The organism is Kitasatospora sp. NPDC001095 (assembly GCF_053598615.1).
On record NZ_JBSFKQ010000009.1, the window covers coordinates 1 to 115,343 of the forward strand.

Here is a 115,343-nt window from a genome sequence, read left to right on the forward strand (position 1 = left end):
TCCTGGGCCGAGGACACCTGCCGCCTCGGCCTGGGCCACGATCTCGCGGGCGGCCTTCAGCTTGATCGAGCCGGCGAAGTTGAACCCCTCCACCTCGTGGAGGCCGGCGTCCGCTGCGACCGGCGTCCGCTGCGTGTGAGGAGGCCGCCGCGCACGTCCGGGCCATGTGCGAGGCCGGGCTGGGCGCCGTGTCCTCCCGGCACGCCGTGCCGCTGGAGGCCTCGGCCGCCCTGTGCACCGACGACGACCCGGGAGGCCCTGCGGCTCTTCGCCCTCGCGCTGGACACCCCCGGCGCACCATGCTGCGCGGCGCGCTCGGCCCGGTGTCGGAGCCGCCGCGGTGCGCGGGCCGAGGCTACGCCCCCGGCGCGCCCAGGGCGGCGTCCGTGTCCCGCCCGCCCCAACCGCCGTCCGGGCGGCGCCAGATGACGTGGACGCCGAAGACGTCGCGTACGGTGTCGGCCGACCAGTCCTCGGTGGGCGCTTCGGCGAGCACCAGGTAGAGAGCGGTGGCGGCCGTGGGCAGGGTGTGGTTGATCTCCAGCAGCCGGGTCGCGCCCGAGCGCAGGTCAGGGTAGGAGGAACAGCCGGCGCCGAGCGCCTCGTAGAGGAAGAGGCCCTGCCCGGTGACGCAGCCGACATCGACGACCGGCGAGTCGGTCGGCTGGAAGTCGGCCCAGAGCAGGGCCGACTTCAGCGCGTGCCGGACCGCCTCGTGCTTCTTGCACCTGCGGTCGGCCTCGGCGGACGCCTCCAGCATGCGGAGGAATCCCTCCTTCGTGGCCGGGGCGGGTGCGGCGGGGGTGCTGACCGCGGGGACCATCGGGCTGTCGTCCTCCTGCTCGGGGTGGCGCGGGGCGGCGGGGGGCGTGTCCGCGTCGGTGGGGGCGGGTTGGGTGGGGCTGGTCTCGGCGGGGGCGGTCTCGGCGGGGGTGGTCTCGGTGGGGGTGGTTGAGGCCGAGGTGGCGGGGGCGAAGCGGGCCCGGAGCCTCTCGCGGGCTTCGGCCAGGCGCTCCGTCCAGCCCGACGCCGTGAGCTCCGCCCGGAGCCGGGCGAGGTCCAGGGCGCCCTCCTTCAGCGCGCGGTTGGTCGTCGCGGCGAGGTCGCGCAGAGCGCCCAGCGCGTCCCGGTCGGGGGAGCCGAGCAGGTGGAACACGTCGACCCAGTCGGCCTGGTCCCGCCGCAGCACGCGGTTGGCCATGCCCTGCAGCTCGGAGAGGTGGACGCGGGCGTCCGGGACGTTCCCGTCCCTCCCGACCAGCTCGCCGAGCACGTCCAGCGCCGCGACGTAGCGCCCCGCCATTCGTTCGGAGACCGGGGACCGGCCCCGCTGGTCGGCGGTGAGGACGGTCTGGGTGGTCTCGTTCGCGAACACCCAGCAGTCCAGCTTCTCGCCCAGCCGCGGCGGCACCGAGCCGTGCCGGACGGTGAGGACGACGGGCCGGTCGATCCCGGGGGAGACGGGCTTGACCCGGTAGCGGCCCCCGGGGGCGCGGCCGACGACCTCGACCCTGACGTCCGCGCCGATCCGGGGGAGGGTGCCGGTGGCCTTCTCCGGCGGAACGGCCTGCTGTGGATCGGCCTGAGGTGCGGCCTGTGGATCGACCTGGGGTGCGGCCGGGCCGGGGGCGGTGAGAGCCTCCGGCAGCGGAGCGGTGTGGAGCACGGTGAGGCTCTGGGTACTGCGGGTCAGGGCCACGTACAGCTGCCGCAGCCCGGCCGGACCGCGATCGGCGATGGTGGCCGGCTCGATGACCAGGACGTGGTCGTACTCCATGCCCTTGGCCTGGGCGGCGGCCAGGACGGACACCGACTCGCGGCCCCCGGTGCCGCCCGTACCGTCTGCCACGGCACCGCCCGTGCCGTCGCCCGTGCCGTCGCCCGTGCCGTCGGCCGGGGCGCCGCTCCGGTTGAGCCGGCGGTCGATCTCGTCGAGCCAGTTCGAGTCGTCGGGGACGATGACGGCCACGGAACGGGGGGTGTGCCCGTCGTCGGTGCCCACCAGGCGGGCCACCTGGGCAACGGTGTCGTCGAGCAGTCGCCACGGGTCGGTCGCCACCGTCCGCACCGCGTCCGGGCCCACCGAGCGAACGGCTTGGGGAGACTCCAGCGTCGGTGCGACCGCCTGCGCGAGGGGCGCGACGAACCGCATGATCTCGACGGGAACGCGGTAGCTGGTGTCGAGCCGGGCGATGCGCCAGTCGCCGTTGTCGGAGAGGATCGCGCCGAGCTGCTCCCAGGTCGCCGGGATGTGCGGTCCGGTCGCCTGTGCGAGGTCGCCCAGGACGGTCATGGAGCCGTTGACGGCGCAGCGCCGCCGCAGGGTGCGGGCCTGCATGGGCGTCAGGTCCTGGGCCTCGTCGATCACGATGTGCCCGTAACGCCTCGGGGTCTCCCCGCTGATGAGCATCCGGAGCTCTTCGAGGCAGACCTGGTCGTCGAGGGTCCAGGGTTCGGCACCGGCGGTGGCGGCGCGGGACCTGAGCAGCACCGCCTGCTCGTCCGCGTCGAGGACGCCGTCGGCGCAGGCGGCCAGGAGCTCGGGCGAGTCGTAGAGGGTGCGCAGCGCCTCCCGGGCGCCCGGTGACGGCCAGACGCGGTCCACGAGTCGCTCGACCCGGCGGTTGCGCTCCAGGTCGCGGCGGACCGAGTCGGCCTGCCTGCGCCGCGGCGCGACGTCCGAGAGCTCCTTCAGCAGACGGTCCACGAGCAGGCCCCGGAAGCGGTCGCGGCGCTCCCGGTAGGGGCCGTCGCCGGTGTTGGCCCGGGCGAGCAGGGCGAGGACCTCGGACCGCGGCACGCGCAGCGTCGTGCTGCCGGCGGTCACGACGACCGTGGGCTCGTCGCCCTCGAAGGAGGGGGCTTCGGTGAGGTCGTCGAGGGCCTCGGGACGGTACTCGCGCTCGACGCGCCGCCGCAGGACGGCCGCCATCCGTTCGTCCGACTTCACCGTCCTGGCCCGCGGGGAATCCGTGCCGAGCACCTCGCCGTCCCACAGGCGGTTCAGCTGGACGGCGTTGACGTCCCGGGTGCCGAGGGTGGGGAGGACCTGGCCGACGTAGTCGAGGAACCGCTGGTGGGGGCCGATGACCAGGATGTCCTGGGCCTTGAAGTGGGCGTTGTCGACGAGCCAGGTCACCCGGTGGAGGCCGACAGCGGACTTGCCGGTGCCGGGGCCGCCCTGGATGACCAGGATGTCCGAGGGGGAGCCGGTGACCAGGGCCATCTGGTCGCGCCGGATGGTCTCGACGATGTCCCGCATCCGGCCGTTGCGCGAGCGCTGGAGTTCGCGCAACAGGAAGTCGTCCGGCCGGAGTTCCGGGCGGCGTTCCGGACGGGGCGGGGCGGGGGCGTCGGCCGGGTCGTTCGCCGCGGGGTGGGCGCCGCGCCGGCCGCGGTGCTCGGTGGCCTGCCGGGGGACCGGCCGGGGAGTGGGGCGGGGCGTGGGTCCGGGGGTCGGCCGGGGTACGGGACGGGGCTCGGTGGCCGCCTCGGGGGACGCTTCGGCGACCGCCTCGGGGGCGGGTGCGGGGAGCGCGTCGGGCATCGGGGCGGAGGCCGGCGGGGCGATCTCGTCGAAGTAGTCCTTGACGATGTGCCGCACGCACCGCAGCCGGCGCCGCAGGGAGACCTCGCCCGGAGACTCGGGCAGGGCCTCCGTCCACCGCTTCGCCAGTGGACTCGTCCAGAGCACCACCACCGGATCGCGCGCGTCGTCCCGTACGCCCCGGCGCCCGATGTACCAGGGGCGGGGCTGCCCGCCGGGGTCCTCCGGGGCGTCGACCCGGGCGAAGACCAGGGCTTCGTCGTTGAGCCCGTCGTACTCCGCGGCCCTGGCCTCCGCCTCCGCCCGGTTGGCGATCCCGTCCTTGCCACTCGCCGATGCCTCGGCCGTCGACGATCCGCTCAACTCACCGAGCCGTGCGGCGTAGCAGCGGTAGGCGTGGTCCACCGCGCGCTGTTCGACAGCCAGGACCTGGTCCCGAGTGGTCGTGCCCATGTGCGTCCTCCCTGCGGTGCCTGGGGCACCGCTGCGGGCCTGCGTCACGGGCCTGCGTCCGTGCGTGGTGAAACAACTACCAGAGAGCGGGCGGTGACGAACAGACGGAACTGGCGTTCCCCGGGCGGGGGTTCGGCGCCGGGCGGACCGGGCGGACCGGGCGGACCGGGCGGACCGGGCGGCCCGGAGGGCGGGCGGGTGGTCGGTCGGGCGTCGGTCGGCGTCGGGCGGGGTGCCCGTGAGCTTCGCGGGGCGGTGGTGGTGACGATGACGGTGGCGGTTGGGATCCTCCCTCGATCGGGGGAGGAGCGGGGCCGGAAGGCCGGTGATACTGGCGCACATGATCAAGGGACTGCGGCTGCTGCTGCGCGGGTCGACGTACAAGGGTGTGCTGTTCGCGGTGGTCGGGGCGCTGGCCGGGCTGCCGGTCGCGATGCTCGCGCTCGCACTGACGCTGGGGGTGGACGGCCGGCCGGAGGCGGCCTGGGTGGGGCTGCCGGTGTGGGTGCTGCTGCTCGGGGTGGCCGGGCTGCCGCGGGTGGTGCGCCGGGTGCTGGTGGCGGGGGCGCGGCGGCTGCTGGGCGTCGCGGTGCCCGACCCGGTGAAGGGGGCCGCGGCGGAGCGGTGGCGGACGCCGGCGTTCGTGGTGGCGCACGTGCTGCTGGGGTGGACGGTGCTGGTCGGCGGCAGCACGCTGCTGGTGATGGGCGTGACGCTGCCCGGCCGCTGGGCGGCGGGCGAGGCGCGGGTGAGCCTCTTCGGCTGGGCCACGGAGCTGACGGGCGTCTGGGCCTGGATCGTCGCGGCACTCTGCCTGGCCCTGGCGGCCGCCCTGTTCGCGGGGGTGTCGGGCGCGCTGCGGTGGCTGGCGCCGCGACTGCTCGGGCCCTCGCCGGCCGAGCGGCTCGCGATGGCCGCCGAGCGGGAGCGGCTGCTGGCCGAACGCAACCGGCTGGCACACGAGTTGCACGACTCGATCGGGCACACCCTGACCGCCGCCACCATCCAGGCGGCCGTCGCGGGCGAGGTGCTGGCCGCCGACCCGGCCGCGGCCAGGGCCGCCATGCGCAGCATCGAGGAGTCCACCCGGGCCGCGCTGGAGGACCTCGACTACGTGCTGGGCGCGCTGCGCGAGGAGCAGTCGGGCACCGCGCCGACCCGCACGCTCGCCGACCTGCCCGAACTGGTCGACCGGCTGCGGCACGCGGGCGCGGTCGTGGTGCCGCGGACCTCCGGGAACCTGGCGCAGGTGCAGGGCACGCTCTCCCGGGCCGCCTACCGGATCGTCCAGGAGGGGCTGACCAACGCGCTGCGGCACGGCGCGGGCGGGCCGATCGAGCTGCGGGTGGCGGCGGGACCGGAGGAACTGGAGCTGTGCGTGGTCAACGGGACGGGCGGCGGTCCTGGCGGCGGGGCCGGTGCGGCGGGGGCCGAGGCGGGCGGCTTCCCGACCTCGGGGCACGGGCTTCCCGGCCTGGCCGAGCGGGTGCGGCTGCTGCACGGCGAGTTCGAGGCCGGGCCGTACGGGGAGGGGCAGTGGCGGTTGGCGGTCCGGCTGCCGATGCGGTGGTCGGCGTGAGCGGTGTGAGCGGCGCCGATCCGGGTACGCCCGACGTCACCCTCCTGATCGCCGACGACGACCCCGTCACCCGCAGCGGGCTGGGCACCCTGTTGGGTGCCCAGCCGGGCGTCACGGTGGTCGGAACGGCCGCCGACGGGGTCGAAGTGGTCGAGCGGGCACGGCTGTTGCGGCCCGACGTGGTGCTGATGGACGTGCGGATGCCGCGCCGCAACGGGATCGAGGCGACCCGCGAACTGCTGAGGGAGCACGGCCCGGTGAGCGAGCGCGGCCCGTCGGGGGAGCAGGGCGGCCCTCCCAAGGTCGTGGTGATCACCACCTTCGAGAACGACGGCTACGTCACCGCCGCGCTGAGCGCCGGAGCCTGCGGCTTCGTGCTCAAGCGGCTGCCCGTCCCGCAGATCGCCGAAGCGGTGCGGGTGGTGGCGGCCGGGGAGGCGGTGCTGTTCCCCGCCGCCCTGCGCCGGATGGTCGCGCCCCGGCCGCTGGACTCGGCCGAGGCGCTGCCCCGGGCGGGGCTGACCGGGCGGGAGGAGGAGGTGCTGCGGCTGATGGCGACCGGACTGTCCAACCCGGAGATCGCGCAGGCGCTCGCGGTGAGCCAGGAGACGGTCAAGACGCATGTGGGGAACGTGTTGAGCAAGCTCGGCGCGCAGAACCGGACCCACGCCGTGGTCATCGCGTACGAGAGCGGGCTGGTGGTGCCGGGCCTGCCGGGGGCCTGACCGGCACCCGGCGGGGTTCAGGGCCGCGGGTCGATCGGGGTGAGGGTGCCGAGGCGGTCCTCGACGGCCTGGGCGGCGGCCAGGCAGAGGTCCTCCCGGAAGGCCCGGCCGACGAGCTGGACGCCGGTCGGCAGGCCGTCCGCGTCGAGGCCGGTGGGGACGGCGACGGCCGGGACGCCGACGAGGCTGGTCACCGAGCAGAGCCGCATCGCCGAGGCGACCCGGTCACGGCCCGCCTGGTCCCGCGACTCCAGGCCGGGCTCGACCGGCGGCTCGGTGAACACCGGGCCCAGCAGCAGCGGGTACTCGTGCAGGAACTCCGCCCAGGAGCGGCGGATGCCCATCCGAGCGCTCAACAGCCGGACCAGGCCGGCGACGTCCGCGGGCGGGGCGCTGCGCATCGTCAGCTCGATGTAGCGGTCGCCGCCCTCGCCCAGCAGCTGCCGGACGGCGGGCCAGGTCGGTGCGAACTCGCTGACGGGGAGGCGGTGGTAGGTCTCGTACGCCTCGTCCAGCCTCGGGACGTCGGGGATCTCCCGGACGTCGTACCCGGCGTCGCGCAGTGCGTCGGCGGCGGTCTCGACGGCGCGGCGGACGGCGGGATGGACGCCGCGGCCGCCCGGGTCGGTGACGACGGCGACCCTGATCGGGCCGTCGAGCGGCTCCCCGTACAGCGGGACGGGCACGGCGCGCGGGTCGCGGACGTCGGTGCCCGCCAGCGTCTCGTAGGCGAGCCGCAGGTCGGCGACCGTACGGGCCAACGGGCCGTCGGTGACCAGGACCTGGGAGGCCGGGCCGGGGTCGTCCGGCCCGATCAGGCGCTGGTCGGTGGGGAAGCGGCCGAGGGTCGGCTGGAGGGCGGCGACGCCGCAGAACGAGGCCGGGACGCGGACCGAGCCGCCGGAGTCGTTGCCGAGCCCGAGCGGGGCCATCCCGGCGGCGACGGCCACGCCGTCCCCGCCGCTGGAGCCGCCGGGGGTGCGGCTCGCGTCCCACGGGTTGCGGGTGTCGCCGTACAGCTCGCTGCGGGTGTGCATCCCGGCGACGATCAGGGTCGGCATGTTGCTGTGGCCGATCGGGATCGCCCCCGCCGCGCGCAGCCGGGCGACCGGGACGGCGTCGGTGGTGGCGACGTGGTCGCGGAAGTGCGGGGCGCCGAAGGTGGTGGGCACGCCGGCGATCGGGGTGCACTCCTTCACGGTGAACGGCACACCCGCGAGCGGGCCCGGTTCCTCGCCCGCGGCCCGGCGGCGGTCGGTGTCCCGGGCGGCCTCGCGGGCCCGGTCGGCGAGGAGCTGGGTGACGGCGTTCAGGTCGGGGTTGACCTCGGCGATCCGGGCCAGGTGGCTGTCCACCACGTCCAGTGCCGACGCCTCGCCCGTGCGCACGGCGGCGGCGAGTTCGGTGGCGGGCCTGCTCCACAGGGGCATGGGGGTACTCCTCCGACTTGCGACGTTCCGATGCGGTTGCATCGGTTGCCGTACTCTAGTCCGAGAACCGATACGCTTGCATCGGAATAAGTCCGAGACCGGATGACGTGCGGAGGAGACCGGAGATGCCCAAGCAGGTGGATCACGAGGACCGGCGCCGGCGGATCGCCGAGGCCGTCTGCCTGCTGGTGGACGAGCACGGGCTGGAGGGCGTCAGCCTGCGGGACGTCGCCACCCGGGCGGAGGTCTCGATGGGGGCCGTCCAGCGTTGCTTCCGCACCAAGGAGGAGATGCTCCTGTTCGCGCTCACCCATGTCGGCGAGCGGGTCGCCGAGCGGGTGCGCGGCCGGCTCACGGCCGGCCCGGCGCAGTCGGCGGCCAGCGAACTCGGGCTGGTGGCCGGTGAGGTGGCGCTGCTGCGGGAGGAACACCGGGCGGAGGCCAGGATCTGGCTCGCCTTCGTCGCCGGAGCCGCCGTCAACCCGGCGCTGGCGGCGACCCTGCGGAGCAGCTACGCGGCGCTGGAGGAGCTGATGGTGCGGCTGGTCGCCGAGGCCGCCGGCGCGGCGGTGGTCGGCGGGTCGGCGCTGGGCGGGGAGGCGGCGGGCGCGGCGGTGGTCGCGCGGACCGAGGCCCGGACGCTGCTCGCCCTGGCCGACGGGCTCACCGCGCACGTCCTGGTCGGGCACCGGACGGTGGCGGAGGCGGAGGAGGTCCTGCACGCGCACCTGGCCGGGCTCTGGGCGCGCTGCTGAAACGGGGGCGGGGGCCGTCATCCATGGCGAATCCGCGCCGAATCCGCGCCGAATTCGCGCCGATGAGATGATCCACGGACGGGGCGGTCGGCGGCGGGGCGGTCTGACCCCGAGGCCCCGAGGCCCCGAGAGCCCGAAAGCCGGAACCCCCGAATCCCGGTTGCCAGCCGGCGGGCCGGGCGGCGAGGATTCGTTCGTGTCCGAGACGGTGTTCGAGACGGTGTCCGACGGGCCAGAGCTGCGGCCCTACCCCAAGATCCCGGCCCGCGGCCGCTCCGGCGGGCCCGGCAGTCGGGAGTGGACCGCGGCGGAGAAGGTGCACGGGGCGCACTTCGCCGTGGTCTGCGAAGGCGGCTCGGTGCGGGCCGCGAAGCGGCGCGAACTGCTGGACGACGAGGGGCTGGACGGCTTCTTCGGCGTGAGCCGGATCTGGCCCGAACTCTCCGTCGCGGCGGCCCGGTTCGCCGCCGCGGTGCGCGGAACCGGCGGCCCCGACGCCGTGGTGACGATCTACGGCGAACTGGCCGGCGGCCGCTACCCGCACCCCGAGGTGCCCGTCGCCCCCGGCGTCGACCCGGTCCAGACCGGCGTCTGGTACGCCCCCGGCCTGCGTTGGCTGCCGTTCGACGCCACCGTCGAGACACCCGAAGGCCGTTGGTGGATCGCCGACCGCACCCTGCGCACGGCCGCGCGGGCCGCCGGACTCACCTGCGTGCCCCTGCTCGGACACGGAGCCCTGAACACCCTGCACGACCTCCCGGTGCGCTACCCCACCCGGGTGCCCGCCCTGTTCGGCCTGCCCGAGCTGCCCGACAACCTCGCCGAGGGGTACGTCCTCAAGCCGGCCGGCGAGTGGCACGAGTCCGGTCCGGCCCGCCCCCTGGTGAAGGTGAAGCAGCAGGCCTTCGCCGAGGACGACCGCTACGACGGCGCCCGCCCGTACCTCCCCCCGCCCGAGGGCGCGGCCGGCGTCCCCGCCTGGCTCCTCGTCCAGGCCTCCGCCCTGCTCACCCCCACCCGCGCGGCGGCCGCCGTCAGCAAACTGGGCCCGCGCGCGGCCGTGGAGGCCGTGGCGGAGGAGATCGCGGCGGACGTGGCCGACGAACTCGCCGACGCCGTGGGTGGGTTGGATGCCGCCGCCCTGGCCGCGCTGCGCCTGGCCCTGGAACCCGGCGCGCGCTCGTTGGCGTCCTTCGACGCGCAGGACCGGCGCAACTCCTGACAGCGGGGGAGCGGAAGCGGCCCGGGCGAGAAGGCGGCTGTCGCGAGCCGAGGCGCGAGGGTCGTGTGCGGGAGGCTTCCAAGTCCGGTGGGCGGGGCTCGACCGGTACGCGCCCGCGGCCGGCGACCGCACCGACCTGCGGCTGTCGCCGCTGCTCGCCGAGGACCTGACCGGGCTGCCGCCCGCGTACATCGGCACCGCGGGCTTCGACCCGCTGCGCGACGAGGGCGAGGCGTACGGGCGGGCGCTGGCGGAGGCCGGAGTCGCGGTGCGGCTGAGCCGGCAGTCGGACCTGATCCACGGGTACGTCAACTACCTCGGCCTCGGCGGGCGCTTCCGGGGGGCGGCCGCCGAGGCGGCGGAGGCGCTGCGGCAGGCGATCGGCGGGTAGCGGACAGGCGTACGGCCGAGGGCGGGACATGGGGGAGGGTCCGCCCCGCGCCGTGCCGTGGGGGGTGGGGGTGGACCGGGCCGGGGCGGGCCGTGCATGCAGGGGGCGTGAGCCGACGCCCGCGCGCCGGGTCGTTGCCGCATGGGGGGTTCTCGGCGCCCGGCTCTTATTGTACTGTCCGTCTAATAAGCGGGTGAGCGGGAGCCCGCGGCGGAACAGGCACCTGGAGGCAGCCATGGCGCTCAGCTGGCACGCGGGGCACGGCCACACCACGGCCGACGACGACGTCTCGAAGCGGCTGCTGGAGTCGGCCGCCACCCTCTCCTTCGACCCCTCGACCGAGATCGACTGGGACGCTCCTCTCCCGGACGAGCACTACGGCCTCAATCCGGAGTGGAGCACCCTCTACGGCACCCGACTGTGGGACGAGATGACCGAGCGGCAGCGGGTCACACTCACCCGGCACGAGGTCTGCTCGATCATGAACACCGGCATCTGGTTCGAGATGATCCTCCAGCAGATGGTGCTGCGCGACCAGTACCTCAAGAACCCCGCCAGCGCCGAGTTCCAGTTCGCGCTCACCGAGATCGCCGACGAGTGCCGCCACTCGATCATGTTCGCCCGGGCCTGCGAGAAGATGGGCGTCCCCGCCTACCGCCCGCACAAGCTGATCGCCCAGGCCGGACGCGCCTTCAAGGCGCTCGCCAAGGGCGAACTCGCCTACGGCGGCATCCTGGTGGCCGAAGAGGTGCTCGACGTCATGCAGCGCGACTGGATGCGCGGCGAGAACGTCCTGGAGATCGTCCGCGGCACCTCCCGGATCCACGTGGTCGAGGAGTCCCGGCACATGAAGTTCGCCCGGCAGGAGATCCGCGAGCGGATGCGCCACGCGAGCCCCGCCCGCCGGCGCACCTCGGCCACCGGTATCGCCGTGGGCGCGTACGTCATCGTCACCAGCATGGTCCACCCGGGCGTGTACAAGGCCGCCGGGCTCGACGTCCCGCGGGCGCTCGCCGAGGTGCGGGCCAACGAGCACCGCAAGGCGATGATGCGCACCAGCTCCCGGCACCTGATGGCCTTCCTCGCCGAGACCGGGCTGCTCACCAGCCGCGCGGCGGCCGTCTACCGCCGGGTTCACATGCTCTGACGAAACGTCAGGAACTCTTCCACCGGATCGTTTCCCGCCCATCGGACACAGCGAGGACCCCACCCCGGCCATGGCCTACGCGATCACCCAGACCTGCTGCAACGACGCCTCGTGCGTGTCCGTCTGCCCGGTCAACTGCATCCACCCGACCCCGGACGAGCCGGAGTTCGGCACCACCGACATGCTCTACATCGACCCGCGGGCGTGCATCGACTGCGGCGCCTGCGCGGACGCCTGCCCGGTGGACGCGGTGTTCCCGGTCGACCGGCTGCGCGGCCCCGACACCGTGTTCGGCGACCTCAACCGCGACTGGTTCCGCGACCACCCCAGCGACCACGCCTGGGGCGCGCCCAGCTTCCCGCGCAGCCTGCCGGGCGGGCTCGGCACGCTGCGGATCGCCGTCGTCGGCACCGGCCCGTCCGCCGGGTACACCGCGCAGGAACTGCTGCGCAGCACCAGCGCCGAGATCACCATGATCGACCGGCTGCCCGTCACCGGCGGCCTGCTGCGGCACGGCGTCGCCCCCGACCACCAGTCCACCAAGCGGATCGTGGAGAGCTTCGCGAGCGTCTTCCACGACCCGCGGCTGCGGATGCACCTCAACGTGGAGATCGGCACGGACGTCAGCCACCAGGAGCTCGCCGCGCACCACCACGCGGTGGTGTACGCGGTCGGCGCGGCCGCCGACCGCCGGCTCGGCATCCCCGGCGAGGACCTGCCGGGCAGCCTGCCCGCAACCACCTTCGTCGGCTGGTACAACGCCGAACCGACCGTGCCCGCCGAGGCGGTGGAGCTGTCGGCCGCCGAGCGGGTGGTGGTGGTCGGCAACGGCAACGTCGCGGTGGACATCGCCCGCATCCTGCTCACCGACCCCGACCGGCTCGCGGCCACCGACATCGCCGACCACGCGCTGGCCGCGCTGCGCCGCGGCAGGGTCAGGGAGGTCGTGCTGCTCGCCCGGCGCGGTCCGGAGCAGGCGGCGTGGACCAGGGCGGAGTTCGTGGCGCTGCGGCAGCTGCCGGGCGTCGAGGTGGTGGTGGCGGACGACCCGCAGGTGCGGGCGGCGATCGAGACGGCGGGGGTGGAGTCGGGAACGGGTGCGGGCGCGGGTGTGCCGGGATCGGGCTCGGGCGCTGCGCTGCTCGCCGGGCTGCCGCTGGTGCCGTACGACGGGGCCGCGGCGCCAGCGCCGGGGCGGCGGATCGTGCTGCGGTTCCTGTCGGCGCCGGTCGAGCTGTCCGGGAACGGGCGGGTCGAGGGCCTGACCGTCGAGCGGACCACCCTGGCGGCGGACGGCCGGGTCGAGGGCACCGGGGAGCGGGACGTGCTGCGGGCCGGGCTGGTGGTGCGCTCCATCGGGCACCGGGCAGTCCCGCTGCCCGGGCTGCCGTTCGACGAGCGGGCCGGGACGGTCGCCCACCGGGCCGGGCGGGTGGTCGACCCGGCCACCGGGCGCCCGCTGCCGGGGACGTACGTCGTGGGCTGGGCCAAGCGCGGACCGTCCGGCGGGATCGGCGCCAACCGGGCCTGTGCGCGGGAGACGGTGGACGCGCTGCTGGACGACGCGACCGCCCGCGTGCTGCCCGTCCCGGAGGCCGACCGCAGGGACTTCGAACGGCTGGTGCGCCGCCGGCGGCCGGACGCGGTCGGGCTGCGGGAGCTGCGGGCGGTGGACCGCGCGGAACGCGAGCGGGGCGAGAGCGAGGGGCGGCCCCGGGTGAAGCTCGCCACCGTCCCCGAGCTGCTGGCGGCGGGGCGGCGGCGGTAGCGGGGGCTGCCGGGGCCCGGGGGACTGTCGGGGGCCTGCTGCGGGCGCCGGGGGACTGCCGACTCTGGCCGGGGTGCCGGGGCCGGGCGGTGCCGGGGTGGGGCGGTGCCGGGGCGGCGTGACGTGCGCAGGGAGTCGGGTGGGCCGACTTCCTGCGCACCCGGCCGCTCCCCGCAGGGGGTTGACCTGCGTCGCGCCGGGTTGACGGGACCGTGTCCCGGTGCGGCCGGGGGCGTTGGGTGGGCGTGAGTGGTTTTGGGCGGCTGCCGGGGCCGGAGTGGCAAACGGGTGAAGAAACGATCCTGCGCGGCGCCCCGGACCGGCCGCCGGAAGCGTCGCAGGTGTCGCAGGCGCCGGAGGTACCCGGCCCCCCCGACGCGCCGGAGGCACCGGACGCACCGGACGCACCGGAGGCACCCATCTACGCCGAGCTGGCCCGGCGCTGGCAGGCCGAGGGGCGAGCCGTACCCGGACTGCCCGATCCGGTCTGGGAGTCGCTGGCCGCCCCGGCCGGGGCTCAGTCGGCGGTGTCCGGCTCGGGCCGCAGACCGCTCGAAGGCCCGGCCTGGGGCTCGCCCTGGAGTTCGGAGCGGAACCCGGCGGCGGGTTCGGGGTGGAACCCCGGATAGAACTGCCGCGCCCAGCGGTGGAACAGCCCGGTCGAACGCTCCCCGGGTACGAGCCGGGGCTGCGCCAGGTGCCGCTGGTGGGCCAGCACCGGCCGGTCCTGTTTGGTGATCCGCACCGAGGCCCGCAGCGCCGCCCAGGAAGCCGCCCGGTCGACGGTCCGCGCCGCGCCGACCCCCGGCACCGGCACCGTGGCGGTCACCGCGAACCGCACCCTGGTCCGCCACGGCGCGAGAGGCGTCGGCAGCACCCACCCACAAGGTGCCGCTCACCTGCGGCAGTTCCACCTCCAGTCGGCTCATCCCGAGCCCGGCGAGCGTCACCGGCTGCTCCAGGAGCACCGCGCCCAGCCCCGGGAGCCGGGTGGTGGTGCGCTGGTGGACGGTGAACAGCGGGCCGGCCGCCTCCGGCGGGGCGGTCTCGCGAAAGATCGGCCGGATCGCCTCGACCGTCCAAGCGCGAAGCGCCAAGCCCCGGCCTATGGCTCGAACTTGTGGATGGCGTCCGTGTCCGGACGTGACCGCCAGGAGCGCTTCAGCTCCGCCCAGCGGGCCTCCTGTTCCTCGGTGAGGACGCCCCGGAGCTCGGCCAGCTTGAGGAGTTGGGCCTCGGCGTCGGCGCCCAGGGGCTGGGCCTCGGCGCGGTAGTGGTCGGTGAGGAGCGCGTCGAGTTCGGGGCGGGTGAGGGCGGGGTCGAGGCGTTGGGCGAGCTTGGCCATGTTGCGGTAGGAACCCTGGAGGAGGAAGGGCGGCTCGGTGCGGGTGCGGTCGTCCTGGGCGGCGGAGGCGAGGTAGGCGCGGTTGACGGCCAGGACGGTGGAGCGCAGGTGGAGCAGGCCGGCCAGGACGGCGGTCATCCGCTCGGCCTCGGCGGCGGGCCAGGCGCCGGCCAGGGTGCCGCCGGGCAGGCCGCAGGCGCGGGCGAGCAGGGTGTCCAGGTCGGCGCGCTCGGCGGTGGCGAGCGGGGCGAGGTGGGGGTTGGCGGGCAGGGCGTTCTCGACGAAGCTGAGCGCGAAGAGGTCCTCGCGTCCGGCGACGGCGTCGCCCAGGTTCCACACGTCGGCGCGGTTGGCGAGCATGCCGGGCAGCCGGAAGAGGCGGCCGGACTCGGTGTACGGGTTGGCGGCCATGACCACGGCGAAGCGCTTGCCGCGCAGGTCCCACTCGCGGGCCTCGCCGTCCCAGACACCGTCGATCCGGCGCTGGGCGTCGCACAGCGGGATGAAGCGCTGGAGGAACTCGGGCGAGGTGTGCTGGACGTCGTCCAGGTAGAGCAGCACGTTGTCGCCCGCGTGCAGGGCGAAGTTGAGCTTCTCGAGCTCGCGCCGGGAGGTGGCGTCGGGGGCCTCGGCCGGGTCCAGCGAGGTGACCCGGTGGCCGAGCGCGGGGCCGCTGACGGAGACCAGCAGCAGGCCGAGCCGCTCGGCGAGGTACTCGACCAGGGTGGTCTTGCCGTAGCCGGGCGGGGAGACCAGCAGCAGCAGGCCGCTGCGGTCGACCGGCCCGCCGGACTCGGCGGTGCCGAGCTGCTTGGCGAGGTTGTCGCCGACCAGCGGCAGGTACACCTGGTCGATGAGCCGGTTGCGGACGAAGCCGTTGAGCGGGGCGGGCCGGTACTGGTCGAGCCGCAGCCGGGCGTGCTCGGCGGCCAGCAGGTCGCCGCGCAGTCGCTGGTAGGCCCGGTAGCCGGGCATCTCGACCTGCTCGAACTCCTCCACCCGGGCGAGGAGTTCGTCCAGCCGCAGGTCGAGTGCCCCGCCGGTGACTCGCGGGTGGTCGCCGAGCAGCCCGGTGACCCGGGCGCCCACGGCCCCCTCGGCGGGCCGGCGCGGCAGGGACGGGCAGAGCAGCGCGGCGGCGGCCTCGGCGAGGTCGGCCGGATCTGCGTCGGCGGATCCGGACTCCAGCCAGGCGGTGGCGAGTTGGCGCCGTACGGGCAGCAGCGCGGGCTCCTCGGGCAGTGCGGCCAGTGCCTCGGTGAGGCCGGCCGACTCGGGGGCGGCGCGGAACTTGTCGAGCAGTGCGGCGGCGCCCGCCGAGTGGGCGAAGCTGGGGGCGGCGGAGGCCAGTTCGGCCACCAGATAGGGCCCGGCGGGCTCCGCCCCCGGGACGAAGTCGGCCACGGCGGCGGTGAGTTCGTCGGCGAGTGAAGCCAGCGCGTCCAGCGCGGCCGCTGCCGGGGCGCCGCCGAAGGCGTCCCGGGCGAGGCCCAGCGAGCGGGCCCGGGTGTGCCAGAGCAGCCGCTGCCGTTCGTCGGTGCCGTGTGCCCAGTACAGCTGCGCGGCCGCCCGGGCGGCCGCCGGGTGGCGCAGCAGTCCGGCCTCGGCGTCGAGCCGGAGCAGGGCGCGGAGCAGCAGTGCGGCGTCGTGGTCGTGCACGCCGCGCTGGTAGCCCTCGTCCGGGCGTTGCTCGGCGGCCCGCCGGACGTACTCCAGCAGGTCGCCGTCCGCGGGCGGCGACCCGGCCTCGGCGGCCGACAGCAGGCTCGCCGCGAGGTACTCGGCGCGGTACAGCCGCGGGGTCTCCGAGGGCAGCGGGCGGTCCCAGTACCGCTCGGTGGCGGCGAAGGCCGGGTCGGTGACGGGGGAGCGGTAGTTCGTGCCGGTGAGGGTGAAGGCGGGGCGTCCGCGCCAGGGCACCAGGGCGAGTTCGGGCCGCTGGGTGGTGACGGCGAACAGGTGCCGGCCCAGTCGCAGGGTGCCGGGGCCGTCTCCGGCGAGTTCGGCGCGGTCGCGCAGGGCCCGGTGGGCGCGGCCGCGGGCGGCGCGCAGCCGGCCGGTCAGCTCCTCGGCCCGGACCCGGTCGCCGAGTGCGGTCAACTGCCCTGCGAGGTCGCTGAGTTTGACGGCCGTCGGGTCGGCGGCGAAGGCCGCCTCGATCTCCTCGGCGGAGTCCAGTGCGGCCAGTCGGCGGTGCAGGGTGTCGAGGATGCGTTCGGCGGAGGCGGCCAGCCGGTCGGCGCGCCGGGCCCGCTCCTCCAGCAGGTGCTGGCGGCGGGCGGTGAGCGCGTCGTGGATCTCGGTGCGCCGGGCGGTGAGCTGCTCGCCGAGGGCCGGGTCGGCGTCGGCGAAGCGGGTCTCCAACTGCTCGATCCGCAGCAGCAGTCGACCGAGCTGATCGTCGCAGGCCTCGGGGGTGTCGGCGGCGGCGAGCGCGGCGGTGGTGGCCTGGCCGAGCAGGGCGGTCTCGGCGGCGAACTCGGCGGCGGCCTCGCGGGTTCGCAGCTCGCGGCGGCGCACGGTCAGCACGGACCGGGCCCGGTTGAGCAGGCCGAGGACGTCGGCGAGCCGGTCGAGGATCGCGGTGCGGGTGGTGGCGTCGGCCAGGTCGAGGGTGCCGACCAGCTCCGAGACGGTCTGCAACGCCTCGCTCTGGGAGCCGAGTTCGAGCCCCAGTGGCTCGGCCTCGGCGGCGGTGGCGATGGCGGAGCAGCGCTCGGCGAGTTCGCCGGCCCGACGCCGGTGCGGCTCGAAGGCGGTCGGTTCGGCGAGTTGGACGACGGCGCGGTCGGCGGCCTCGGCCAGACCCTCGGCGAGGTGCGCGGCGAGCGCGTCGATCCGCTGGACGTCGGCGCGCGGCAGCTCGCGCAGCGCCTCGACGCGCCCCTGGGCGCGGCGCAGAGCGGCCAGCCGGTCGACCCACTCGGCGGCGTCGGCCAGTGTCTCGCCGCGGGCGGTGCGCAGCAGGCCCTCGACGTGCTCGGCGGCCTCGTCCGTCCGCCGGGCGGCGTGCGCGGTGAGCTGGGCGACGGCCTCGTACTCGGCGACGACCTGCCGGGCGGTGTCGCGGATCTCGGCGAGCGGCGCGGCGAGGTCGCCGAGGCCGCTCTGGCCGAGCCAGTGGTGCCGGTCGGCGGTGCGGGTGCAGGCGGCGAGGACGGCCTGGTGGCCGGCCGGGGTGTCGGCGCCGGCCGCGGCCAGCCGGGCCAGGGCCAGGCAGTCGGCCAGGCCGCGGACCAGGTCGGCGTTGCCGATCCGGGCCAACGGACCGCTGCCGGAAGGCTGTTCGGCGGCGAAGCGCTCGCTGGTGAACGGGGTCTGCCAGAGCTGGACGGTGTGCAGTCGGCTCGGCCCGTCCTCGGCCGGGCGCAGGGCGATCAGGGTGCCGTCGGCGAGCAGCGCGTAGCCCTGGCAGGGCAGCGGGGCGGCGGCCTCCTGGCGGACGCTGTTGTACGGCTGGAGCAGGGCGCGGCCGTCGACCGGGGAACGGAACTCGTACAGCACGTCCTCGCCGTTGGGCGACACGACGGTGCGCTCGTACACCAGGCCGTCGACCGGCTGGTCGAAGGTGCGCACGGTGCCGTCCACCAGGTGGCAGCCGCCGGGGAAGGCGACGCCCTGGTCGGCGGGCAGTCGAAGGCAGGCCTGGCCGAGCGCGTCGATCCGGGTGACGGTGCCGGTGGGCAGGTGGACCACCAGGTGCCGCTCGGTCTCCTCCTGGTACGGGCGCACGCGCACCAGCAGCAGGGTGCCGATCCGGGCGTGGGCGATCCGGGCGTCGGCGAGGGTCTGGAGGGCCTCGGCGAGCGGCTCGCGGTGCAGCTCCCGGCCGTCCGGGGTGGTGATGCTCAGTCGGCCGCCGTCGACGCCGACCAGCAGCTCGCCGGCCAGGTCGGCGCGGGGCGGGCGGCCCGGGCCGGCGGGCAGCTGGTCGTCCCGGGTGAGCGCGGTCCAGGGCAGCTGCCGGCCGTCGGCGGGGGTGTGGTCGCGTTCGCCGCGCCCGTCCAGGTAGGACGGCCGGGCGCCGTCGGCGAGGCCGCCGTCCAGGCGCCAGCGCAGCACCCGGACGTCGGTGGCGGCCGGGCCGGTGCGGAAGACGGCGAGCAGCCGGCCGTCCACCGGGCGCAGCCGCTCCAGCCGGGCGTCGCGGAAGTAGCGGCGCAGGTCGGCGAGGTCCTGGCGCAGCCGGGGGTCGTCCAGCAGGGAGCCCTCGGCGGGCGCGGGGGAGAGGTCGGGGTGGTGCAGGCCGAGTACGTCGGTGAAGTCCTCGTCGCCGTCGGCGGGTTGGGCGGGGCGGGTGCCGAGCAGCAGCTGCCCGCCGGCGGCGGTGAGGTCCTGCGGCAGGCAGGCCCGGGCGGTGGTGAGCCGCCCGGTGCCGACCAGCCGCAGCTCCCCGCCGCCGAACTCGGCGACCCGGCGGGCGTTCAACGCCTGGGCCCGGTCGGCGAGTTCGGCGGCGGCTCGGGCGAGCCGGTCGCGCAGGACCTCGTAGGTGCCGGCGTCGAGCCGGGCGTCGAGGGCGTCCACGGTCACGGTCACGTTCCTCGGTCGAAGCGGGTTGAGTCGGGTGAGTCGGTCGGCCCGGGTGAGCCGCCCGGCTCGGGCGAAACGGTCGGCCCGGGTGAGCCGCCGGGCTCGGCTGGGTCGGCTGACGTGGCCGCTCGGCCGGTCACTTGGAGCCGTTGGCCGCGGCGAGGCCGCCGGCCAGTGCCCCGATCGGGGTCTCCGCGACGCCCAGCTTCCGTGCCGAGTCGAGCAGTTGGCGCAGCTGACCGGCCTGGTCGCCGGCCCCGGAGCCGATCAGCTTCATCAGCAGGGCGGACACCGTCAGGTTCTGCACGTCCGCCGTGGAGACCGAGGAGAGCACCCGGGTGAGGTCCTCGGTGAAGCTCGCCCGCCCGTCCAGCCAGGGGCCGGCCAGGGTCTGCGCGGTCTGCGAGTGGCCGACGAAGGCGTCCACGCTCTTGCCGGCCGTCACCGACTGCACCAGCCGGTCGAAGAACACCGAGTCCCCGCCGACGATGTCGATCTTCGCCTTCTCCAGCCCGGCCGCGACCAGCGCCGCCTGGGCCTCGGCGATCTGCCGCTGGGCGTCCAGCCCGGCCAGCCGGACGTCCTTCTCGGCGGCCAGCCGCAGGCGGTACTCCTCGTGCCCGCGCGAGGCCTCGTCCAGCTTGGCCATCGCCGCGGCCTTCTCGGTCAGGCCCTCGGCCTCGGCCTTCAGCTTCCCGCCGATCTCCAGCGCGGCGGCCTTCGCCTTCTCGGCCTGGACGGCGGCCTCGGCGCGGCCGACCTTCTCCACCGCCGCGGCCTCCTGCTCGCGGACCTGGACCCGGGCCAGCCCCTCGGCGGCGGCCTCCGCCCGGACGCCCTCGGCCATCCGGATCTTGGCGGCCGCGTCCAGCTCGGCGGCCTGCTGCCGGGCCTCGGCCATCACCAGCGCCTCGCGGGCCTTGTGCGCGGCGGCCTGCTCGGCGGCCTCGGCGGCCTTGATGTCCTTGACGAGCTTCTCCTGCGCCTCGGCCTCGGCCTGGATCACCACGGCCTTGCGGACGCGCTCGGCCTCCTCGGTGGCGCGCAGGGTCTTGACGGCCTCCTCCTGCTCGGCGACGGTGCGGTCCACCGCGACCCGCTCGCGGACCACGTCGGCGACCTCGCGCTTGGCGGACTCGACCTCCTTCGCCTTGGCGATCGTGGCCAGTTCGGTCTCCCGCTCGCGGCCGACGACCTCCAGCAGACGGTCCTTCTCGATCCGCTCGTTCTCCACCGCGATCACCCGCTCGCGGTTCTTCTGCGCCACCGCGACCTCGCGGGCCTGGTTCTCCCGCTGCACTCCGAGCAGCTCCTCGGTGCGCAGGAAGGCGGTCTGGGCGTTGAGCCGCTCCTCCTCCTGCACCCGGGCGATCACCGCGTCCTCCTTGGCCCGCAGGGTCTCGATCTCGCGGCGCTGGCGGATCTCGGCGTCGGCCTGCCGGCGCTCCAGCTCCAGGACGGCCTCCCGGGCGTCCACGTTCTGCCGGGTGATCTCCTTCTGCTCGTTGCGCTGGTACTCGTTGGTGCGCACGTGCTCGATCGCGGTCAGTTCGGTGATCTTGCGGATGCCCTGGGCGTCCAGGATGTTGTCGGCGTCCAGCTGGCTCATCGGGGTCTGTTCCAGGTGGTCGATGGCCGCGTCCTCCAGGGTGTAGCCGTTGAGGTCGGTGCCGATGACCGCGATGATCTGGTCCCGGAACTCGTGCCGGTGGGTGTACAGGTCGGTGAAGTCCAGCTGCTTGCCGACGGTCTTGAGCGCCTCGGCGAACTTGACCGCGAAGAACTCCTGGATCGCCTGCGGGTCGCTGGCCCGGGCGGTGCCGATCGACTGCGCGACCTTGATGACGTCCTCGACGGTCTTGTTGACCCGGACGAAGAACGAGATCCGGATGTCCGCGCGGATGTTGTCGCGGCAGATCAGGCCGTCCCGGCCGGCCCGGTGGATCTCCACCGTCTTGGCGGTGATGTCCATCAACTCGGCCTTGTGGAGCACCGGGAGGACGATCGCGCCGGTGAAGGTCACGTCCACCTTCTTCGTCCGGGAGACGATCAGTGCCTTGCCCTGCTCGACCTTCTGGAACAGGCGGCCCACGAACAGCAGCATGGCGAGCAGGATGAGCAGCACGACGGCGACGAGCACGCCGAAACCCACGGCGATGGTGTCCATCACGGAGTCCTTTGACGAGATGGCGAGTTGGTGCGAAGAGAAGAAGCGAAGAGAGAAGAGAGGTGCGATGAAGGCGGGGGTGAACGGTGAGGGCGAGCGTCGGTGAACCGGTGAACCGGTGAGGCGTCAGGTGACGGACGGCGGATCGAAGGGCGCCACCAGGAAGTGCTCGCCCTCGGCGTCGTAGTCGAAGATCAGCGCGGTCCGCCCGGCCGTCAGAGCCGGTTCGGGCTCCGCCGTACGGACCTGGACGGTCGCGGTGGAGCCGTCCTCCGCGGTCACCTCGGCCTGTCCGAAGTCGGCCGTCACCCGGCCGGTCCGGATCACGCAGACCCGGCCGACGAAGTCCCCCCGGGTGAGCGGCCGGTCCTGCGGGAACAACCGCGACAGCGGCCGGACGAGCGCCCGGGTGCCCGCCCAGGAGGCGACCAGCGCGACGGCGAACACGCCGCCGCGCGCCGGTGCCCCCGAGGTGAGGACGGTGCCGGCCAGGCTGACGAACCAGGCGAGCGCGACCAGCAGCGACACCGCCACCGTCACGGGCACCCCGCCCAGCCCCAGCGCGGCCAGCACGCCCGCGTGGTGGCCGGAGCCGCTCCGGTCGGATCCCCCGTCGGCACCGTGCCCCCCGGCACCGTGCCCACCGTGACCGGCGTCCGTGACGTGTACGGCGTGTCCCCCGTGCCCGGCACCCAGGTGGTGCCCCGCGTGCCCGACGTCCACGTGGTGCCCGCCGCCGTGCCCCCCGTGCACGGCGCCGGGCACCAGGCCGCCGAACAGCATCAGCAGCCAGTACCCGACCACCACCACCAGCGCGAAGCTGAACAGCGCCGTCGGAAAGGCCAGCGCGGCCGCGAAGAATCCCCCCATCCCGGCCACCCTCCCCCGCCCTTCCGACGGCGCCGCGCTTCGGCGCCGGGGAGATCATGGCAGTGCCGGGCGCGGCCGCACATTGCCAGGATCCGGCAATCTTTACGCCCTCTTGACACCCTGGTACGCACGGCCCGCGTGACACTGCAACAACCGGGCAACAGGACGACCGTCGGACGGCCGCAACGGGGCCCCGCGGGTTTGGCGCGGCGGGGCGCGGTGGCGGCCCCGCAGGGCGGCGGGACTGCAAGCGTAGTGAGTGACACCGCATCCGTAGTGAGCGGTACTACAGCCGCAGTGGCCGGAACCACACCGGAACTACAGCGATCGTTCCGGCCAGTTCAGCAGTCGCGCCCCCATGGCCGCCGTCTCCAGGGTGAAGCGCTGGAGCGCGTCCGCCGGGTCGTACCCGGTGAGCGCCTTGATCCGCTCCAGCCGGTAGCCCAGGGTGCGCACGCTCAGGCCCAGCCGGCGGGCCGCCTCCGCGTTCACGTACGCCGCCTCCGCATGCACCACGATGGTGTCCAGCAGCGGCCGGGCCCCGCCACGCGCCTCGGTCAGCGGGCCGAGCACGCTGCGCACCAGGTCGGCCATGGCGGCCCGGTCGCGCATCAGCACCGGGAAGACCAGCAGTTCCTCGGCCCGCAGCTGCCGGGCCGGCAGGTCCAGCCGGTGCGCGTAGTCCAGTGCGTCCAGCGCCTCCTCGTAGCTGCGCGGCACCCCGCTGGGCCCCGAGTGCCGGCGGCCCGTCGCCACCCGGCGCACCGGCTGGTAGCCCGGCCCGGGGCGCAGCGCCAGCTCGGCGAAGGCCTCCAGCAAGGCCCGCTCGGCGTCGGGGGCGATGCAGATCAGCCGGCCGTCCTTGCTGGCCAGCAGCACGTCCCGCTCGCCGAACCGCCCGCTCAGCTCCCGCTCGACCCGGTGCACCAGCGGATGCACGTCCGCGAACGGCTCGTCGCCCACCGCGACGGCCACCGTGTACGCGCCCGCCAGCCGCAGCCCGAAGCGCTCCGCGCGCTCCGCGAGCAGCCCGAGGTCGCTGCGGCCGAACAGCAGGTCGTCGATGAACTCCCGCCGCGCCGCCTCCTCCTGGCGGACGGCCAGGCGCTGCGCCCGCTCGTGGCCCTCCCCCAGCGCGGCCAGCGCGGCGTCGGTGGCGCCGAGCACCGCGTCGCCCATCCGGCGCAGCTCGGTGACGCTGCTCGCGCCGGTCGTCCCGGGCAGGGTCTGCCAGGCCCGCCGGGCCGCGGCCAGGCAGTGCGCGACCACCTCACGCAGTCCGTACCCGGCCTCCGCGCAGTGCTCGCCGAGCTTGCGCAGGCGCTCCAGCTCCTCGCGGCGCACCAGCCGGCCGGTTCTGGAGACGTCGGCGAGCAGGACGAGGTAGACCTCGGCCAGCTCGGTGGGTATGTCGTGGTCGTTACCCTCGATCACCGTGTCCTGCCATCCCCCGTACGGCCTGGTGTTTCGGCGCTGAATTTATCAGGGACGCCCAGGTCGGGACGGCGTCGGCGGCCCGAGCGAGCGGTCGTGGGCGGCCCGGGCGAACAGCCCCGGACGGCCCGGTCGAGCGGTCGCGGGCCCACCCGAGCAAGCGGTCGCGGACGGCCGGAGCGCGCGCCACCCCCGCCGATCCGCGCAGCCCGTACGGCGCCGGGTCGCCGTGGCCCGCCGACGGGGGTGGGGTGGAGGGATGCACCGGTCCGGGCTTGCCGGGCGGCCCCCGGAGGGGTTAGACATCCAGACGTCGCCGCCGTGCCCCGCCTCCGGGGCCCCCGTCTCCGGAGCCCCGTCCAGTCCCGGGTGCGGCCCCACCGAAAGGCCCCGCATGTCCCTGGTCAACTTCCGCGACGCCGCCACCCTCGGCGACCCCGAGGGCCGGCGGGTCCGTCCCGGTGTGCTGTACCGCTCCGCCCAGCCGTTCCCGGCCGCCGACGAGGCCACCGTCACCCAGCTGCGCGGCTGCGACATCCGCACCATCGTGGACCTGCGGGACCCGCGGGAGACCGACCCCGCCGACTGGGCCGCCGCCGAGGCCGCCGGCATAGCCGTCGTCGCCGCCCCGGTGAACCCCGCCACCGACGCCCTCACCGCGCGGATGAGCACCATGGCCACGGCCGCCGACCTGGGCGACTTCTACGTCCTGCTGGCCGAGTCCGCGCCCGAAGCGGTGGCCGCCGCCGTCGACGCCACCGTCCGCCCCGGCGCCGTCCTGCTGCACTGTGCCGCCGGCAAGGACCGCACCGGACTGCTGACCGCCCTGCTGCTGGATCTCCTCGACGTCCCCGCCGAGCACATCGTCGCGGACTACACCCGCACCGCCGACGCCCTCCCGCAGATCTTCGCCGGCCTCGCCGAGCGCCACCGCACCGCCCTCAACAACCACACCACCTCCCGCGTCACCGACTCCCAGGGCCGCAACCTCACCATCCCCGCGCCCCTCCTGGAGGCCCCGGCCGAGGCCATGTCGGTGTTCATCGACCGCGTCCGCACCCACCACGGCGGCGCCGCGTCCTTCCTCCCCGGCTGCGGCGTCCCGGCCGCCACCCTCGGCGCCTTCCGCGCCAAGGCGGCCGCCGCCTGAGCCGAAGGCCCGCCGCTGCGGTGCCGAGCCGTAGGCCGGCGGGCGCGCGATGTGGCTTCCGGTCCCCGCGTCCACCAGCGCCGTCGAGCGGCACGGCCGCGGCCGCGGTCACCGCTCGGCAGCCCTCGCACCGCCGGGCGGCCCCCGCACAGCCCGGCAGCCCCCCGGGCGCCCCGTAATCCCGTTGCGCCGCCCCGCCCCGCGCTGGCAGCGTGCCCGGGGAGGGGCCGGCGAGGGGAAGGGGGTGCCGGGGGATGACCGCGCTGCGGGAGATCCGCGCCGACCACGACGAGCGGACGATCGTGCTCTACCAGGCCTACCCGCCGGCCGTCGCCGACGCGGCACTGGCGGCGGGCCGGTTCGTGGCGCCGTTCGGCTTCCACCGGATGACGTGGATCAAGCCCTCGTTCCGCTGGCTGATGCACCGCAGCAACTGGGCGCAGAAGCCCGGCCAGACCAGGGTGCTGGCGGTCCGGATCACCCGGGAGGGCTGGGAGGAGGCCCTCGCCCGCGCCGTCCTGACCACCGCGCACCCGGACGAGGTGGCCCGCGCCGGGGTCCACGTGCAGTGGGACCCGGAGCGGTCGCTGCGCGGGGCGGCGCTGAACCACTACAGCATCCAGGTGGGCATCGGCCGCGGGCTGATCCGCGCCTACGCCGAGGAGTGGGTCGTCGGGCTCACCGACCTCACCCCGCAGGTGCGGCGGATCGCCGCGCTGGTCCACGGCGGGCAGGCGGCGAAGGCGCAGCGGCTGCTGCCGCCCGAGCGCCCGTACCGGCTGCCCGCCGCGACGGCGCGGCGGCTCGGCCTGGGGTAGCGCGGGGCCTCACACGTCCCGGCGCCGCACCACGACGACCGTCACCGCCACCGCGGCCACGCCCCACAGCCCCATGGTGATCCACGAGTCCAGCACGCTCGGCGCGTACTTTCCCATCGTGGTCGTGGAGTTGGGGTTGATGCTGAGCCGCTGCACGGTGGCCATCGGCAGGTGGGTGCCGATCTCCTTCAGCCAGCGGTAGCGGTCCCCGCCGAACATCATCGGCAGGATGAACATCAGCATCACCAGCGACACGATCGAGGCGGTGGCGTGCCGCAGCAGCGCGCCCAGCGCCATCCCGATCAGCGCGCAGACCGGCACGATCGCCGCGTAGCCGAGCACGGCCCGCAGGCAGCCCGCGTCGGTGATGGAGAGGCCGACGTGCCGGGAGGCCAGCATCGCGTTGATGGTGAAGAAGGAGACCGTCGACACCACGGTCCCGGCGAGCGCGGTGATCCCGCCGATCAGCAGCACCTTGGCCGCGATCACGCCGCGCCGGTCCGGCACGGCGGCGAAGGTGGTGCGGATCAGTCCGGTGGTGTACTCGCCGAACACCGTGATCGCCCCGAGGCTGCCGGCCGCGATCGCCATCAGGTCGCTCGCGGCGCTGCCGAGGCCGTGGAACAGCGGGTCATAGGTGTACGGAGGTTTGCCGGGCATCGGCGCGGGCGGACGGTCGATGTAGGTCAGGTCGGCGTGGACGGCGTTCACGTTGATCACGATCGCCACCAGTGAGGCCAGCACCAGCACCCAGTAGGTGGAGCGCAGCGAGCGCAGTTTGATCCACTCGGCGGCGAGCAGGTCGAGGAAGCGCGGTGCCGGTTCGGTTGTGAAGCCGGCGGTCACGGTGAAGCCGGGAGTCACGGTGGTCATCGGGCGTCTCCAGCCAGGTACTCGACACTGTCGGCGGTCAGGGACATGAACGCCGACTCCAGCGACGACGTCCGGGCGGCCAGTTCGTGCAGCACCACGCCGTGCCGCAGCGCGAGTTCGCCGATCCGCGCGGCCGGCATCCCCGTGACGATGCCGAACCGCGGCTCCGCCAGCCGTACTTCCGCGCCCTCGGCGCGCAACGCCTCGGCGAACGACGGGAGTTCGGGTGCCCGTACGGCCACCGAGGAGACCGCGTCGCGGGCTGAGAACTCCGCCAGGCCCTCGTCCGCGATCAGCCGGCCCCGTCCGATCACCACCAGCCGGTCCGCGGTGTGTTCCATCTCCGCCATCATGTGGCTGGAGACGAACACCGTGCGCCCCTCGTCCGCGAGCCGCCGGAACAGCCCGCGCACCCACAGCACGCCCTCCGGGTCCAGCCCGTTCAGCGGCTCGTCGAACAGCAGTACCGGCGGGTCGCCGAGTAGCGCGCCGGCGATGCCCAGGCGCTGCTTCATGCCCAGCGAGTAGCCGCCGATCCGCCGCCCGGCGGCGTTGCCGAGGCCGACCTCGGCCAGCACCTCGTCCACCCGCCGGAGCGGGATGCGGTTGCTCCTGGCCAGCGCCGACAGGTGCGCCCGGGCGCTGCGTCCGCCGTGCACGTCGCCCGCGTCCAGCAGGGCGCCGACGTGCCGCAGGCCGCGCGGCCGGCCGGCGAAGGGCACCCCGGCCACGGTGACGGTGCCCGCGGTGGGGGTGTTGAGGCCCAGGATCATCCGCAGGGTGGTGGACTTGCCGGCGCCGTTGGGGCCGAGGAAGCCGGTCACCGTGCCCGGTCGCACGGTGAAGGTCAGCCGGTCGACGGCCGTGGTGGCGCCGTACCGCTTGGTCAGTCGCTCGATCTCGATCACGGAGACAACGCTGCCGCCCGCGCCCCGCCCCGGACATCGGGCCGTGGGACACAACCGCGGGCCACCGCACCGGCCCCGGGGATTACGCCCCCGGGCCGATGTGCCGTCTCCCGGTCCGCCGCTACCATCGCGTCATGATCACCGAACACCGTCCGCCGCTGCTCAGACGCCTGCCCGCGGGCGTGTGGGTGGGCGCGCTGTGGACGTCCCTGGTGGTGTTCCGGTTCTTCACGCGTGAGGACGAGCTGCGCCACCTGTTCGACTACCACGGCAACCCCGAGGACATGCCGCTGGTGGTCACCGCGGTGGTCACCACCCTGGTCGCGGCGCTGCTGGTCCGGCTGCCGCTGCTGGCCATCGCGGTGGCGCTCGCGGGTGCCGTCTTCGCGCTCGGGATGTGGGGCGTCCCGGAGACCGGGCCGCTCCAGTTCCTGATCGCCGACTCGGTGGTCGGCTACTGCGCGGCCACCCGCTCCCGGCGGGTCTCGCTGAGCGCCCTGGCCCTGCCGCTCGCCACCCTCGCCGGACTGCTGGCCTGGGGCGCCGTCGAGGACTACCCCGTCAACCCGCTCGCCTACGCGGGCTTCGCCGCGACCGTGCTGATCGCCTGGCTGGTCGGCAACACCGTGCACCAGGGCCGCGCCCACACCGAGGCGCTGCGCGGCCGGGCCGCCGAGCAGGCCATCACCGCCGAACGGCTGCGGATCGCCCGCGAGTTGCACGACATGGTGGCCCACAACATCGGCATCATCGCGATCCAGGCCGGCATGGGAAGCCGGGTCATGGACACCCAGCCCGCCGAGACCCGCAACGCGCTCACCGCGATCGAGGCCACCAGCCGGGAGACCCTGGCCGGGCTGCGCCGGATGCTCGGCGCGCTGCGGGAGGGCGAGGGGGAGTCCGCCCCACTCGAAGTCGCGCCCGGGCTGGGCGAGTTGGACCGGCTGGTGGTGAGGGCGGCGGGCGCCGGGGTGCGGGTGGCGCTCACCCGGCGCGGCGCGGCCCGTACCCTGCCGCCCGAGGTGGACCTGGCCGCCTACCGGATCGTCCAGGAGGCGGTCACCAACGTGGTCAAGCACGCCGGCACCCGCGACTGCCACGTCACCGTCGAGTACGGATCCCGGGAACTCGCCGTCACCGTCGTCGACCAGGGCGCCGGGGTGCCCGCCACGGTGCCCGGCAGCGGCTACGGCCTGGCCGGCATGCGCGAGCGGGTCGCCCTGCTGCACGGCGAGTTCAGCGCCGGCCCGCGCTCCGGGGGCGGCTTCCTGGTCGCCGCCCGACTGCCGCTCCCCGAGCACGTCCCCGCCGACACCCCCGGCCGGACGCCCGACACCCCTGACGGGACGCCCGAGACCCGCGGCGGGACCCCCGCCGAGAGGCCGGGCGGGACGCCCGCCGAGACCGCCCTGGAGGTGGCGCCGTGATCCGCGTCGTCCTGGCCGACGACCAGCCGCTCATCCGCACCGGCCTGCGGGTGCTGATCGCCGACGCCCCCGACCTGGAGGTGGTCGGCGAGGCCGGCGACGGCGCCGAGGCCGTCGACCTGGTGGCCCGGCTGCGCCCCGACGTCGCCGTCATGGACATCCGGATGCCGGGTACGGACGGCATCGAGGCCACCCGCCGGATCACCGCCGACCCGGACCTGCCCACCCACGTCCTCGTCCTCACCACCTTCGACGACGACGACTACGTGTACGGCGCGCTGCGCGCCGGGGCGAGCGGCTTCCTGGTCAAGGACCTCTCCCTGGAGACCATCCTGGACGGCATCCGGGTGGTCGCCGCCGGGGACGCCCTGCTGGCCCCCGGCATCACCCGCCGGCTGATCGGCGAGTTCGCCGCCCGCCCGCAGGGCCCGGCCCGGCCCCGCAGGCCCGTCGCCGAGGCCGTCACCGAGCGCGAGCGCGAGGTGCTCACCCTGGTCGGCCGGGGCCTGTCCAACGCCGAGATCGCCGCGGAGCTCACCATCAGCGTGGCCACCGCCAAGGCCCACGTCGCCCGGCTGTTCACCAAGCTCGGCGCCCGCGACCGGGTCCATCTGGTCATCCAGGCCTACGAGTTCGGCCTGGTTGCCCCGTGACGGGAAGCCCCGTGAGGGGAAGCCCCCGTGAGGGGAAGCCCCCGTGAGGGGAAGCGCCGGGGCGGGCCCGTACGGCCCACCCCGGCGCTCCGGCTCTCAGGATCTCAGGCGCTCAGGATCTCAGCGCCGTCAGTGCACGATCGCGTGCGAGACCTGGCACCCGCTGACGCCGTTCGACCAGGTGCCCTGCATGGCGAAGGAGCCGGTCGCGAACGTCACGTTCTGCGCGCCGCCCGTCCCGCCGACGCCGTTCCAGGAGCACTTGTCGGCGTTCTCGTAGCCGGTCGAGTCGGTCCAGCCGCCCGCCGGGTTCTGGTCGGTGATGGTCTCCGAGTACTCGTGGCCGTACACGATGGTCACGCCGTCCAGGGTGCCCGCGCTGCCGCTGTTGACGTAGTTCTGGCCGCAGGAGGTGCCCATGTCGGTCACGTACGGGTCGTTGGTGAACGCCACGTCACCGTACGGGGAGGGGGCGGCGCCGCCGGACAGGGTGGTGTCGCCGTTGTAGTCGTGCCAGGCGCAGAAGCCGCCGTTCGGGGTGTTGAAGCCGTCCGGGTGGGTGCCGGTCGGCGACAGCACCACGTACTGCGCGTTGCGGTTGGAGGCGGGGGTGGTGTTGCCGAAGTGCCCGGCGGCCTTCACGGCCTCGGAGGCCAGCTGGAAGCCGATGGCCTGGCTCGGCGCGGCGGCGGACTCGTCGACCCAGACGCCGGCCAGCGCGCCGCCGGTCGGGTAGCCGACGTGGGTGGAGCCGGTCGGGCAGCTGGTCGCGCCCGCGGCGACGCCCTCGCAGTACTGGGTCATGACGCCGGACCAGGTCTCGCTGTTGGTGCCGAGGCCCTTGAACAGCTGCTGCGCCCGGACGGCCTCGCCCTTCGGGTCGCCCGACAGCGTGGTGTAGCCGGCGGAGTTGGTGCCCTGGGTGCCCCACTGGGAGCCCCAGAAGATCAGGTAGACCTTCGGCGCGCCGGTGGTGACGCCGATGCCGTCCACGCCGCCGCCGTAGCGGAGGTTGGCGGCCGCCGGCTTGGCCGCGTTGCCGGCCTCCTTGGTCGGGTGCGCGCCGTGCCGGTAGGGGTGCGGCTGCCCGGCGAACTCGCCGGCCGGGCGGTCGTCCTGGGCGGCCTGGGCGGCCGGGGCGGCGGCGAAGCCGGCGGCGGCCAGCGCGAGGGCGCTGAGCCCGGTCAGGGCCCGCAGCCGCATCCGGCGGGAGGTGGGGGAGATGCCCATCGTGAGGGTTCCTCTCTGGTGCCGGCCGCGCCCGGGTGCGGCGCGGCGGCACTGTGGGGGGACGACGTGGGAGGAGGAGCGACGGCGGCAGGGCCGGCGAGCCGACGGTCCGCCAAGGACCGTCAGTGGTGTGGGGATCGGAGGCCGGTCACTGCCGACGGCCGGAAGCAAAGCACCGCCGCCGAAACCGGGTCAACGACGGAGAAGGTAAGACCAGCCCCAAGGAAGGCCCTCGGGAACGTATCGAACGTCAAAAGCCCCCAGCTGCCGCCCGGTCGATGCGCGTAGCACAGCGGAATACCAACAGTTGAGAGGCGGCTCTACACCGTATGGGCCGGCGGAGCGCCGTCAGGGCGCGTCCGAGGGGCCCCCGACCTCGCCGATCCGCATGATCCGGCCGTGGGAGTCCAGCACCACGTCGTAGGCGTTGCCGTGGCAGCCGTACGGTTCGGCCGGCTCGCGCTCGGCGAGGCAGTCGTCGAGGTGGGCGATCAGCTCGTCGAGGGGGACGGCCGCGGCCGGGGCGTCGTGCCGGCCGTCGTGCGGGTCGTCGTGCGGGTCGTCGTGCGGGCCGTCGACGAGGGTCGCCGTCACGCCCGCCGCCGCGAAGCCGTAGTGGACGGGGCTGCCGGCGGGCTCGTAGCGGGCGGAGGCGCAGCTGAAGCGGGCCGGGCCGGCGGTGAGTTCGGCCGGGCCGGCGGCGACGACGAGCAGGACCTGGTGGCCGGGGCGTTCGGTGGGCACTGCGCACTCGGCCACGGCGGAGGAGGCTGAGGCCCCACCGGAGGCCCCGTCGGGAGAAGCGGAGGAGGCGGCGGAGGCGGAGGAGGCGCCCCCGACCGGGCCGGCCGCGGGCGAGTAGGCCTCCTCGTCGTCCTCCTCGAAGAGGAACCCGTCGTCCTCGTCCAGCAGGTCGTCCGCGCCCTCGTCGGCCTGCGCGGCGGCGGAGGCGGCGGCCACCGTGGAACCGGAGTCGGCGGGCGTGCAGCCGGTGAGGGCGGCGGCGGTGCCGCAGACCAGCAGGGCGGCGGCGAGGAGCATGCGGGGCGTGGCCATGGCACCAGTCTCCCCGGGCGGTGGCGGTGGTCGGTAATCACCTGACACGCCTGGGGCAGGGACCGCGGTTCCCTCCTCCGTCGGATGTGCGGATCCGGCGGAGGAGGGAGGCTGTTGAGCGGGTGTCAGGCCGCGACCGGCCGACCCGCCTCGTACGCCTCCCGCACCCGGGCCTGCGCCTCGGCGCCCGCCGCCAGGTGGTCGAGGCCGAGCAGCGCCGCGCCCAGCACCGGCGGGGCGACGACGACCCGCGGCTCGGCCAGCGGGGCGGCCTCGGCGAGCCGGGCGGTCAGGTTGTCCAGCAGCAGCGGCTGCCTGGAGGCGAGCACGCCGCCGCCCAGCACCACCGGGGCCGGGGTGTCCAGCAGCTGCAGGCGCCGGAGCGCCACCACCGCGAGCCGGACGATCTCGTCAGCCTGGCGGTCGATCAGCTTCAGCGCCACCTCGTCGCCCTCGCCCGCGACGGCGAACAGCACCCGGGCGATCTCGTGCAGCCGGGCGTTCGGCAGGTGCCCGAGGTGGACGGCCTCGGCGACGGCGCCGGCGCTGGGCAGGCCGAAGTGCTCGGCGATGGCCCGGGCGAGCCCGGTCGGGCCGCCGCGGCCGTCCTCCGCGCGGACGGCGTGCCACATGCTGGCGACGGCGAGCCCGGAGCCGCCGCCCCAGTCGCCGGTGAGCTCGCCGAGGGCGGGGAAGCGGGCGGTGCGGCCGTCCGGCAGCAGGCCGACGCAGTTGATCCCGGCGCCGCAGACCACCGCGACTCCGAGCGGGCCGTCGGTGCCGGCCCGCAGCAGGCCGAAGGTGTCGTTGGCGACGGTGTTGCTGGCCCCCCAGGGGTGGGACTCCAGCGCCGCGCGCAGGGCCTCCTCCTCGACCGGCAGGTCGGCGTTGGCCAGGCAGGCGCTGACGTGGCTGGTGAGCACGCCGCTCCAGGCCGGGTGGCCGGCCGCGGCGGCGGCCTGCTCGACCAGCGGGGCGAGGCCGGCGACCGCCGCGGCGCCGCCGATCTTCTGCGGCGCGAAGCCGCCGCCGCGGGCGGTGCCGAGGACGCTGCCGTCCGCGCCGATCAGGGCGACGTCGGTCTTGGAGTTCCCCGCGTCGATGGCGAGGACGCCGGGCAGGAGTGGTTCGGGCAGGTGGGTCATCAGGTCCCCGCGGCTCGTACGTGGCCCGGGCCGTGGTCGTCGGCCGGGTGCCCGACCGTGGTCGCGGCCGGGGAGCCCGGCCGAAGGGTCCCCGGCCGGGGGTGGACGGTCTCCTCGCGGCGCCCGCCCGCGGCCTTCTCGGGCCGGCGGGCGGGCAGCCGGCGGGCGCAGGTCAGGCCCAGGCGAGGTGCTCGCGGTTGTGGGCGAGCAGCCGGTCCGTGAGCTGGTCGGCGAGTTCGATCTGGCCGACCAGCGGGTGGGCGAGCAGGGCGTCGAAGACCCGGTCGCGGCCGCCTCGCAGGGCGGCGTCCAGGGCGAGGTGCTCGTACGAGGTGACGGCGGCGATCAGGCCGGCGTACAGCGGCTCGACGGGCCGCTGCGGCAGCGGGCGCACGCCCCGCGCGTCCACCTCCGCCGGGACCTCGATCACGGCGTCGTCCGGAAGGAAGGGCAGCACGCCGTCGTTGCGGGTGTTCACCACCTGCACGGAGGTCCCGCCGCCGGTGCCGAGCAGCGCGGCGATCAGCTGGACGGCGGCCTCCGAGTAGAAGGCGCCGCCGCGCTTGCCGAGCAGCTCGGGCTTGGTGTCGAGGGCCGGGTCGGCGTACAGCTCCAGCAGCTGCCGCTCGATCTCGGCCACCTGCGCGGCCCGCGAGCCCTGCTCCTTCAGCTCCGCCACCACCGCGTCGTGCTGGTAGAAGTACCGCAGGTAGTAGGACGGCACCACGCCGAGGCGCTCGATCACGGCCTGCGGCAGGTGGAGGTCCTCGGCGATCTCCTTGCCGTGCGAGGCCAGCAGCTCGGGGAGCACCTCGCGCCCGCCCGCGGCGCCCGGGGCGTCCAGCAGGGTCACTCCGCGCTCCCAGGTCAGGTGGTTGAGCCCGACGTGGTCGAGCCGGACCAGCTCAGGGTCCACACCAAGGTGCCCGGCGAACTTGCGCTGGAAGCCGATCGCGACGTTGCACAGCCCGACGGCCTTGTGGCCGGCGGTCTGCAGGGCGCGGGTGACGATGCCGACCGGGTTGGTGAAGTCCACGATCCAGGCGTCAGGGTTGGTCCGGCGCACCTGCTCGGCGATGTCCAGTACCACCGGGACGGTGCGCAGCGCCTTGGCGAGCCCGCCGGCGCCGGTGGTCTCCTGCCCGACGCAGCCGCACTCCAGCGGCCAGGTCTCGTCCTGGTTGCGCGCCGCCTGCCCGCCGACGCGCAGCTGGAGCAGTACGGCGTCGGCGCCGGTGACGCCCGCGGCCAGGTCCGTGGTGACGGTGACGGCGGCGGAGTGCCCCTGCTTCGCGAAGATCCGCCGGGCGAGGCCGCCGATCAGCTCCAGGCGCTCGGCGGCCGGGTCGATCAGCACCAGCTCCCCGATCGGCAGGGAGTCGCGCAGCCGGGCGAAGCCGTCGATCAGCTCCGGGGTGTACGTCGAACCCCCGCCGACGATTGCCAACTTCAGTGCGGACATCAGCCCTTGACCCCTGTCAGTGTCACGCCTTCGATGAAGGCCTTCTGAGCGAAGAAGAAGAGGACGATCACCGGCGCCATCACCAGCAGGGTGGCGGCCATGGTGAGGTTCCAGTTGGTGTGGTGCGCGGCCTTGAAGGACTCCAGTCCGTAACTGAGGGTCCAGGCCTGGTGGTTGTTGCTGGCGTAGATCTGCGGGCCGAAGTAGTCGTTCCAGCAGTAGAAGAACTGGAACAGCGCGACCGCCGCGATGGCCGGCTTGGCCATCGGCAGGACCACCCGCAGCAGGGTGCGCAGGTCACCGCAGCCGTCCACCCGGGCGGCCTCGAGGTACTCCTTGGGGATGGTCATCAGGAACTGGCGCAGCAGGAAGATGGAGAACGCGTCGCCGAAGGCCATCGGGATGATCAGCGGCCACAGCGAGCCGTCCATGCCCATCTGCTTGGACCAGAACAGGAACATCGGGATGACGGTGACCTGCGGGGGCAGCATCATCATCGCGATGACCGCCATCAGCGCCAGGTTGCGGCCGCGGAAGCGGAACTTGGCGAGGGCGTAGGCCACCGGGAGGCTGGAGACCACGGTCAGCAGGGTGCCGAGACCGGCGTACAGCAGGGTGTTGCGCCACCAGGTGAGGAAGCCGGGCGTGTCCCAGACCTTGCCGTAGTTGCCCCAGTTCCAGTCGGTCGGCCAGTAGTCGGTGGTGAGCGCCTGCCCGTCCGACATCACCGAGGTGAGGAAGACGAACACGAAGGGCAGCAGGAAGAACAGCGCGGCGGCGATCGCCACCGTGTGCACGGCCACCCAGTTGAGGAACGCGCGGCGACGGGCGGCCCGGGCGGCGGGGCCGCCGGACCGGTGGGGGACGGCCGTGGCCGGCCCCTTGGTGAGTGTGGTGCCAAGGGTCATGATCGGGTCCTCCCGGGCCGCTAGTCGTCGCTCGCCATGAAGCCGGAGCGGCGGCGGAGCAGGATCGAGGTGACGGCCATCGAGATGGCGAACAGCACCACGGCGACGACGCAGGCCGCGCCGTAGTTGTAGGTCTGGAAGCCGAGCTTGTAGACCATCTGCGGCAGGGTCCAGGTGGAGCCGCCGGGGTAGCCGGGCTCGAACTGCTGGCCGGAGCCCCCCGCGATGCCGCTGGCGACCTTCCCGGCGACGATCGCTTGGGTGTAGTACTGCATGGTCTGGATCACCCCGGTGACCACAGCGAACATGATGATCGGCGAGATGTTCGGCAGGGTGACGTACCGGAACCGCTGGAAGGGGCCGGCGCCGTCCAGCTCGGCCGCCTCGTACTGCTCCCGGGGCACGTCCAGCAACGAGGCCATGAAGATGACCATCAGGTCGCCGACGCCCCACATGGCGAGCAGGGTGAGCGCGGGCTTGGACCAGTCCTCGGAGGCGAACCAGCCGGGCTGCGGCAGGCCGAGCTCGCCCAGCAGGTGGTTGACCGGGCCGGTGCCGGGGTTGAACAGGAAGGCGAAGGCGACGGTCGCGGCCACCGGCGGGGCCAGGTACGGCAGGTAGAACGCGGTGCGGAAGAAGCCGGCGCCGGTCTTCACCTTGGTGATGAGCATCCCGATGCCCAGGCCGAAGGCGACCCGCAGGCTCACCATCACGACGACCAGCCACAGGGTGTTGCGCAGGCCCTGCCAGAAGGTCGGCAGGTGGTTGAAGACGTAGTCCCAGTTCTTCAGGCCGCTGAAGGTCGGGGTGCCGAAGCCGTTGTACGAGGTGAAGGAGAAGTAGACGGTGGAGACCAGCGGGTAGACGAAGAAGACGCTGAACCCGATCAGCCAGGGGGAGAGGAAGGCGAGGGTGCGGGCCGCCGCCCGGCGGCGCTTGCGACGCAGCAGGTGCTGCGTGGAGGGCGCCGCCGGGCCGGTCGGTCCCGCGTCGGCCTGGTCGCCGTTGCCCTTGCGGGTGCCGAACGCGAGTGACATGGGAGCTCCGTGGACCGTTCCCGGCCCTTACTTGGCCTGGGCGATGTCGGTGTCGATCTGCTTGGCCGTGGCGGCCAGGCCCGCGGCGAGGTCGCCCTGCTTGCCGGACTCGTAGTCGTAACCGAGGTTCTGCAGGGTGGTGATGTAGGAGCCGCCGTTGACGGCCGGCGGGGTGGTGCTGGAGTGGGTGTTCTTGGCGACGTCCAGGAAGGTCTTGAAGTTCGCGTCGCTGACCAGCTTCGGCGAGTCGAGCGCGGCGAAGGTGCTCGGCACGTTGTGGATCGCGTTGGCGAAGTTCACCACCGCGTCGGTGTCCGTGGTCAGGTACTTGACGAACTCCCAGGCGGCGGTCTGCTTCTTGCTGGTGCTGGCGATGCCGACGATGGTGCCGGTCTGGTAGCCGCGGCCGTAGGTGTCGGCCTGGTCGTCCGGGACGGGGAAGGGAGCGGTGGCCCACTCGAAGTCGGGCTTGTCCTTGGCGAGCGAGGCGGTGCGCCACTCGCCGTCCAGGATCATCGCGACCTGGCCGGTGTTGAAGGGGTTCTTGGCGCTGAACTCCTCGCCGAAGGTGGCGCGGTACTTCTCCAGCTTGGCGTAGCCGCCGAGCTGGTCGACCATGCCCTTCTGCCACGTGAGCATCGCGGCGACCTTCGGGTCGGTGGCGATGTTCGACTTGCCGTCGGGGCCGAAGTAGCTCGCGCCGTACTGGCCGAGGTAGTGCTCGGTGGTGGACTCGTAGCCGTGGTACAGCGGCATGAAGCCCAACTGCTTGTACGAGTCGCCGTCGGGGGCGGTCAGCAGGGCGGCGTCGGCGGCGAACTCGCTGAAGGTCTTCGGCGGGTGGGCGATGCCGGCGGCGGCGAAGGCCTTCTTGTTGTAGTACAGGCCGTAGGCGTCGCCGAGCAGCGGCAGCGAGCACTGGTTGCCCTGGAACTGGGTGTAGTCGAGCATCGTCGCCGGGAAGGTCTTGGCCGGGTCTATGCCGCTCTTCTGGAGCAGCGGCTTGAGGTCCGTGAAGGCCTTGGTCGAGCAGAACATGCCGACGTTGTTGGTGGTGAAGGAGGACACCACGTCCGGCGCGTCCGCGCCGCCCGCCCGCAGGGCCTGGTTGACCTTGTCGTCCGCGAGGCTGTCCACCGCCTTGACGTGGATGTTCGGGTGGGTCTTCTCGAACGCGGCGATGTTGTCGTTGATCGCCTTGACCTCGTTCTCCTGGCTCCAGCCGTGCCAGAAGGTGATGGTGACGTCCTTGCCGCTGGCCGAGTCGTCGTTGCCGCCCGCGTCGCTGGAACCGGTGCAGGCGGAGGCGAGCAGGGCCAGGACGGCGCTGCCGGCGACGGCGGCGATGGTGCGACGGCCTCTGCGGGACGTGGTGGCGTGCACTTCGGGATCCTCCTGGGGGTGCGCGGGCAGGCCTCGTTGCCTCGGGTCCCGCGTTCGGGGGTTGGGGAGAGGTGGGTGCAGGTGGCGAGGTGACAGGGGGAGCGTCAGTGGGGTGCGTCAGTGGGTGGTCAGTGGGTGGTCAGTGGGTGGAGAAGACCGCCTCGCGGGCGTCGGCCAGGGCACGTTGCAGGGCGCCGAGCAGCACCGGGGACCCGGGCAGGCTGCTGCTGCGGACCTCCGGCCGGGCGATGGAGATCCGGGCCAGCTCGTCCTCGACCAGCGCGCGCAGCCGCTCGCCGCCCGCGCTCGGCACCACGCCGGAGAGGACCACCAGCTGGGGGTCGACGACGGCGACGATCACCGCCAGCCCGACGGCGAGCCGCCCGGCCAGCTCGGCGAGGAAGGCGTCGCCGGCGCCGGGGGTGGCCAGCGCCCTGGCGACGGACTCCTGCGCGGTGGCCGCGCCGAGCCCGTGCTCACGGGCCAGGGCCCGCACGGCCGGTGCGCCGACCAGGGCCTGGAACCCGCCGAACTTGCGGCGGCGGGCGTCCCACTCGACCGGCGAGTCGGGCAGCGGCATGTAGCCGACCTCCCCGGCGCCGCCGGTGAAGCCGCGGTGCAGCCGCCCGGCGATCACGATCGCCGCGCCGACCCCCGCCCCGGCCCAGAGCAGGACGAAGTCCTCGAAGCCGGCCGCGGCGCCCGAGGACTGCTCGGCGACGGCGGCCAGGTTCACGTCGTTCTCGATCGACACCGGCGCGCCGATCGCCCCGGTCAGCTCCTCGACCAGCCGCGGCGAGTGCCAGCCCGGCAGGTGGGAGGCGTAGCGCAGCTTGCCGGTGACCGGATCGGGGGCGCCGCCGACCCCGATCGCCGCGGTGCGCAGCGAGCCCTCGGGAATCCCCGCGGCCCGCACGGCCTCGGCGACGGCGGCGGCGACCGCCGGGACGGTCCCGGCCGCCGGGATCCCCTTGGTCGGCACCGCGTGCTCGGCCAGCGTGGTGCCGGTGATGTCGGCGACCGCGACCCGGATCCCACTGTTGGTGACGTCCAGTCCGGCGACGTACCCGGCGGCCGGATTCACCTGGTACAGCCGGGCGTTGGGCCCGGGGCCGCCCGCCGTGGTGCCCACCGGAAGGACCAGCCCGGCCGCCTCCAGCCGGGCCAGCAGCTGCGAGGCGGTGGGCTTGGACAGCCCGGTGAGGGCGCCGATCTGGGTGCGCGACAGCGGCCCGTTCTCCAGCAGCAGTTCGAGGGCGGCGCGGTCGTTGATGGCGCGCAGCAGGCTGGGGGTGCCGGCGAGGGGGGCCTTGGCGGTGCTCTTGGTCATGCCTGAATCCTCCTCGTTCGGCTGGTCGGGAGAACGGTCGGGGAAGGGCGGGGAGGGGCGGGGAGGGGCCTGGAAGAGACGTGAAGAACTGTTAGGAAACTTTCCAGTCGCTTGGGAAGGACCGTAAGGGCCGTGTCAGCGGGGTGTCAATGGTCGGCGGAGCGGAGGATGCCGAAGCGTTACCGGACCGCACGAGGCCCCGCCCCCACCGTGCTCGGGTGGGAGCGGGGCCTCGCGTCCGGGTCCGTTGGCGTGGGACCGCTACGGCTTCGAGGGGTCGTCAGCCCCCTTCGCCGCCGGGATCGGCTCGGTCGCCCGGTAGCGCGGCGAGCCCGGGTCGGCCAGCGCGGACGGCGCGGTCTGCTCGGCGGCCGGCACCGGCGAGGGGGCGATCACCACGCCGGTCGCCCCGGCCGCCGCTGCCGGGACCTCCTCCTTGACCTTGATCCCGGCCTGGTCGAACGCCACCTTCAGCCGCTGGCGCAGCGCCCGGGAGACGGCCGCCGCCTTGCCCGGGGCGGTCCGGGCCTCGATCCGCACCACCACCGAGTCGGAGGCAACCGACTCCACGCCCAGGATCGACACCGGCGCCCAGATCAGCTCGTCGTACGGGGCCTCCTTGGCCATCCCCTCGGCCGTCGCCAGGATCAGGTCCTCGACCCGGACCAGGTCCTCCTTGTACCCGACCTGCACGTCCACCGAGGCGGTCGCCCAGCCCTGGCTCATGTTGGCGATCCGCTTCACCTCGCCGTTGCGGATGTACCAGATCTCGCCGTTGGCGCCGCGCAGCTTGGTCACCCGCAGGCCGACCTCCAGCACGGTGCCGGTGGCCACCCCGGTGTCGATCTCGTCGCCGACGCCGTACTGGTCCTCCATGATCATGAAGACCCCGGAGAGGAAGTCGGTGACCAGGTTGCGGGCGCCGAAACCGATCGCCACACCGGCCACACCGGCGCTCGCCAGCAGCGGCGCCAGGTTCACCCCCAGCGCGGAGAGCACCATCAGCGCCGCCGTGCCCAGGATGGTGAAGGAGGCCACGCTGCGCAGCACCGAGCCGATCGCCTCCGAGCGCTGCTGGCGCCGCTCCGTGTTCACCACCCCGGTGTTGGCCAGCAGCCCGCCCAGCCGGCTCTCCTCCTGGTTCTCCGAGGAGCGCGCCATCCGCCCGATCAGCTGGGTGATGAGCTTGCGCACCACGGCCCGCAGCACCAGGGCCAGCATGATGATGAAGACGATCCGCAGCCCCGCGGCGAGCCAGCCCTGCCAGTGGGTGTCGAACCAGCTGGCGGCCTGCCGGGTGGTGTCCGAGACCTCCTGCGCGCTGGTCGGTATCCGCAGGTCGAGCTCGGGCAGCTGCGCGGTGGGGCTCGGGGCCGGCGTCGGGGTGGAGAGCGTCGAGGACGCGTCGGACGGACCGGTTGCACCGGAGCTGAACACGTGCGGGCCTTCCTGACGGGGGTGCGTGTCCGGCCCGCACCGCCGACGAGCGGCCCGCGGACCGAGAGCGTTAGCCTATCCGCCACCGTCTGCCCGCCCTGACGCGCCGGGAACCTCCCACGAGCGTGCCCGAGGGCGTACGGAGCGTTCCGAACGCCCCGTCAACGCCCCCGTACGCTCCCCGCGCACCAGCACCACTGGGCCGCCCGGGGCAGTCGGGGCACTGCTCCGGACGGCCGAACCGTGCCCCCGGAGGGCCACCCGGCAGGGTCACCGGGGCGCACCGCACCGCCACCCGGGTGCAACCCGACCTTCCCCCGGGCATACCGGCTATGACAGAGACCACACCCGGAGTTCAAGTCAGGTCCGTTACACAGGAGTGGTGGCGCCGTACAAAGGCGTAAGGCGACACTGGGGGAGATCGCGCACGCGTGGCGCGGTCCAACCGCTCGTCCCGGCGCGAGCCACGCGCCGCAGGCGTCCAAGGAGGCATCCGTGCCGCATGTCCTGGTCCTCAACGCGTCCTACGAGCCACTCGGCGTCGTATCGATGCGCCGCGCACTCATCCTGGTCCTCAACCACAAGGCGGTCAGCCTGGAGGACTCGGGAGTCACTCTGCACAGCGCCACCAGCGCCCTTCCGGCGCCGTCCGTCGTCCGACTGACCCGCTTCGTCCGGGTCCCGTTCTGCGGGCCCGTCCCGCTCACCCGCCGGGCGCTGTTCGCCCGCGACCACGGCCGCTGCGTCTACTGCGGGGCCGCCGCCACCAGCGTCGACCACGTCATCCCGCGCAGCCGCGGTGGCCAGCACCGGTGGGACAACGTGGTGGCGGCCTGCCGCCGCTGCAACCACACCAAGGCCGACCGCCACCTCACCGAGCTCGGCTGGCGGATGAAGCGACCACCCGCGCCGCCCAGCGGCCTGGCCTGGCGCATCATCGGCACCGGGATCAAGGACCCGCGGTGGCGGCCCTACCTGGAGCCGTACGGCGGCGGCGACCAGCTGCGCGCCCCGCAGTGGGGCGAGTACGAGCACCACGACCATACCGAGCAGCCGGTCCACCCCGTCCCGCTCGGCCGGGCGCACCCCGCCCACCCAGCCCCCGTCCGCCGCGGCGAGCAGCCCGAACCGCTCTCCGCCTGACCGCAGCTCCACAAGGGCCCGCCCGTCACACCGTCGGTACGCGCCTCATGGGCCGCCGAGCCCCCTGCACAGGGGAGCCGGCGGCCCGCCGCGTTCTCCGGGCCCCGGCCCGGCTCCCTGCCCGGCCACGGCCATGGCCACGGGCTGCGGGCTGCGGGCTGCGGGCTGCGGGCTTGCAGGCCACGGGGCCACGGCTGCGGGCCGCGGCTACGGCTTCTGCGCCGTCGCGGGAGGCGCCGCGGGGGCGCCCGGCACGCCGCCGGGCTGGGCGGGCTGGCCGCCGGCCGGGGGCTGCGGCGCGGCCGGCGGGGTCACGGCGTACAGCTCGATGCCGAACAGCGAGTAGCCGTACTTGGTCGCCCGCGCCACGCCCTGCACCCGGACGTACCGGACCCCGGGCGCGTCGAAGCGGACCGTCTCGTCGCCGCCCCTGCCGTTGTCCACCGTCGCCGCGTTCGTCCAGGTGTTCCCGTCCGTCGAGACCTGGATCCGGTACGAGGCGGCGTACGCGGCTTGCCAGTGCAGCACCGCCGCGCCCAGCCTGGTCGGCTGCGGCAGCTCCAGCCGCACCCAGGCGTCGTCCTTGGCCGGCGAGGACCAGCGGGTCTTCGGATCGCCGTCGTTGACCGCCGAGGCCGGGAAGGCCGCCGTCTCGTCGCCCGAGGAGGTGGCCTTGGCGCCGGGCGCCAGGTCAGGACCGCCGGTGGGCGGCACCACGTGGACCTGGAGGACCTGCCGGACGGTGGTGCCGCCGGCCACGAACTGCACCGGCACCTGGTACGTCCCGGACGGCGTGTCCGCGGCGGCGCTCACCAGCAGCGGCACGCCGACCCGGCCGCCGCGCGGCACGCTCACCGGGCCGGCCGGGGTCACGGTCAGGCCCTTGGCGGCGGCCGGCACCTCGGTGCGCAGCTCGCCGGTGGTGCCCTCGGGGCGGCCGGCCTCGACGGTGGCCCGGGTCGTCACCGGGGCCGTGGCACCGGTGACCACGTCCAGGGCCGGGTCGGCGAGGCTGAGCCGGGCCGCCGGGGCGTCCGCGTACCACGGGATCACCTGGTTGACCACCGGCGGGTCGCCGCCGGGCCGCCAGGTCAGCCGGAACGCGTCGGCGGCCAGCCCGCCGGCCGACAGCTCGTTGTAGCCGGGCTGCACGGTGCCGAGGTCGGCCCAGGTGCCGTCGGCCCGGCGCACCGCGAGGGTGGCGGTGGCGTGCACGGCCGGGTCGGTCAGCACGGTGAGCCGGTCCAGCGGACGGGCCGCGCCGAGCTCGACGACGAGCGGCTCGTCCAGCGCCGTCGGCGCCTTGGCGGCCCGGTACGCGGTGTCCGGGTTGCCGTCCAGCACGGCGGCGGCGGAGGAGCCGGGCGCCGCGTCGGGACCGCCGCTGACGCTGGCCGGGGACTCGTCCGGGGAGGTGACGGTGAACTCGCGCACCGCGACGGCGGTCTTCTGCGCGGCGGTGGCCCGCAGCCGCACCGCCCGTACCACGGTGCCCGGCGGGAGCTGGGCGCTGACCGTCTTCTGGTTCCTGACCGCGGCGAGCTGCTTCCAGCCGCCCTCGCCGGTCGTGTACTCCAGCACTCCGTCGCGGATGTAGTCGTCCTCGGCGGTGCGGGCGTCCGGGCCGTTGCCCCAGCCGCCCATCAGTACGGTCACGCCGCTGACCGGGCGGCCCGCGCCGAGGTCCAGGCCGACCGCGTCGCCGGGCTGCGGGGGAGCGGAGCTCCAGTAGAAGGTGTCGGCCACGCCGTCGGTCATCAGCGCGGGCAGGTGGTCCTGCGCGGTGCCCATGGTGGTGGTCGGGGTGAGCGCGCCGCCGCCCACGCCCGCCCAGTTGTCGGCGGCGCGCACGGCGCGGTCCAGGAACGGGCCGAGCACCCCGGTGCCGACGGTGGCCGGGGCCCGGTCCAGCTGCTCGCGCAGCCGGTTGAGCTCGACCCGGGCCTTCCAGGCCGCGGTCCCGTCGCCGCCGCGCTGCGCCAGCAGCATGTCCAGGGCGGCCTGCCCGGCCAGCCCGTAGTCGCGCAGCGGGCCCAGCCAGGGCGCGGCCTCGCCGGCCAGCTGGGCGGTGGCCGGGGTGCCGGCCAGGGTCTGCTGGGCGGTGGCCATGGTGGCGAAGGCCTCCCGCAGCGGGGCGGCGGCCTCGACCAGGCGGGCGACGTCGGGGGTGGCGCCCGAGGTGGGCTCGGCGGCCGCCCAGAAGCGGTCCAGCAGCGGCGTCAGATAGCCGGACTCCTGCTTGGACAGCGGGGACGAAGTGCTGTTCCCGGCCAGCGCGGTGACCGCCGACAGCGCCGTCCCGGCGGGCGTCGGGGCGGCGCCGGTCGGCCCGGCCAGCGAGCGCACGGCGGCCTGCCAGGACTCCTCCGGCTTGTACCCGGCCGGGTTCCAGGCGAAGTCGCCGGCCGTCGAGAGGGCGATCCGGGACGCCACCGGCTGCTGCATCGCGCCGGTCAGCAGCGCCGCCGAGCGGGTGGCCACCTCCGGGTCGCGCCCGGCGTAGGCGCCGAGGAAGAGCCGGTCCGGGGTGGCGTCGTTGACCGGGTAGTTGTCCATGGTGAGCAGCGGGTGCCCGTACAGCCCGGCGGTGTCCGAGGCCTGCGCGCCGGTGATCTTCTCCGGGATCACCCCGGCCCCGCTCCACGCCACCTGGACGCCCTCCGGCAGCGCCGCCGCCAGCGCCTTGCGGTACGGGGTGGAGCCCTGCTGGTGGTACTCGGTGGGGACGACGGACAGCGGCGCCAGGCCCGGGTTCCGCGCCACCAGCCGGTCCTGCACCTTCTTCACCAGCTCGGCCTGGGCCCTGGCGGCCGCGGCGGGCCCGGTGCCGTACTCGTCGCGGTCGTCGCCGCAGTGCCACTCGTCGTAGCTGACGTCCAGGAACTGCAGCTGGAAGGCGGTGAAGCCGAGCCCCCGCAGCCCGTCGAGCTTGTTCACCAGCGCGTCCACGTCCTTGCCGGAGCTGAAGCAGAGGGACTGCCCCGGGTCGATCGCGTAGCCGAGCGTGACGTGGTTCTGCCGCGCCCGGAAGCCCAGCTCGCGCAGCTCCTCGGCCTGGGCCGCGGGGTAGGCGTTGCGCCAGCGGGAGAGCCGGTACGGGTCGTCACCGGGCGCGTAGAGGTAGAAGTTCTGCTTGGAGCGGCCCAGGAAGTCGACCTGCTCCAGCCGCTGCCGGGCGGTCCAGGGGGTGCCGTAGAAGGCCTCGGCGGTGCCCCGCACCGGCGCGCCGGTCGGCCAGTCCCGCAGCGTGATCCCGGGCAGCCCGAGCCCGGCCGCACCCGGCGCCTGCCCCTGCCCGGCCGGTACCGCGGCGAGCAGTTGACGCAGGCTCTGCGCGGCGTAGAAGGTGCCGGTGGCGTCCACGCCGGACAGCACCACGGCGCCGTACGTCCCGCCGCCCTGGGCGGGCAGCTGACCGGCCGACAGCACGTACCCGCCGGTCGGCATCCCCGCGGTCGAGGGCGCGGCGTCCTCCTTGCCGCCCGCCGCGACCGCCAACTGCCGCAGCACCCGGCCGGTCTCGCCGCCGGCGCCCTCGGCGGGCCCGCCGACGTACACCACCAGCGCGCCGGCGGCCGGCGTGCCGCCGTCCGGCTGCGGCGTCACCTCGGTCGCCCCGGCGACCTCCAGCACCTCGTGGACGGCCCGCACCGCGCCCTGGTCCACCTTGGGAGCGGTCACCAGCGTCACGGCCGCCGGCACCGCGACGGGTCGGCCCGCCACCGTCTGCTGCTGCGGCTTCGGGAACACCTTCGGGTCGGTCACACTGCCCAGTGGCGTCTGCGGCGCGGCGCTCACCACGTCCGGCACCGAAGCCGCGGCGGGCGCCGCGTACGCCGTCGACGGCACCGAGCCGACCAGCAGCCCGCCGACCACCGCCGCGGCCGCGACCCCGGCCGCGATCTGCATCGTCCGCCGCCCCGGCCGCCCGGCGGCCCGCTCGGCCCGCTCCTCCCGTACGGACGCCAGCAGCGGCTCCGTCCCCTTGAGGTCGGCGATCAGCCGGTCCGCCGTACGCGGCGCCAGCTGACGGCACGTCCGCGCCGTGGCCCGCCGCGCCGCCACCGCCGCGGGGTGCTGCACGACGTCCCGCAACGCGGGACTCTGCTCCAACTGCGACCGCAGCCGCCGCCCGGCCGCAACGGACACTCGGGCTTGCACAGGAGCCTCCTCGCCAGGCCACGACCACATCTCCGGCAACCCCACCAGCTGGCCAACCCGGGTGTCAACGCCGTCGACGGCTATGCCGGCTTTGTTCTGTTTTCTCCTCTTGTGGAGATCGGGTCCGACCCCTGGCGCGGACCGGCCGCGCCCAGCAGAATCGGCGTCACGGTGTGGCGCAGCGTCAACCGTGCCCGGGGGAGGGGACGGCGGATGGTCCGACCATCGGCGCGCCGATGGCCGCCGGTCCTGATCGCGGTCGGCCTGCTCGCGACCACGGGGTGCTCCCCCGTCGCCCGAGCCGACCGCCGGCCTCCAGCCGGACGGCGACGGCTTCGCCGTCCTTGCCCCGCTCTGTTCATGGGGCCAGGTGGGGCCGGTGACAGTCGCGACCACCCGCACCGACCTGCGGGAGGAGTGGACGATCACCCCCGGCTCCTGGGAGGACCGGACGGACCGCTTCCCGCTCTTCGTCGCGCCCCCCGGCTGGAGCGCCACCGCCACCGGCCTCACCGCCCTGAGCCGCGACCGGACCTACCTGCTCAGCGCCGCGGACATCGTCATGGACTTCACGCTCGCCGACCTGGACAAGCTCAAGCGTGACGAGGTCCTCACCATCAAGGGCGTCGGCACGACCCGGATGAAGCCCGACAAGTTCCGCGCCAGAGCCCTCAAGTCCTGCTGAGCCGCCCCTGGTCGATCCGCCCGGCGCCGTCGTGTCGCGCTGGGTGATCGAGGCGTCACGCGGGTAGGACTGTGGCTGTCCTGACCGGGCGTTGCCGAGACATCGCAGGGAGCCGCGAGTGGCCGCTTACCACGACAGTGACGGAGCCGAGCAGGTGCCGGCGCAGGATGCCCCGCCGCCGCCCGCCGAACTGGTGGCGCTGGCGCAGGCGTACGGGGTGGACACCCGCTACCCGGGGCCGGGCGGGCAGGCGGTGGGGGCGCGGACGCTGGTGGCCGTGCTGGGGGCGATGGGGGTGGCGGCCGGGTCGCCGCAGGAGGTGGGGGAGGCGCTGGAGCGTCACCGGGCCGAGCAGCGGGGCCGGTTGCTGCCGCCGTGCGTGGTGGTGCGGCAGGGAGGACGTACGGCGCTGGACCTGCCGGCGGACGCCCGGCCGCTCGTGGAGCTGGAGGACGGCGGGAGTTGGGAGCTGCCGCGCGGGCACTCGCACTGGCTGCCGGGGGATCTCCCGCTGGGCCGCCACGTGCTCACGGCGGAGACCACCGCGGGGACCGCCCGGGCCGCGCTGATCGTCGCCCCCGAGCGGCTGCCGCAACTCCCCGGCCGCGGCTGGGGGTTCCTCGCCCAGCTGTACTCCGTGCTGTCCGAGCGCTCCTGGGGCATGGGCGACCTCGGCGACCTCGTCGAACTGGCCCGGTGGGCGGGGGCCGGGCTCGGCGCGGGCTTCGTGCAGATCAATCCGCTGCACCAGGCCCTTCCCGGCACCCCCTCCGACCCCTCCCCGTACCGTCCGTCCTCGCGCCGCTTCGCCGACCCGGTGCACCTGCGGATCGAGGCCGTCCCCGAGTACGCCTACCTGGTCGGCGACCAGCGCGACCACGCCGAGGAGCTGACCCGCCGCGCCGCCCGGCTGCGCGAGGAGGTCATCGGCCACGACGCCCTGATCGACCGGGACGCCGTCTGGCGGCTCAAGCGCGAGGCCCTGGAACTGCTGCACCGGGTACCGCGCGGCCCTGGGCGGCAGGCCGAGTACGAGGCGTACCGGCGCCGCGAGGGGGAGTGGCTGCGCCGGCACGCGCTGTGGAACGCCCTGGCCGAGGAGCACGGCCCGGTGTGGCACCACTGGCCGAAGGGCCTGCGTCACCCGGACGGCCCACAGGTGGAGCGAGCGGAGAAGGAGCTCGGGGCGCGGGTCGAGTTCCACCGCTGGCTCGCCTGGCAGGTCGACCAGCAGCTCGCCCACGCCCAGCGCGCGGCCCGCGAGGCGGGCATGCCGGTCGGGCTGATCCACGACCTGGCCGTCGGCGTCCACCCGGACGGCGCGGACGCCTGGGCGCTGCAGGACGTGCTGGCCGGCGGCATCTCGGTCGGCGCCCCGCCGGACGCCTTCAACGCCCACGGCCAGGACTGGGGCCTGCCGCCGTGGCGCCCGGACGCGCTCGCCGAGGCCGGCTACGCCCCGTTCGCGGAGCTGCTGCGGGGCACCGCCCGACACGCCGGGGCGGTGCGGATCGACCATGTGATGGGCCTGTTCCGGCTCTGGTGGGTGCCGAACGGCCACCCGCCGACCGAGGGCGTGTACGTGCGCTACGACGCGGAGGCGATGCTCGGCGTGCTGGCGCTGGAGGCGCACCGGGCCGGTACGGCGGTGATCGGGGAGGACCTCGGCACGGTGGAGCCGGGTGTGCGGGAGGAGCTGGCGGCGCGCGGGGTGCTCGGCACCTCGGTGCTCTGGTTCGAGCGGGACTGGCAGGCGGGCGGCGCGATCCTGGACCCGGACCGCTGGCGGCCGGGCTGCCTGGCCACCCTCACCACCCACGACCTGCCGAGCACCGCGGCCCGGCTCTCCGGCGAGCACGTCGAGCTGCGGCACCGGCTGGGCCTGCTGGCCAGGCCGCTGGGGGAGGAGCAGGAGCGGGCGGCGGCGGAGCTGGGGGACTGGCGGGCCGAACTGGCCCGGCTGGGGCTGATCGGCCCGGACGAGCCGCTGTCGATGCCGGTGCTGTACCGCTTCCTGCGGGCCACCCCGGCGGAGCTGGTCGGGGTCTGGCTGCCGGACCTGGTCGGCGACCCGCGCCCGCAGAACCTGCCCGGCACCTGGGACCAGTACCCGAACTGGCGCCTCCCGGTCGCCGACGGCGCCGGCGACCCGGTCACCCTCGAACGCCTCGCCACCGCCCCCGCCGCCGGCCTGCTCGCGCAGCTCCTCGCCCTGCCCGAATCCGCCAGGCGGACCCCGACGCGCGCCCTCCCGTAAGCAGCGAGTAAGTTGGAAACGTGGACAAGAGGAACGCTTTGCGAGCCGGCGCGGTTAGCGCAACGGTCACGCTGATGATGCTGCTGTCGTCGCCCGCCATGGCCTTCGCCCGGGACGACGGTGACGACCCCGGTTCCGGCCTGAGCGTCGGCGAGACCCTCGGCCTGTTCGTGTTCCTCCCGCTCGTCGCCTTCGCGGTGATCGCCGGTCTGGCCGGCCTGCCGTACGGCAAGGGCAAGAAGAAGTAACGCCGCGTGGAGGCGGGCGCCGGCCACCTGAGCCCGCGTTCGCCACGGAAGCCCGCGACCGCCACGGAAGCACGCGTCCACCCAGGACCCGCACCAACCCCGAAGGGGCGCCGGACGATCCCGTCCGGCGCCCCTTCGGGCTATCCGCGCACCGTCAGCGGGCCCCCGCCGCACGGTCGACCGCCTGGGCCTTGAGCGCGCGCTCGACGCCCGCCCGCGCCTCGACGACCTGGCGCCGCAGGGCCGGCGCCGGCTCGGCCGAGGCCAGCCACGCGTCGGTCGCGTCCAGCGTCTCCTGCGTGACCTCCAGGGCCGGGTACAGCCCGACGATGATCTGCTGCGAGATCTCGTGGCTCCGGGTCTCCCAGATGCCCTTCACCGCCGCGAAGTACTTCGCCGCGTACGGCGCGAGCAGCTCGCGCTGGTCGGACTGCTGGAAGCCCGCGATGACCGCTTCCTGCACATAGTTCGTCAGCTTGTCGGACTCCACCACCGACGCCCAGGCCTGCGCCTTGGCCTCGGCGGTCGGCCGGGCGGCGCGGCAGGTGGCCGCGTGCTCCTGGCCGGCCGCGGTGTTGTCCCGCTCCAGCTCGGCGGCGATGGCGGCCTCGTCGGCCCGCCCGGTGGCCGCGAGGCGCACCAGCAGCGTCCAGCGCAGCTCGGTGTCCACCGCGAGGCCCTTGACCTCGACCGTGCCGTCCAGCAGTCCGGCGAGCAGGTCCAGCTGACCGTCCGTACGGGCGACCGAGGCGAGGGCGCGGGCCCAGGCCAGCTGGTGGTCGCTGCCGGGCTCGGCGGCGCGCAGGTGCTCCTCCGCGGCGGCGGCCCAGCGCTCGAGGCCCTGCTCGCGCCACTGCGGGTCGGTGTAGGCGTCGAGGGCGAGCTTGACCTGGCGGTGCACGGACTGCACCACGCCGATGTCGCTCTCGCGGCCGATGCCGGACAGCGCCAGCGACAGGTAGTCGCGGGCGGCCAGCTCGCCGTCGCGGGTCATGTCCCAGGCGGAGGCCCAGCACAGCGCGCGCGGCAGCGAGTCGGCGAAGCCGCCGAGGTGCTCGGTGACGGCGGCCATCGAGTCCTCGTCCAGCCGGATCTTGGCGTACGAGAGGTCGTCGTCGTTCAGCAGCACGACGGCCGGGCGGTGGCGGCCGACCAGCTCGGGCACCTCGGTGCGCGGGCCGTCGACGTCCAGCTCGATCCGGTCGGTGCGCACCAGCGCGTCGCCGTTCAGCTCGTACAGGCCGATCGCGATGCGGTGCGGGCGCAGCACGGCCTCGCCCTTGGCGCCGGCGGGCAGCGCGGGGGCCTCCTGGAGCACCGCGAAGGACTCGATCTCGCCGTCGGTGTTGACGGTGACGGCGGGCCGCAGCACGTTGATGCCGGCGGTCTCCAGCCAGGCCTTGGACCAGGCCTTGAGGTCGCGGCCGCTGGCCTCCTCCAGGGCGCCGAGCAGGTCGCCGAGCCGGGTGTTGCCCCAGGCGTGGCGCTTGAAGTACGCCTGCACGCCCTGGAAGAACGCGTCCTGGCCGACGTACGCCACCAGCTGCTTGAGCACCGAGGCGCCCTTGGCGTAGGTGATGCCGTCGAAGTTGACCTGGACGTCCTCCAGGTCGTTGATGTCCGCCATGATCGGGTGGGTGGACGGCAGCTGGTCCTGCCGGTACGCCCAGGTCTTCATCTGGTTGGCGAAGGTGGTCCAGGAGTGCGGCCACCTGGAGCCGGGGGCCTCGGCCTGGCAGACCGCCTCGGCGTAGGTCGCGAAGGACTCGTTGAGCCAGAGGTCGTTCCACCACTCCATGGTGACGAGGTCGCCGAACCACATGTGGGCGAGCTCGTGCAGGATCGTCGCGGCGCGGGCCTCGTACGCGGCGTCGGTGACCTTGGAGCGGAACACGTACTGGTCGCGCAGGGTGACGGCGCCCGCGTTCTCCATCGCGCCGGCGTTGAACTCCGGGACGAAGAGCTGGTCGTACTTGGCGAACGGGTACGGGAAGTCGAACTTCTCCTGGAAGTAGTCGAAGCCCTGCTTGGTGACCTCGAAGACGGCCTCCGGGTCCAGGAACTCGCGCAGCGAGGGCCGGCAGTAGACGCCCAGCGGCACCTTCTGCTCGCCGTTCTCGTAGGTGTCGAAGACCCCGACGTACGGGCCGGCGACGAGCGCGGTGATGTAGCTGGAGATCCGGCCGGTGGGCTCGAAGGTCCAGACCCGGGTGTCGCCCTCGCCGACCGGCTCCGGGGTCGGCGAGTTGGAGACCACGACCCAGCCCGCGGGCGCGGTCACGGTGAACGCGAACGCGGCCTTCAGGTCGGGCTGCTCGAAGTTGGCGAAGACCCGGCGGGCGTCCGGCACCTCGAACTGGGTGTACAGGTAGGTCTCGCCGTCGACCGGGTCGACGAACCGGTGCAGGCCCTCACCGGTGTTGGTGTACTCGCAGTTCGCGACGACCCGCAGCTCGTTCTCGGCCGCCAGGCCCGGCAGCGGGATCCGGCTGTCGGCGAAGCTCGCCGGGTCGAGCCGCACGCCGTTGAGGGTGATCTCCTCGACGCTCGGGGCGACGAGGTCGATGAAGGTCTCCGCGCCGGGGGTGGTGGCGGTGAACCGGACCACGGTGGTGGACCGGAAGGTGCCGCCCTCGCGGGCCGAACCGAGGTCGAGCTCGATGTCGTACGCGTCCACGTGGAGGAGGTCGGCCCGGGTGCGGGCCTCCTCACGGGTCAGGTTTGTGCCGGGCACTCGCTGCACTCCTTTGTCAGACTGATGGTCCGAATCCTCGCACGTCCAACGTACGGGGCGGCCGGAAAATCACGGCGGGGCGGGCCCGGGCGGTCAGCCCGTTCCCGCCCCGCCCGGGTCGGTCACGACGTGGGGTCATGCCCCGGGGTCACCCCGGCGTCACTTCTTCCACTTGGTCAGCGGACCGTCGCTGGAGCTGAGGCGGCGGAAGGCGTAGACCGCGGCGCCGTCCGCCGAGATCACGTACTCGTTGCTGCTGCTGCCGATGTTCATGCTGCTCGGCATGGTCATGGTGCCGAGGTCGGTCATCGAACCGTCGGTCGGCGAGAGCGTCACCAGTCGGGCCGGCTTGTTGTAGCCCTGGTCGACGATCGCGCGGACCTTGCCGTCCTTGTCCGTCCCGGCGACCAGGCGCATGTCGTTGCCGGCCGAGCCGGAGTTGGCCGACCACAGCCGCTTGCCGGTGGTCAGGTCGTAGGCGTTGATGCCGGCCTTGCTGCCGCTGACCTGGACGTACAGCGTGGTCCCGCTGACCACGTTGTGGGTGACGGCCTCGTCCTGGCCGGAGAGCCGCAGGCTGTCCGCGCCGGGCTCCTTGACGGACATCTGGTTGCCGGGCTTGTTGTCCTTGTCGAACGGCAGGATGTAGTCGCCCTGCGGGCCGCTGGACATCAGCAGCACCAGCGGCTTGTCCTGGATGACCGAGTCGACCTGCTCGATGTTGCCGGTGAGGGTGACCGGGGCGCTGGCCGGCTTGCCGGTCTCGGCGTTGACGATGACCAGCTGCGACTTCGGGCCGCTTGTGCCGTAGCAGCGGTCGCTGACCGCGATCTGGGCGCCGGCCGCCTTGCCGCGCAGGATGCAGTCCTTGTCGCGCGGCTGGTACTGCCAGGCCGGCTGGCCGTTGGCGATGTTCAGGGCACCGACCGCGTTGCCGCCGACGGCGACGACGTTCTCGGTGACGCTGAGGGTCGGCGAGGACATCCGGTCGGCCGAGACCTTGACGCTCCAGAGCAGCTTGCCCTGGGCCAGGTCGACGGCGCCGACGGTGGAGCAGTCGCTGTCACCGGTGTTGAAGGAGACGGCGGCGACGCCCTTGGAGTTGGGGGCGTACGAGGCGGTGCACAGCTCCTTGCTGCCGCTCGGGACGGGGATGGTCCACGCCTCCTTGCCGTCGCCCAGGTTGTAGGCCTTGATGCCGGAACCGTCGACGCGCACGGCGAGCTTGTCGGTGCCCCAGACGCCGAGCATCTGGGGCGAGCCGTCCGCGCCGGCCGGCTTGGGGGCGCTCCAGGCGACGTTGAAGGTGCCGCCCTTGGGGGCGGGGGTGGGACCGTTGCCGTTCCCGCCGTCGCCGGTGCCGCCGTCGCCGGTGCCGCCGCTGTCGCCGGCGACCGGGCCCGGGGTCGGGTCGGTGTCGTGCTTGGGGTCCTTGAGCAGGACGACCAGGGCGATCACGATCGAGATCGCCAGCACGCCGCCGATGATCCCGCCCCACAGCAGCACGGGGTTGCGCTGCTTGGGGGCGACGGGCGCGACGGGGTAGCTGTAGCCGGGCTGCTGCTGGTAGTTGTAGCCGCCCGCGTTGTAGGCCTGCCCGGAGTCCGGGGCGCCGTACGCGCCGGGGACCGGGTCGTACGGGCCGACCGGTGCGGCGCCGGGCGGCGGCGGGGCCTGGGTGGGGAAGCCGGTCGCGGTCGGCGCGTACGCCGCGTACTCCGGGCTGCCGACGGGCGGTTGCGCGGGCGGCTGGGCCGGCGGCTGTACGGGCGGTGCCGGTGGCTGGGCGGGCGGCGGGCCCGCGGGCGCGGCCGGGCCGGGGACGGCCGCGCCGTCGAGCTGCGTCATCTGGTCCGCGACGGCGGCCGGATCCACACCGCCGCCCGGCGGGCGTCCGAACGAGACGCCCCGGTTGTCCTGCGGACCGCTGGCGGGCGTTTCGCCTGCCCCCGGCGTAGGGTGATCCCCTGCCATCTGATTCCCCGTCATGTCTGGAAGCGTCCCCTGTCGGCGCCGGCCACGGCTCCGGTGGGACGGTGAGAATTGGGCACCATGCTAGTGGTGTGCGCATTTCGGCCGCCGCCAGGACCGCGGTTCCCCGTCCCCGCAGGTCCAGGCCGTGCAACACCTTCACCCGCCGATCACCGCGCCCCCACGCCGGCGCCCGGTGTCCCGGCCAGCGCCGGCCCTCCGCGCTCCCTCCCGCTCCCGTCCCTTCCGGCCGGGATCCCCGGCCGGGCCCCCGGGCCGTACCCTTCAGGAGTTGAAGGGGACACCCGGCGGAGGGGTCCCCGCCCTGGGAGGGTGGATCATGTCGACGGACACACCGGGCTCGCAGTCGTCGCTGCACCGGGCGAACCTGGAACGGGTGCTCCGCGCGGTGCGGATGGCCGGGTCGCTGACCCAGGCCGAGATCGCCCGCGGCACCGGCCTGTCCGCGGCCACCGTCTCCAACATCGTGCGGGAGTTGAAGGAGAGCGGCACCGTCGTGGTCGCCGACACCTCCTCCGGCGGCCGCCGCGCCCGCAGCGTCTCGCTCAGCGGGGACGCCGGCATCGTGGTCGGCATCGACTTCGGCCACACCCACCTGCGCGTCGCGGTCGGCAACCTGGCCCACCGGGTGCTGGCCGAGGAGAGCGCCCCGATCGACGTGGACGTCTCCGCCCAGCAGGGCTTCGACCGCGCCGAGGCGATGGTCGAGCGGCTGCTGGCGCAGGCCGGGTTCCGCTCCGACAAGGTGATCGGCGTCGGCCTCGGCGTGCCGGGACCGATCGACGTGGAGACGGGCGCGCTCGGCTCCACCGCGATCCTGCCCGGCTGGACGGGCATCGCCCCGGGCCGGGAGCTGGCCGAGCGGCTCGGCATGCCGGTGCACGTGGACAACGACGCCAACCTGGGCGCGCTCGGCGAGCTGGTCTGGGGCGCCGGGCGCGGGCTGAGCGACCTCGCCTACATCAAGGTCGCCAGCGGTGTCGGCGCCGGGCTGGTGGTGAACGGCCAGATCTACCGGGGGCCGGGCGGCACCGCGGGCGAGATCGGGCACATCACCCTGGACGAGGCCGGGCCGGTCTGCCGCTGCGGCAACCGCGGCTGCCTGGAGACCTTCGTCGGCTCCCGCTACCTGCTCTCGCTGCTGATCCCCACCCTCGGCCCTGACCTCAGCCTGCCCCGGGTGGTCGAGCTGGCCCAGCAGGGCGACCTCGGCTGCCGCCGGGTGATCGCCGACGCGGGCCGGCAGATCGGCACCGGCGTCGCCACCCTGTGCAACCTGCTCAACCCCCGCCGGGTCATCCTCGGCGGCGACCTCGCCGAGGCCGGCGAACTGGTGCTCGGCCCGATCCGGGACTCGGTGGCCCGCTACGCGATCCCGAGCGCCGCCCGTCAGCTCTCGGTCGTCCCCGGCACCCTCGGCGGCCGGGCCGAGGTGCTCGGCGCGCTGGCCCTGGTGATGAGCGAGATGGGGGAGTCCGGCGCGCTCGGCCGCGCGTGAGGCCGCAGGCCGGGGCCGTCCCGGTCGGCCCTGAACGGCCGATCCTGAATGGTCAGCCTCGAACAATCGTCTCTGAAGGGTCGGCTCCGAACGGTCGGTTCCGGACGGTTCGACTTCCGAGCGGCCGGCCCGACCGCACAAGCATGCTCGAACGCGCGTGCGTCAATCCGAGATGACCCGCCTCCCCTGCCCGACCTCCCGGAACGGCACGACCGAACAGTGGTACCGGGCGCGCCGCTCGGTGTTCGGCAGGCGGACATTAGACTCGACCGGTCGGCACCGGCCGGGACCGTCGGCGTGCCACCGGACCGGGCAGCGACGCCCGTCGGACCGTCCGTGGTCCGCGAACACTGAACGAGGAGGAACGGGTGGCCCTGCTGACCCGCATTCGGGGACCGCGCGATCTCGACCGGCTCACGCCCGGACAGCTGGCCGCACTGGCCCAGGAGATCCGGACCTTCCTGGTGACCGAGGTCTCCAAGACGGGCGGCCACCTCGGCCCCAACCTCGGCGTGGTGGAGCTCACCATCGCGCTGCACCGGGTCTTCGACTCACCGCGTGACCGCATCCTCTTCGACACCGGTCACCAGAGCTACGTCCACAAGCTGCTCACCGGCCGCCAGGACTTCTCCCGGCTGCGGATGAAGGGCGGCCTGTCCGGCTACCCGTCCCGCGCCGAGTCCGAGCACGACGTGATCGAGAACTCGCACGCCTCCACCGTCCTGTCGTACGCCGACGGCCTGGCCAAGGCCAACCAGCTGCTGGGCAAGAACGACCCGGTCGTCGCCGTGATCGGCGACGGCGCGCTCACCGGCGGCATGGCCTGGGAGGCGCTCAACAACATCGCCGACGCCAAGGACCGTCCGCTGGTCATCGTCGTCAACGACAACGAGCGCTCGTACTCGCCGACCATCGGCGGCCTGGCCAACCACCTCGCCACCCTGCGCACCACCCAGGGCTACGAGCGCTTCCTGTCCTGGGGCAAGGAGGCGCTCCAGCGCACCCCGGTGGTCGGCCAGCAGCTGTTCGAGACGCTGCACGGTGCCAAGAAGGGCCTCAAGGACTTCATCGCCCCGCAGGGCATGTTCGAGGACCTCGGCCTCAAGTACATCGGCCCGATCGACGGCCACGACCTGACCGCCCTGGAGTCCGCGCTGACCAAGGCGCGCGGCTTCGGCGGCCCGGTGATCGTGCACTGCCTCACCGAGAAGGGCCGCGGCTACCACGCCGCCGAGAACAACGACGAGGACCGCTTCCACGCGGTCGGCAAGATCCACCCGGAGACCGGCCTGCCGATCCAGAGCGGCGGCGGACAGAGCTGGACCTCGGTCTTCGCGGAGGAGATGGTCGCGCTCGGCCACGAGCGCGAGGACATCGTCGGCATCACCGCCGCCATGCTCCACCCGGTGGGCCTGGCCCCGTTCGCCGAGGCCTTCCCGGACCGCATCTTCGACGTCGGCATCGCCGAGCAGCACGCCGTCACCAGCGCGGCCGGCCTGGCCACCAACGGCCTGCACCCGGTGTTCGCGGTCTACGCGACCTTCCTGAACCGGGCCTTCGACCAGGTCCTGATGGACGTCGCCCTGCACAAGCTGGGCGTCACCTTCGTCCTGGACCGGGCCGGCGTCACCGGTGACGACGGCGCCTCGCACAACGGCATGTGGGACATGTCGATGCTGCAGATCATCCCGACCCTGCGGCTGGCCGCCCCGCGCGACGCCGACCAGGTCCGCGCCCAGCTGCGCGAGGCCGTCGAGGTCGAGGACGCCCCGACCGTGGTCCGCTACTCCAAGGGCACGGTCGGCCCGGCCGTCCCCGCGGTCGGCCGGGTCGGCGGCATGGACGTGCTGCGCGCCGCCGAGGAGCCCTCCGGCGCCCACCGCGCCGACGTGCTGATCGTCTCGGTCGGTGCGATGGCCCCCACCAGCCTGGAGGTCGCCGACCTGCTGGCCGCCCAGGGCATCACCGCCACCGTGGTGGACCCGCGCTGGGTCAAGCCGGTGGACCCGGCCCTGCCGGGCCTGGCCGCCGAGCACCGGGTGGTCGTCACCATCGAGGACAACGGCCGGGTGGGCGGCGTCGGCGCGGCCGTGGCGCAGGCGCTGCGGGACGCGGACGTGGACCTGCCGGTGCGCGACTTCGGCATCCCGCAGGAGTTCCTGGACCACGCCAGCCGGGCCGAGATCCTGGCCGAGATCGGCCTGAACGGCCCGGACATCGCCCGGAAGGTGACCGCGCTGGTGGCCAAGCTGGACGTCGCACCGGTCAAGGCCTGACCGGGGCGGCGGTCCCCGTGGACCGCTCCCCGTTCCACCGACGACCGTTTGTCGTAACTCCGTAACAGTTCGTCGTAAGACAAGCTGACAATCGCACCGAAAGGCGGGACCGGCGCCACCGGCACCGGTCCCGCCCGGTAGGTTGTCACCCGTGTCGACCCCCACCCGCCTCCGCCTCACCGGACTGGCCGAGCGCCTGCCCGAGCGCGTCCGTACCCGTGTGCTGACCGGGTACTGGACCAGGCTGGTGCCGGTTCTCGCGCTGGTCGCCCTCCTCACCCACATCCCCTCCTTCGCCCGTCCCGTCTGGAGCCCGGACGAGGGCTTCCTGGCCACCCAGGCCCGGATGCTGGCGGACGGCGGGGTGCTGTACGACACCGTGGTCGACCGCAAGCCGCCGCTGCTGCCCTGGCTCTACCAGGCCTGCTTCGCGGTCTTCGGCTCCGCCTCGCTCTGGCCGCTGCGCACCCTGGCGGTGGTGGCCCACCTGGTCACCGCGATCCTGCTGGCCTCGATCGCCCGCGGCCGCTGGGGCAACCGGGCCGGGGCCGGGGCCGGGCTGCTCTACCTGCTGGTCTCCATCGGGCTCTCCCCGGAGGACACCCAGGCGGCGACCTTCGAGGTCTTCATGCTGCCCGCCATGGTGGCCGCCTTCCGGTACGCCGAACGGCGCCGCTGGCTGGCCGCGGGCATCGCCGTCGCCCTGTGCTCACTGACCAAGCAGACCGGCGGCGCGGTGCTGCTGCCGGTGCTCTGGATGCTGTTCCAGGACGCCCGCCGGCGCGGGGTGCGCTGGCCGCCCGCGCTGTTCAAGATCGGGTTCGGTTTCACCCTGCCGATAGCGCTGGTCGCGGTGATCCTCACCAAGCCCAAGGGCTTCCTGTTCTGGGTGGTCACCGGCAGCGGCGACTACGCCTCCTTCGGCGGCGCCTGGCTCCAGATGCTCGGCCGGGCGTTCGGCAACTCGGCCATCCTGGCCGCGGCCGGCCTGGGCTTCCTGCTCCCGGTCGGGCGACGGCTCTGGCTCAAGTACCGCCACCGCCCGCTGCCGGTGGCCGGCGAGGAGCACGGCTCGACCACCGACCTGTGGGTCTGGCTGCTCTCCTCGGTCGTCGCGGTCAGCGTCGGCTTCCACTTCTTCGGCCACTACTACCTCCAGCTGATGCCGCCACTGGTCCTGCTCGGCACCGGGGCGGTCGCCACCTCGGCGATCCGCTGGAAGCCCGTCCTGCTGTACACCACGGCCGCCGCCACGGTGTTCTGGTGCCTGGCACTGGCCTGGCCGGGGGAGCGGCTCAACCGCACCACCGAGGTGGCCACCGCCGTCGCCGCCCAGACCACCCCCAAGGACACCGTGCTGGTCTGGGGCATGCACCCCGAGCTCTACTGGCTGGCCGACCGCAAGCCCGCCAGCCGCTACCTGACCGCCGGCTTCCTGACCAACTACAGCGGCGGCAAGGACGGCAACCAGAACGTCGGCGAGCAGTTCAGCGTCTCCAACGCCTGGCAGACCTTCGACAAGGAGCTCGCCAACGGCCTGCCCGAGGTCGTGGTCGACGACTCCGGCATCGCCCCGTACCAGCCGGTCATGGTCCCCAGGATCGAGAACCTGCTGGACACCCACTACGAGATGGTCGGCGTCTTCGCCGACACCGTGGTCTACCGCCTCAAGCACTGAGAGCACCGAGAGCACCGAGAGCACGTTGGCGCTGAGAGCACCGAGACCACCAGGGCCCCCGAGACCCCTGTACACGGAGTCAACGCCTGACAACTCCGTGCACACCACATCGGGCGGGAGTCCCGTACACACCGAGGAGCCCCGGTGACCAATGGGTCACCGGGGCTCCTCCGTGTTCCGGGTACGGGCCTTCCTTAGGCGGGCACCGAGGCCACACCGACGGCGAGGAACGGCTTGCCGTTCACCCGCTCGGAGATGCCCTCACGGTCCAGGTACGGGGTGATCCCGCCCAGGTGGAAGGGCCAGCCGGCACCGGTGATCATGCAGAGGTCGATGTCCTGCGCCTCGGCGACGACACCCTCCTCCAGCATCAGGCCGATCTCCTGCGCCACGGCCTCCAGGGCGCGGGCGCGGACCTGCTCCTCGGTGAGCACCGAGTCGCCGAAGGACAGCAGCTCCAGCACCTCGGGGTCGAGGACCTGCTGGCCGTCCTTCCAGGTGTAGAAGCCGCGCTTGCCGGCCTTGACCACCTTGGCGAGGTTCTCGGAGACGGTGAACCGCTCCGGGAAGGCGCCGTGCAGGGTCTCCGAGACGTGCAGGGCGATGGCCGGGCCGACCAGCTCCAGCAGCACGATCGGGGACATCGGCAGGCCGAGCGGCTCGACGGCCTTCTCGACGTCGGCGATCGGGGTGCCCTCGTCGATGATGTTCTGGATCTCGCCCATGAAGCGGGTCAGGATCCGGTTCACCACGAACGCCGGGCGGTCCTTGCACAGGACCGAGGTCTTCTTCAGCTTCTTGGACACCGCGAAGGCGGTGGCCAGCGAGGCGTCGTCGGTGCTGTCGCCGCGGACGATCTCCAGCAGCGGCAGGATCGCGACCGGGTTGAAGAAGTGGAAGCCGACGACCCGCTCGGGGTGCTGCAGCTTCGAGGCCATCTCGGTGACCGACAGCGAGGAGGTGTTGGTCGCCAGCACGCAGGTCGGCGAGACGACCTTCTCCAGGTCCGCGAAGACGGTCTGCTTGACGCCCATCTCCTCGAACACGGCCTCGATGACGAAGTCCGCGTCGCCGAAGGCGGCGGCCTTGTCCAGCGAGCCGGAGACCAGGCCCTTGAGGCGGTTGGCCTTGTCCGGGCTGATCCGGCCCTTGCCGAGCAGCTTGTCGATCTCGGCGTGGACGTAGCCGACGCCCTTGTCGACGCGCTCCTGGTCGATGTCGGTGAGGACCACCGGCACCTCCAGACGGCGGGCGAACAGCAGCGCCAGCTGCGAGGCCATCAGACCGGCGCCGACGACGCCGACCTTGGTGACCGGGCGGGCCAGCGACTTGTCCGGCGCGCCGACCGGGCGCTTGGCCCGGCGCTGCACCAGGTTGAAGGCGTAGATGCCGCTGCGCAGCTCGCCGCTCATGATGAGGTCGGCCAGGGCCGCGTCCTCGGCGTCGAAGCCGGCCTGCAGGCTCGCCTTGTCCGCCAGGTCGAAGTCCTTGGCCGCGGCGATGATGTCCAGCGCCTTGTAGGCGGCCGGGGCGGCGCCGTGGACCTTGCCGTCGGCGACCATGCGGCCCCAGAGGACGGCGTCGTCCCAGGCCTTGCCCCGGTCGATCGCCTCGCGCTCGACGACCACGTCGCCCTTGACGACCTTGGCGGCCCAGAGCAGCGACTGCTCCAGGAAGTCGGCCGGCTCGAAGATCGCGTCGGCGATCCCCAGCTCGAACACGTCCTTGCCCTTGAGCTGCTTGTTCTGGTTCATCGAGTTCTCGATGATGACCTTGACGGCCTTACCGGCACCCACCAGGTTCGGCAGGATGGTGCAGCCGCCCCAGCCGGGGACGAGGCCGAGGAAGACCTCGGGCAGCGAGAAGGCCGGGACGCCGGCCGACACCGTGCGGTAGTCGCAGTGCAGGCCGACCTCGACGCCGCCGCCCATCGCCGCGCCGTTGTAGAAGGCGAAGGTGGGGACGGACAGCGAGGCGATCCGCTTGAAGACGTCGTGGCCGCCCTTGCCGATGGCCAGCGCGTCCGCGTGCTCCTTGAGCAGTTCGACGCCCTTGAGGTCGGCGCCGACCGCGAAGATGAACGGCTTGCCGGTGATCGCGGCACCGACGATCTTGCCCTCGGCGGCCTCGGCCTCGACCTGGTCCAGCGCCGCGTTCAGCTTGAGCAGCGAGCCCGGGCCGAAGGTGGTCGGCTTGGTGTGGTCGAAGCCGTTGTCGAGGGTGATCAGCGCCAGCTTGCCGGCCTGCAGCGGCAGGTCGAGGTGGCGGACGTGCGCGGTCGTGACGACCTCGCCCGGGAAGAGCTCGGCGCCGCGGGTCAGCAGCTCAGTGGTGTCGGCCATGGTCACTTACCACCCTCGAGCTCGGTGTTCCGGGTCTCTCCGCTCCAGTGGGGGTTCTCCCAGATGATGGTGCCGCCCATGCCGAAGCCGATGCACATCGTGGTCAGGCCGTAGCGGACGTCCGGGCGCTGCTCGAAGCGGCGGGCCAGCTGGTTCATCAGGCGCACGCCGGAGGAGGCCAGCGGGTGGCCGAAGGCGATCGCACCGCCGTACGGGTTGACCCGCTCGTCGTCGTCCGCGATGCCGAAGTGGTCCAGGAAGGCCAGGACCTGGACGGCGAAGGCCTCGTTGACCTCGAAGGCCTGGATGTCGTCGATGGTCAGACCGGCCTTGGCCAGCGCCTTCTCGGTGGCCGGCACCGGGCCGACACCCATGACCTCGGGCTCGACGCCCGCGAAGGCGAAGGAGACCAGGCGCATCTTGACCGGGAGGCCGAGCTCCTCGGCGACGTCCTCGGCGGCCAGCAGCGAGGCGGTGGCGCCGTCGTTCAGACCGGCCGAGTTGCCCGCGGTGATGTTGCCGTGCGGGCGGAACGGGGTCTTGAGGCCCGCCAGGTTCTCCATCGTGGTGCCCGGGCGCATCGGCTCGTCCACGGTGGCCAGGCCCCAGCCGGTCTCGCCGACCTCGGGGTTGGTGTTGCGGATCGTGATCGGCACCAGGTCGGGCTGGATGTCGCCGTTGGCGTACGCCTTGGCGGCCTTCTCCTGGGAGCGCACGGCGTAGGCGTCGCAGCGCTCCTTGGTCAGGTGCGGGAAGCGGTCGTGCAGGTTCTCCGCGGTCATGCCCATGAACAGGGCGGACTCGTCGACCAGCTTCTCGGAGACGAAGCGCGGGTTCGGGTCGACGCCCTCGCCCATCGGGTGGCGGCCCATGTGCTCGACGCCGCCGGCCACGACCACGTCGTACGCGCCGAAGGCGATGCCGCCGGCGGTGGTGGTCACGGCGGTCAGCGCGCCGGCGCACATGCGGTCGATCGCGTAGCCCGGGACGGACTTCGGCAGGCCGGCCAGCAGGGCGGCGGTGCGCCCGATGGTCAGACCCTGGTCGCCGATCTGCGTGGTGGCCGCGACGGCGACCTCGTCGATGCGCTCGACGGGCAGGTTCGGGTTACGGCGCACGAGCTCCCGGATGCACTTGACGACCAGGTCGTCGGCGCGCGTCTCGTGGTAGATGCCCTTCGGGCCGGCCTTGCCGAACGGGGTGCGGACGCCATCGACGAAGACGACGTCCCTCGCGGTACGAGGCACGGGGGCTCTCCTCCCAGGGACCAACATTTCGAGGTGGGCAGGCTGCCGCCGTCGAAGACCCGAGCGGCGCCGCATCACGGTCATGCTACCCGCCGGTAACCAACCTGCCCAGGCCTCTCGGAGGGATCGGACCATGTGTCCCCCGACACGTTGCCCGACCCGTCCGACCAGGAGCGTCCGTCCCGGGTACGACGAACCCGGGTACGACGAAGGGGATGTCGCCCGTACGGACGACATCCCCTTCCACCGGTGGCCGGATCGAGTCGCGGATCGGCCCGCCCCCGATCAGCCCTGGGTCGCGGCCGCGGCCGCGGCGAACGCGGCGGCCACCGCCGGCGCCACCAGGTCCACCTGCCACTGCCGGGCGCCGAGCCCGCGCAGCGCGGCGGCCACGTGCTCCGGGCCCGGCTCGGCCGGCGGCTGCCAGGAGACCCGCCGGACCAGGTCCGGGGTGATCAGGTTCTCGGCCGGCACCTGGTACCGCTCGGCCAGCTCGGCGATCGCGCCGCGCGCGCCGGCGAGCCGGGCGGCGGCCACCGGGTCCTTCTCGGCCCAGGCCCGCGGCGGCGGCGGTCCGTCGTGCGGAGCGGTGGCCGGCGGCAGCAGGTTCTCCGGGATCTCCCGGCCGCGCTGCACGGCCGCCAGCCACTGCTCCAGCTGGCGCCGGTGCACCCGGGGGCCGAAGCCCTGGACGGCCTGCAGTGAGGCGATGGTCAGCGGCATGGCCAGCGCGGCGTTGACGATCGCGGCGTCCGCCAGCACCCGGCCGGGAGAGACGTCGCGCTCCTGGGCCATCCGGTCGCGGACCAGCCACAGCTCGCGCACCACGGCCAGCTGACGGCGGCGGCGGATCTTGTGCAGCTGCGAGGTGCGGCGCCACGGGTCGGTGCGCGGGGCCGGGCGGGGTGCGGCGGCGATCGAGGCGAACTCCTCCATCGCCCAGCCGAGCTTGCCCTGGGCGTCCAGCTCCCGTTCGAGTGCGTCGCGCAGCTCGACCAGCACCTCGACGTCCAGAGCGGCGTAGCGCAGCCACGGCTCGGGCAGCGGGCGGGTGGACCAGTCGACCGCGGAGTGCTCCTTGGCCAGGCTCAGCCCGAGGATGTTCTCGGTCATCGGCCCGAGGCCGACCCGGGGGAAGCCGGCGATCCGCCCGGCCAGCTCGGTGTCGAACAGGCGCCGGGGTCTCATGCCGACCTCGGACAGGCAGGGCAGGTCCTGGCTGGCCGCGTGGACGACCCACTCGGCGTCCTCGACGGCCCGGCCGAGCGCGCTGAGGTCCGGGCAGGCGATCGGGTCGATCAGGGCGGAGCCGGAACCCTCGCGGCGCAGCTGAATGAGGTAGGCGCGCTGCCCGTAGCGGTAGCCGGAGGCCCGTTCGGCGTCGATGGCCACCGGTCCGGTGCCCGAGGCGAAGGCGGCGACGATGTCGGCCAGCGTGTGCTCGTCCGCCACCACGGGCGGGATCCCCTCCCTCGGTTCGAGGAGCGGGACCGGGGCTGCTTCTTCTGGGATGGCTGCTACGGCGTCGGTCACCCCCCAAGGGTACGACGGTCCTCGCGGCCGGGAGTGTTGTCGGACTGGTCAGACTGTTGATCGCCCGCTCACCCGGGAGGGCGGCCGGGCCGGTGATCAGGTCGGCGGCCGGGTCGGCGAACGGGCCGGTGAGCGGGTCGTGCCCGGACCGCGCCCGGGGCGCTTCCGGGGCCGGGACCGCCCGCCCGCGGGGCGGGGTCCACGCGCCGTGGGGTGGTGTCCACGCGCCGCGGGCACCGGGACGGCGGCGCACCGGCGGCCGAAGGGGAGACAGCTCGGCGGCGGCCGAGGAGGAAACGTTCCTCCTCGGCCGCCGCAGCGGTCCGGAGCGCTCGGCTCAGTGGATGATGCCGGTGCGCAGCGCGACCGCGACCATGCCGGCGCGGTCGCCGGTGCCCAGCTTCCGGGCGATCCGGGCGAGGTGGCTCTTGACGGTGAGCGCCGACAGGCCCATCGCCACGCCGATCGCCTTGTTGGACTGCCCCTCGGCGACCAGCCGCAGCACCTCGACCTCGCGGCCGGAGAGCTCGCGGTAGGCGGCCTGCTGCGCGCCCGGCGCTCCCGGCGCTCCCGGCGCACCCGGTGCTCCGGGAGCGCCCGGAGCACCGCCTGCGCCCGGCATGCCCGGCATCCCGGGGCGGCGCATCCGGCCGGCCAGTCCGGCGGCACCGAGCGGCAGGCCCGGGCGGCCGGGCATCGCGACGTTCGTCCGGGTACCGGTCACCACGTAGCCCTTGACGCCGCCGGCCAGCGCGCTGCGGACCGCGCCGATGTCGTCGGCGGCGGACAGCGCCAGGCCGTTGGGCCAGCCCGCGGCGCGGGTCTCGGCGAGGATGGTCAGTCCGGAGCCGTCGGGAAGGTGCACGTCGGCGACGCAGATGTCGCGTGGTGTGGAGACCCTGGGGCGGGCCTCGGCGATCGACGACACCTCGATCACGTCCCGGACGCCGAGTGCCCACAGGTGGCGGGTGACGGTGTTACGGACGCGGGGATCGGCGATGACCACCATGGCGGTGGGCTTGGTCGGCCGGTAGGCGACCACGTTTGCGGGGTGCTCAAGAAGGACCGACACCAGGCCTCCTGCGGGGAGTGGCGGACGGAACCCCGATGGGGGCGGTCGGAGTGTTCCGCGTTCGGAAAGGGTCACAGTCTGCTTCGGCAGCAACCGCGCCCGGCTTTAGCGAAAGATCACGATCTAGTGAGTAACAATACGGACAAATCGCGCAAACGATTGATGCGACATGCCTGCGATTCGCACAAAATCGATCAGATTCGATGCCGATCGGTCGGTATCGACCGGTGAATTGACGCAGAGCGGGTCCGAAGTCACACTCCGTCAGTCCTGGGGGTGGCGTCCGGCCCCGGAGCGGCGTCGGAGCCCCGCACCACCCGTCAGTGCGACCGGGGGCGTCGCCGGGCGGGCATCGGGACCACCCCACCGAGTGAAGGAACCTCGGCGGGCCCCTGCGGGGAGGGGGCGGCCGGCGGCAGGCCGGCGCTGATGCACAGCAGGTCGCCCCAGGCCGCCAGGTGCCGCTCGAAGCGGCCGTCGGCCGGCGTCCAGGAGGCCCGGATCTCGACCTCGGTCGAGGACGGGCGGTCCGCCAGACCGCCGAAGTACTGGGAGGATGCCAGGGTCACCGTGCCGGACGGCTCCACATACCCGGCGCCGTGCGCCTGCAGGGCGTCCAGCAGCCAGGCCCAGCCGACCTCGGAGAGCATCGGGTCGCCGGCCATCTCCGGCTCCAGCTCGGCCCGGGTCATCGTGACCACCCGGAACTCCCCGTTCCAGGCCTCCTGTCCGGCCGGGTCGTACAGCAGCACCAGTCGGCCGTCCGCCAGCTCCTCGCCGTCAACCTCGACCGAGGCGGTCACCGCGAAGGAGTACGGGGCCAGCCGGCGCGGAGCCGGCGCGGGGGAGAGCTGCACCTCGGGTCGCAGCCGGGCCCCGTCCAGGGCCGCCACCGCCGCCCTGAACTCGCTCGGCGCCCCCTCGCGACCCGCTCCGCCACCTGCTCCGCCACCCTGCGCGGGGTGCCCTCCGACCGCTGCCATGTCCCGAAGACTAGGTCGAAGAACGGGGTTATCGCCGCAACTTCTCTCCCAGCGGCGTGCCGGAACGGCAAACCCGGACAGATCTTGGAGGAACCGACGAGACCGACCGGGGAACCGGGCGCCGCACGCGTGCGAAGATTTGACGCGTGAGCGAGACTACGGCAGACACCACGGCGGCCACCCACGACGGCCCGAGCACCCCCGGGCGCCGCGGCGCCGCGTACGACTCCGCGTTCCTGCGCGCCTGCCGGCACGAGCCCGTGCCGCACACCCCGGTGTGGTTCATGCGCCAGGCCGGCCGCTCGCTGCCCGAGTACCTGAAGGTCCGCGAGGGCATCCCCATGCTGGAGTCCTGCATGCGGCCCGAGCTGGTCAAGGAGATCACCCTCCAGCCGGTGCGCCGGCACAAGGTGGACGCGGCGATCTTCTTCAGCGACATCGTGGTGCCGCTCAAGGCCGTCGGCATCGACGTCGACATCAAGCCCGGCATCGGCCCGGTCATCGCCGACCCGATCCGCACCTTCGAGGACCTGAAGCGGCTGCGCCCGCTGGAGCCGGACGACGTCCCCTACATCACCGAGGCCGTCGGCCTGCTGGTGGACGAACTCGGCGGGACCCCGCTGATCGGCTTCGCCGGAGCGCCGTACACGCTGGCCAGCTACCTGATCGAGGGCGGCCCGTCCAAGAACCACGAGAACACCAAGGCCATGATGTACGGGCAGCCCGAGCTGTGGGCCGCCCTGGTGGACCGGCTCGCCGACATCACCTCGGCCTTCCTCAAGGTGCAGATCGAGGCCGGCGCCTCGGCGGTCCAGCTGTTCGACTCCTGGGTCGGCGCGCTCGCGCCGGACGACTACCGCCGCTCGGTGATGCCGTCCAGCACCAAGGTCTTCGACGCCGTCGCCGAGTACGGCGTGCCGCGGATCCACTTCGGCGTCGGCACCGGCGAACTGCTCGGCCTGATGGGCCAGGCCGGCGCCGACATCGTCGGCGTCGACTGGCGGGTGCCGCTGAACGTCGCCGCCGAGCGGGTCGGTCAGGGCAAGGGCCTCCAGGGCAACCTCGACCCGGCCGTGCTGTTCGCGCCCACCAAGGTCGTGGAGACCAAGGCCCGCGAGGTGCTGCACGCCGCCCAGGCGCTCGGCACCAGCGGCCACATCTTCAACCTCGGCCACGGCGTGCTGCCGTCCATGGACCCGGACGCGCTCAGCCGCCTCGTCGCCTTCGTCCACGAGGCCAGCGCCCGCTGACCTCCCGGTGGCGGGCCTCCGGAGCCGGAGGCCCGCTACCCGGCCGTGACCTCGATCCCGGCCCGGCGCAGCAGCGCCGCCGTCACGCCGTCACCGGGGCGCAGCTCCCCGGTGAACGTCCCGTCGTACACCTGCCCGCAGCCGCAGGACGGGCTGCGCGCCATCAGCACCGCCCGCCGGGCCCCCGCCTCCTCGGCGGCGGCCAGCGCCGCCCGGGCCCCCGCCAGGAACTCCGCGGTGCAGTCCGCCCCGGTCGCGTCCACCACCCGGGCCCGCCCGTCCAGCACGTCCGCGCCGTCCCCGCCCACGATCTCCGCCGGCGGCCGCGGCGTCGGCAACCCGCCCGCCCCCTCCGGGCACACCACCACGGCCCGCCCCTCCTCGACCAGGCGCACGGCGCCCTCGGAGGTCTTCGCCCGCCCGTCGTACCGGCAGGGAATCCCGGCCAGACACGCACTCACCATGATCGGTTCCATGCGAATCAGCCTACGGGACACGGCATTTCCGATGCTTCGACCCCATGGACGAGCTTCCGGAACGGACGTATCCGCCGAGCGCCGGGGGCTGGTACGCCGAGGCGGGCATCCCGCACTACCGGATCGTCGAGGAGGAAGGCGACGGTCGGTCGGCCGTGCACGTCCACGAACCGGACCAGGTGACCGCTTCGTACCTGCCCGCCGGGATCTTCCGCGGCAGACTCGAACGCCCGGTGCCGTTCCCGATCGCGATCGACCTCGGGCGGGCAGGGGATTGAGGCATCCGCGTAAAGACCTGCGAGACTGCGGAGCATGTCGCAAGCACGGGTCGTCGTCGTCGGTGGTGGGATCGCGGGGCTGGCCGCGGCCGCGTTCCTGAGTGGGGCCGCCGGGGGGCCGGCGCGGGCGCGGGTGACGCTGCTGGAGGCGTCCGGGCGGGTCGGCGGGAAGCTGTGGGGCGGGGAGGTCGGCGGGGTCCGGGTGGACCTCGGGGCCGAATCGGTGCTGGCCCGGCGGCCGGAGGCGGTGGAGCTGGCGCGGGCGGTCGGGCTCGGCGAGGAACTGGAGCCGCCGACCACCGCGAAGGCCGCGATCTGGACCCGCGGCGCGCTGCGTCCGCTGCCCGGTGGGCAGGTGATGGGCGTCCCCGGTGACCTGGAGGCGCTGGCCGCCTCCGGGGTGCTGACCGACGAGGGGCTGGAGCGGGCCCGGCACGAGCGGCCCGGCGAGGTCGGCGAGGACGTCGCGATCGGCCGCTACGTCGCCGACCGGCTGGGCCAGGAGGTGGTGGACCGGCTGGTCGAGCCGCTGCTCGGCGGTGTCTACGCCGGCCGCGCCGACGAGATCTCGCTGCGCGCCGCCGTACCGCAGCTGCTGTCGATCGCCCGCGGTGGCGGCTCGCTGGTCGACGGGGTGCACGAGCTGGCCTCCCGGCCGAAGGTGGTCGGCACCCCGGTGTTCCAGGGCCTGCGCGGCGGACTCGGCACGCTGCCCGGCGCGGTCGCCGCGGCCTGCGTCGAGGCGGGCGTGGACCTGCGCACCGACGCCCCGGTGGACGAGCTGCGCCGCACCCCCGACGGCTGGCGGGTGGTGACCGGCGGCGAGGTGCTGCACGCGGATGCCGTGGTGCTGGCCGTCCCGGCCCCCGCCGCGGCCCGGCTGCTGCGCGAGGACGCCCCGGCGGCCGCCACCGAGCTGGACGCCGTCGAGTACGCGGGCATGGCCCTGGTGACCCTGGCCTTCTGCCGCGCCGACCTGGCCGAACCGCCGAGCGGCAGCGGCTTCCTGGTGCCGCCGGTGGACGGGCGCCGGATCAAGGCGTCGACCTTCTCCTCCAACAAGTGGGGGTGGCTGGAGCGCTCCGCGCCGGACACGTTCCTGCTGCGCACCTCGCTGGGCCGGTACCGCGAGGACGAGGCGCTGGGGCTGCCGGACGAGGAGCTGGTGGCGCGGTCGCTGGCGGACCTGGAGGAGGCGATCGGGCTGACCGCCCGGCCGTACGACACCTTCGTGTCCCGCTTCTCGGCCGGGCTGCCGCAGTACCCGGTGGGGCACCTGGACCGGGTGGCCCGGGTGCGGGCCGCGGCGGGGCGGGTGGGCGCGCTGGCGCTGTGCGGCGCCGCGTACGACGGGGTGGGCATTCCGGCGTGCATCGGATCGGCGGCAGCCGCCGCGGCGCTCGTCGACAGACTGTTGACCCCGGAGACCGGGGCAGGTTCCACGGAGAGGACAATGGACGCATGACTGAGAGTGTTGAGCGGGAGCCGGAGCAGCAGCCCGAGAAGAAGAAGGCGCGCGACCTGAACCAGGTCATCCGCTACACCATGTGGTCGGTGTTCAAGCTCAAGGGCGCCCTGCCCGAGGACCGCACCGCGCTGGCCGCCGAGGTGGACGAGCTGTTCGCCCAGCTGGCCGCCAAGGACGTGACCGTGCGCGGCACGTACGACGTCTCCGGTCTGCGCGCGGACGCCGACATCCTGGTCTGGTGGCACGCCGCCGACTCGGACGACCTCCAGGAGGCGTACAACCGCTTCCGCCGCACCGGCCTCGGCCGGCTGCTGGAGCCGGTCTGGTCGAACATGGCGCTGCACCGCCCCGCCGAGTTCAACAAGTCGCACATCCCGGCGTTCCTGGCCGACGAGCGCCCGCGCGACTACGTCTGCGTGTACCCGTTCGTCCGCTCCTACGAGTGGTACCTGCTGCCGGACGCCGAGCGGCGCGCGATGCTCGCCGAGCACGGCCAGATGGCCCGCGGCTACCCCGACGTGCGGGCCAACACGGTGGCCTCGTTCGCGCTCGGCGACTACGAGTGGCTGCTCGCCTTCGAGGCGGACGAGCTGCACCGGATCGTCGACCTGATGCGCGACCTGCGCCCCTCCCGGGCCCGGCTGCACGTCCGCGAGGAGGTGCCGTTCTTCACCGGCCGCCGCAAGCCGGTGAGCGAGCTGCTGAACGGCCTGGTCTGAGCGGTCCGACGCGCTTCCCGGAGGCCGGTTCCCCTGCGGGGGCCGGCCTCCGGCCTGTCACGGGCGGGGCCCGGCGAACTCGCGCAGCACGTCCACGTGGTGGGTGCCGAGGTCGATCCGGGTGACGTCGCGGACACGGTACTTGACCGGCTTCGGGTACCAGGGGGCCTCCGGAGCGAGCGGGGGCGCAGCTCGGTGACCGTGCCGACCCGGCAGACGTCCGGATCGAGGACCTCGGCGTGCAGGGCGATCAGGCCGTACTCCGCCGAGGCGGTGGCGATCAGGCCGGACAGGTCGTCCAGCGGCAGTTCGGTGCCGGGCACGGGACCGGCCACAGGCCGCGACCGCACAGCGCGCGCACGGTCAGGGGGCCTCCGGGCCGCCCCGGTCGCGGACCTTGCGCAGCGTGCGGGTGAGGACGGCGGTCCAGCCGTCGAGGCGGTGGTCCACCAGTTGGCGAGCAGGGTCCAGACCGGGCCGGTGCCGAGGACGAGGCCGTCCAGCCGGTCGGCGCCGCGGAGCGTGCGGCGCAGCCGGACCAGCCGCCCCTCGGCCCGGGCGCGGTCGAGCACGGCGCGGTCCCGGTTGTCCACGGGCGGAAGTCTGCCCTGGTCGCAGGGGTTGGCGCAGTCGCTTTTCCGCCGGGGTGCGGGCTCAGGTCCGGTGCGGGCGCAGGGCGGCGCGGAGCCGGGCGTCGGGCAGGACGGCCGGGCCGTTCATGGCGACGGCGGTGAGCAGCTCGCGCTCCTCGTCGTCGGCCAGGCCGCGCTGGCGGGCCGGACGGACCTCGCGCAGGACCTCCTGGCCGATCGGGGAGGCCCATCGGGTGTACGGGTAGACGTCGACCCGCGCCATCAGCAGGGTGCCGGAGGTGAGCACCAGCGGCAGCGAGAACCAGGCGAGCGGGGCGAGGGTGTCGCCGCCGGTGAAGCCGCCGAGGGCCAGCGAGGCGGCCAGCAGCATCAGGGTGAGCAGCAGCGCGTGCCGGACCTGCCGGATCACCGCCACGGTGTCGCGCTGCACCGGAGCCGGGGTGGCCAGGCCCGCCAGGGCGAGCCGGGCGCCGATCTCCAGCACGGTGGGGTGCTCGGCCATCGCCCGGCGCAGCTCGTCGGTCCGGCACTGGCCCTCGCGGCCGACGGTGGCGATCACCGCCCGCTCCAGGCGGCTGCGGCCCTTGGGGTCGACCACCGTGGTCCAGCCGGTGTGCGCCAGGTGCAGCCGTCCGCGGCCGGCCATCAGGACGAGGGCGAGTTCGACGACCCGGTCCGGGCCGCCGGCCAGGTAGGCGGTCTCGTACAGGCCGATGCCGACGGCTTCGGGGGGCCGCAGGCCGTTCCGGTCGGCGAGGGCGTCGGCGGTGGCGGTCATCCGGACCAGTCGGAGGCAGGACAGGACCGCCGCGACACAGGCCGGAATGAGGAACAGCAACCACATGGGCTTGTTCTATGCCTGCGTCGACGGCGGGCGGAACGCTTCCCGGCCCGCGATACCGAACTGTGACGTCCGGCGGTGCCCCGGGCCCTGCCCGCGCACCTGCGTCCGGGGCGTCATGATCCGCAGCCGCCGCCGCAGCTGGACCCGCAGCTGGACGAGGACGACGAGCCGCAGCCGGACGAACCGGAGCTGCAGCTGGACGAGGACGAGGAGCCGCAGCTGGACGAACCGCAGCTGGAACCGGAGGAGCCGGAACCGGAGGAGCCGGAGTCGGAGGACCCGCACCAGGAGGCGGAGCCGCCGTCGGACCCCGAGGAGCACGAGGAGGTCGACGTCGAGGACGAGGACGCCCCGGAGGCGTTCGCGGAGACCGCCTGCCGCACGGCTTCCTCCTCGGCCGCCGCCGCCAGCATCGCGGCCTCCAGCTCCTGGTCGTCCAGCCCGGCGGCGGCCAGCCCGCCGAGCGCCAGTGCGCCCAGCAGCGCGCCGCCGGCCAGCCGCGCCGGCATCCCGGAGTGGGGCGTCCACGGCGTGCCCCCCATCAGGGAGAGCTGGCGCTGCCCCGCCGGGGTGATCCGGCCCTTGACCGGCCGGGTGGCGAGCAGGGTGGTGAAGCCGCCGAGCAGCAGGAGGCCCGGAGTCCAGAGGTTCGGGCGCTGGTGCCCGGCGGCGCCGTCGTCGAGCAGCAGGGAGGCCGCCGCGGAGGCGGCCACGACGAGCAGCGCGAGCCAGAGCAGCCGGCGGGCGGTGCGGGCGCGCCGCAGCCGCTCGGGGTGGCGCAGCAGGCCGCGGTCGGCGAGCCGGTCGCCGATCTCCTGGACGGCGGCGGAGCGCATCACGGTGTGGCGCAGCTCGCCGAGTCCGCGGCTCCCGGTCGGGCCGACGGCGTCGTGGACGGCCTTGTCCACGGCGTCGTACGGCTTGGCGCCGGTGAGCGTGACCAGGCCGGAGCGGCTGATCACGGCCTGCTCGCTCATGTGCATCCGGACCACGGCGGTGTCGAACACCCGCCCCGGTCCGCCGGACAGGAACGCGGCGTCGAGCAGCGGCAGGCCGCGGCCGGGCAGGCCCTTGGCGTACCGGACCCGGCCGATCCGCTGGCGGGTCTGGGCGGCGTACAGGGCGGCGGCCGCCAGCAGGAGGGCCGGGACGATGAAGTAGCTGTTGTGCCACATGGATGGTTCCCCCGAGGTGGTGATGGTTCGTCAGGGCGTCGTGGAGGCCGTCGGCCGCCGTCTGCGCAGTGCCCGGCGCAGGCGCGCGAGCGGGCCTGGCGGCCGTACGGGGGCCGGGTGGAGCCACTGCTCCAGGGCCCGGCGCCGTTCGGCGGCGAGCGGGCCGCCGTCGGTGAGCACCCACTGGGCGAAGGCCCGGGCGTCGGCGCGGTAGCCGCCGGTCTGCGGGTGGGAGCGGGCGTAGCCGAGGAAGAGCGGTCCGTACTGCTCCCCGAGCACGCGGGGCAGCTCCGGGGCCACCTTGGCGGTGGTGGACCGCCGCTTGGCGGCCAGGCCGGCCGACTGGGCGCGGACCTGCTGCCGGTCGAAGCCGGGCGGGACGGGGCCGCCGGCCACCAGGGCGGCCAGCAGCTCCTCCTGGCGCCGGGCCAGGCGCCGCCGGGCGGCGGCGAGGTCCTGGTCGGCGGCGGTCCGGCCGGTGACCTCCCGCGCCGGGGCGGTCCGGCCTTCGTGCTCCGTTGTCGTGGTGTCGGTCATCGCCGGGCGCTCCCCTCCAGCACCCGGCGGATGGCGTCCAGCTCACCGGAGAGTTCGCTGGGCGGCGGGAAGCCGGCGTCCCGCTCCAGCAGGACCCCGGGTGGGGCGACCCGGGCGCAGAGTTCGGCCAGCACCTCCAGCACCGGTGCGGTGACGGGGTGGGCGTGGGTGTCGTGCCAGACGCCGTCGACCAGGGTGCCGCCCGCGACGTGGACGTAGGCGAGCGCTTCCAGCGGCAGGCGGTCGAGTTCGGCGGCCGGGTCGATGCCGAGGTTGACCCGGTTGGTGTGCAGGTTGGCGACGTCCACCAGCAGTCGGACGCCGGTGCGCTCGACCAGCTCGGCGAGGAACTGGCCCTCGGTGAACTCGTCGTCCGGCCAGGCGAGCTGGGCGGCGACGTTCTCCAGGGCGAGCGGCACCGGAAGCCGGTCCTGGGCGATCCGGACGTTCTCGGCGATCACCCGCAGCGAGTCCCGGGTGCGGGGGACGGGCAGCAGGTGGCCGGCCTCCAGGCCGCCGGCCCGGACGAACGCGAGGTGCTCGGTGACCAGCGGGGAGCCGAGCGCCAGCGCGACCTCGGCGAGCCGGTCGAGGCGGCCGGGGTCGGGCAGGTCGGCGCCGCCGAGACCGAGGCCGACGCCGTGCGGGACGACGGTGACGCCGCGTCCGCGCAGGACGGTCAGGGATTCGGGCAGGTGGTCGGCGCAGACGTTCTCGGCGACCACCTCGACCCAGTCCAGGCCGGGTTGGCGTTCGACCACGGTGTCGATCTCGCTGCGCCAGCCGAGACCGATGCCCAGGCGGGGCGGGGTTTCCGGGGTCGAGGTGGTGGAGGCGGGCAGGTCCAGGGCAGGGGAGGTCATCGTTCGCCCCCTTCGGAGGGCCGGGTGGGAGGCCGGGTCGGAAGGGCCGTCGACCGGTGCGGGCGTCGTCGCCGGAACCGCGCGGCCGTGCTGCTGAGAATGTCCCCGGGCGGGGTGGCTGCCAAGCCTCACCCGGTCTTCTCAGAGCATTATTTGAGCATGCCGCCCCGGGGGTCGGGACACCGGTCCGGGGTCCGGGCCGGCCCATCGGTCGGGGTGCCAGGCCGGCGGGAAAACCGAGGGCGCCGGACGGCAGGGCGCGGCTAGCGTGGGAATCCATGACTTCTTCGAACGCACACATGACGATCCGTGACTTCCGCCCCGAGGACGCCGAGGCCGTGGCCGCGGCCCACCGGGCCGGGCGCGAGCACCTGGTGCTCTCCGCCGAGACCCTGATCTGGCTGAACGCCCAGCCGAGCCCCGAGGAGCACTTCCGCACCTTCGTCGCCGAGCTGGACGGCCGGGTGGTCGGCGCGGTGCGCTGCGGGGTGGTGCTCGGGACGACGGTCCAGGGCGTCGGCTACGCCAACGGCAGCGTGCTGCCCGAGTTCCGGCGGCACGGCGCGGCCACCGGGCTGCTGGCCGCGGCCGAACGGCACCTGACCGGGCACGGGGTGACGGAGCTGCACACCTGGCTGGACGACGAGCCCGCCTCGCTGGCCTTCGCCACCGCCCGGGGCTACCGGCTCGGACGCACCATGCAGTTCGCCGGACGGGACCTGGCGCTGCCGCTGCCGGCGGCGCCCGTCCGGCCCGCCGGTGTCGAGCTGCGCCCGGCCGCCGACTGGGCGGCCGACCCGCACCCGGTGTTCCTGGTCGAGGCGGACGCCATCCTGGACGAGCCCGGCAGCGAAGTGCCGATGGACGCCTACGAGTACGAGGACTGGCTGCGCAACGACTGGACCCGGCCGGACCGGGACCTCGCCCTGAGCGTGGTCGCCGTGGTGGACGGCCGCCCGGCCGCGTTCAGCATGGCGCAGACCGACGGGCTGGGCCGCTACTGGTCCGCGTTCACCGCCTGCCGCCGGGAGTTCCGCGGCCGGGGGCTGACCAAGCTGGCCAAGCTGGAGTCCCTGCGGCTCGCCGCCGCGGCCGGCCTGCGGCACGCGTACACCAGCAACGACACGACCAACGCGCCGATGCTGGCGATCAACGCGTGGCTGGGCTACGAGCGCTGCGCGGGGGAGCGCAAGGGGACCAAGCAGCTGGAGCAGCCGAAGCCGCCCTTGGAGCAGGGGATCTGACGCTCCGGAACCGGGGCAGGGGCACTTCGGCCAGATATGGTCCAGACTACGTGGGGCGAAACGGGACAGACCATTCCCCTTCGGGCGTGAAGTGGCTTGAACTGTAATAGTTTTGCTCCATTCCTGTCACTGCATGGGCATAATCGCGCACATGACGATCAGCCGTGCGAACGTGAGCGCGATTGCCGACGACCTGTACGTGTGGCTCCCGCCGAAGCGGGGCTGGGGCCTGGCCAACTGCGGGCTGCTGGCCTCGGAGACCACCGCGCTCTGGATCGACACGCCGTACGACCCCTCGATGGCCGGGGAGTTCCTCGCCGCGAGCCGGCGGCTGCTGCCGGACGGGGTCGGGATCGACCGGGTGGTCGTCACCCACGCCAACGGGGACCACCTGTGGGGCGCCGGGGTGCTGCCGGACGCCGAGGTGATCGCCACCCGCGAGGCGCTGGAGCACATCCACTGGGAGCCCACCCCGAAGCAGCAGCACGCCCTGGTCGCCAGCAGCGACCCGGACTCGCCGCTCGGCGGCTACCTGAAGGAGCACTTCGGGCGGTTCGACTGGTCCGACACCGAGCCGGTGCGCCCCGACACCGTCTTCACCGGTGAGCTGGAACTGACCGTCGGCCGCTACCCGGTGCGGATCACCAGCCTGCCCGCCGCCCACACCGGCGGCGACCTGCTGGTCCACCTCCCGCACCAGCGCGCGGTGTTCACCGGCGACGTGATCTTCTCCTCGACCCCCGAGCAGCCCGGCGACCACCCCTCGCACTGGGCCGGACCGCTGGAGAACGTCATCGCCGCCTGCGAGCGGGCCCTCGCCACCGGCGCGGAGATCTTCGTGCCCGGCCACGGCCCGGTGCTCGACCGCGACGGCGTCCGGGAGCACATCGGCTACCTCGCCTACGTCCGCGGGCGCGCCCACGCCCTGCACGCCGCCGGGATACCCGCCCTCGACGCCGCCCGGCGGGTGATCGCCGAGCAGCGCTACCCCGAACTCGGCCTGCCCGAGCGGCTGGTGCTCACCATGGCGGCCGAGTACCGGCACCTGGACGGCTCGGCGGCCCCCGGCGCCCTGGAGGCCCTGGGCCAGGTCGCGATGGTGGCCAGGGAACTGGCCGAGGACTCCGCCCGCGCCCCGCGCCCGCGCACCGTCCGGAACTGACCCCGCCCGCCCCGCCTCCCCCCGGCCCCGCCGCACCACCCGGTCCACCCCGCAAGCACTCCCGAGGACTTCGATGACGCTGATCGCGCTGATCGTCCTGGCGCTGGTCGCCGCCGTGGCCGCGGCCGTGCTCGCCCGCGGCCGGGCCCGGGCCCTCGCCAGGGCGACGGCCGCCGAGACCGCGCTCGGCCGGGGCGAGCAGCGCACCCGGGCCGCCGAGGGCAGGCTCGCCCGCGCCGAGCAGCAGCAGCGCGACGCGCAGGAGGCCGCCCGGCACTCCGCCGAGGAGGCCCGGCGGGAGCGGGAGCGCGCCCGGGCCGCCGAGGACAGCGTCCGCGAGGCGCAGGAGACGGCCCGGCAGGCACAGGCCGACGTCCGGGAGGCCGTGCAGCAGGGCGACGCCGCGACCGCCCGCGCCGAGCGGGCCGAGCAAGCGCTCGCCGCCGCCGAGGCGCGGGGCGCCGCGCTGCTCGCCGAGATCGGCCACCTCGCCCAGGAGCGGGTCGCCGCCACCGCCGTACGGCTCACCCACGCCAACGCCCCGCTGGTCGGCCCGCTGGACCCGCAGGCCGTCGGCCCCGAGGCGGTCCGGGCGCTGCAGGCCGTCCTGGACGCCGCCCTCGCCGCCCTCGCCGACGAGCGCGAACGGGTGGACGCCGCCGCCCGTGCCGCCATGCGCGGCGCCACCTCCCGGATCCAGACCCTGCTGTACCAGATCCAGAGCCTGGTCCAGCAGCTCCAGCACGAGAACGACGACCCCCGGCTGCTGGAGGTCGACTTCCGCAACGAGGTCGCGCTGCGCCGGATCCAGACCGTCGCGGTGCTCTGCGAGGCCTGGCCGGGCCTGGCCCGCACCGACTCGCCGCTCGCCGAGGTGGTCGTCGGCGCACTCTCCCGGGTGCCCGGGTACGCCCGGATCAAGGTCGCCAACCACCTGCGCGAGCAGCACCTCGCCGTGGTCGCCCGGGCCGCCGAGCCGATCGCCGTCAGCATCGCCGAACTGCTCGCCAACGCCACCGCCTACTCCCACCCGGAGACCGACGTCCCGGTCTCCGTCCAGCAGGGCGGCCGCGGCGCGCTGGTGATCATCGACGACAGCGGCATCGGCATGGACGAGGACCAGCTGCGCCGCGCCCGCCGACTGCTGGCCGGCCCGCCCGACATGCTGCTCACCGAGCTCGGCAACCCGCCCAAGACCGGCTTCGCGGTGATCGGCAAGCTGGCCCGCCAGTACGGCTTCTCCTGCCACATCGAGCCCTCGCCGTACGGCGGCATGCGGACCGTGCTGCGCATCCCGGCCGCGCTGGTGACCGTCGTGGACGACGAGCGGCAGCTGTCGGTGCTCACCCCGCTGCCACTGCGGCCCGGCCCGGCGCCGGCGCCCACCGTCGCGGCCGTGCCGCCGATGCGCGACGTGGACGAGCAGGGCGGCCCGCGGCTCGCCGACCGCCACAACCGGCCGGGCCCGCACCCGGTCCCGGCGATCCGGGTGGTGCCCGACCGGGTCGCGGAAGGCCCGGAAGGCGACGAGCCGACGGCCGGTGCGGCGGCCGGTGCGCCCGCGGTGGACGCCGCCGTGGCCGTGGTCGAGGCACCCGTGGCCGAGGCACCCGCGGTCGACGACGGCACCGGCCTGCCGACCCGGCGCCGCCGCCGTCCGCTGGCCGCGGAGCGCCCGGCCGCCGCCGGGCCCGCCCCCGCCCCCCTGGCCGACCGCACCCCCGAGCGGGCCGCCGCCCACTGGCAGGCGCTGCAGCGGGGCACCGACTCCGGCCGGGCCGCCGTGGCCCGGGCCGCCCGCGAGGAGGCCGCCGGCGCCGCACCCGGCCCGGCCGCTCCCGGACACAGCGACAGCACCACCGGCACGACGAACACCGGCAGCACCACCGGCGCGACCGGCACGCGTACGGGCGCCACCGGCAGCACCGGCAGCACCGGCAGCACCGGCAGCACCGGCACTTCCGGCGACACCGCCGCCGACCATGACCCCGGCGCCCGGAGCGCCGGTCCGACCTTAGAAGGAGCAGAGCAGTGAGCAGCACGCCCAGCCCGACCACCACCGACGAGATCTCGTGGGTGCTGACCCCGCTGCTGGAGCTGCCGGGGGTGCTGCACGCGGTCATCGCCACCGGGGACGGCCTGGTCGAGGGTGCCTCGGACGGCCTGGAGCGGGCCTCGGCCGAGCGGGTCGCCGCGATGACCGCCACCGTGCACGCCGCCGCCCGTGCCTTCACCGCCGCGTTCACCGACGTCGAGCGGCCCAGGCTGGCCCAGACCGTGGTGGAGTCCGACCTCGGCTACGCCGTCGTGGTGCCCGCCGGGGAGAACACCTCGCTCGCCGTCTTCACCTCGCCGGAAGCCCAACTCGGCAACGTGGCCTACCAGATGCAGCTGCAGGTCGCCGCCCTCGGTCGCGCGCTCGCGAGCCCGACCCGGCGGCAGGACGACGACGAGCGGTCATGACCGCCACCCCCCGCAGGCGGATGGTGCCCGCCTACCTGGCCACCGGCGGTCGCAGCCGCCCCGGCACCAAGGGCTTCGAGCGGCTGACCGTGCTGTTCGCCGACCGCGCCGACCCGCCGAACGCGCTCGAACCCGAACACCGCCGGCTGTGGGAACTGCTGCGCCCGGGCGCGCTCACCGTGGTGGAGGCCGCCGCGCACCTGAGGCTGCCGGTCAGCGCCACCGTCTTCCTCGCGGCCGACCTGGTCGAGGCGGGCTGCCTGCGCGCCCGCGCGCCGATCCCGCGCGCCCAGCAGACCGACCGCTCCATCGTCGAGAGGCTCCTCGTTGGACTCCGTGCGCTCCGGTGACCCGGCCGGCCGGCCGGGCCCGGAAGACCAGAGCCGGGTGGGCTACCTGCCCGACCAGGACCAGACGCTGATGAAACTGGTGGTGGCCGGCCCGTTCGGGGTCGGCAAGACCACCCTCATCCGCACCCTGTCCGAGATCGCCACCCTGCACACCGAAGAGGCGATGACCGAGACCGGCCGTCCGGTGGACGACCTGGCCGGCGTGCCCGAGAAGGTCACCACCACCGTCGCCGTCGACTTCGGCCGGCTCACCCTGCCAGGGAACGTCGTGCTCTACATGTTCGGCACCCCCGGCCAGCGCCGCTTCTTCCCGCTCTGGCGGGACATCGCCCGCGGCGCCCTGGGCGCCCTGGTGCTCGCCGACACCCGACGGCTGGCCGACTCCTTCGAGATCATGGACATGGTCGAGGAGCAGGGCCTGCCGTACGCCGTCGCCGTCAACCGCTTCCCGGACGCACCGGACCACCCGGTCGACGTGCTGCGCACCCACCTGGACCTGCACGCCGCCACCCCGCTGCTGCTCTGCGACGCCCGGGACCGCGACAGCAGCCTGGACGCGCTGATCGCGCTGGCCGAGCACGTCCTGGACTCCCTGCCCGCGGCGCCCGCCGCCCCCGTCACACCGGAGCAGCCGTGACCGCCGAGTCCCGCCCGACCCCGATCCACGGCCCGGACTTCGCCGCCGATCCCCAGCTGGTCTACGAGCGGCTGCGGCGGCACGGCGCGGTCGCCCCGGTGGAGATCGCCCCCGGCGTGGAGGCCCTGCTGGTCACCGACTACCAGGCCGCGCTGGACCTGCTGCGCGACACCGACACCTTCTCCAAGGACTCCCGGGTCTGGCAGCACAACCTGCCGCCGGACTCCCCGCTGATGCCGATGCTCGGCTACCGCCCGACCGCGCTGTTCAGCGACGGCGAGACGCACGCGCGCTACCGGACGGTGATCACCGACGCCCTCGCGCTGTTCGAACCGCACCGGCTCCAGCGCCAGGTCGCCGAGACCGCTCACCGGCTGATCGACCGCTTCGCCGCCGTCGGGCGGGCCGACCTGATCGCCGAGTACGCCCGTCAGTTGCCCGCCTTCGCGCTGACCACCTGGTTCGGCGTGCCCGAGGCGCAGCACGGCGAGATGGTGGCCGCGATCACCGGGCTGATCGAGTCCACCGAACAGGCGGGCGCCGCGTACGGGAAGCTCCTCGCGGTGGTCACCGCGATGGTCGCCGAGCGCCGCGAGCGCCCCCGGCACGACCTCACCTCCTGGTACGTCACCCACCCGGTCGGGCTGGACGACGACGAGGTGATCCGGCAGATCACCCTGACCCTGATCGCCGGACACGAGCCGACCACCAACCTGATCGGCAACGCCCTGCTGCGCCTGCTCACCGACGCCCGCTACGCCGGCTCGCTGTTCGGCGGCGCGATGACCGCCCACCAGGCGATCGACGAGGTGCTCTGGCACGCGCCGCCGATGGCCAACTTCTCGGCCCACTACCCGCGGTACGACATCACCTTCCACGGCCGAGAGATCGAGGCGGGCTCCCTGGTGCTGGTCTCGTACGCGGCCGCCAACTCCCAGGCCGCGCCGCCCGCCGAGGACAGCGGGCCGCGCAGCGGCGAGAGCGCCCACCTGGCCTGGGCGGCCGGCCCGCACGCCTGTCCGGCCCGGGACCCGGCCCTGCTGATCGCGATCACCGCGATCGAGCAGCTGGGCAGCCGCCTCAGCGACCTCGAACTGGCCACACCGGCCGAGGACCTGCTCTGGCGTCCGGGCCCGTTCCACCGGGCGCTGACGCACCTGCCGGTCCGCTTCCAGCCGGTCGAGGGGTAGCGCGAGGGCCCGGACACCCTCGGGGTGCCCGGGCCCTCGCGTACGCCGTTACTCGGCCGGCTTCAGCCTCAGCGAGACGCTGTTGATGCAGTAGCGCTGGTCGGTCGGCGTGCCGTAGCCCTCGCCCTCGAAGACGTGCCCGAGGTGCCCGCCGCACTTGGCGCAGCGCACCTCGACCCGGCGCATGCCGAGCGAGGTGTCCTCGATGTACTGGACCCGGTCCCCGGCCAGCGGCGCGTAGTAGGACGGCCAGCCGCAGTGGCTGTCGAACTTGGTCTCGGAGCTGAACAGCTCGGACCCGCAGGCCCGGCAGCTGTAGACACCGACCGTCTTGGTGTCGGTGTACTCACCGGTGAACGGGCGCTCGGTGCCCGCCTCGCGGAGCACGTGGTACTCCTCGGGGCTGAGCTGGGCGCGCCATTCGGCCTCGGTCTTCTCGATCTCGTAGCTCATCTCACGGCTCCCGGTCGCGGCGTACGTCGGACGGACGTGGGTCAGACGTTGGATGCAACGTTCGCGAGGTGCGTCAGGCCTCCCTCGATATGGTCAAGGATGGCCGGGCCGAGGTTGGTGACGTCCCCCGCGCCCATGGTGAGCAGCAGGTCGCCCGGGCGGGCGAGGCCGGCCAGCAGGGCGGGGGCGGCGGCGAAGGAGTGCTCGGCGGTGACCTCGGCGCCGGCCCGGCGGGCCGCGTCGATGATCAGCTCGCTGGTCACGCCGGGGATCGGGTCCTCGCGGGCCGGGTAGATGTCCAGCACCACCGAGGCGTCGGCCAGCGCCAGGGCCCGGCCCATCTCCTCGGAGAGCTGCTGGGTGCGGCTGAACAGGTGCGGCTGGAAGACCACCAGCACCCGGCCGCCGCCGGTCAGGCCCTCCCGGATCGCCTCCAGGTCGGCGGTCATCTCGGTGGGGTGGTGGGCGTAGGAGTCGATCACCTGGACCCCGCCGGCCTCTCCCTTGAGCTGGAGGCGGCGGCGCACGCCGGTGTAGGCGCCGAGCGCCTTGGCCAGGTCCGCGGCCGGGACGCCCAGCGCGACGCCGGCGGCCAGGGCGGCCACCGCGTTGTGGGCGTAGTGCCGGCCGGGCACCGAGACGGTGAAGGACAGCTCGGCGCCGTCCAGCAGCACGGTGACCTCGCTGGTCATGCCGTGGGCGACCACCGAGAGCACCCGCAGGTCGGCGTCCTCGGCGGAGCCGACCGTCACCACGTTCAGGCCCTCGCGGCCGGCCACCCGAGAGGTGAGCTCGCGGGCGCCGTCGTGGTCGGCCGAGACCACCAGGGTGCCGCCGGGGACGATCCGGCCGACGAAGGTCTCGAAGGACTCGTAGATCTCCTCGATCGAGGCGTAGTTGGCGTGGTGGTCCAGCTCCACGTTGAGCACGATCGCCACCTCGGGCGCGTACTTGTGGAAGCTGCGGTCGCTCTCGTCCGCCTCGGCGACGAAGATCTCGCCGGTGCCGTGGTGGGCGTTGGAGCCGGGGGCGTCGAGGTCGCCGCCGATCGCGTAGGACGGGTCCAGGCCCAGCTCGCCGAGGGCGACGGCGAGCATGCTGGTGGTGGTGGTCTTGCCGTGGGTGCCGGCCACCGCCAGCGCCCGGCGGCCGCCCATCAGCGCGGCCAGCGCGTCGGAGCGGTGCACCACCGGGATGCCGCGCTCGTGGGCGGCGACCAGCTCGGGGTTGTCGGCGCGGATCGCGCTGGAGACGACCACGCTGCTGGTGCCGTCCGGGACGTGCTCGGCGGCGTGGCCGACGTGCACGGTGGCGCCGAGGGCGCGCAGCGCGAGGACGGTCTCGGACTCCTTGGAGTCGCTGCCGGAGACGCCGGCCCCGCGCACGGCGAGGATCTTCGCCAGGCCGGACATCCCGGCGCCGCCGATGCCGATGAAGTGCGGGGCGTGCAGGTCGTGGGCGGCGTCGTTCAAAGCGTGGCTCCGTACGGGCGGGGGCAGACAGGTCGGGCGGACGGGACGGGAAGACGGAATCGTCCTCGCGGGCGGACCGCAAGGACGATTCTGCACCACCACCGGGCGGGGCTAGGAGTCGCTGGCGAACAGCCTGAGCACCGGGACCCCCACCTTGTGCCGGGCCTGGGAGGCCCAGTCGCGGTGGAAGAACTCCTCGACGAAGTGCGGCGAGGTGAGCACCACCACCTCGTCCGCCCGCTGCTCCTCGACGACCGCGCGCAGCCGCGCCAGCGGCTTCTCCTCCACCAGCTCGCCCACCGCCGCGGCCCCGGCCGTGCGCAGGTGGCGCAGGCTGTGCTCCAGCGACTCGGTGGCCACCGTCGGGCCGCTCTCGGACTCGTCGTGCTCGTGCACCACCTTGTCGAGGTGGCCGAGGGCGACGTCGTCGAGCGCCCGCAGCAGTTCGTCCTGCTTGCCGCGCGGCTGCATCAGGACGACGAAGGACACCTCCTCCTCGCCGTGGAGCGTGGTGACGAGTTCCACGTCCGCGTCCGAGAGAGCCTTTTCGATCATCAGTACCGTCTTGAACACGTGAGTCCCTTCCAGTGGCCGGCCCCCGGGCCCCGGCATCGCATAACGGGCTCACGATCAGGGGGTCACGGGGTCATCCGAACCCGGGCGACGCAGGTAGCGGGTGAAGAGGAAACCTTTCTGCTCGATCAATGAGACCAGCCGCATCCGCTGCACGTCCGGCATTTGCGCATCGTGGAGGATGCGCGGCGCGTCGCCGCCGGTGAGCAGCGGGGCCAGCGACAGGCACAGCTCGTCCAGCAGGCCGGCCGCCGCGAGCTGCCCCAGCAGGCGCGGGCCGCCCTCGGTCAGCAGGCGGGTCCAGCCCCGCGCGGCCAGGGCCGCCACGCCCGCCCGCAGGTCCACCGCGCCGGTGCCGGCGAGCACCAGGTCGGCCACCTCGGCGACCGCCCGGCGGCGCTCCTCGGAGGCGTCCTCGGTGGTGATCACCACCGTCCTGACCAGCGGTTCGGTGAACAGCGGAGCCGTCAGGTCCAGCTGCAGCGAGCGGCTCACCACGGCGATCACCGGGGCGGGCGCCTGCCCGGCCGCCGCCCGGGCCGCCGCGAACTCCTTGCGCGCCCTGGCCGGCCGGTAGCCCTCGGCGCGGACCGTCTCCGCGCCCACCAGTACCACGTCCGACAGCGCCCGCAGCACCCCGAAGATCCGCTTGTCGGCGTCGCCGGAGAGGCCCTCGGAGAGCCCGTCCAGCCTGGCCCCGCCGTCCAGGCCGGACACCATGTTGGCGCGCAGCCAGGGGCGCCCCTGATTCACCTGTTCGGGGTACGCGTACACGGCGGCGAGCGATTCCAGTGCGGCCGGATCCTCGAGCCGCCCGTCCAGCGGGCTGATCAACTGTTGCATGTCCTCAGTCTTCCACCGCGGCCCCGGCGCCGTCCGGGGGCCGCGGGCCGAGGGCCGTCCGGGGCCGCGGGCCCCGCGTCCGGACCCGTGCGTCGTTCGGACGGCTCACCCGGCAGGCGTACCCTCTACTGATGTGCCCGCAGCCTCCCACTCCGCAACCGCGCCCGAGCCGATAACCGCCGCCCCCGTGTCCGGCTCCCCGATCGCGCTCACCGACCGCCGTCCCGTGGTGCCCGCCGAGCGGCTGGTCGCCGAGATGGTCCCGCCGCCCCGGTTCGCCGACGTGAGCTTCGGGACGTACATCCCGGACCCGACCCAGCCGAGCCAGTACGAGGCCGTCCAGGTCCTGGAGCAGTTCGCGGCCACCCTCGGTGGAGGAAACGGTTCCGCGCCCAAGCGCAGCTGGTTCCGCCGCTCCGCCCCCGCGCCCACCGGCCCGGCCGGGGTCTACCTCGACGGCGGCTACGGCGTCGGCAAGACCCACCTGCTCGCCTCGCTCTGGCACGCCGCCCCCGGCCCCAAGGCCTTCGGCACCTTCGTCGAGCTGACCAACCTGGTCGGCGCGCTCGGCTTCCAGCAGGCCGTGCGGACCCTCTCCGGCCACACCCTGCTCTGCATCGACGAGTTCGAGCTGGACGACCCGGGCGACACCGTGCTGGTCTCCACCCTGCTCGGCCGGCTGGTCGACAACGGCGTGAAGCTGTGCGCCACCTCGAACACCCTGCCGGAGAAGCTCGGCGAGGGCCGCTTCGCCGCCGCCGACTTCCTGCGCGAGATCCAGGGCCTGTCCGCGCACTTCCGCCCGATGCGGATCGACGGCCAGGACTACCGCCACCGCGGCCTGCCGGACGCCCCGCCGCCGTACACCGACGAGGCCGTCGCGGCCGCCGCGGCCCGCACCCCCGGCGCCTCGCTGGACGACTTCGACGCCCTGCTCGCCCACCTCTCCGCCGTCCACCCCAGCCGCTACGGCGCACTGCTGGACGACGTCACCGCGGTCTGCCTGCGCGGCGTCAAGCAGGTCGACGACCAGTCCACCGCGCTGCGCCTGGTCGTGCTGGCCGACCGGATGTACGACCGCGAGCTGCCGATCACCGCCTCCGGCCTGCCCTTCGACCAGGTCTTCCCGGAGGAGATGCTGCGCGGCGGCTACCGCAAGAAGTACCTGCGCGCCATCTCCCGCCTGGTCGCCCTCGCCCGGGACAGCGCCGGGTAGGACCCCGCTTGTCGGTGGTGGGTCGTACCGTTGAGTGGTGCGTCCCATCACGAGTATTGAGCGGTCCGTGGCGCCCTTCGAGGTCGTCAGCCCCTTCCAGCCGAACGGCGACCAGCCGGCGGCGATCGCCGAGCTGGAGCGGCGGATCAGGGGAGGGGAGAAGGACGTCGTGCTGCTCGGTGCCACCGGCACCGGCAAGTCGGCCACCACGGCCTGGATGATCGAGAAGCTCCAGCGGCCCACCCTGGTGATGGCGCCGAACAAGACGCTGGCCGCCCAGCTGGCCAACGAGTTCCGCGAGTTGCTGCCGAACAACGCGGTCGAGTACTTCGTCTCGTACTACGACTACTACCAGCCCGAGGCGTACGTCCCGCAGACGGACACCTACATCGAGAAGGACTCCTCGATCAACGAGGAGGTCGAGCGGCTGCGCCACTCGGCGACCAACTCGCTGCTCACCCGCCGGGACGTCGTCGTGGTCGCCTCGGTCTCCTGCATCTACGGCCTCGGCACCCCGCAGGAGTACGTGGACCGCATGGTGCGGCTGAAGGTCGGCCAGGAGATCGACCGGGACGACCTGCTGCGCCGCTTCGTCGACATCCAGTACGCCCGCAACGACGTGGCCTTCACCCGCGGCACCTTCAGGGTCCGCGGGGACACCATCGAGATCTTCCCGGTCTACGAGGAGCTGGCCGTCCGGATCGAGATGTTCGGCGACGAGATCGAGGCGCTGTACACCCTGCACCCGCTCACCGGCGAGATCATCAGCCAGGACGACTCGGTCTACGTCTTCCCCGCCTCGCACTACGTGGCCGGCCCCGAGCGGATGGAGCGCGCGGTCAACGGCATCGAGGCGGAGCTGACGCGGACCCTCGCCAAGCTGGAGAAGCAGGGCAAGCTGCTGGAGGCCCAGCGGCTGCGGATGCGCACCACCTACGACATCGAGATGCTGCGCCAGATCGGCACCTGCTCGGGCGTCGAGAACTACTCGATGCACTTCGACGGCCGCGAGCCCGGCTCCCCGCCGAACACCCTGCTCGACTACTTCCCGGAGGACTTCCTCCTGGTCATCGACGAGTCGCACGTCACCGTCCCGCAGATCGGCGCGATGTACGAGGGCGACGCCTCGCGCAAGCGCACCCTGGTCGAGCACGGCTTCCGGCTGCCCTCCGCGATGGACAACCGCCCGCTGAAGTGGGAGGAGTTCCTGGAGCGGATCGGCCAGACCGTCTACCTCTCGGCGACGCCGGGCCCGTACGAGCTGTCGCGCGGCGACGGCCAGGTCGAGCAGATCATCCGCCCGACCGGCCTGATCGACCCCGAGGTGATCGTCAAGCCGACCGAGGGCCAGATCGACGACCTGGTGCACGAGGTCCGCAAGCGGGTCGAGCGGGACGAGCGCGTCCTGGTCACCACGCTGACCAAGAAGATGGCCGAGGACCTCACCGACTACATGCTCGGCCTGGACATCCGGGTCCGGTACCTGCACAGCGACGTGGACACCCTGCGCCGGGTGGAGCTGCTGCGCGAGCTGCGGGCGGGCCGGTTCGACGTGCTGGTCGGCATCAACCTGCTGCGCGAGGGCCTGGACCTGCCCGAGGTGTCGCTGGTGGCGATCCTGGACGCGGACAAGGAGGGCTTCCTGCGCTCCGGCACCTCGCTGATCCAGACGATCGGCCGCGCGGCCCGCAACGTCTCCGGCCAGGTCCACATGTACGCGGACAAGATCACCCCCGCGATGGAGAAGGCCATCGACGAGACCAACCGCCGCCGGGCCGTGCAGCAGGCCTACAACAAGGAGCACGGGATCGACCCGCAGCCGCTGCGCAAGAAGATCGGCGACATCCTGGACACCCTCGCCCGCGAGGACGTCGACACCGACGAGCTGCTCTCCACCGGCTACCGCAACCAGGGCAAGGGCAAGGCCCCGGTGCCGGCGCTGGGCGCGGAGCGCAAGCCGGGCAAGTCCCTGCCGGCCGCCGAGCTGGCGGACCTGATCCAGGAGATGACCGACCGGATGCACACGGCCGCCGCGGACCTCCAGTTCGAGGTCGCGGCCCGGCTGCGCGACGAGGTCAAGGAGCTGAAGAGGGAACTGCGGCAGATGCGCGAGGCCGGTGTGGCGTAGGTACGTCGGAGGGGAGCCTCCGCGCGGCGAACGGTCCTGGCCGGAATGGCACCGGTCAAGACCACAGGTGTCTCAGCCTTGCCACAAACGGGGAAACCCGGGGAAGGGCGGGGTGCCGCAGGCCCTAGGCTGGCCTGCGGCACCGTGCCCGCGGGACGGGATCGCGGGCCGTACGCAGAGGGGGCCTCAGCCGGGGGACGGCGACGGGGTGTTCCACCGTGGAGCCGCGCGGGTGTGACCGCGCGGCCGGCAGAGAGGACAACGTCGTGTCGGTGAACCTGGCCAAGGGCCAGAAGGTCAGCCTCCAGAAGGGGCAGGGTGGCACCCTGACCGTGGTGCGGATGGCCCTGGGCTGGCAGGCGGCCCCCAAGCGCGGGCTGTTCGGCAGCCGAACCCGGAAGATCGACCTGGACGCCTCGGCGCTGCTGTACGCCGAGAAGACCCCGTCCGACGTGGTGTTCTTCTCGCACCTGGAGAGCAACGACGGCTCCGTCCGGCACACCGGCGACAACCTGGAGGGCGGCTCGGGGGCCGAGGACGACGAGGCGATCCTGGTCGACCTGGTGCACGTGCCGGTCAACATCACCCAGGTGGTGTTCACGGTGAGCTCGTACACCGGGCAGACCTTCGCCGAGGTGCAGCGGGCGCACTGCCGGCTGGTGGACGAGACCACCGGGCTGGAGCTGGCCCGCTACGAGCTGGCGGGCGGCGGGCCGCACACCGGGCAGATCATGGCCAAGGTGGTCCGGGACGGCAACGGCGGCTGGGAGATGCAGGCGATCGGCGCGCCGGCCAAGGGGCGCACCTTCCAGGACCTGCTGCCGGCGATCGAGCCGTTCCTGTAGCCGGGCCTCCGCGTTCTTTACCTTCTTTACCATTCCTTGGCTGTCCTGTTACTCTCGTTGGCAGCGGAGGGGAGTATTCCTCGACAGCCGACCCCGTCATCACGGGTGCCCGTCGCGGCACCCCGGGGCGCTGGCCCGATGGGCGGAAGAGACCTCCGGCAGTGACGATGACCGTCTCGCCTACCTGCCGGAGGAGCAGTAGTGGACGTTTCCGTAACCATGTGGGTTTCCACGATCCTGGTGCTGATCGCACTGGTCGTGGCCGACTTCTTCATCGGAGGGCGCAAGCCGCACGAGGTCTCGATCAAGGAGGCCGGGATCTGGACGGCCGTCTGGGTCGCCCTGGCGGTGCTCTTCGGTGGCTTCCTCTGGTGGCACTCCGGCGGGGAGCCCGCCGGTGAGTTCTTCGCCGGCTACATCACCGAGAAGTCGCTCAGTGTCGACAACCTCTTCGTGTTCATCCTGATCATGGGCAAGTTCGCGGTGCCCAGGATCTACCAGCAGCGCGTACTGATGTTCGGGGTGATCATCGCGCTGGTGCTCCGGGCGGTGTTCATCGCCGGTGGCGCCGCGCTGGTCTCCCAGTTCTCCTGGGTGTTCTTCATCTTCGGCGGCTTCCTGATCTGGACGGCCTGGAAGCTGATCAAGGAGGCCCGCGCCGAGGAGGAGGGCGAGGAGGAGTTCGAGGAGAACCGCGTCCTCAAGTCGATCACGCGGCGTTTCCCGGCCACCGACGACTACCGCGGCACCAAGCTGTTCGTCCTTGAGAACGGCCGCCGGCTGATCACCCCGATGCTGATCGTCATGCTGGCGATCGGCACCACCGACGTGCTGTTCGCGCTGGACTCGATCCCGGCGATCTTCGGCCTGACCCAGGACCCGTACATCGTCTTCACCGCCAACGCCTTCGCCCTGATGGGGCTGCGCCAGCTGTACTTCCTGATCGGCGGCCTGCTGAAGAAGCTGGTCCACCTGTCGTACGGCCTGTCGGTGATCCTCGGCTTCATCGGCGTGAAGCTGGTGCTGCACGCCGCGCACGAGGCCGGCGCGACGTGGGCCCCGGAGATCGGCATCCCGTTCTCGCTGGGCTTCATCGTGGTGGTGCTGGCGATCACCACCTTCACCAGTCTGCGGGCCTCGAAGAAGGCCGAGCGCGAGGAGCGCGAGAAGCTCGACGCCTGATCCGCCGGGTGCACGCCGGGCCCCCGCGACCGCTTCCGGTCGCGGGGGCCCCGGTGTCCGGCGGGGCGTTCGGCGGGGCGGGCTACCAGCCGCGCTCGCGCCACTCCTCGAGGTGCGGGCGCTCGGCGCCGAGGGTGGTGTCGTTGCCGTGGCCGGGGTAGACCCAGGCCTCGTCCGGCAGGACGTCGAAGATCTTCTCGGTGACGTCGCGGTAGAGGGTCCGGAAGGCCTCCGGGTCCCCCCAGGTGTTGCCCACGCCGCCGGGGAAGAGGCAGTCGCCGGTGAAGACGTGCGGGTGGCCCTGGGGGTCGTCGTAGATCAGCACGATGGCGCCCGGGGTGTGCCCGACCAGGTGCCGGACGGTCAGTTCGACCTCGCCGACCCGCAGCTTGTCGCCGTCGGCGAGCAGCAGCTCGGTGGGGACGTCGATGCCCTCGGCGTCGTGCTCGCCGGCGGCGGTGCGGGCGCCGGTGGTGGCGACGACCTCGGCCAGCGCGCCCCAGTGGTCGTGGTGCCGGTGGGTGGTGACCACCGTCTCGAGGTCGTCCCCGACGGTCTCCAGCAGCACCGGCGCGTCGGCGGCCGCGTCGATCAGGAGCTGTTCGTCGGTGGCCCGGCAGCGCAGCAGGTAGGCGTTGTTGTCGTACGGGCCGACGGCCACCTTGGTGATGATCAGGTGGGCCAGTTCCCGCACGTCCGGCGCTCCGCCGACCTTGACCGCTCCGTGGTACGTCATCCGTTCGCTCCCTCTGCAGTGGCTCCTGGGATCATCCTCGCGCCGTCAGCCCATCGGGGGAAGCTGGGGGAGGGCGGTGTCGGGGGTGCGGCGCAGGCCGTCCCCGGCGGAGCGGCCGGAGAGCCAGGCGGTCAGCGCGCGGACCGGGCCCTCGACGGTCAGGGACACCTCGCCGGTGCCGATCACGGCGCGGTCCCCGGTGTCGTCCGAGACCAGCTCGACGGCCGGCAGGCCGGCCTCCTCGGCCAGCCCCTCGGAGAGCTTGCGGAACTGGGCGACGGCGAAGGACTTCGGCCAGTGCGCGGGGGTGTACCCGGCGTCCAGGTCGACGTGGTGGTACTCCAGCTCCACCACGCGCTTGGCCGGGATGTCGCAGGCCGGGAAGACGTAGCCGAAGCGGTGCCTGACCTCGGCGGCCCAGGCCTCGGGGCCCAGCAGCGCGGCGGCCTCGGCGAAGCCGGCGTGGGAGTCGCGCAGGTCGGCGAGCTGGACCTCCAGCGGCCGCGGCGCGTCGCGCTCGATGCCCTCGTCGCGGGCCTGGTGGCTGGCGTACTGGGGGATGTCGGTGCCGGTGCGGGCGCCGTTCAGCAGGTTGACCAGGGAGTCGGCGTTGCGGGCGAGGTGGGCCAGCACGTGGCCGCGGGTCCAGCCGGGCAGCGCGGAGGGCTCGGCGAGGGCCTCGGGCTTCAGTTCGGCCGCGGTGTGCAGCAGGTGCCGGGTGCTCTCCTCGACCTGGGCCAGGTGCCGGGTGGCGGAGGCGGCGGCGGACTGCGGGTCGGTCGGCTGCGGGTCGGTCATCGAATCTGCCTTCCGTGACGAGACTGCGCGTTGCCCCTGCGGGGCTTCGCTCGTTGACCAGGTGACGCTACCGCCGAATCGGGGCCCTGAGCAGGGGTATTTCGGTCCGGGTGCGGACCGTCCCGGGGCGGCCCTCACTCGTTCGGGTGGTCCCCGCTGGACAGAGTCGAGATTCGAACGTCTGAGCTATAGGCTGGCTGCCGCATCCTGGAAGAAGTACCGATACTCACCGCAAGCCGTCTCGCCCCGGAGAAAGGCGCCAGAAGCAGTGGCCGACCGCCTCATCGTCCGCGGTGCTCGCGAGCACAACCTCAAGAACGTCTCGCTCGACCTGCCCCGCGACTCCCTCATCGTCTTCACGGGCCTCTCCGGCTCCGGCAAGTCCTCGCTCGCCTTCGACACGATCTTCGCCGAGGGCCAGCGCCGCTACGTCGAGTCGCTGTCCTCCTACGCACGTCAGTTCCTCGGGCAGATGGACAAGCCCGACGTGGACTTCATCGAGGGCCTCTCCCCGGCCGTCTCGATCGACCAGAAGTCCACCAACCGCAATCCCCGTTCGACCGTCGGCACCATCACCGAGGTCTACGACTACCTGCGCCTGCTGTTCGCCCGGATCGGCAAGCCGCACTGTCCGCACTGCGGCCGCCCCATCGCCAAGCAGTCGCCGCAGGCGATCGTCGACAAGGTGCTGGAGCTCGCCGAGGGCACCCGCTTCCAGGTGCTGAGCCCGGTGGTGCGCGAGCGCAAGGGCGAGTTCGTCGACCTCTTCGCCGACCTCCAGTCCAAGGGCTACTCCCGCGCCCGCGTCGACGGCGAGACGATCCAGCTCGCCGAGCCGCCGAAGCTCAAGAAGCAGGAGAAGCACACCATCGAGGTGGTGATCGACCGCCTGACCGTCAAGGACAGCGCCAAGCGGCGGCTCACCGACTCGGTGGAGACGGCCCTGCGGCTGTCCGGCGGCATGGTCGTCCTCGACTTCGTCGACCTCCCCGAGGACGACCCGGAGCGCGAGCGGATGTACTCCGAGCACCTCTACTGCCCGTACGACGACGTGTCGTTCGAGGAGCTGGAGCCGCGCTCGTTCTCCTTCAACTCGCCCTTCGGCGCCTGCCCGGACTGCTCGGGCCTGGGCAACCGGATGGAGGTCGACCCGGAGCTGGTCGTGCCGGACGTCGAGCGCTCGCTCGACGAGGGCGCGATCCACCCGTGGTCGGCCGGGCACGCCAAGGAGTACTTCCAGCGCCTGATCGACGCGCTGGCCGAGGAGCTCGGCTTCCGCACCGACATCCCCTGGGCCGGGCTGCCCGCCCGGGCCAAGAAGGCGCTGCTGCACGGGCACAAGCACCAGGTGCAGGTCCGCTACCGCAACCGCTTCGGCCGGGAGCGCTCGTACAGCACCGGCTTCGAGGGCGCGATCCCCTTCATCCAGCGCCGGCACACCGAGGCGGAGAGCGACAGCAGCCGCGAGCGCTTCGAGGGCTACATGCGCGAGGTGCCCTGCCCGACGTGCCGGGGCACCAGGCTCAAGCCAGTGGTGCTCGCGGTCACCGTCCAGGACAAGTCGATCGCCGACGTCTCCTCGATGTCGATCAGCGACTGCTCCGAGTTCCTGGGCGCGATGAAGCTGAACGCCCGGGACAAGCAGATCGCCGAGCGGGTCCTCAAGGAGGTCAACGAGCGGCTGCGCTTCCTGGTCGACGTCGGCCTGGACTACCTCTCGCTGGACCGCGCGGCCGGCACCCTGTCCGGCGGCGAGGCCCAGCGCATCCGGCTGGCCACCCAGATCGGCTCCGGCCTGGTCGGCGTGCTGTACGTGCTGGACGAGCCGTCCATCGGCCTGCACCAGCGGGACAACCACCGACTGATCGAGACGCTGGTGCGGCTGCGCGACATCGGCAACACCCTGATCGTCGTGGAGCACGACGAGGACACCATCAAGACCGCGGACTGGGTGGTCGACATCGGCCCGGGCGCCGGCGAGCACGGTGGCAAGGTGGTGCACTCCGGCTCGCTGAAGCAGCTGCTCACCAACAAGGAGTCGCTGACCGGCCAGTACCTCTCCGGCAAGCGGTCCATCCCGATCCCAAGCTCCCGCCGCGAGCGGGACAAGAAGCGCCAGCTGACCGTCCACGGCGCCCGCGAGCACAACCTCAAGGACGTCACGGTCGGCTTCCCGCTCGGCACCTTCACGGCGATCACCGGTGTCTCCGGCTCCGGCAAGTCGACGCTGGTCAACGACATCCTGTACACCCACCTCGCCCGGGAGCTGAACGGCGCCCGCAGCGTGCCCGGCCGGCACACCCGGATCACCGGCACCGACCAGGTGGACAAGGTGGTGCACGTCGACCAGTCGCCGATCGGCCGCACCCCGCGCTCCAACCCGGCCACCTACACCGGGGTGTTCGACCACGTCCGCCGGCTCTTCGCGGAGACGCAGGAGGCCAAGGTCCGCGGCTACCTGCCCGGCCGGTTCTCCTTCAACGTCAAGGGCGGCCGCTGCGAGAACTGCTCGGGCGACGGCACCATCAAGATCGAGATGAACTTCCTGCCGGACGTCTACGTGCCGTGCGAGGTCTGCCACGGCGCCCGGTACAACCGGGAGACGCTGGAGGTCCACTACAAGGGCAGGTCCATCGCCGAGGTGCTGGACATGCCGATCGAGGAGGCGCTGGACTTCTTCGAGGCCGTCCCGGCGATCGCCCGGCACCTGCGGACGCTCAACGACGTCGGCCTCGGCTACGTCCGGCTCGGCCAGTCCGCGCCCACCCTGTCCGGCGGTGAGGCGCAGCGCGTCAAGCTCGCCTCGGAGCTCCAGAAGCGCTCCACCGGGCGGACGGTCTACGTGCTGGACGAGCCCACCACCGGCCTGCACTTCGAGGACATCAGCAAGCTGATCAAGGTGCTCAGCGGGCTGGTCGACAAGGGGAACACGGTGATCGTCATCGAGCACAACCTCGATGTGATCAAGACCGCCGACTGGGTCGTCGACATGGGCCCCGAGGGCGGCTCCGGCGGTGGCACGGTGGTCGCCGAGGGCACCCCGGAGCAGATCGCCGCCGTCCCCGAGAGCCACACCGGCAAGTTCCTGCGGGACATCCTGCCGGCCGGCTTCACGGACGCCCCGGCCGCCGCCCCGGCGAAGAAGGCGCCGCGCAAGCGCGCGGCCGCCGCGAAGAAGTAGCTCCGCCCGCCCGCCCCGCCGTTCCCGAGCCACCCTGACAGCCAGGGGCACCCCGGGAACGGCGGGGCGGGCGCCGCATAGACTTCCGTGGTCCCTCGCAGCAGCAGCAACCGTAGGAGCACACCGATGTCCGAGGCCCCCGAGACCAGCCCCGCCGCCTCCCGCCGCACCCTGCTCTGCGGGGCCGCGGCCGTCCTGGCGGCCGGCGGCACCATGGCGGTCAGCGGATGCTCGTCCTCGTCCTCCTCCGACAAGGGCGCCCTCAAGGGCCCGGTCGACCTCGGCCCGGCCTCGGCCGTGCCGGAGGGCGGCGGCAAGGTCTACCGCGAGCAGAAGATCGTGGTGACCCAGCCCACCGCCGGCCAGTACAAGGCGTTCAACGCCCGGTGCACCCACGCCGGCTGCCTCGTGGACCAGGTGAAGAACGCCCAGATCCAGTGCCCCTGCCACGGCAGCCGTTTCGCCATCGCCGACGGCGCCGTGCAGGACGGACCGGCCTCCACCCCGCTGCCCGCCTACACCGTCACGGTCGAGGGCGGCAACCTCAAGGTGACCCCGAGCTGACCGAGTTGACCGCCTCACGACCGCCACGGTCCCCCTTGACGATCTCCGCCCCGTGGCCCCGGCCGCAGTCGGTACGGTGGACCCATGGCTGACCCGAGCACCTACCGCCCCGCGCCCGGTGCGATCCCGACGTCCCCCGGCGTCTACCGGTTCCGTGACGCCCACGGCCGGGTCATCTACGTCGGCAAGGCCAAGAGCCTGCGGCCGCGCCTGTCCTCCTACTTCCAGGACCTGGCCGGCCTCCACCCGCGCACCGCGACCATGGTCACCACCGCCGCCTCGGTGGAGTGGACCGTGGTCGGCACCGAGGTCGAGGCGCTCCAGCTGGAGTACTCCTGGATCAAGGAGTTCGACCCGCGGTTCAACGTCAAGTACCGCGACGACAAGAGCTATCCGGAACTCGCCGTCACCCTCAACGAGGAGTACCCGCGGGTCCAGGTGATGCGCGGGGCGCACAAGAAGGGCGTGCGCTACTTCGGCCCGTACGGCCACGCCTGGGCGATCCGCGAGACGGTCGACCTGCTGCTGCGCGTCTTCCCCGTCCGCACCTGCTCCAACGGCGTCTTCAAGCGCGCCCGCCAGGTCGGCCGGCCCTGCCTGCTCGGCTACATCGGCAAGTGCGCCGCGCCCTGCGTCGGCAAGGTCTCGGCGGACGAACACCGGGCGCTGGCCGAGGACTTCTGCGACTTCATGGCCGGACGCACCGGCAACTACCTGCGCCGGCTGGAAGAGCAGATGCGCGAGGCCGCCGCCGACCTGGAGTACGAGAAGGCGGCCCGGCTGCGGGACGACATCGGCGCCCTCAAGCGCGCGATGGAGAAGAACGCCATCGTGCTCGCCGACGCCACCGACGCCGACCTGCTGGCCGTCGCCGAGGACGAACTCGAAGCCGCCGTGCAGATCTTCCACGTCCGCGGCGGCCGGGTGCGCGGCCAGCGCGGCTGGGTCACCGACAAGGTCGAGGACGTCGACACCGCCGGCCTGGTCGAGCACGCCCTCCAGCAGCTCTACGGCGGCGGCGAGTCCGTCCCGCGCGAGGTGCTCGTCCCCGCCCTGCCGGACCCGGTGGAGCCGGTCCGCGAGTGGCTCGGTAACCTGCGCGGCAGCCAGGTCGACCTGCGCGTCCCCCAGCGCGGCGACAAGAAGGACCTGATGGCCACCGTGCAGCGCAACGCCCAGCAGGCGCTCGCGCTGCACAAGACCAAGCGCGCCTCCGACCTCACCACCCGCAGCCGCGCCCTCCAGGAGATCGCCGACGCGCTGGAGCTGGACTCCGTCCCGCTGCGCATCGAGTGCTACGACATCTCCCACCTCCAGGGCGAGGACGTGGTCGCCTCCATGGTCGTCTTCGAGGACGGCCTGGCCCGCAAGAGCGAGTACCGGCGCTTCCAGATCAAGGGCTTCGAGGGCCAGGACGACGTCCGCTCGATGCACGAGGTGATCAGCCGGCGCTTCCGCCGCTACCTCCAGGAGCGCGAGCAGACCGGTGAGTGGGCCGTCCCCGAGCCCGAGGAGGGCCCCTTCGAGGACGGCCGGCCCGAGGACGGCCCGCGCACCGAGGACGGCCGCCCCAAGCGCTTCGCCTACCCGCCCCAGCTGCTGGTCGTCGACGGCGGACAGCCGCAGGTCGCCGCCGCCAGGCGCGCCCTGGACGAACTCGGCATCGACGACGTCGCGCTGTGCGGCCTGGCCAAGCGCCTGGAGGAGGTCTGGCTGCCCGGCGAGGACGACCCGGTGGTGCTGCCCCGCTCCAGCGAGGGCCTCTACCTGCTCCAGCGGGTCCGCGACGAGGCGCACCGCTTCGCGATCAGCTATCAGCGCAACAAGCGTTCCAAGCGACTCACCGCCGGGGAACTGGACTCCGTCCCGGGCCTCGGCGAGACTCGCCGCCGGGCGCTGCTCAAGCACTTCGGTTCGCTGAAGAAGCTCAGGGCCGCCACCGTGGACGAGCTCTGTGAGGTACCCGGCATCGGACGCCGCACCGCGCAGACTGTTGCGGAGGCGTTGTCGTCCCGTACACCCGCCGCACCCGCGGTCAACACCGCGACCGGCGAGATCATCGAGGACGGGGTCGACGAGACTACCGAGCCGGTGGCAGCAGCACCCCAGACCGCACCATCCCAGGAGACGCCATGACGGCCGACGCCGCCCGTCAGCCGGTGTGCCCCGGCCCCGCCCGCCTGCCCGGGCCGGGGAAGGGCGGCCGAGCCGTACGCGTTCTCCCCAGCAGAAAGACCGAGAGCGGGGAACCGAAGTGACCGTGTCAGACGTGGCCGAGAACGCGCCGGAGCTGGTGATCATCTCCGGCATGTCCGGAGCCGGCCGCTCCACCGCCGCCAAGTGCCTGGAGGACCTCGGCTGGTTCGTGGTGGACAACCTGCCGCCGGCCCTGATCCCGACCATGGTCGACCTGGGCGCCCGTTCCCAGGGCAACGTCGCCCGGATCGGCGTGGTCGTGGACGTCCGCGGCCGGCAGTTCTTCGACGACCTGCTCACCTCGCTGGACGAGCTGGAGAAGCGCGGCGTCCGGCTCCGGGTCGTCTTCCTGGACTCCTCCGACGAGGCGCTGGTGCGCCGCTTCGAGAGCGTCCGCCGCCCGCACCCGCTGCAGGCCGACGGCCGGATCGTGGACGGCATCGCCCAGGAGCGCGACCTGCTGCGCGACCTGCGCGGCGAGGCCGACCTGGTGATCGACACCTCCAACCTCAACGTGCACCAGCTGCGCGCCAAGCTGGACGCCCAGTTCGCCGACCACGACGAGCCCGAGCTGCGCGCCACCGTGATGTCCTTCGGCTTCAAGTACGGCCTGCCCGTCGACGCCGACCTCGTGGTGGACTGCCGCTTCCTGCCCAACCCGCACTGGGTGCCCGAACTGCGGGCCCGCACCGGCACCGACGCGGACGTCGCCGACTACGTCTTCCAGCAGCCCGGAGCCAACGAGTTCCTGGACGGTTACGCCCAGCTGCTGCGCGTCATCACCGAGGGATACCGCCGCGAGGGGAAGCGCTACATGACGCTTGCCGTAGGCTGCACCGGTGGCAAGCACCGCAGCGTCGCCATGTCCGAGCGTCTGACCAAGCGTCTCATCGCCGACGGAGTCGAGACGGTGCTCGTCCACCGTGACATGGGACGGGAGTAACCGCCGCCTCCCTGCCGGGCCCGCCGGCGGAGCGGTCGGCGGGCCGAGGAACGCGAGGTGATTGTGGCGGGATACGTGCCCGGGCGGCAGCCGCAGAGCAGGACCGGCGACCGGGCGGGCAGCCCGGCCCGGCCCACGGCGCCGGGCCGCCCGCGCAGCAGTCCCGCCCGCACCAATCCGGCGCCCAGGATCGCCGCGCTCGGCGGCGGGCAGGGCCTGTCCGCCTCGCTGTCCGCGCTGCGCCGGCTCACCACCGACCTCACCGCCGTGGTCACCGTCGCCGACGACGGCGGCTCCAGCGGTCGGCTGCGCGAGGAGCTCGGCGTGCTGCCGCCGGGCGACCTGCGCAAGGCGCTGGCCGCGCTGTGCGGGGACGACGACTGGGGCCGCACCTGGTCCGAGGTGATCCAGCAGCGCTTCACCGGCAACGGCGAGCTCGGCGGCCACGCCGTCGGCAACCTGCTGATCGTCGCGCTCTGGGAGAAGCTCGGCGACCCGGTGGCGGCACTGGACTGGGTCGGCCGGCTGCTCAACGTGCAGGGCCGGGTGCTGCCGATGTCGGCGGTGCCGCTGGACATCGAGGCGACCGTCCGCGGCCACGACCCGCGGCACCCCACCGAGGTCACGGCCGTCCGCGGCCAGGCCGACGTCGCGGTGACCCCGGGCACCGTGCAGTCGATCCGGCTGCTGCCGGACGGGCCGCCCGCCGTCCCGGAGGCGGTCACCGCCGTCCGGGAGGCGGACTGGGTGGTGCTCGGCCCCGGCTCCTGGTTCACCAGCGTGCTGCCGCACCTGCTGGTGCCCGACCTGGCCAAGGCGCTCACCGAGACCCGCGCCCGCCGCCTGCTCACCCTGAACCTGGCCCCCCAGCCCGGCGAGACCGAGGGCTTCACCCCCCAGCGTCACCTGGAGGTCATCGCCGACCACGCTCCGGACCTCGCGGTGGATGCGATCCTGGTGGACGAGCGCGCCGTCACCGGCGGGGCCTTCGGCCAGGCCGACCTGGACGGCCTGGAGAAGGCCGCCGAGCGGATGGGCGCGGCTCTGGTACTCGGCTCGGTGGCCCGCACCGACGGGACGCCGCGACACGACCCCGAGCTGTTGGCGGCAGCGTACGACCGGATTTTCCGGACACATGGAAGGATCGGGCCATGGCGATGACTCCAGCGGTGAAGGACGAGATCAGCCGGCTCCCGGTCACCCGGGCCTGCTGTCGCAAGGCGGAGGTGTCGGCGATCCTGCGGTTCGCGGGCGGGCTGCACATCGTGAGCGGCCGCATCGTGATCGAGGCGGAGCTGGACACCGGAGCGGCGGCACGGCGGCTGCGCAAGGACCTGCTGGAGATCTTCGGGCACTCCTCGGATCTCGTGGTGATGGCTCCCGGCGGGCTGCGCCGCGGCAGCCGTTTCGTGGTCCGGGTGGTCAAGGACGGCGAGCTGCTCGCGCGCCAGACCGGGCTCGTGGACGGCCGCGGCCGCCCGATCCGGGGCCTGCCCCCGGCGGTCGTCTCGGGGGCCACCTGCGACGCCGAGGCGGCCTGGCGCGGGGCCTTCCTGGCGCACGGTTCCCTCACCGAGCCGGGCCGCTCCTCCTCGCTGGAGATCACCTGCCCCGGCTCCGAGGCCGCCCTCGCCCTGGTCGGCGCCGCCCGCCGGCTCGGCATCCCGGCCAAGGCCCGCGAGGTGCGCGGCGTGGACCGGGTGGTGATCCGCGACGGCGACGCGATCGGCGCCCTGCTGACCCGGCTCGGCGCGCACGAGTCGGTGCTCGCCTGGGAGGAGCGCCGGATGCGGCGCGAGGTGCGGGCCACCGCCAACCGGCTGGCCAACTTCGACGACGCCAACCTGCGCCGCTCGGCCCGCGCCGCGGTGGCGGCCGGCGCCCGGGTGGCCCGTGCGCTGGAGATCCTCGGCGACGAGGTGCCGGAGCACCTGGCCGCGGCCGGCCAGCTGCGGATGCAGCACAAGCAGGCCTCGCTGGAGGAGCTGGGCGCGCTCGCCGACCCGCCGCTGACCAAGGACGCGGTGGCCGGCCGGATCCGCCGGCTGCTGGCGATGGCGGACAAGCGGGCCTCCGAGCTCGGCCTGCCGAGCACCGAGGCGAGCCTCACCGACGAGATGGCGCTGAACTGACGCTCACGCTCCGTGACGAACACACGGCCGGTGCCCCGATCCGGGGCGCCGGCCGTCGGCGTTCCGGGACCGCCGTCCGGCCGCTTCCCGGACGGGGTCGCGGACGGCGTCCCGAACGGGTTTCCGGACCTGCCGGCACACCCGAATTGGTAGAGACCACTGGCCCGGGACCAACTGCCCGGCGGAGCAAGGCCGGACGGCCTGAAATCGGGTTTCGGCCGCGCCACGCCCGGTCTCGGCAGGCGGTGCGATGTGCCGTGCGAGGCCCCGGAGGGGTAGGGTCGTAGGCGGTCGGGGACTTCCCAAATCTCACCCCCGTCGGGCCTCGCGCCCGGCGTACCTAACGAGGAGATCGGTTCGTGACGATCCGGGTAGGCATCAACGGCTTCGGCCGCATCGGCCGCAACTTCTTCCGCGCGGTCAAGGCCCAGGGCGCGGACATCGAGATCGTCGGTGTCAACGACCTCACCGACACGAAGACCCTGGCTCACCTGCTCAAGTACGACACCACCCTGGGTACCTTCCCGGGCGAGGTCTCGCACACCGCGGACAGCATCACCGTCGACGGCCACACCTTCAAGGTGACCGCCGAGCGTGACCCCGCGAACCTCCCGTGGGCCGCCCTGGGCGCCGACATCGTCGTCGAGTCCACCGGCATCTTCACCAAGGCCGAGGCCGCGAAGAAGCACCTCGCCGCCGGCGCGAAGAAGGTCATCATCTCGGCGCCCGCCACCGACGAGGACGTCACCATCGTCCTGGGTGTCAACGACGACAAGTACGACGCGGCCAACCACCACGTCATCTCCAACGCCTCCTGCACCACCAACTGCGTGGCGCCGATGGCGAAGGTGCTGAACGAGAGCTTCGGCATCGTCAAGGGTCTGATGACCACCGTCCACGCGTTCACCAACGACCAGGTCACCCTGGACTTCCCGCACAAGGACCTGCGCCGTGCTCGTGCGGCCTCGCAGAACATCATCCCGACGTCGACGGGTGCCGCCAAGGCGACCGCCCTGGTCCTGCCGGAGCTGAAGGGCAAGCTGGACGGCACCTCGCTGCGCGTCCCGGTCCCGACCGGCTCCATCACGGACCTGGTCGTCACCCTGGAGCGCGAGGTCACCAAGGACGAGGTCAACGCGGCCTTCCAGAAGGCCGCGCAGGAGGGCCCGCTCAAGGGCATCCTGGCCTACACCGAGGACCCGATCGTCTCCTCGGACATCGTGAACGACCCGGCCTCCTGCATCTTCGACTCCAGCCTCACCATGGTCCAGGGCAACCAGGTCAAGGTGCTCGGCTGGTACGACAACGAGTGGGGCTACTCGAACCGCGTCGTCGACCTGGTCGCCCTCGTCGGCGGGCAGCTCTGACCTTGCGGGAGCTGACGTGATGTAGGGGCGAGGGCCCGGACGGCGTACGGTGCCGACCGGGCCCTCGTTCCGCGCTCAAGGACTTCTCAGGCGGCCCCTGCGCCGTGCCGCCTCACTGCGCATCAACCATCTCCCCAGGAGAAACCGAATCCCCGTGAAGACCATCGAAGAGCTCATCGAAGCCGGTATCGACGGCAAGCGCGTCTTCGTGCGCGCCGACCTGAACGTGCCGCTGGACGGTGACACGATCACCGACGACGGCCGGATCCGCGCCGTCGCGCCGACCATCGCCAAGCTGGCCGCGGCCGGCGCGAAGGTCGTCGTCGCCTCGCACCTCGGCCGCCCCAAGGGCGCGCCGGACCCGGCGTTCTCGCTCGCCCCGGCGGCCAAGCGCCTCGGCGAGATCCTCGGCAAGGACGTAGCCTTCGCCGCCGACACCGTCGGCGACAGCGCGAAGGCCGTTGTGGCCGCGCTGACGGACGGCGAGGTCGCGCTGCTGGAGAACCTGCGCTTCAACGCCGGCGAGACCAGCAAGGACGACGCCGAGCGCAAGGCCTTCGCCGAGCAGCTGGCCGCGCTGGCCGACCTGTACGTCGGCGACGGCTTCGGCGCCGTGCACCGCAAGCACGCCTCGGTGTACGACCTGCCGGCCCTGCTGCCGCACGCCGCGGGCGACCTGATCGCCACCGAGGTCGGCGTGCTGAAGAAGCTCACCGAGGACGTCGCCCGCCCGTACGTGGTGGTGCTCGGCGGTGCCAAGGTCTCCGACAAGCTCGGAGTGATCGACAACCTGCTGAAGAAGGCCGACCGGATCCTGATCGGCGGCGGCATGGCGTACACCTTCCTCAAGGCCAAGGGCCACGAGGTCGGCATCTCGCTGCTGCAGGAGGACCAGATCCCGACCGTCCTCGGCTACCTGGCCGAGGCCGAGCAGCGCGGCGTCGAGTTCGTGCTGCCGGCGGACGTCCTGGTCTCCGCCGACTTCCCGGACCTCAAGACCAAGGCCCCGGCGAACCCCTCGACCGTCGACTCGGACAAGATCCCGGCCGACGAGGAGGGCCTGGACATCGGCCCGAAGACCCGCGAGCTGTACGCGGCCAAGCTGGCCGACGCGGGCACGGTGTTCTGGAACGGTCCGATGGGCGTCTTCGAGCACCCGGACTACGCGAACGGCACCCGGGCCGTCGCCCAGGCCCTGATCGACAGCAACGCGTTCACCGTGGTCGGCGGCGGCGACTCCGCCGCGGCCGTCCGCATCCTGGGCTTCGACGAGAACGCCTTCGGACACATCTCGACCGGCGGTGGCGCCAGCCTCGAGTACCTGGAGGGCAAGACCCTCCCCGGTCTCGCCGCTCTGGAGGACTGAAACACATGACCGACCGTCTCCCGCTGATGGCGGGCAACTGGAAGATGAACCTCAACCACCTCGAGGCCATCCAGCACACCCAGAAGCTGGCCTTCGCGCTGGCCGACAAGGACTACGAGGCCGTCGAGGTCGCCGTCCTGGTGCCGTTCACCGACCTGCGCTCGGTGCAGACCCTGGTCGACGGCGACAAGCTGAAGATCAAGTACGGCTCGCAGGACATCTCGCAGCACGACGGCGGGGCCTACACCGGCGAGGTCTCCGGCCCGATGCTGGCCAAGCTCAAGTGCACCTACGCGGTGATCGGCCACTCCGAGCGCCGCCAGTACCACGGCGAGAACGAGGAGATCGTCAACGCCAAGGTGAAGGCCGCCTACCGCGCCGGGATCACCCCGATCCTGTGCGTCGGCGAGCCGCTGGAGATCCGCAAGGCCGGCACCCACGTCGAGTACACCCTGGCGCAGCTGGACGGCGGCCTGGCCGACGTCCCGGCCCACCAGGCCGAGTCGATCGTGGTCGCCTACGAGCCGGTCTGGGCGATCGGCACCGGCGAGGTGGCCACCCCGGAGGACGCGCAGGAGGTCTGCGCCGCCATCCGCAAGCGGATCGCCGAGCTGTACGACGCCGAGCTGGCCGGCAAGGTCCGGGTGCTGTACGGCGGTTCGGTGAAGTCGTCGAGCGCGGCCGGTCTGATGGCCAAGCCCGACATCGACGGCGGCCTGGTCGGCGGTGCCTCGCTGGACGCCGACGAGTTCGTCAAGATCGTGCGCTACCGTGAGCAGGCAGTAGGCTAACGCCGCCGCAGCAACGTAGGCTTTGGGGCCGGACCGCCGTACGCGGCCCGGCCCCTTCGCCGAAGATACGAGAGAGTTGGTCCCGTCGTGGTTCTCGGGTTCTCGATTGCCCTGATCATCTTCAGTCTGCTGATGATCCTGCTCGTGCTGCTGCACAAGGGGAAGGGCGGCGGCCTGTCCGACATGTTCGGCGGTGGCGCGATGTCCACCGGCGGCGGCTCGGCGGTGGCCGAGCGCAACCTGGACCGCATCACCATCGTGGTCGGCGCGGGGTGGTTCGCGTGCATCATCGTCCTGGGCCTGGTGCTGAAGTACCAGAGCTGACGTATCCCTGACGCCCCGTCGCCCGAGCGCCTATCCTGGGACGGTCGGGTGCGGAGGCGATGGTGGCGGATGCTTAACTCCTGCTTACACTAGGACGACTTTCGCCACCGACGCGCACCGCGGCGGGTCGGCGCACCAGTACGCAGGGAGTCAGACCGTGGCAAGTGGCAATGCCATCCGTGGCAGCAGGGTCGGGGCCGGCCCGATGGGCGAGGCGGAGCGCGGCGAGTCCGCCCCGCGCAACCGGATCTCCTTCTGGTGCGCGAACAAGCACGAGACCCGTCCCAGCTTCGCCGCCGAAGCGGCGATCCCGGAGACCTGGGACTGCCCGCGCTGCGGCTTCCCCGCGGGGCAGGACCAGCACAACCCGCCGGCGCCCTCGCGCAACGAGCCGTACAAGACCCACCTCGCCTACGTCCGTGAGCGGCGCACCGACGCCGACGGCGAGGCGATCCTGGCGGAGGCGCTGGCGAAGCTCCGCGGCGAGATCTGAGCGGAACGGCTCCGGCCCGGACAGCGGCAACAGCACGAAGGGCGCCATCGTCGAACGACGGTGGCGCCCTTCGGCGTTGCCGGATCCGGTTACGCGGAGGCCGGCGGGTAGAGCTGCGGCGGGATCCGCTCCGCGGCGGCGCGGTCCAGCAGCCACAGGGTGCGGCTGCGGCCGTACGCGCCGGAGGCGGGCGCCTGGAGCTCGCCGGGGCCGGACAGGGCCAGCGCGACCGCGCCCGCCTTGTCCTCGCCGGCGGCCAGCAGCCAGACCTCGCGGGCGGTGCGGATCGCCGGGAGGGTGAGCGAGATGCGCACCGGCGGGGGCTTGGGGGCCCCGCGGACGCCGATCACGGTCAGCTCGGTCTCCCGCACGCCCGGGTGCTCGGGGAAGAGCGAGGCGACGTGGGTGTCCGGGCCGACGCCGAGCAGCAGCACGTCGAAGGCCGGGACGCCGAGCCGGTCGCCCGGCCCGGCCGCCTTCGCCAGCTCCTCGGCGTAGCGGGCGGCGGCGGCCTCCACGTCCGAGCCGTCCACCCCGTCCGAGGCGGGCATCTCGTGCACCCGCGCCGGGTCGAGCGGGACGGCGTCCAGCAGCTCGGCGCGGGCCTGGACGGCGTTGCGCTCCGGGTCGGCGGCGGGCAGGAAGCGCTCGTCGCCCCACCAGAGGTCCAGCCGGCCCCAGTCGACCGCGTCGCGCGCCGGGGAGGCGGCGATCGCGGCCAGCAGGGCGTTGCCGTTGCGACCGCCGGTGAGCACCACCGAGGCGCTGCCGCGGGCGGCCTGGGCGTCCACGATCCGGGTGATCAACCGGGCCGCGGCCGCCTGGGCCATCAGCTCCTTGTCCCGGTGGACGACCAGCTGCGGAGTCGCGTTGGTCATGCGCCTTCCTTGGTGGTGCGCTTGCCGGCGGCCCTGCGCGCGGGCTTGCGCTCCGCGGCCTCGGCGGTCACCCGGTCCGGGTTGGCCACGGCGGCCTCGGCGGCCTCCTCGACGGCGACCTCGGCCTCCTCGGCGACCTCGCGGGCGACCCTCTCGGCCGCCTCGGTCTCGGCGTTGACCGGTTCCTGCAGCCGCTCGACGGGCGTGCGCACGGCCGTCGCGTAGATGTCGTCCGGATCCAGGCGGCGCAGCTCCTCGGCGATCAGCTCCGAGGTCTCGCGCCGCTTGAGCGCCACCTGGCGGTCCGGCGAGCCGGGCATGGACAGCGTGCCCAGCAGGCCGTCCGGGCGGTCCAGGGTGATGTCCCCGTCCTTGGTGCGCAGGCGCACCGCGGTGATGCCGGGGCCGTTGGTGACGACCCGCTCGACCGGCACGCGCAGCCGGTTGGTCAGCCAGAGGCCGAGCAGCTCGACGCTGGGGTTGTAGGACTCGCCCTCGACGACCGCGGAGACGATCGTGGACGGCCGCTGGTCCAGCGCGGCGGCCAGCATCGAGCGCCAGCCGGTGATCCGGGTCCAGGCCAGGTCGGTGTCGCCCGGGGTGTAGCTCTGGGCGCGCTGGGCGAGCTGGCCGACCGGGGACTCCGCGGTGACGGCGTCGGTGATCCGGCGCTGGGCGATCGAGCCCAGCGGGTCCTGCGCCGGGTGGTGCGGCGCGTTGTCCGGCCACCAGACGACGGTCGGGGCGTCCGGCAGCAGCAGCGGCAGGACCACCGACTGGGCGTGCGAGGCGAGTTCGCCGTGCATCCGCAGGACGACCGTCTCGCCGGAGCCGGCGTCCGAGCCGACCAGGATCTCGGCGTCCAGCCGGGTCTCGGCCCGCGCCCGGGGCGAGCGCCCGGCGCGCTTGATCACCGCGAGGGTGCGCATCGGGTGCTCGCGGGAGGCGTCGTTGGCGGCCTTGAGGGCGTCGTAGGCGCTGCCCTCGTCGGTCACTATCACCAGGGTGAGCACCATGCCGGCGGCGCCGGAGCCGCGGGCCCGGCGCGCCTCCATCAGCGCGGCGTTGATCTTGCTGGACGTCGTGTTGGTGAGGTCGATCTTCATGGCCGGCGCCAGCTCCTGCCGTCTCGTGCGAGCATCTCGTCCGCCTCGACGGGGCCCCAGGTCCCCGCCGCGTACTGGGCGGGCTTGCCGTGGCTGTCCCAGTACTTCTCGATCGGGTCGAGGATCTGCCAGGAGAGCTCGACCTCCTGGTGGCGCGGGAACAGGTTGGCGTCGCCGAGCAGCACGTCGAGGATGAGCCGCTCGTACGCCTCCGGGCTGGACTCCGTGAAGGACTCACCGTAGGCGAAGTCCATCGTGACGTCCCGGACCTCGAAGGAGGTGCCCGGCACCTTGGAGCCGAACCGCACCGTCACGCCCTCGTCCGGCTGGACCCGGATGACCAGGGCGTTCTGCCCCAGCTCCTCGGTCGCGTAGGAGTCGAAGGGCAGGTACGGGGCGCGCTGGAAGACGACCGCGATCTCGGTGACCCGGCGGCCCAGGCGCTTGCCGGTCCGCAGGTAGAACGGGACGCCCGCCCAGCGGCGGTTGTTGATCTCCAGCTTGATGGCCGCGTAGGTGTCGGTCTTGGACTCGGGGTCGATCCCGTCCTCGTCCAGGTAGCCGACGACCTCCTCGCCGCCCTGCCAGCCCGAGGCGTACTGGCCGCGCACGGTGTGCCGGCCGAGGTCGGCCGGGAGCTTGACGGCGCTGAGCACCTTGAGCTTCTCGGCCACCAGCGCCTTCGGGTGGAAGGAGGCGGGCTCCTCGATGGCGGTGAGCGCCATCAGCTGCAGCAGGTGGTTCTGGATGACGTCACGGGCGGAGCCGATGCCGTCGTAGTAGCCGGCCCGGCCGCCGATGCCGATGTCCTCGGCCATGGTGATCTGCACGTGGTCGACGTACGACCGGTTCCAGATCGGCTCGAACATCTGGTTGGCGAAGCGCAGCGCCAGGATGTTCTGGACCGTCTCCTTGCCCAGGTAGTGGTCGATCCGGAAGACCTCGTCCCGGGGGAAGACCTCGTGGACGACCTTGTTGAGCTCCTGGGCGCTCTCCAGGTCGTGGCCGAAGGGCTTCTCGATGACCGCGCGGCGCCAGGAGCCCTGCGGCGGATCGGCCAGGCCGTGCTTCTTGAGCTGCTGGACGACGGTCGGGAAGAACTTCGGCGGGACGGACAGGTAGAAGGCGAAGTTGCCGCCGGTGCCCTGGGCCTTGTCCAGCTCCTCGATGGTCTCGCGCAGCTTGTCGAAGGCGTCGTCGTCGTCGAACGTCCCGTGGACGAAGCGCATGCCCTTGGCGAGCTGCTGCCAGACCTCCTCCCGGAACGGGGTGCGGGCGTGGTCCCGGACGGCGTCGTGGACCTCCTTGGCGAAGTCCTCGTCGTCCCACTCGCGGCGGGCGAAGCCGACGAGGGAGAAGCCCGGCGGAAGCAGACCGCGGTTGGCCAGGTCGTAGATGGCCGGCATCAGCTTCTTGCGGGACAGGTCGCCGGTGACCCCGAAGATGACCAGACCGGACGGCCCCGCGATGCGCGGGAGCCGTCGGTCGGAGGGGTCACGAAGCGGGTTGACGGCCGCGGGCGGGAGATCGTCCGCGTCCGATTCCGACGTCAACTCGGGGAAATCAGTGCTCACTTGATGGGCTCCGCTTTCGTGCGCTGGCTGTGAGCAGGGGTCACTTCTCGTCGGCGAAGGAGGCGAGCGAGGCGGTGACGGTGTCGAGCAGTTCATTCCAGGACTGCTCGAACTTCTCGACGCCCTCGTCCTCCAGGAGCTGCACGACGTCGTCGTAGTCCACGCCGGCGGCGGCGATCGCGTCCAGCACGGCCTTGGCGTCGGCGTAGTTGGGGACGATGGTGTTGCCGGTGACCACGCCGTGGTCGGCGGTGGCGTCCAGGGTGGCCTCGGGCATCGTGTTGACGGTGCCGGGGGCGACCAGCTCGGTGACGTACAGGGTGTCCGGCAGGGCCGGGTCCTTGACACCGGTGGAGGCCCACAGCGGACGCTGCGGCTTGGCGCCGACGGCCTCCAGGGCGGTCCAGCGGGCGTTGCCGGCGGTCTTGCCGTCGACGCTGCCGAAGACCTCCTCGTACGCCTGGTACGCGAGGCGGGCGTTCGCCAGCGCGGCCTTGGAACGCAGGTTCCTGGCCTCGCCGCCGATCTTGTCCAGGCGCTTGTCGATCTCGGTGTCCACGCGGGAGACGAAGAAGGAGGCGACCGACTCGATCTGGGAGAGGTCCAGGCCCTTGGCCTTGGCGGCCTCCAGACCGGTCAGGTAGGCGTCGATGACGGCCTTGTAGCGCTCCAGCGAGAAGATCAGCGTGACGTTGACGCTGATGCCCTTGCCGATGACCTCGCTGATCGCGGGCAGGCCGGCCTTGGTCGCGGGGATCTTGATGAAGACGTTCGGGCGGTCGACCAGCCACCACAGCTGCTTGGCCTCGGCCACGGTGGTGGCGGTCTCGTGCGCCAGGCGGGGGTCGACCTCGATGGAGACCCGGCCGTCGCGACCGTTGGAGGCGTCGTAGACGGGGCGCAGCACGTCGGCCGCGTCGCGCACGTCCGAGGTGGTGATCATGCGGATCGCCTCGTCGGTGGTGACCTTGCGGACGGCGAGGTCGCGCAGCTGGCCGTCGTAGGAGTCGTCGCCGGCGCCGGCGATGGCCTTCTGGAAGATGGTCGGGTTGGTGGTCACGCCCACCACGTGCTTGTTCTGCACCAGTTCGGCCAGGTTGCCGGAGTTCAGCCGCTTGCGGCTGAGGTCGTCCAGCCAGATCGCAACGCCTTCGTCGCTGAGGCGCTTCAGTGCGTCAGTCATGGTGCTTCAGTCCCTTGTTCTTCTTGCTTCGTGGGGTGGTCGGAGGGGGCCGCGTGCCCGCGTGCGGGCGGGCACGCGGCCCGGAGCCGCTAGCGGTTGACGGCCTCGAGGGATCGCAGGGCGTTGTGGGCCTCGGCCACCACGCGCTCGGCGGTGATGCCGAACTCCTCGAACAGCACCTTGTAGTCGGCGGAGGCGCCGAAGTGCTCCAGCGACACGATCCGGCCGTGGTCGCCGACCAGCTCGCGCCAGCCCTGGGCGATGCCGGCCTCGACCGACACCCGGGCCTTGACCGACGGCGGCAGCACGCTGTCGCGGTAGGCCTGGTCCTGCTCCTGGAACCACTCGAAGGACGGCAGCGAGACCACCCGGGTGGCGATGCCCTCGGCCTCCAGCACCTCGCGGGCCTGGACGGCCAGCTGGACCTCGGAGCCGGTGCCGAGCAGGATCACCTCCGGAGCCCCGGTGGAGGCCTCGGCCAGGATGTAGCCGCCCTTCGCGGTGCCCTCGGCGGAGCCGAAGACCTCGCGGTCGAAGGTCGGCACGCCCTGGCGGGTCAGCGCCAGGCCGACCGGGCCGGGGTGGCTGGTCTGGCGCTCGATGACGGTGCGCCACGCGACGGCGGTCTCGTTGGCGTCGGCCGGGCGGACCATGGCCAGGCCCGGGATGGCGCGCAGCGCGGCCAGGTGCTCGACCGGCTGGTGGGTCGGGCCGTCCTCGCCGAGGCCGATCGAGTCGTGCGTCCAGACGTAGGTGACCGGCAGCTTCATCAGCGCGGCCAGGCGGACGGCCGGGCGCATGTAGTCGGCGAAGACCAGGAAGGTGCCGCCGTACACGCGGGTGTTCCCGTGCAGGGCGATGCCGTTCATGGTCGAGCCCATGGCGTGCTCGCGGATGCCGAAGTGGATCGTCCGGCCGTAGGGGCTGGCCGACTTCAGCGGGTTGCCCTCGGGGAGGAAGGAGCTGTCCTCGTCGATGGTGGTGAGGTTGGACTCGGCGAGGTCGGCCGAGCCGCCCCACAGCTCCGGGATCACCGCGCCGAGGGCCTTGAGGGTGTCGCCGGAGGCCTTGCGGGTGGCGACGTCCTTGCCGGCCGGGAAGGACGGGACGGCCTTCTTCCAGCCCTCGGGCAGCTCGCCGGCCCGGATCCGGTCGAACTCGGCGGCGGCCTGCGGGTGGGCGGCGCGCCAGGCGTCGAAGCCCTGCTGCCACTGGTCGCGGGCGGCCTTGCCGCGCTTGATGACCTGGCGGGCGTGCTCGATGACCTGGTCGCTGACCTCGAAGGTCTTCTCCGGGTCGAAGCCCAGGACCTTCTTGGTGGCGGCGATCTCGGCGGCGCCGAGCGCGGAGCCGTGCGCCTTGGCGGTGTTCTGGGCGTCCGGGGCCGGCCAGGCGATGATGGTGCGCATCGCGATCATCGAGGGCCGGGAGGTCTCGGCCTTGGCCGCGGCCAGCGCCTCGGCGAGGGCGGCCACGTCGATGTCGCCGTTGGCCTTCGGGGCGACCCGCTGGACGTGCCAGCCGTACGCCTCGTAGCGCTTGAGGACGTCCTCGGAGAAGGCGGTGTCGGTGTCGCCCTCGATCGAGATGTGGTTGTCGTCGTAGAGGGCGACCAGGTTGCCCAGCTTCTGGTGGCCGGCCAGCGACGAGGCCTCGGCGGAGATGCCCTCCTCCAGGTCGCCGTCGGAGACGATGGCCCAGATGGTGTGGTCGAACGGGGACTCGCCGGCCGGGGCCTCGGGGTCGAACAGGCCGCGCTCGTAGCGGGCGGCCATCGCCATGCCGACCGCGTTGGCGATGCCCTGGCCGAGCGGGCCGGTGGTGGTCTCCACGCCGGCCGTGTGGCCGTGCTCGGGGTGGCCGGGGGTGCGGCTGCCCGCGACACGGAAGGCCTTGAGGTCGTCCAGCTCCAGGCCGTAGCCGGAGAAGTAGAGCTGGGTGTAGAGAGTCAGGCTGGTGTGCCCGGGGGAGAGGACGAAGCGGTCGCGCCCGACCCAGGACGGGTCGGTCGGGTCGTGGCGCAGGAACCGCTGGAAGATCAGGTACGCCGCCGGGGCCAGCGACATGGCCGTCCCGGGGTGTCCGTTGCCGACCTTCTGGACGGCGTCCATGGCCAGGACCCGCGCGGTGTCGACCGTGCGCTCGTCCAGATCGGTCCACTCGAATGCGTTCGTCGGCGCAGTGCTCACCCTGTCTCAGGGCTCCTTCCGTTGTGAAGAGTGACCCCGTGAATGGGGACCGGGTCGGCCACGGCGCTGTGGTCCCGACGTTGGGTGGTGCCGGTCACGGAGGGTAGATCCCGCTTCTGCGTGCGAGCCTACCGTCCGGGTCACGGCTCACCCTCCGTGCTGGGACAACCGGCAATTCCGCACGCAGATTCCCACTGGGACGGTCGGACTGGATTTGTCCCAGACTCTCCCGATTCGCGGCCCCGCGCCGCTCCGGTGGTCAGGACGGGCGAGCGGGCCCCGGCAGAGGCCCCCCGGAGGGCCCCGACGACCCCGCCCGGGCGGTTCACCCGGGGGTGTGCGTTACGCCTCGCCGGGGGACCCCGGAGCCGGATGCGATATATGGAGCGTCTATGGTGTCGTGGTACGCGCAGAGCGGACGATTCGGGACCCTTCGTTCCTGTGGACGCCTGCGAAGATTCATCTTCAGTTGGGGTGTTAGTGACCGCCGTCGAAACCCGTCCCGCCGGGGTCACCGGGGCGACTCCTGCGCGCCGGCCCTTCGGGGCCCGTGTCGGCGCGTTCGTCGCACTGACCAAGCCGCGGATCATCGAGCTGCTGCTGATGAGCACCGTGCCGGTGATGTTCCTGGCCCAGCAGGGCGTGCCGAACATGCTGCTGGTGCTGAAGGTCGTCGTCGGCGGCTACCTCTCGGCGGGCGGCGCCAACGCCCTCAACATGTACATCGACCGGGACATCGACGCGGTCATGTCGCGCACCGAGCGGCGCCCGATCGTCACCGGGATGGTCTCGCCGCGCGAGGCGCTGGTCTTCGGCGTCGTGCTCGCGGTGGTCTCGACCCTGCTGCTGGGCTACGGGGTCAACTGGCTGTCCGCCTGGCTGGCGCTGGGCGCGCTGCTGTTCTACGTGTTCGTCTACACGCTCGGGCTCAAGCGGCGCACCTCGCAGAACATCGTCTGGGGCGGCATCGCCGGCTGCATGCCGGTGCTGGTCGGCTGGTCCTCGGTGACCAACTCGGTCTCCTGGGCCGCGGTGGTGCTCTTCCTGGTGGTGTTCTTCTGGACGCCGCCGCACACCTGGGTGCTGTCGATGAAGGTCCGAGAGGACTACGAGCGGGCCGGCGTTCCGATGCTGCCGGTCATCAAGGGCAACGTGGCGGTCGGCAAGCAGGTCGTCGCCTACTCCTGGGTGATGGTGGCGGTCTCGCTGGCGCTCTGGCCGCTGGGGCACATGAGCTGGCTGTACCCGGTCGCCGCGGTGCTGCTGGGCGGGGCCTGGCTGCGCGAGGCGCACGCGCTGTACGGGCGGGCCAAGGCCGGGATCGTGGGCGCGAAGCTCAAGGAGATGCGGCTGTTCCACTGGTCGATCACCTACCTGTCGCTGCTGATGGTGGTCTGCGCGATCGACCCGTTCGTCAAGTAGAGACTTATGAGGAGAGCCCCGGTCCAGGCGGACCGGGGCTCTTCGCGTTCTCAGCGGGCGGGGAGCTCGGAGGGGCCGACGTGGCCGTCCAGCCAGTCCCGCAGCGGTTGGGAGGCGTGCAGGAAGCCGGTGATCCGGGTGTACGCGGCGCGGGTGCCCAGCCACTTCGCGGGCTCCCAGTCCTGCCAGGCCACCAGGCCCTTGTGGCGCAGCAGCTCGATCCTGGGGTGGTCCCTGGGGTAGCCGCGCGGGGCCGACTTGAGGCTGTCCCGGCCGTGCACCTGCGGGCCGGCCCGCTCCACCCGGGCGATCACCCGTTCCAGCTCGGCGCCGCTCACGTCCTCGGCGACGGCGGCGCGGTAGCGCTCCAGCTGGTCCGGGGCGAGGTGGTAGAAGCCGTTGCCGCAGGCCAGGCCGTCGGCGGAGAGCTGGATGTAGCCGCCGCTCTCCAGGTGCGCGCCGATGTGGGTCTTGTACGGGGACTTGTCGGCGCTGAACCGGACGTCGCGGTTGGGCCGGAAGATCTTCCCCGGCCCGAACTCCGGCTCCAGTTCGGCGAGCAGGTGCTCCATCGGGGTCCGTACGGCGTCCTCGTACTGCCCCTTGTGGGCCTGCCAGAAGGTCTTGGAATTGTCGGCTTCCAGCTGCTCGTAGAAGTCGAGCGCCTCGGCCGGCCAACCGGAGAAGGTCACTTCTCCAGTATGTGGCCCGGTGCACAGGGCGCTCCCGTCGCCAGCGCCGCTACCGGTGGGTAGCATGCGGGCATGAGCAGCGTTGAGACCGCCACCGCGCCGGACGCCCGTACCGAGCGCCGTGCCAAGCGCATCGCCAAGAACCTGACCAGCTTCGCCCGGCAGCACGGGGGCAGCGCCGACGCGGTCGTCGAGTACGTCGGCGCCGTGGCCACCCGGATCGTCGTGGTGGGCGCGGACGGCGCCTGGGGCGACCAGGTGGCCCCCAGCTACGCCGTGGGCAAGCGCGCCGCCGAGCTGGCCGGGCTGACCCTGCACGACGACTTCGAGGGCGAGCTGGGCCTCAAGGTGAAGACCGGCCCGTACGAGTGGAAGCGCATGGCCGGCATCCAGATCTGACCGGCCCTGCGGTACGACGAACGGCCCGGTTCCCCTGCCTGGGGGAACCGGGCCGTCGTTTCAGATGGGGAGGTTCCAGCCCGGCCCGTCCTCGCTTTCGATCCACACGCGCTGGCTGGGTCGCGAGACGGTGATCCCGAAACTCCGGTGTAGCCGGGTGGGAACCGGCCGATGGCCTCGCCGGTAGGCAGTCGTGAGCCTTGCCCCACCCCCGTACGCTCAAGCTCATGCCGAACCGTGACTTCATCGTGGTGACCACGACCCATGACGATGAGACCAAGGCCCGTGAGCTTGCCGCCGCAGTGGTGCGGGACCGCCTAGCGGCCTGCGCGCAGGTGTACGCGATCAACTCCGTGTACTGGTGGGACGGCGACGTGCAGAACGAGGGCGAGTGGCGGATCGACTTCAAGACCCGCGCGGACCTCGCCGACCGGCTGGCAGCCCGGATCGGTGAACTCCATTCCTACGACACCCCAGAGATCATCGGAGTCCCGGTGGTCACCGGATCGAACGCGTATCTGGACTGGGTGAACGCCGAGACCACCGCCAGCTGAGCGCCTACCCGAGCGCGGCCCGGATCTCCTCGCGGAGGTGCCGGGCCGCTGCCGTCTCCGGCAACTGCTCCGCGAGCGCGGCCAGCCGGACGCGGCCCATTGTCGTCTCGCTCTCCACGGTTGCTGCCAGGGCCCGTCGGCCGATCTCCACGGCTTGGTCGACGGCCCCGGCGGTCAGGTACCCGGTGGCCACGTCGCCGAGCACCGCAACCGCATCTTCCGGTCATCCTCGCCCAGGTCGGTGAGCGCCTGATCGGCTGCCGCACCGAGCCCGTTCGCTCACCTTCAGCCGGATCACCCTCGTCCGATCCGTGTCCTGGATGCGCTGCGGGACGGCACGCCACGAGCACCCGGACGCACGACGGGCGACAGCTGCTGTGACAACACGGCGAAGGCCCCATCGGGGGATGGGGCCTTCGCCGTGAGTCTCGCTTCTGCTCAGACCGAGGCGGGCTGCGGGGT

At 73.4% G+C, this 115,343-nt stretch carries 89 protein-coding genes and 2 pseudogenes (1 of these 91 running past the window's edge); 47 read left to right on the forward strand and 44 right to left on the reverse strand.

The window, feature by feature from the left end; genetic code table 11:
- Positions 1–355: 355 nt before the first annotated feature.
- Positions 356–4,000 carry a HelD family protein gene (locus ACWDBB_RS10900; protein ID WP_449789269.1) on the reverse strand — a complete coding sequence of 1,215 codons (3,645 nt, stop codon included), beginning with the start codon at positions 3,998–4,000 and terminating at the stop codon, positions 356–358.
- 340 nt (positions 4,001–4,340) lie between these two features.
- Between ACWDBB_RS10900 and ACWDBB_RS10905 the strand changes: the two genes are divergently transcribed.
- The gene (locus ACWDBB_RS10905) at positions 4,341–5,579 is read left to right on the forward strand and encodes a histidine kinase (RefSeq protein WP_449789270.1); all 1,239 of its coding nucleotides are present in this window, start codon (positions 4,341–4,343) and stop codon (positions 5,577–5,579) included.
- 5 nt (positions 5,580–5,584) lie between these two features.
- Positions 5,585–6,304, forward strand: coding sequence for a response regulator transcription factor (locus ACWDBB_RS10910; protein WP_449789415.1), 720 nt, complete (start codon positions 5,585–5,587; stop codon positions 6,302–6,304).
- Positions 6,305–6,321: 17 nt separating this feature from the next.
- Here ACWDBB_RS10910 and ACWDBB_RS10915 read toward each other — a convergent pair whose 3' ends face one another.
- Positions 6,322–7,734 carry an amidase gene (locus ACWDBB_RS10915; RefSeq protein WP_449789271.1) on the reverse strand — a complete coding sequence of 471 codons (1,413 nt, stop codon included), beginning with the start codon at positions 7,732–7,734 and terminating at the stop codon, positions 6,322–6,324.
- 125 nt (positions 7,735–7,859) lie between these two features.
- Here ACWDBB_RS10915 and ACWDBB_RS10920 point away from each other — a divergent pair, with 125 nt between their 5' ends.
- The 5 genes from ACWDBB_RS10920 (at position 7,860) to ACWDBB_RS10940 (ending at position 13,017) form a co-directional block, all read left to right on the forward strand.
- The gene (locus ACWDBB_RS10920; RefSeq protein ID WP_449789272.1) at positions 7,860–8,489 is read left to right on the forward strand and encodes a TetR/AcrR family transcriptional regulator; all 630 of its coding nucleotides are present in this window, start codon (positions 7,860–7,862) and stop codon (positions 8,487–8,489) included.
- Positions 8,490–8,685: 196 nt separating this feature from the next.
- The gene (locus tag ACWDBB_RS10925) at positions 8,686–9,711 is read left to right on the forward strand and encodes an RNA ligase family protein (protein ID WP_449789273.1); all 1,026 of its coding nucleotides are present in this window, start codon (positions 8,686–8,688) and stop codon (positions 9,709–9,711) included.
- Positions 9,620–10,102, forward strand: coding sequence for an alpha/beta hydrolase fold domain-containing protein (locus ACWDBB_RS10930; RefSeq protein WP_449789274.1), 483 nt, complete (start codon positions 9,620–9,622; stop codon positions 10,100–10,102). The genes ACWDBB_RS10925 and ACWDBB_RS10930 overlap by 92 nt, the downstream gene beginning before the upstream one ends.
- A gap of 235 nt (positions 10,103–10,337) precedes the next feature.
- A complete protein-coding gene (locus ACWDBB_RS10935; protein WP_449789275.1) occupies positions 10,338–11,249 on the forward strand; it encodes an AurF N-oxygenase family protein in 912 nt (303 codons plus the stop codon).
- Positions 11,250–11,319: 70 nt separating this feature from the next.
- On the forward strand, positions 11,320–13,017 hold the full coding sequence (locus ACWDBB_RS10940) for an FAD-dependent oxidoreductase (RefSeq protein ID WP_449789276.1): 1,698 nt from the start codon (positions 11,320–11,322) through the stop codon (positions 13,015–13,017).
- A 517-nt stretch (positions 13,018–13,534) separates the two neighbouring features.
- On the opposite strand, the gene ACWDBB_RS10945 is transcribed toward ACWDBB_RS10940, so the two are convergent.
- The 5 genes from ACWDBB_RS10945 to ACWDBB_RS10965 all read right to left on the reverse strand — a co-directional run bounded on the left by ACWDBB_RS10945 (position 13,535) and on the right by ACWDBB_RS10965 (position 23,366).
- Positions 13,535–13,894, reverse strand: a complete 360-nt coding sequence (locus tag ACWDBB_RS10945) for a hypothetical protein (RefSeq protein ID WP_449789277.1) — start codon at positions 13,892–13,894, stop codon at positions 13,535–13,537.
- Positions 13,895–14,122: 228 nt separating this feature from the next.
- Complete coding sequence (locus ACWDBB_RS10950) at positions 14,123–18,895, reverse strand: DNA repair ATPase (RefSeq protein WP_449789278.1); 4,773 nt, start codon at positions 18,893–18,895, stop codon at positions 14,123–14,125.
- A gap of 136 nt (positions 18,896–19,031) precedes the next feature.
- On the reverse strand, positions 19,032–21,062 hold the full coding sequence (locus ACWDBB_RS10955) for a flotillin family protein (protein ID WP_449789279.1): 2,031 nt from the start codon (positions 21,060–21,062) through the stop codon (positions 19,032–19,034).
- Between the two features lie 126 nt (positions 21,063–21,188).
- A complete protein-coding gene (locus tag ACWDBB_RS10960) occupies positions 21,189–21,932 on the reverse strand; it encodes a hypothetical protein (protein ID WP_449789280.1) in 744 nt (247 codons plus the stop codon).
- Positions 21,933–22,250: 318 nt separating this feature from the next.
- Positions 22,251–23,366 carry a PucR family transcriptional regulator gene (locus tag ACWDBB_RS10965; RefSeq protein ID WP_449789281.1) on the reverse strand — a complete coding sequence of 372 codons (1,116 nt, stop codon included), beginning with the start codon at positions 23,364–23,366 and terminating at the stop codon, positions 22,251–22,253.
- 394 nt (positions 23,367–23,760) lie between these two features.
- Between ACWDBB_RS10965 and ACWDBB_RS10970 the strand changes: the two genes are divergently transcribed.
- Together ACWDBB_RS10970 and ACWDBB_RS10975 are read left to right on the forward strand one after the other, a co-directional pair.
- Entirely contained in the window at positions 23,761–24,516 is a 756-nt protein-coding gene (locus ACWDBB_RS10970; protein WP_449789282.1) for a tyrosine-protein phosphatase, read from the forward strand.
- Positions 24,517–24,770: 254 nt separating this feature from the next.
- Positions 24,771–25,334 carry a DUF4291 domain-containing protein gene (locus ACWDBB_RS10975; protein ID WP_449789283.1) on the forward strand — a complete coding sequence of 188 codons (564 nt, stop codon included), beginning with the start codon at positions 24,771–24,773 and terminating at the stop codon, positions 25,332–25,334.
- A gap of 9 nt (positions 25,335–25,343) precedes the next feature.
- Here ACWDBB_RS10975 and ACWDBB_RS10980 read toward each other — a convergent pair whose 3' ends face one another.
- Both ACWDBB_RS10980 and ACWDBB_RS10985 read right to left on the reverse strand, forming a co-directional pair.
- Positions 25,344–26,207 (reverse strand): ABC transporter permease, encoded by an 864-nt coding sequence (locus ACWDBB_RS10980; protein ID WP_449789284.1) that lies wholly within the window; start codon positions 26,205–26,207, stop codon positions 25,344–25,346.
- Positions 26,204–27,115: an ABC transporter ATP-binding protein gene (locus ACWDBB_RS10985; protein WP_449789285.1), complete on the reverse strand. Its 912-nt coding sequence runs from the start codon at positions 27,113–27,115 to the stop codon at positions 26,204–26,206. The genes ACWDBB_RS10980 and ACWDBB_RS10985 overlap by 4 nt, the downstream gene beginning before the upstream one ends.
- Before the next feature lie 134 nt (positions 27,116–27,249).
- Between ACWDBB_RS10985 and ACWDBB_RS10990 the strand changes: the two genes are divergently transcribed.
- Positions 27,250–28,542, forward strand: coding sequence for a sensor histidine kinase (locus ACWDBB_RS10990; protein WP_449789286.1), 1,293 nt, complete (start codon positions 27,250–27,252; stop codon positions 28,540–28,542).
- Positions 28,539–29,195: a response regulator gene (locus tag ACWDBB_RS10995; protein WP_449789287.1), complete on the forward strand. Its 657-nt coding sequence runs from the start codon at positions 28,539–28,541 to the stop codon at positions 29,193–29,195. The genes ACWDBB_RS10990 and ACWDBB_RS10995 overlap by 4 nt, the downstream gene beginning before the upstream one ends.
- Before the next feature lie 129 nt (positions 29,196–29,324).
- Here the strand turns inward: ACWDBB_RS10995 and ACWDBB_RS11000 are convergent, their stop codons facing one another.
- The 9 genes from ACWDBB_RS11000 to ACWDBB_RS11040 form a co-directional block, all read right to left on the reverse strand.
- Entirely contained in the window at positions 29,325–30,425 is a 1,101-nt protein-coding gene (locus tag ACWDBB_RS11000) for a hypothetical protein (protein ID WP_449789288.1), read from the reverse strand.
- 348 nt (positions 30,426–30,773) lie between these two features.
- Positions 30,774–31,481 (reverse strand): hypothetical protein, encoded by a 708-nt coding sequence (locus tag ACWDBB_RS11005; protein WP_449789289.1) that lies wholly within the window; start codon positions 31,479–31,481, stop codon positions 30,774–30,776.
- 125 nt (positions 31,482–31,606) lie between these two features.
- The gene (locus ACWDBB_RS11010; RefSeq protein WP_449789290.1) at positions 31,607–32,626 is read right to left on the reverse strand and encodes an N-acetylglucosamine kinase; all 1,020 of its coding nucleotides are present in this window, start codon (positions 32,624–32,626) and stop codon (positions 31,607–31,609) included.
- Between the two features lie 172 nt (positions 32,627–32,798).
- The gene (locus tag ACWDBB_RS11015; RefSeq protein ID WP_449789416.1) at positions 32,799–34,079 is read right to left on the reverse strand and encodes a 6-phospho-beta-glucosidase; all 1,281 of its coding nucleotides are present in this window, start codon (positions 34,077–34,079) and stop codon (positions 32,799–32,801) included.
- Between the two features lie 8 nt (positions 34,080–34,087).
- Positions 34,088–34,996 (reverse strand): carbohydrate ABC transporter permease, encoded by a 909-nt coding sequence (locus tag ACWDBB_RS11020; RefSeq protein ID WP_449789291.1) that lies wholly within the window; start codon positions 34,994–34,996, stop codon positions 34,088–34,090.
- Between the two features lie 20 nt (positions 34,997–35,016).
- Positions 35,017–36,033, reverse strand: a complete 1,017-nt coding sequence (locus ACWDBB_RS11025) for a carbohydrate ABC transporter permease (protein WP_449789292.1) — start codon at positions 36,031–36,033, stop codon at positions 35,017–35,019.
- 27 nt (positions 36,034–36,060) lie between these two features.
- Entirely contained in the window at positions 36,061–37,416 is a 1,356-nt protein-coding gene (locus ACWDBB_RS11030) for an ABC transporter substrate-binding protein (RefSeq protein WP_449789293.1), read from the reverse strand.
- A 139-nt stretch (positions 37,417–37,555) separates the two neighbouring features.
- On the reverse strand, positions 37,556–38,746 hold the full coding sequence (locus ACWDBB_RS11035) for an ROK family transcriptional regulator (protein ID WP_449789294.1): 1,191 nt from the start codon (positions 38,744–38,746) through the stop codon (positions 37,556–37,558).
- Positions 38,747–39,007: 261 nt separating this feature from the next.
- A complete protein-coding gene (locus ACWDBB_RS11040; protein ID WP_449789295.1) occupies positions 39,008–40,183 on the reverse strand; it encodes a mechanosensitive ion channel family protein in 1,176 nt (391 codons plus the stop codon).
- 495 nt (positions 40,184–40,678) lie between these two features.
- On the opposite strand from ACWDBB_RS11040, the pseudogene ACWDBB_RS11045 reads away from it, so the two are divergent.
- Positions 40,679–41,182: pseudogene (locus ACWDBB_RS11045) on the forward strand (HNH endonuclease); the annotation flags it as partial.
- A 351-nt stretch (positions 41,183–41,533) separates the two neighbouring features.
- Here ACWDBB_RS11045 and ACWDBB_RS11050 read toward each other — a convergent pair.
- Positions 41,534–45,487, reverse strand: a complete 3,954-nt coding sequence (locus tag ACWDBB_RS11050) for a beta-N-acetylglucosaminidase domain-containing protein (protein WP_449789296.1) — start codon at positions 45,485–45,487, stop codon at positions 41,534–41,536.
- Positions 45,488–45,866: 379 nt separating this feature from the next.
- On the opposite strand from ACWDBB_RS11050, the gene ACWDBB_RS11055 reads away from it, so the two are divergent.
- From ACWDBB_RS11055 to ACWDBB_RS11065, 3 genes are all read left to right on the forward strand, one after another.
- Positions 45,867–46,172, forward strand: coding sequence for a hypothetical protein (locus ACWDBB_RS11055; RefSeq protein ID WP_449789297.1), 306 nt, complete (start codon positions 45,867–45,869; stop codon positions 46,170–46,172).
- Positions 46,173–46,326: 154 nt separating this feature from the next.
- The gene (gene malQ / locus ACWDBB_RS11060) at positions 46,327–48,429 is read left to right on the forward strand and encodes a 4-alpha-glucanotransferase (protein ID WP_449789417.1); all 2,103 of its coding nucleotides are present in this window, start codon (positions 46,327–46,329) and stop codon (positions 48,427–48,429) included.
- Positions 48,430–48,449: 20 nt separating this feature from the next.
- Positions 48,450–48,677 carry a hypothetical protein gene (locus ACWDBB_RS11065; RefSeq protein WP_449789298.1) on the forward strand — a complete coding sequence of 76 codons (228 nt, stop codon included), beginning with the start codon at positions 48,450–48,452 and terminating at the stop codon, positions 48,675–48,677.
- A gap of 154 nt (positions 48,678–48,831) precedes the next feature.
- On the opposite strand, the gene pepN is transcribed toward ACWDBB_RS11065, so the two are convergent.
- Both pepN and ACWDBB_RS11075 read right to left on the reverse strand, forming a co-directional pair.
- Complete coding sequence (pepN, locus tag ACWDBB_RS11070; protein WP_449789299.1) at positions 48,832–51,411, reverse strand: aminopeptidase N; 2,580 nt, start codon at positions 51,409–51,411, stop codon at positions 48,832–48,834.
- Between the two features lie 159 nt (positions 51,412–51,570).
- Positions 51,571–53,259 (reverse strand): outer membrane protein assembly factor BamB family protein, encoded by a 1,689-nt coding sequence (locus ACWDBB_RS11075; protein WP_449789300.1) that lies wholly within the window; start codon positions 53,257–53,259, stop codon positions 51,571–51,573.
- Between the two features lie 463 nt (positions 53,260–53,722).
- On the opposite strand from ACWDBB_RS11075, the gene ACWDBB_RS11080 reads away from it, so the two are divergent.
- The 3 genes from ACWDBB_RS11080 (at position 53,723) to ACWDBB_RS11090 (ending at position 58,855) form a co-directional block, all read left to right on the forward strand.
- A complete protein-coding gene (locus ACWDBB_RS11080; RefSeq protein ID WP_449789301.1) occupies positions 53,723–54,901 on the forward strand; it encodes an ROK family transcriptional regulator in 1,179 nt (392 codons plus the stop codon).
- A 368-nt stretch (positions 54,902–55,269) separates the two neighbouring features.
- Complete coding sequence (dxs, locus tag ACWDBB_RS11085) at positions 55,270–57,177, forward strand: 1-deoxy-D-xylulose-5-phosphate synthase (protein ID WP_449789302.1); 1,908 nt, start codon at positions 55,270–55,272, stop codon at positions 57,175–57,177.
- Between the two features lie 151 nt (positions 57,178–57,328).
- Complete coding sequence (locus tag ACWDBB_RS11090; protein ID WP_449789303.1) at positions 57,329–58,855, forward strand: ArnT family glycosyltransferase; 1,527 nt, start codon at positions 57,329–57,331, stop codon at positions 58,853–58,855.
- A 194-nt stretch (positions 58,856–59,049) separates the two neighbouring features.
- Here the strand turns inward: ACWDBB_RS11090 and ACWDBB_RS11095 are convergent, their stop codons facing one another.
- From ACWDBB_RS11095 to ACWDBB_RS11115, 5 genes are all read right to left on the reverse strand, one after another.
- Positions 59,050–61,197, reverse strand: a complete 2,148-nt coding sequence (locus tag ACWDBB_RS11095) for a 3-hydroxyacyl-CoA dehydrogenase NAD-binding domain-containing protein (protein WP_449789304.1) — start codon at positions 61,195–61,197, stop codon at positions 59,050–59,052.
- A gap of 2 nt (positions 61,198–61,199) precedes the next feature.
- Positions 61,200–62,444 carry a thiolase family protein gene (locus ACWDBB_RS11100; protein ID WP_392878599.1) on the reverse strand — a complete coding sequence of 415 codons (1,245 nt, stop codon included), beginning with the start codon at positions 62,442–62,444 and terminating at the stop codon, positions 61,200–61,202.
- Between the two features lie 285 nt (positions 62,445–62,729).
- Complete coding sequence (locus tag ACWDBB_RS11105) at positions 62,730–63,977, reverse strand: HRDC domain-containing protein (RefSeq protein WP_449789305.1); 1,248 nt, start codon at positions 63,975–63,977, stop codon at positions 62,730–62,732.
- Between the two features lie 337 nt (positions 63,978–64,314).
- Entirely contained in the window at positions 64,315–65,049 is a 735-nt protein-coding gene (locus ACWDBB_RS11110) for a LuxR C-terminal-related transcriptional regulator (protein ID WP_449789306.1), read from the reverse strand.
- A 320-nt stretch (positions 65,050–65,369) separates the two neighbouring features.
- Positions 65,370–66,032, reverse strand: coding sequence for a DUF3000 domain-containing protein (locus tag ACWDBB_RS11115; RefSeq protein WP_449789307.1), 663 nt, complete (start codon positions 66,030–66,032; stop codon positions 65,370–65,372).
- A gap of 236 nt (positions 66,033–66,268) precedes the next feature.
- Here ACWDBB_RS11115 and hemE point away from each other — a divergent pair, with 236 nt between their 5' ends.
- Positions 66,269–67,282, forward strand: coding sequence for a uroporphyrinogen decarboxylase (gene hemE / locus ACWDBB_RS11120; RefSeq protein ID WP_392878862.1), 1,014 nt, complete (start codon positions 66,269–66,271; stop codon positions 67,280–67,282).
- Positions 67,283–67,317: 35 nt separating this feature from the next.
- Here the strand turns inward: hemE and ACWDBB_RS11125 are convergent, their stop codons facing one another.
- Positions 67,318–67,758, reverse strand: a complete 441-nt coding sequence (locus tag ACWDBB_RS11125; protein ID WP_402405508.1) for a DUF523 domain-containing protein — start codon at positions 67,756–67,758, stop codon at positions 67,318–67,320.
- Between the two features lie 44 nt (positions 67,759–67,802).
- Here ACWDBB_RS11125 and ACWDBB_RS11130 point away from each other — a divergent pair, with 44 nt between their 5' ends.
- The 3 genes from ACWDBB_RS11130 to hemQ are packed head-to-tail and all read left to right on the forward strand — an operon-like array spanning position 67,803 to position 70,223.
- Positions 67,803–68,036 (forward strand): hypothetical protein, encoded by a 234-nt coding sequence (locus ACWDBB_RS11130; RefSeq protein ID WP_449789308.1) that lies wholly within the window; start codon positions 67,803–67,805, stop codon positions 68,034–68,036.
- A gap of 34 nt (positions 68,037–68,070) precedes the next feature.
- Positions 68,071–69,501, forward strand: coding sequence for a protoporphyrinogen oxidase (hemG, locus tag ACWDBB_RS11135; protein WP_449789309.1), 1,431 nt, complete (start codon positions 68,071–68,073; stop codon positions 69,499–69,501).
- Entirely contained in the window at positions 69,498–70,223 is a 726-nt protein-coding gene (gene hemQ, locus ACWDBB_RS11140) for a hydrogen peroxide-dependent heme synthase (protein WP_402405512.1), read from the forward strand. The genes hemG and hemQ overlap by 4 nt, the downstream gene beginning before the upstream one ends.
- Positions 70,224–70,877: 654 nt before the next feature.
- On the opposite strand, the gene ACWDBB_RS11145 is transcribed toward hemQ, so the two are convergent.
- The 3 genes and pseudogenes from ACWDBB_RS11145 to ACWDBB_RS11155 form a co-directional block, all read right to left on the reverse strand.
- A complete protein-coding gene (locus ACWDBB_RS11145) occupies positions 70,878–71,660 on the reverse strand; it encodes a TIGR04222 domain-containing membrane protein (RefSeq protein WP_449789310.1) in 783 nt (260 codons plus the stop codon).
- Positions 71,661–71,773: 113 nt separating this feature from the next.
- Positions 71,774–72,835: a TIGR04222 domain-containing membrane protein gene (locus tag ACWDBB_RS11150; RefSeq protein WP_449789311.1), complete on the reverse strand. Its 1,062-nt coding sequence runs from the start codon at positions 72,833–72,835 to the stop codon at positions 71,774–71,776.
- Between the two features lie 30 nt (positions 72,836–72,865).
- Positions 72,866–74,235: pseudogene (locus ACWDBB_RS11155) on the reverse strand (DUF692 domain-containing protein).
- Between the two features lie 278 nt (positions 74,236–74,513).
- Between ACWDBB_RS11155 and ACWDBB_RS11160 the strand changes: the two are divergent.
- From ACWDBB_RS11160 to ACWDBB_RS11190, 7 genes are all read left to right on the forward strand, one after another.
- A complete protein-coding gene (locus ACWDBB_RS11160; protein WP_449789312.1) occupies positions 74,514–75,479 on the forward strand; it encodes an N-acetyltransferase family protein in 966 nt (321 codons plus the stop codon).
- Positions 75,480–75,630: 151 nt separating this feature from the next.
- Positions 75,631–76,641 (forward strand): MBL fold metallo-hydrolase, encoded by a 1,011-nt coding sequence (locus tag ACWDBB_RS11165; RefSeq protein ID WP_449789313.1) that lies wholly within the window; start codon positions 75,631–75,633, stop codon positions 76,639–76,641.
- Between the two features lie 73 nt (positions 76,642–76,714).
- Positions 76,715–78,676: an ATP-binding protein gene (locus tag ACWDBB_RS11170; RefSeq protein ID WP_449789314.1), complete on the forward strand. Its 1,962-nt coding sequence runs from the start codon at positions 76,715–76,717 to the stop codon at positions 78,674–78,676.
- Positions 78,673–79,104, forward strand: a complete 432-nt coding sequence (locus ACWDBB_RS11175; RefSeq protein ID WP_392878565.1) for a roadblock/LC7 domain-containing protein — start codon at positions 78,673–78,675, stop codon at positions 79,102–79,104. Before ACWDBB_RS11170 ends, ACWDBB_RS11175 begins: the two co-directional genes overlap by 4 nt.
- Positions 79,101–79,454 (forward strand): DUF742 domain-containing protein, encoded by a 354-nt coding sequence (locus ACWDBB_RS11180; protein ID WP_449789315.1) that lies wholly within the window; start codon positions 79,101–79,103, stop codon positions 79,452–79,454. Before ACWDBB_RS11175 ends, ACWDBB_RS11180 begins: the two co-directional genes overlap by 4 nt.
- 70 nt (positions 79,455–79,524) lie before the next feature.
- The gene (locus tag ACWDBB_RS11185; RefSeq protein ID WP_449789418.1) at positions 79,525–80,091 is read left to right on the forward strand and encodes a GTP-binding protein; all 567 of its coding nucleotides are present in this window, start codon (positions 79,525–79,527) and stop codon (positions 80,089–80,091) included.
- Positions 80,088–81,281 (forward strand): cytochrome P450, encoded by a 1,194-nt coding sequence (locus tag ACWDBB_RS11190; RefSeq protein ID WP_449789316.1) that lies wholly within the window; start codon positions 80,088–80,090, stop codon positions 81,279–81,281. The genes ACWDBB_RS11185 and ACWDBB_RS11190 overlap by 4 nt, the downstream gene beginning before the upstream one ends.
- 48 nt (positions 81,282–81,329) lie before the next feature.
- Here the strand turns inward: ACWDBB_RS11190 and msrB are convergent, their stop codons facing one another.
- The 4 genes from msrB to ACWDBB_RS11210 all read right to left on the reverse strand — a co-directional run bounded on the left by msrB (position 81,330) and on the right by ACWDBB_RS11210 (position 84,622).
- Complete coding sequence (gene msrB, locus ACWDBB_RS11195) at positions 81,330–81,734, reverse strand: peptide-methionine (R)-S-oxide reductase MsrB (RefSeq protein WP_449789317.1); 405 nt, start codon at positions 81,732–81,734, stop codon at positions 81,330–81,332.
- Positions 81,735–81,775: 41 nt separating this feature from the next.
- The gene (gene murC, locus ACWDBB_RS11200; protein WP_449789318.1) at positions 81,776–83,206 is read right to left on the reverse strand and encodes a UDP-N-acetylmuramate--L-alanine ligase; all 1,431 of its coding nucleotides are present in this window, start codon (positions 83,204–83,206) and stop codon (positions 81,776–81,778) included.
- 111 nt (positions 83,207–83,317) lie between these two features.
- A complete protein-coding gene (locus ACWDBB_RS11205) occupies positions 83,318–83,779 on the reverse strand; it encodes an indole-3-glycerol phosphate synthase (RefSeq protein ID WP_449789319.1) in 462 nt (153 codons plus the stop codon).
- Positions 83,780–83,836: 57 nt separating this feature from the next.
- On the reverse strand, positions 83,837–84,622 hold the full coding sequence (locus tag ACWDBB_RS11210) for a pyrimidine reductase family protein (protein WP_449789320.1): 786 nt from the start codon (positions 84,620–84,622) through the stop codon (positions 83,837–83,839).
- A gap of 172 nt (positions 84,623–84,794) precedes the next feature.
- Between ACWDBB_RS11210 and zapE the strand changes: the two genes are divergently transcribed.
- The 4 genes from zapE (at position 84,795) to ACWDBB_RS11230 (ending at position 89,993) form a co-directional block, all read left to right on the forward strand.
- Positions 84,795–85,838: a cell division protein ZapE gene (gene zapE, locus ACWDBB_RS11215; RefSeq protein ID WP_449789419.1), complete on the forward strand. Its 1,044-nt coding sequence runs from the start codon at positions 84,795–84,797 to the stop codon at positions 85,836–85,838.
- Between the two features lie 37 nt (positions 85,839–85,875).
- Entirely contained in the window at positions 85,876–87,966 is a 2,091-nt protein-coding gene (gene uvrB, locus ACWDBB_RS11220) for an excinuclease ABC subunit UvrB (RefSeq protein WP_449789321.1), read from the forward strand.
- A gap of 266 nt (positions 87,967–88,232) precedes the next feature.
- Positions 88,233–88,811 carry a TerD family protein gene (locus ACWDBB_RS11225; protein WP_392878548.1) on the forward strand — a complete coding sequence of 193 codons (579 nt, stop codon included), beginning with the start codon at positions 88,233–88,235 and terminating at the stop codon, positions 88,809–88,811.
- A gap of 201 nt (positions 88,812–89,012) precedes the next feature.
- Positions 89,013–89,993, forward strand: coding sequence for a TerC family protein (locus ACWDBB_RS11230; RefSeq protein WP_449789322.1), 981 nt, complete (start codon positions 89,013–89,015; stop codon positions 89,991–89,993).
- 82 nt (positions 89,994–90,075) lie between these two features.
- Here the strand turns inward: ACWDBB_RS11230 and ACWDBB_RS11235 are convergent, their stop codons facing one another.
- Entirely contained in the window at positions 90,076–90,729 is a 654-nt protein-coding gene (locus ACWDBB_RS11235; RefSeq protein WP_449789323.1) for an MBL fold metallo-hydrolase, read from the reverse strand.
- Positions 90,730–90,774: 45 nt separating this feature from the next.
- Positions 90,775–91,527, reverse strand: coding sequence for a maleylpyruvate isomerase family mycothiol-dependent enzyme (locus tag ACWDBB_RS11240; RefSeq protein ID WP_449789324.1), 753 nt, complete (start codon positions 91,525–91,527; stop codon positions 90,775–90,777).
- A gap of 268 nt (positions 91,528–91,795) precedes the next feature.
- On the opposite strand from ACWDBB_RS11240, the gene uvrA reads away from it, so the two are divergent.
- The 11 genes from uvrA (at position 91,796) to ACWDBB_RS11295 (ending at position 104,884) form a co-directional block, all read left to right on the forward strand.
- Positions 91,796–94,708 (forward strand): excinuclease ABC subunit UvrA, encoded by a 2,913-nt coding sequence (gene uvrA / locus ACWDBB_RS11245; RefSeq protein ID WP_449789325.1) that lies wholly within the window; start codon positions 91,796–91,798, stop codon positions 94,706–94,708.
- Positions 94,709–94,834: 126 nt separating this feature from the next.
- Positions 94,835–95,272, forward strand: coding sequence for a Rieske (2Fe-2S) protein (locus ACWDBB_RS11250; protein ID WP_449789326.1), 438 nt, complete (start codon positions 94,835–94,837; stop codon positions 95,270–95,272).
- Between the two features lie 84 nt (positions 95,273–95,356).
- On the forward strand, positions 95,357–97,408 hold the full coding sequence (gene uvrC / locus ACWDBB_RS11255; protein ID WP_449789327.1) for an excinuclease ABC subunit UvrC: 2,052 nt from the start codon (positions 95,357–95,359) through the stop codon (positions 97,406–97,408).
- Positions 97,409–97,526: 118 nt separating this feature from the next.
- Positions 97,527–98,411, forward strand: coding sequence for an RNase adapter RapZ (rapZ, locus tag ACWDBB_RS11260; protein ID WP_380455137.1), 885 nt, complete (start codon positions 97,527–97,529; stop codon positions 98,409–98,411).
- Positions 98,412–98,474: 63 nt separating this feature from the next.
- Positions 98,475–99,572, forward strand: a complete 1,098-nt coding sequence (locus tag ACWDBB_RS11265) for a gluconeogenesis factor YvcK family protein (protein WP_449789420.1) — start codon at positions 98,475–98,477, stop codon at positions 99,570–99,572.
- Positions 99,563–100,543, forward strand: coding sequence for a DNA-binding protein WhiA (gene whiA / locus ACWDBB_RS11270; RefSeq protein WP_360340925.1), 981 nt, complete (start codon positions 99,563–99,565; stop codon positions 100,541–100,543). Before ACWDBB_RS11265 ends, whiA begins: the two co-directional genes overlap by 10 nt.
- Before the next feature lie 359 nt (positions 100,544–100,902).
- Complete coding sequence (gap, locus tag ACWDBB_RS11275; RefSeq protein ID WP_449789328.1) at positions 100,903–101,910, forward strand: type I glyceraldehyde-3-phosphate dehydrogenase; 1,008 nt, start codon at positions 100,903–100,905, stop codon at positions 101,908–101,910.
- Positions 101,911–102,064: 154 nt separating this feature from the next.
- Positions 102,065–103,276, forward strand: a complete 1,212-nt coding sequence (locus tag ACWDBB_RS11280; RefSeq protein WP_449789329.1) for a phosphoglycerate kinase — start codon at positions 102,065–102,067, stop codon at positions 103,274–103,276.
- Positions 103,277–103,281: 5 nt separating this feature from the next.
- Complete coding sequence (gene tpiA / locus ACWDBB_RS11285; RefSeq protein ID WP_449789330.1) at positions 103,282–104,067, forward strand: triose-phosphate isomerase; 786 nt, start codon at positions 103,282–103,284, stop codon at positions 104,065–104,067.
- 87 nt (positions 104,068–104,154) lie between these two features.
- Entirely contained in the window at positions 104,155–104,391 is a 237-nt protein-coding gene (gene secG, locus ACWDBB_RS11290) for a preprotein translocase subunit SecG (RefSeq protein ID WP_449789331.1), read from the forward strand.
- A gap of 205 nt (positions 104,392–104,596) precedes the next feature.
- Complete coding sequence (locus ACWDBB_RS11295) at positions 104,597–104,884, forward strand: RNA polymerase-binding protein RbpA (RefSeq protein ID WP_223245297.1); 288 nt, start codon at positions 104,597–104,599, stop codon at positions 104,882–104,884.
- An 89-nt stretch (positions 104,885–104,973) separates the two neighbouring features.
- Here the strand turns inward: ACWDBB_RS11295 and pgl are convergent, their stop codons facing one another.
- The 5 genes from pgl to tkt form a co-directional block, all read right to left on the reverse strand.
- Entirely contained in the window at positions 104,974–105,762 is a 789-nt protein-coding gene (gene pgl / locus ACWDBB_RS11300; RefSeq protein WP_392878520.1) for a 6-phosphogluconolactonase, read from the reverse strand.
- Entirely contained in the window at positions 105,759–106,868 is a 1,110-nt protein-coding gene (opcA, locus tag ACWDBB_RS11305) for a glucose-6-phosphate dehydrogenase assembly protein OpcA (protein ID WP_449789332.1), read from the reverse strand. Before opcA ends, pgl begins: the two co-directional genes overlap by 4 nt.
- Positions 106,865–108,421, reverse strand: a complete 1,557-nt coding sequence (gene zwf, locus ACWDBB_RS11310; protein ID WP_449789421.1) for a glucose-6-phosphate dehydrogenase — start codon at positions 108,419–108,421, stop codon at positions 106,865–106,867. The genes opcA and zwf overlap by 4 nt, the downstream gene beginning before the upstream one ends.
- A gap of 61 nt (positions 108,422–108,482) precedes the next feature.
- Positions 108,483–109,625: a transaldolase gene (tal, locus tag ACWDBB_RS11315; protein ID WP_449789333.1), complete on the reverse strand. Its 1,143-nt coding sequence runs from the start codon at positions 109,623–109,625 to the stop codon at positions 108,483–108,485.
- A gap of 89 nt (positions 109,626–109,714) precedes the next feature.
- Entirely contained in the window at positions 109,715–111,814 is a 2,100-nt protein-coding gene (gene tkt / locus ACWDBB_RS11320) for a transketolase (protein ID WP_449789334.1), read from the reverse strand.
- Between the two features lie 474 nt (positions 111,815–112,288).
- On the opposite strand from tkt, the gene ACWDBB_RS11325 reads away from it, so the two are divergent.
- Positions 112,289–113,236, forward strand: a complete 948-nt coding sequence (locus ACWDBB_RS11325; protein ID WP_449789335.1) for a heme o synthase — start codon at positions 112,289–112,291, stop codon at positions 113,234–113,236.
- 50 nt (positions 113,237–113,286) lie between these two features.
- On the opposite strand, the gene ACWDBB_RS11330 is transcribed toward ACWDBB_RS11325, so the two are convergent.
- Positions 113,287–113,928, reverse strand: coding sequence for a DUF2461 domain-containing protein (locus ACWDBB_RS11330; protein WP_449789336.1), 642 nt, complete (start codon positions 113,926–113,928; stop codon positions 113,287–113,289).
- A 72-nt stretch (positions 113,929–114,000) separates the two neighbouring features.
- Here ACWDBB_RS11330 and ACWDBB_RS11335 point away from each other — a divergent pair, with 72 nt between their 5' ends.
- Together ACWDBB_RS11335 and cutA are read left to right on the forward strand one after the other, a co-directional pair.
- On the forward strand, positions 114,001–114,327 hold the full coding sequence (locus ACWDBB_RS11335) for a hypothetical protein (RefSeq protein WP_449789337.1): 327 nt from the start codon (positions 114,001–114,003) through the stop codon (positions 114,325–114,327).
- 227 nt (positions 114,328–114,554) lie between these two features.
- The gene (gene cutA, locus ACWDBB_RS11340) at positions 114,555–114,881 is read left to right on the forward strand and encodes a divalent-cation tolerance protein CutA (protein ID WP_449789338.1); all 327 of its coding nucleotides are present in this window, start codon (positions 114,555–114,557) and stop codon (positions 114,879–114,881) included.
- A gap of 4 nt (positions 114,882–114,885) precedes the next feature.
- On the opposite strand, the gene ACWDBB_RS11345 is transcribed toward cutA, so the two are convergent.
- Both ACWDBB_RS11345 and ACWDBB_RS11350 read right to left on the reverse strand, forming a co-directional pair.
- A complete protein-coding gene (locus tag ACWDBB_RS11345) occupies positions 114,886–115,086 on the reverse strand; it encodes a hypothetical protein (RefSeq protein ID WP_449789339.1) in 201 nt (66 codons plus the stop codon).
- Positions 115,087–115,319: 233 nt separating this feature from the next.
- Positions 115,320–115,343: the 3' portion of a COX15/CtaA family protein gene (locus ACWDBB_RS11350; RefSeq protein WP_449789340.1), read on the reverse strand. Its footprint extends 957 nt past the window's final position; the window shows 24 of its 981 coding nt (coding positions 958–981); the start codon falls outside the window, past its right edge; it ends in the stop codon at positions 115,320–115,322.

Bases quoted from the DNA above. Each gene is read 5' to 3' on its own strand.
- tal (WP_449789333.1), bottom strand. From the start codon at position 109,625: ATGACTGACGCACTGAAGCGCCTCAGCGACGAAGGCGTTGCGATCTGG.
- ACWDBB_RS11095 (WP_449789304.1), bottom strand. From the start codon at position 61,197: ATGGCCGACACCACTGAGCTGCTGACCCGCGGCGCCGAGCTCTTCCCG.
- ACWDBB_RS11145 (WP_449789310.1), bottom strand. From the start codon at position 71,660: ATGTGGTTGCTGTTCCTCATTCCGGCCTGTGTCGCGGCGGTCCTGTCC.
- ACWDBB_RS11130 (WP_449789308.1), top strand. From the start codon at position 67,803: ATGGACGAGCTTCCGGAACGGACGTATCCGCCGAGCGCCGGGGGCTGG.
- whiA (WP_360340925.1), top strand. From the start codon at position 99,563: ATGGCGATGACTCCAGCGGTGAAGGACGAGATCAGCCGGCTCCCGGTC.
- ACWDBB_RS11075 (WP_449789300.1), bottom strand. From the start codon at position 53,259: ATGACGCAGCTCGACGGCGCGGCCGTCCCCGGCCCGGCCGCGCCCGCG.
- ACWDBB_RS10940 (WP_449789276.1), top strand. From the start codon at position 11,320: ATGGCCTACGCGATCACCCAGACCTGCTGCAACGACGCCTCGTGCGTG.
- hemG (WP_449789309.1), top strand. From the start codon at position 68,071: ATGTCGCAAGCACGGGTCGTCGTCGTCGGTGGTGGGATCGCGGGGCTG.
- ACWDBB_RS11160 (WP_449789312.1), top strand. From the start codon at position 74,514: ATGACTTCTTCGAACGCACACATGACGATCCGTGACTTCCGCCCCGAG.
- ACWDBB_RS10935 (WP_449789275.1), top strand. From the start codon at position 10,338: ATGGCGCTCAGCTGGCACGCGGGGCACGGCCACACCACGGCCGACGAC.
- ACWDBB_RS10930 (WP_449789274.1), top strand. From the start codon at position 9,620: ATGCCGCCGCCCTGGCCGCGCTGCGCCTGGCCCTGGAACCCGGCGCGC.
- tpiA (WP_449789330.1), top strand. From the start codon at position 103,282: ATGACCGACCGTCTCCCGCTGATGGCGGGCAACTGGAAGATGAACCTC.
- ACWDBB_RS10955 (WP_449789279.1), bottom strand. From the start codon at position 21,062: ATGGACACCATCGCCGTGGGTTTCGGCGTGCTCGTCGCCGTCGTGCTG.
- ACWDBB_RS11035 (WP_449789294.1), bottom strand. From the start codon at position 38,746: ATGACCAAGAGCACCGCCAAGGCCCCCCTCGCCGGCACCCCCAGCCTG.
- ACWDBB_RS10960 (WP_449789280.1), bottom strand. From the start codon at position 21,932: ATGGGGGGATTCTTCGCGGCCGCGCTGGCCTTTCCGACGGCGCTGTTC.
- ACWDBB_RS11080 (WP_449789301.1), top strand. From the start codon at position 53,723: ATGTCGACGGACACACCGGGCTCGCAGTCGTCGCTGCACCGGGCGAAC.
- ACWDBB_RS11295 (WP_223245297.1), top strand. From the start codon at position 104,597: ATGGGCGAGGCGGAGCGCGGCGAGTCCGCCCCGCGCAACCGGATCTCC.
- pgl (WP_392878520.1), bottom strand. From the start codon at position 105,762: ATGACCAACGCGACTCCGCAGCTGGTCGTCCACCGGGACAAGGAGCTG.
- ACWDBB_RS11235 (WP_449789323.1), bottom strand. From the start codon at position 90,729: ATGACGTACCACGGAGCGGTCAAGGTCGGCGGAGCGCCGGACGTGCGG.
- ACWDBB_RS11240 (WP_449789324.1), bottom strand. From the start codon at position 91,527: ATGACCGACCCGCAGCCGACCGACCCGCAGTCCGCCGCCGCCTCCGCC.
- ACWDBB_RS11170 (WP_449789314.1), top strand. From the start codon at position 76,715: ATGACGCTGATCGCGCTGATCGTCCTGGCGCTGGTCGCCGCCGTGGCC.
- ACWDBB_RS11025 (WP_449789292.1), bottom strand. From the start codon at position 36,033: ATGTCACTCGCGTTCGGCACCCGCAAGGGCAACGGCGACCAGGCCGAC.
- ACWDBB_RS10915 (WP_449789271.1), bottom strand. From the start codon at position 7,734: ATGCCCCTGTGGAGCAGGCCCGCCACCGAACTCGCCGCCGCCGTGCGC.
- ACWDBB_RS10970 (WP_449789282.1), top strand. From the start codon at position 23,761: ATGTCCCTGGTCAACTTCCGCGACGCCGCCACCCTCGGCGACCCCGAG.
- ACWDBB_RS11250 (WP_449789326.1), top strand. From the start codon at position 94,835: ATGTCCGAGGCCCCCGAGACCAGCCCCGCCGCCTCCCGCCGCACCCTG.
- ACWDBB_RS11005 (WP_449789289.1), bottom strand. From the start codon at position 31,481: ATGGCCACGCCCCGCATGCTCCTCGCCGCCGCCCTGCTGGTCTGCGGC.
- opcA (WP_449789332.1), bottom strand. From the start codon at position 106,868: ATGAAGATCGACCTCACCAACACGACGTCCAGCAAGATCAACGCCGCG.
- ACWDBB_RS11165 (WP_449789313.1), top strand. From the start codon at position 75,631: ATGACGATCAGCCGTGCGAACGTGAGCGCGATTGCCGACGACCTGTAC.
- ACWDBB_RS11115 (WP_449789307.1), bottom strand. From the start codon at position 66,032: ATGGCAGCGGTCGGAGGGCACCCCGCGCAGGGTGGCGGAGCAGGTGGC.
- uvrC (WP_449789327.1), top strand. From the start codon at position 95,357: ATGGCTGACCCGAGCACCTACCGCCCCGCGCCCGGTGCGATCCCGACG.
- ACWDBB_RS11210 (WP_449789320.1), bottom strand. From the start codon at position 84,622: ATGCAACAGTTGATCAGCCCGCTGGACGGGCGGCTCGAGGATCCGGCC.
- ACWDBB_RS11180 (WP_449789315.1), top strand. From the start codon at position 79,101: ATGACCGCCACCCCCCGCAGGCGGATGGTGCCCGCCTACCTGGCCACC.
- ACWDBB_RS11000 (WP_449789288.1), bottom strand. From the start codon at position 30,425: ATGGGCATCTCCCCCACCTCCCGCCGGATGCGGCTGCGGGCCCTGACC.
- ACWDBB_RS10920 (WP_449789272.1), top strand. From the start codon at position 7,860: ATGCCCAAGCAGGTGGATCACGAGGACCGGCGCCGGCGGATCGCCGAG.
- ACWDBB_RS11185 (WP_449789418.1), top strand. From the start codon at position 79,525: ATGAAACTGGTGGTGGCCGGCCCGTTCGGGGTCGGCAAGACCACCCTC.
- ACWDBB_RS10905 (WP_449789270.1), top strand. From the start codon at position 4,341: ATGATCAAGGGACTGCGGCTGCTGCTGCGCGGGTCGACGTACAAGGGT.
- cutA (WP_449789338.1), top strand. From the start codon at position 114,555: ATGCCGAACCGTGACTTCATCGTGGTGACCACGACCCATGACGATGAG.
- ACWDBB_RS10990 (WP_449789286.1), top strand. From the start codon at position 27,250: ATGATCACCGAACACCGTCCGCCGCTGCTCAGACGCCTGCCCGCGGGC.
- ACWDBB_RS11335 (WP_449789337.1), top strand. From the start codon at position 114,001: ATGAGCAGCGTTGAGACCGCCACCGCGCCGGACGCCCGTACCGAGCGC.
- msrB (WP_449789317.1), bottom strand. From the start codon at position 81,734: ATGAGCTACGAGATCGAGAAGACCGAGGCCGAATGGCGCGCCCAGCTC.
- ACWDBB_RS11020 (WP_449789291.1), bottom strand. From the start codon at position 34,996: ATGACCCTTGGCACCACACTCACCAAGGGGCCGGCCACGGCCGTCCCC.
- ACWDBB_RS11150 (WP_449789311.1), bottom strand. From the start codon at position 72,835: ATGTGGCACAACAGCTACTTCATCGTCCCGGCCCTCCTGCTGGCGGCC.
- ACWDBB_RS10900 (WP_449789269.1), bottom strand. From the start codon at position 4,000: ATGGGCACGACCACTCGGGACCAGGTCCTGGCTGTCGAACAGCGCGCG.
- hemQ (WP_402405512.1), top strand. From the start codon at position 69,498: ATGACTGAGAGTGTTGAGCGGGAGCCGGAGCAGCAGCCCGAGAAGAAG.
- ACWDBB_RS11010 (WP_449789290.1), bottom strand. From the start codon at position 32,626: ATGACCCACCTGCCCGAACCACTCCTGCCCGGCGTCCTCGCCATCGAC.
- ACWDBB_RS10980 (WP_449789284.1), bottom strand. From the start codon at position 26,207: ATGACCACCGTGACTCCCGGCTTCACCGTGACCGCCGGCTTCACAACC.
- ACWDBB_RS11125 (WP_402405508.1), bottom strand. From the start codon at position 67,758: ATGGAACCGATCATGGTGAGTGCGTGTCTGGCCGGGATTCCCTGCCGG.
- ACWDBB_RS10975 (WP_449789283.1), top strand. From the start codon at position 24,771: ATGACCGCGCTGCGGGAGATCCGCGCCGACCACGACGAGCGGACGATC.